97 protein-coding genes (1 of these 97 running past the window's edge) are annotated in these 114,467 nt (G+C 71.6%); 50 read left to right on the forward strand and 47 right to left on the reverse strand.

Annotated elements, in window-relative coordinates:
- Nucleotides 1-532 precede the first annotated feature (532 nt).
- The 3 genes from AB0J42_RS07200 to AB0J42_RS07210 form a co-directional block, all read right to left on the reverse strand.
- Nucleotides 533-1,063, reverse strand: a complete 531-nt coding sequence (locus AB0J42_RS07200; protein WP_364289878.1) for a DUF402 domain-containing protein — start codon at nt 1,061-1,063, stop codon at nt 533-535.
- Between the two features lie 570 nt (nt 1,064-1,633).
- Complete coding sequence (locus tag AB0J42_RS07205) at nt 1,634-3,025, reverse strand: hypothetical protein (protein ID WP_364289880.1); 1,392 nt, start codon at nt 3,023-3,025, stop codon at nt 1,634-1,636.
- Nucleotides 3,022-4,278 carry a glucarate dehydratase family protein gene (locus AB0J42_RS07210; RefSeq protein WP_364289882.1) on the reverse strand — a complete coding sequence of 419 codons (1,257 nt, stop codon included), beginning with the start codon at nt 4,276-4,278 and terminating at the stop codon, nt 3,022-3,024. Before AB0J42_RS07210 ends, AB0J42_RS07205 begins: the two co-directional genes overlap by 4 nt.
- Nucleotides 4,279-4,382: 104 nt before the next feature.
- Between AB0J42_RS07210 and AB0J42_RS07215 the strand changes: the two genes are divergently transcribed.
- Nucleotides 4,383-5,840 carry an aldehyde dehydrogenase (NADP(+)) gene (locus AB0J42_RS07215; protein WP_364289884.1) on the forward strand — a complete coding sequence of 486 codons (1,458 nt, stop codon included), beginning with the start codon at nt 4,383-4,385 and terminating at the stop codon, nt 5,838-5,840.
- Nucleotides 5,841-5,972: 132 nt separating this feature from the next.
- On the opposite strand, the gene AB0J42_RS07220 is transcribed toward AB0J42_RS07215, so the two are convergent.
- The 5 genes from AB0J42_RS07220 to AB0J42_RS07240 all read right to left on the reverse strand — a co-directional run bounded on the left by AB0J42_RS07220 (nt 5,973) and on the right by AB0J42_RS07240 (nt 10,792).
- On the reverse strand, nt 5,973-6,878 hold the full coding sequence (locus AB0J42_RS07220; protein WP_364289886.1) for a 5-dehydro-4-deoxyglucarate dehydratase: 906 nt from the start codon (nt 6,876-6,878) through the stop codon (nt 5,973-5,975).
- Nucleotides 6,879-6,890: 12 nt separating this feature from the next.
- Nucleotides 6,891-7,652 carry an IclR family transcriptional regulator gene (locus tag AB0J42_RS07225; protein WP_364289888.1) on the reverse strand — a complete coding sequence of 254 codons (762 nt, stop codon included), beginning with the start codon at nt 7,650-7,652 and terminating at the stop codon, nt 6,891-6,893.
- Nucleotides 7,653-7,722: 70 nt separating this feature from the next.
- Nucleotides 7,723-8,586: a carbohydrate ABC transporter permease gene (locus tag AB0J42_RS07230; protein WP_364289890.1), complete on the reverse strand. Its 864-nt coding sequence runs from the start codon at nt 8,584-8,586 to the stop codon at nt 7,723-7,725.
- The gene (locus AB0J42_RS07235; RefSeq protein WP_364289892.1) at nt 8,583-9,482 is read right to left on the reverse strand and encodes a sugar ABC transporter permease; all 900 of its coding nucleotides are present in this window, start codon (nt 9,480-9,482) and stop codon (nt 8,583-8,585) included. Before AB0J42_RS07235 ends, AB0J42_RS07230 begins: the two co-directional genes overlap by 4 nt.
- Nucleotides 9,479-10,792, reverse strand: a complete 1,314-nt coding sequence (locus tag AB0J42_RS07240) for a sugar ABC transporter substrate-binding protein (RefSeq protein WP_364289894.1) — start codon at nt 10,790-10,792, stop codon at nt 9,479-9,481. Before AB0J42_RS07240 ends, AB0J42_RS07235 begins: the two co-directional genes overlap by 4 nt.
- A gap of 133 nt (nt 10,793-10,925) precedes the next feature.
- Between AB0J42_RS07240 and AB0J42_RS07245 the strand changes: the two genes are divergently transcribed.
- From AB0J42_RS07245 to AB0J42_RS07270, 6 genes are all read left to right on the forward strand, one after another.
- Entirely contained in the window at nt 10,926-11,720 is a 795-nt protein-coding gene (locus tag AB0J42_RS07245; RefSeq protein ID WP_364289896.1) for an NAD(P)-dependent oxidoreductase, read from the forward strand.
- A 286-nt stretch (nt 11,721-12,006) separates the two neighbouring features.
- Nucleotides 12,007-12,993: a sugar ABC transporter permease gene (locus AB0J42_RS07250; protein WP_364289898.1), complete on the forward strand. Its 987-nt coding sequence runs from the start codon at nt 12,007-12,009 to the stop codon at nt 12,991-12,993.
- Complete coding sequence (locus tag AB0J42_RS07255) at nt 12,977-13,843, forward strand: carbohydrate ABC transporter permease (protein ID WP_364289900.1); 867 nt, start codon at nt 12,977-12,979, stop codon at nt 13,841-13,843. Before AB0J42_RS07250 ends, AB0J42_RS07255 begins: the two co-directional genes overlap by 17 nt.
- A 42-nt stretch (nt 13,844-13,885) precedes the next feature.
- Entirely contained in the window at nt 13,886-15,178 is a 1,293-nt protein-coding gene (locus AB0J42_RS07260; protein WP_364289902.1) for an extracellular solute-binding protein, read from the forward strand.
- Between the two features lie 65 nt (nt 15,179-15,243).
- Nucleotides 15,244-16,521 carry a Gfo/Idh/MocA family oxidoreductase gene (locus tag AB0J42_RS07265; protein ID WP_364289904.1) on the forward strand — a complete coding sequence of 426 codons (1,278 nt, stop codon included), beginning with the start codon at nt 15,244-15,246 and terminating at the stop codon, nt 16,519-16,521.
- Nucleotides 16,522-16,662: 141 nt separating this feature from the next.
- On the forward strand, nt 16,663-17,748 hold the full coding sequence (locus tag AB0J42_RS07270) for a hypothetical protein (protein ID WP_364289906.1): 1,086 nt from the start codon (nt 16,663-16,665) through the stop codon (nt 17,746-17,748).
- Between the two features lie 75 nt (nt 17,749-17,823).
- Here AB0J42_RS07270 and AB0J42_RS07275 read toward each other — a convergent pair whose 3' ends face one another.
- The 4 genes from AB0J42_RS07275 to AB0J42_RS07290 are packed head-to-tail and all read right to left on the reverse strand — an operon-like array spanning nt 17,824 to nt 22,520.
- Nucleotides 17,824-19,707 (reverse strand): DUF6807 family protein, encoded by a 1,884-nt coding sequence (locus tag AB0J42_RS07275; protein WP_364289908.1) that lies wholly within the window; start codon nt 19,705-19,707, stop codon nt 17,824-17,826.
- 1 nt (nt 19,708) lies between these two features.
- Entirely contained in the window at nt 19,709-20,758 is a 1,050-nt protein-coding gene (locus AB0J42_RS07280; protein ID WP_364289910.1) for a mandelate racemase/muconate lactonizing enzyme family protein, read from the reverse strand.
- The gene (locus AB0J42_RS07285) at nt 20,755-21,636 is read right to left on the reverse strand and encodes a 5-dehydro-4-deoxyglucarate dehydratase (protein ID WP_364289912.1); all 882 of its coding nucleotides are present in this window, start codon (nt 21,634-21,636) and stop codon (nt 20,755-20,757) included. Before AB0J42_RS07285 ends, AB0J42_RS07280 begins: the two co-directional genes overlap by 4 nt.
- A complete protein-coding gene (locus AB0J42_RS07290) occupies nt 21,636-22,520 on the reverse strand; it encodes an NAD(P)-dependent oxidoreductase (protein ID WP_364289914.1) in 885 nt (294 codons plus the stop codon). Before AB0J42_RS07290 ends, AB0J42_RS07285 begins: the two co-directional genes overlap by 1 nt.
- A 223-nt stretch (nt 22,521-22,743) precedes the next feature.
- Here AB0J42_RS07290 and AB0J42_RS07295 point away from each other — a divergent pair, with 223 nt between their 5' ends.
- Nucleotides 22,744-23,715 (forward strand): LacI family DNA-binding transcriptional regulator, encoded by a 972-nt coding sequence (locus tag AB0J42_RS07295; protein ID WP_364289916.1) that lies wholly within the window; start codon nt 22,744-22,746, stop codon nt 23,713-23,715.
- The gene (locus AB0J42_RS07300; protein WP_364289918.1) at nt 23,712-24,653 is read left to right on the forward strand and encodes an aldose epimerase family protein; all 942 of its coding nucleotides are present in this window, start codon (nt 23,712-23,714) and stop codon (nt 24,651-24,653) included. Before AB0J42_RS07295 ends, AB0J42_RS07300 begins: the two co-directional genes overlap by 4 nt.
- Here the strand turns inward: AB0J42_RS07300 and AB0J42_RS07305 are convergent.
- On the reverse strand, nt 24,650-27,082 hold the full coding sequence (locus AB0J42_RS07305) for a SpoIIE family protein phosphatase (protein WP_364289920.1): 2,433 nt from the start codon (nt 27,080-27,082) through the stop codon (nt 24,650-24,652). The genes AB0J42_RS07300 and AB0J42_RS07305 overlap by 4 nt on opposite strands.
- A gap of 180 nt (nt 27,083-27,262) precedes the next feature.
- On the opposite strand from AB0J42_RS07305, the gene AB0J42_RS07310 reads away from it, so the two are divergent.
- The 6 genes from AB0J42_RS07310 to AB0J42_RS07335 all read left to right on the forward strand — a co-directional run bounded on the left by AB0J42_RS07310 (nt 27,263) and on the right by AB0J42_RS07335 (nt 33,767).
- A complete protein-coding gene (locus tag AB0J42_RS07310) occupies nt 27,263-29,764 on the forward strand; it encodes a DNA translocase FtsK (protein WP_364289922.1) in 2,502 nt (833 codons plus the stop codon).
- A 99-nt stretch (nt 29,765-29,863) separates the two neighbouring features.
- A complete protein-coding gene (locus AB0J42_RS07315; protein WP_364289924.1) occupies nt 29,864-30,589 on the forward strand; it encodes a helix-turn-helix domain-containing protein in 726 nt (241 codons plus the stop codon).
- A 45-nt stretch (nt 30,590-30,634) separates the two neighbouring features.
- Entirely contained in the window at nt 30,635-32,047 is a 1,413-nt protein-coding gene (gene rimO / locus AB0J42_RS07320; RefSeq protein ID WP_364289926.1) for a 30S ribosomal protein S12 methylthiotransferase RimO, read from the forward strand.
- A complete protein-coding gene (gene pgsA, locus AB0J42_RS07325) occupies nt 32,044-32,616 on the forward strand; it encodes a CDP-diacylglycerol--glycerol-3-phosphate 3-phosphatidyltransferase (protein WP_364289928.1) in 573 nt (190 codons plus the stop codon). Before rimO ends, pgsA begins: the two co-directional genes overlap by 4 nt.
- 7 nt (nt 32,617-32,623) lie before the next feature.
- On the forward strand, nt 32,624-33,124 hold the full coding sequence (locus tag AB0J42_RS07330) for a CinA family protein (RefSeq protein ID WP_364289930.1): 501 nt from the start codon (nt 32,624-32,626) through the stop codon (nt 33,122-33,124).
- 286 nt (nt 33,125-33,410) lie between these two features.
- A complete protein-coding gene (locus tag AB0J42_RS07335) occupies nt 33,411-33,767 on the forward strand; it encodes a helix-turn-helix transcriptional regulator (protein WP_364290501.1) in 357 nt (118 codons plus the stop codon).
- Here AB0J42_RS07335 and AB0J42_RS07340 read toward each other — a convergent pair.
- Both AB0J42_RS07340 and AB0J42_RS07345 read right to left on the reverse strand, forming a co-directional pair.
- Nucleotides 33,764-34,543 (reverse strand): DNA-formamidopyrimidine glycosylase family protein, encoded by a 780-nt coding sequence (locus AB0J42_RS07340; RefSeq protein WP_364289932.1) that lies wholly within the window; start codon nt 34,541-34,543, stop codon nt 33,764-33,766. The genes AB0J42_RS07335 and AB0J42_RS07340 overlap by 4 nt on opposite strands.
- A 5-nt stretch (nt 34,544-34,548) precedes the next feature.
- Complete coding sequence (locus AB0J42_RS07345) at nt 34,549-35,142, reverse strand: TetR/AcrR family transcriptional regulator (protein WP_364289934.1); 594 nt, start codon at nt 35,140-35,142, stop codon at nt 34,549-34,551.
- A gap of 82 nt (nt 35,143-35,224) precedes the next feature.
- Here AB0J42_RS07345 and AB0J42_RS07350 point away from each other — a divergent pair, with 82 nt between their 5' ends.
- Nucleotides 35,225-36,451 (forward strand): MFS transporter, encoded by a 1,227-nt coding sequence (locus AB0J42_RS07350; protein ID WP_364289936.1) that lies wholly within the window; start codon nt 35,225-35,227, stop codon nt 36,449-36,451.
- A 75-nt stretch (nt 36,452-36,526) separates the two neighbouring features.
- Here the strand turns inward: AB0J42_RS07350 and AB0J42_RS07355 are convergent, their stop codons facing one another.
- Nucleotides 36,527-36,976 (reverse strand): Rrf2 family transcriptional regulator, encoded by a 450-nt coding sequence (locus AB0J42_RS07355; protein WP_364289938.1) that lies wholly within the window; start codon nt 36,974-36,976, stop codon nt 36,527-36,529.
- Nucleotides 36,977-36,984: 8 nt separating this feature from the next.
- Nucleotides 36,985-37,671, reverse strand: a complete 687-nt coding sequence (locus AB0J42_RS07360) for an endonuclease/exonuclease/phosphatase family protein (RefSeq protein ID WP_364289940.1) — start codon at nt 37,669-37,671, stop codon at nt 36,985-36,987.
- Nucleotides 37,672-38,411: 740 nt separating this feature from the next.
- On the opposite strand from AB0J42_RS07360, the gene AB0J42_RS07365 reads away from it, so the two are divergent.
- Complete coding sequence (locus tag AB0J42_RS07365) at nt 38,412-39,593, forward strand: ROK family protein (RefSeq protein WP_364289942.1); 1,182 nt, start codon at nt 38,412-38,414, stop codon at nt 39,591-39,593.
- A gap of 9 nt (nt 39,594-39,602) precedes the next feature.
- On the opposite strand, the gene AB0J42_RS07370 is transcribed toward AB0J42_RS07365, so the two are convergent.
- Genes AB0J42_RS07370 through AB0J42_RS07385 form a run of 4 tightly spaced genes read right to left on the reverse strand, consistent with a single transcriptional unit; the run spans nt 39,603 to nt 44,297 of the window.
- Nucleotides 39,603-41,048 carry a glycoside hydrolase family 3 protein gene (locus AB0J42_RS07370; protein WP_364289944.1) on the reverse strand — a complete coding sequence of 482 codons (1,446 nt, stop codon included), beginning with the start codon at nt 41,046-41,048 and terminating at the stop codon, nt 39,603-39,605.
- Between the two features lie 60 nt (nt 41,049-41,108).
- Nucleotides 41,109-41,960 carry a carbohydrate ABC transporter permease gene (locus AB0J42_RS07375; RefSeq protein WP_364289946.1) on the reverse strand — a complete coding sequence of 284 codons (852 nt, stop codon included), beginning with the start codon at nt 41,958-41,960 and terminating at the stop codon, nt 41,109-41,111.
- Nucleotides 41,960-42,964 carry a sugar ABC transporter permease gene (locus AB0J42_RS07380; RefSeq protein WP_364289948.1) on the reverse strand — a complete coding sequence of 335 codons (1,005 nt, stop codon included), beginning with the start codon at nt 42,962-42,964 and terminating at the stop codon, nt 41,960-41,962. The genes AB0J42_RS07375 and AB0J42_RS07380 overlap by 1 nt, the downstream gene beginning before the upstream one ends.
- A 4-nt stretch (nt 42,965-42,968) precedes the next feature.
- Nucleotides 42,969-44,297: an extracellular solute-binding protein gene (locus AB0J42_RS07385; RefSeq protein ID WP_364289950.1), complete on the reverse strand. Its 1,329-nt coding sequence runs from the start codon at nt 44,295-44,297 to the stop codon at nt 42,969-42,971.
- A gap of 137 nt (nt 44,298-44,434) precedes the next feature.
- On the opposite strand from AB0J42_RS07385, the gene AB0J42_RS07390 reads away from it, so the two are divergent.
- From AB0J42_RS07390 to AB0J42_RS07400, 3 genes are all read left to right on the forward strand, one after another.
- A complete protein-coding gene (locus tag AB0J42_RS07390; protein ID WP_364290502.1) occupies nt 44,435-45,580 on the forward strand; it encodes an ROK family transcriptional regulator in 1,146 nt (381 codons plus the stop codon).
- 68 nt (nt 45,581-45,648) lie between these two features.
- Complete coding sequence (locus tag AB0J42_RS07395; protein WP_364289952.1) at nt 45,649-46,260, forward strand: M15 family metallopeptidase; 612 nt, start codon at nt 45,649-45,651, stop codon at nt 46,258-46,260.
- A 69-nt stretch (nt 46,261-46,329) separates the two neighbouring features.
- Nucleotides 46,330-47,415, forward strand: coding sequence for a glutamate--cysteine ligase (locus AB0J42_RS07400; protein WP_364289954.1), 1,086 nt, complete (start codon nt 46,330-46,332; stop codon nt 47,413-47,415).
- A gap of 26 nt (nt 47,416-47,441) precedes the next feature.
- On the opposite strand, the gene AB0J42_RS07405 is transcribed toward AB0J42_RS07400, so the two are convergent.
- Complete coding sequence (locus AB0J42_RS07405) at nt 47,442-51,926, reverse strand: ATP-dependent helicase (RefSeq protein ID WP_364289956.1); 4,485 nt, start codon at nt 51,924-51,926, stop codon at nt 47,442-47,444.
- Between the two features lie 89 nt (nt 51,927-52,015).
- Between AB0J42_RS07405 and AB0J42_RS07410 the strand changes: the two genes are divergently transcribed.
- Complete coding sequence (locus tag AB0J42_RS07410; RefSeq protein WP_364289958.1) at nt 52,016-52,504, forward strand: VOC family protein; 489 nt, start codon at nt 52,016-52,018, stop codon at nt 52,502-52,504.
- A 21-nt stretch (nt 52,505-52,525) separates the two neighbouring features.
- Here AB0J42_RS07410 and AB0J42_RS07415 read toward each other — a convergent pair whose 3' ends face one another.
- Nucleotides 52,526-52,720, reverse strand: coding sequence for a hypothetical protein (locus AB0J42_RS07415; RefSeq protein WP_364289960.1), 195 nt, complete (start codon nt 52,718-52,720; stop codon nt 52,526-52,528).
- A gap of 43 nt (nt 52,721-52,763) precedes the next feature.
- Here AB0J42_RS07415 and AB0J42_RS07420 point away from each other — a divergent pair, with 43 nt between their 5' ends.
- Complete coding sequence (locus AB0J42_RS07420) at nt 52,764-52,958, forward strand: DUF3046 domain-containing protein (RefSeq protein WP_364289962.1); 195 nt, start codon at nt 52,764-52,766, stop codon at nt 52,956-52,958.
- On the opposite strand, the gene AB0J42_RS07425 is transcribed toward AB0J42_RS07420, so the two are convergent.
- Nucleotides 52,950-53,216, reverse strand: a complete 267-nt coding sequence (locus AB0J42_RS07425) for a hypothetical protein (RefSeq protein WP_364289964.1) — start codon at nt 53,214-53,216, stop codon at nt 52,950-52,952. The two genes, AB0J42_RS07420 and AB0J42_RS07425, sit on opposite strands and share 9 nt — an antisense overlap.
- A gap of 217 nt (nt 53,217-53,433) precedes the next feature.
- Here AB0J42_RS07425 and recA point away from each other — a divergent pair, with 217 nt between their 5' ends.
- The 5 genes from recA to rny all read left to right on the forward strand — a co-directional run bounded on the left by recA (nt 53,434) and on the right by rny (nt 60,862).
- A complete protein-coding gene (gene recA, locus AB0J42_RS07430; RefSeq protein WP_364289966.1) occupies nt 53,434-54,531 on the forward strand; it encodes a recombinase RecA in 1,098 nt (365 codons plus the stop codon).
- Nucleotides 54,532-56,186: 1,655 nt separating this feature from the next.
- Nucleotides 56,187-56,663 (forward strand): regulatory protein RecX, encoded by a 477-nt coding sequence (locus tag AB0J42_RS07435; protein WP_364289968.1) that lies wholly within the window; start codon nt 56,187-56,189, stop codon nt 56,661-56,663.
- Between the two features lie 513 nt (nt 56,664-57,176).
- The gene (locus tag AB0J42_RS07440) at nt 57,177-57,677 is read left to right on the forward strand and encodes a SigE family RNA polymerase sigma factor (RefSeq protein ID WP_364289970.1); all 501 of its coding nucleotides are present in this window, start codon (nt 57,177-57,179) and stop codon (nt 57,675-57,677) included.
- Nucleotides 57,674-58,951: a hypothetical protein gene (locus AB0J42_RS07445; protein ID WP_364289972.1), complete on the forward strand. Its 1,278-nt coding sequence runs from the start codon at nt 57,674-57,676 to the stop codon at nt 58,949-58,951. Before AB0J42_RS07440 ends, AB0J42_RS07445 begins: the two co-directional genes overlap by 4 nt.
- 297 nt (nt 58,952-59,248) lie before the next feature.
- On the forward strand, nt 59,249-60,862 hold the full coding sequence (rny, locus tag AB0J42_RS07450) for a ribonuclease Y (RefSeq protein ID WP_364289974.1): 1,614 nt from the start codon (nt 59,249-59,251) through the stop codon (nt 60,860-60,862).
- A 4-nt stretch (nt 60,863-60,866) separates the two neighbouring features.
- Here the strand turns inward: rny and AB0J42_RS07455 are convergent, their stop codons facing one another.
- The 5 genes from AB0J42_RS07455 to AB0J42_RS07475 are packed head-to-tail and all read right to left on the reverse strand — an operon-like array spanning nt 60,867 to nt 66,062.
- On the reverse strand, nt 60,867-62,795 hold the full coding sequence (locus AB0J42_RS07455) for a prolyl oligopeptidase family serine peptidase (RefSeq protein ID WP_364289976.1): 1,929 nt from the start codon (nt 62,793-62,795) through the stop codon (nt 60,867-60,869).
- 50 nt (nt 62,796-62,845) lie between these two features.
- Complete coding sequence (locus tag AB0J42_RS07460) at nt 62,846-63,718, reverse strand: amino acid ABC transporter permease (protein WP_364289978.1); 873 nt, start codon at nt 63,716-63,718, stop codon at nt 62,846-62,848.
- Nucleotides 63,715-64,383: an amino acid ABC transporter permease gene (locus tag AB0J42_RS07465; RefSeq protein WP_364289980.1), complete on the reverse strand. Its 669-nt coding sequence runs from the start codon at nt 64,381-64,383 to the stop codon at nt 63,715-63,717. Before AB0J42_RS07465 ends, AB0J42_RS07460 begins: the two co-directional genes overlap by 4 nt.
- Nucleotides 64,384-64,441: 58 nt before the next feature.
- Nucleotides 64,442-65,314 carry a glutamate ABC transporter substrate-binding protein gene (locus tag AB0J42_RS07470; protein ID WP_364289982.1) on the reverse strand — a complete coding sequence of 291 codons (873 nt, stop codon included), beginning with the start codon at nt 65,312-65,314 and terminating at the stop codon, nt 64,442-64,444.
- 19 nt (nt 65,315-65,333) lie between these two features.
- Entirely contained in the window at nt 65,334-66,062 is a 729-nt protein-coding gene (locus AB0J42_RS07475; protein ID WP_364290504.1) for an amino acid ABC transporter ATP-binding protein, read from the reverse strand.
- A gap of 165 nt (nt 66,063-66,227) precedes the next feature.
- Here AB0J42_RS07475 and miaB point away from each other — a divergent pair, with 165 nt between their 5' ends.
- From miaB to AB0J42_RS07490, 3 genes are all read left to right on the forward strand, one after another.
- The gene (miaB, locus tag AB0J42_RS07480; protein ID WP_364289984.1) at nt 66,228-67,709 is read left to right on the forward strand and encodes a tRNA (N6-isopentenyl adenosine(37)-C2)-methylthiotransferase MiaB; all 1,482 of its coding nucleotides are present in this window, start codon (nt 66,228-66,230) and stop codon (nt 67,707-67,709) included.
- A gap of 949 nt (nt 67,710-68,658) precedes the next feature.
- Entirely contained in the window at nt 68,659-69,231 is a 573-nt protein-coding gene (locus AB0J42_RS07485; RefSeq protein ID WP_364289986.1) for a hypothetical protein, read from the forward strand.
- A 330-nt stretch (nt 69,232-69,561) separates the two neighbouring features.
- Nucleotides 69,562-70,305 carry an isocitrate lyase/phosphoenolpyruvate mutase family protein gene (locus tag AB0J42_RS07490; protein WP_364289988.1) on the forward strand — a complete coding sequence of 248 codons (744 nt, stop codon included), beginning with the start codon at nt 69,562-69,564 and terminating at the stop codon, nt 70,303-70,305.
- On the opposite strand, the gene AB0J42_RS07495 is transcribed toward AB0J42_RS07490, so the two are convergent.
- Nucleotides 70,299-70,802: a hypothetical protein gene (locus AB0J42_RS07495; RefSeq protein WP_364289990.1), complete on the reverse strand. Its 504-nt coding sequence runs from the start codon at nt 70,800-70,802 to the stop codon at nt 70,299-70,301. The two genes, AB0J42_RS07490 and AB0J42_RS07495, sit on opposite strands and share 7 nt — an antisense overlap.
- 135 nt (nt 70,803-70,937) lie before the next feature.
- Entirely contained in the window at nt 70,938-71,837 is a 900-nt protein-coding gene (locus AB0J42_RS07500) for a ribonuclease Z (RefSeq protein ID WP_364289992.1), read from the reverse strand.
- Here AB0J42_RS07500 and AB0J42_RS07505 point away from each other — a divergent pair.
- From AB0J42_RS07505 to AB0J42_RS07525, 5 genes are read left to right on the forward strand one after another with little or no spacing between them, the layout of a single operon-like run.
- A complete protein-coding gene (locus tag AB0J42_RS07505) occupies nt 71,815-72,348 on the forward strand; it encodes a methylated-DNA--[protein]-cysteine S-methyltransferase (protein WP_364289994.1) in 534 nt (177 codons plus the stop codon). The genes AB0J42_RS07500 and AB0J42_RS07505 overlap by 23 nt on opposite strands.
- A gap of 15 nt (nt 72,349-72,363) precedes the next feature.
- Entirely contained in the window at nt 72,364-73,266 is a 903-nt protein-coding gene (gene miaA / locus AB0J42_RS07510; RefSeq protein ID WP_364289996.1) for a tRNA (adenosine(37)-N6)-dimethylallyltransferase MiaA, read from the forward strand.
- A 9-nt stretch (nt 73,267-73,275) separates the two neighbouring features.
- Nucleotides 73,276-74,082 carry a diaminopimelate epimerase gene (dapF, locus tag AB0J42_RS07515; protein ID WP_364289998.1) on the forward strand — a complete coding sequence of 269 codons (807 nt, stop codon included), beginning with the start codon at nt 73,276-73,278 and terminating at the stop codon, nt 74,080-74,082.
- Nucleotides 74,083-74,132: 50 nt separating this feature from the next.
- Entirely contained in the window at nt 74,133-74,888 is a 756-nt protein-coding gene (locus AB0J42_RS07520; RefSeq protein ID WP_364290000.1) for a hypothetical protein, read from the forward strand.
- A 19-nt stretch (nt 74,889-74,907) separates the two neighbouring features.
- A complete protein-coding gene (locus tag AB0J42_RS07525) occupies nt 74,908-77,184 on the forward strand; it encodes a tetratricopeptide repeat protein (protein ID WP_364290002.1) in 2,277 nt (758 codons plus the stop codon).
- A 267-nt stretch (nt 77,185-77,451) separates the two neighbouring features.
- Here the strand turns inward: AB0J42_RS07525 and AB0J42_RS07530 are convergent, their stop codons facing one another.
- Complete coding sequence (locus AB0J42_RS07530; protein WP_364290004.1) at nt 77,452-78,063, reverse strand: TetR/AcrR family transcriptional regulator; 612 nt, start codon at nt 78,061-78,063, stop codon at nt 77,452-77,454.
- Between the two features lie 137 nt (nt 78,064-78,200).
- Between AB0J42_RS07530 and AB0J42_RS07535 the strand changes: the two genes are divergently transcribed.
- The 5 genes from AB0J42_RS07535 to AB0J42_RS07555 all read left to right on the forward strand — a co-directional run bounded on the left by AB0J42_RS07535 (nt 78,201) and on the right by AB0J42_RS07555 (nt 85,908).
- Nucleotides 78,201-80,585: an FAD-dependent oxidoreductase gene (locus AB0J42_RS07535; RefSeq protein ID WP_364290006.1), complete on the forward strand. Its 2,385-nt coding sequence runs from the start codon at nt 78,201-78,203 to the stop codon at nt 80,583-80,585.
- The gene (locus AB0J42_RS07540; RefSeq protein ID WP_364290008.1) at nt 80,582-81,784 is read left to right on the forward strand and encodes a sarcosine oxidase subunit beta family protein; all 1,203 of its coding nucleotides are present in this window, start codon (nt 80,582-80,584) and stop codon (nt 81,782-81,784) included. Before AB0J42_RS07535 ends, AB0J42_RS07540 begins: the two co-directional genes overlap by 4 nt.
- The gene (locus AB0J42_RS07545; protein ID WP_364290010.1) at nt 81,784-82,032 is read left to right on the forward strand and encodes a sarcosine oxidase subunit delta; all 249 of its coding nucleotides are present in this window, start codon (nt 81,784-81,786) and stop codon (nt 82,030-82,032) included. The genes AB0J42_RS07540 and AB0J42_RS07545 overlap by 1 nt, the downstream gene beginning before the upstream one ends.
- Nucleotides 82,029-85,163 carry a 2Fe-2S iron-sulfur cluster-binding protein gene (locus AB0J42_RS07550; protein WP_364290012.1) on the forward strand — a complete coding sequence of 1,045 codons (3,135 nt, stop codon included), beginning with the start codon at nt 82,029-82,031 and terminating at the stop codon, nt 85,161-85,163. Before AB0J42_RS07545 ends, AB0J42_RS07550 begins: the two co-directional genes overlap by 4 nt.
- 61 nt (nt 85,164-85,224) lie before the next feature.
- Entirely contained in the window at nt 85,225-85,908 is a 684-nt protein-coding gene (locus tag AB0J42_RS07555) for an HNH endonuclease family protein (protein WP_364290014.1), read from the forward strand.
- 3 nt (nt 85,909-85,911) lie between these two features.
- Here AB0J42_RS07555 and AB0J42_RS07560 read toward each other — a convergent pair whose 3' ends face one another.
- Genes AB0J42_RS07560 through AB0J42_RS07570 form a run of 3 tightly spaced genes read right to left on the reverse strand, consistent with a single transcriptional unit; the run spans nt 85,912 to nt 88,219 of the window.
- The gene (locus AB0J42_RS07560) at nt 85,912-86,247 is read right to left on the reverse strand and encodes a PepSY domain-containing protein (protein WP_364290016.1); all 336 of its coding nucleotides are present in this window, start codon (nt 86,245-86,247) and stop codon (nt 85,912-85,914) included.
- 36 nt (nt 86,248-86,283) lie between these two features.
- A complete protein-coding gene (locus AB0J42_RS07565) occupies nt 86,284-87,516 on the reverse strand; it encodes a HAMP domain-containing sensor histidine kinase (RefSeq protein ID WP_364290018.1) in 1,233 nt (410 codons plus the stop codon).
- Nucleotides 87,517-87,541: 25 nt separating this feature from the next.
- Entirely contained in the window at nt 87,542-88,219 is a 678-nt protein-coding gene (locus AB0J42_RS07570) for a response regulator transcription factor (protein WP_364290019.1), read from the reverse strand.
- A 181-nt stretch (nt 88,220-88,400) separates the two neighbouring features.
- Between AB0J42_RS07570 and AB0J42_RS07575 the strand changes: the two genes are divergently transcribed.
- Together AB0J42_RS07575 and AB0J42_RS07580 are read left to right on the forward strand one after the other, a co-directional pair.
- Nucleotides 88,401-89,585, forward strand: coding sequence for a transposase (locus tag AB0J42_RS07575; RefSeq protein WP_364290020.1), 1,185 nt, complete (start codon nt 88,401-88,403; stop codon nt 89,583-89,585).
- 112 nt (nt 89,586-89,697) lie between these two features.
- Entirely contained in the window at nt 89,698-90,147 is a 450-nt protein-coding gene (locus AB0J42_RS07580) for a hypothetical protein (protein ID WP_364290022.1), read from the forward strand.
- Here the strand turns inward: AB0J42_RS07580 and AB0J42_RS07585 are convergent.
- The 8 genes from AB0J42_RS07585 to aceB are packed head-to-tail and all read right to left on the reverse strand — an operon-like array spanning nt 90,131 to nt 99,359.
- Nucleotides 90,131-92,071, reverse strand: coding sequence for a hypothetical protein (locus tag AB0J42_RS07585; RefSeq protein ID WP_364290024.1), 1,941 nt, complete (start codon nt 92,069-92,071; stop codon nt 90,131-90,133). The two genes, AB0J42_RS07580 and AB0J42_RS07585, sit on opposite strands and share 17 nt — an antisense overlap.
- A 31-nt stretch (nt 92,072-92,102) precedes the next feature.
- A complete protein-coding gene (locus AB0J42_RS07590) occupies nt 92,103-92,315 on the reverse strand; it encodes a DUF2277 domain-containing protein (RefSeq protein WP_364290026.1) in 213 nt (70 codons plus the stop codon).
- 3 nt (nt 92,316-92,318) lie between these two features.
- A complete protein-coding gene (locus tag AB0J42_RS07595; protein ID WP_364290028.1) occupies nt 92,319-93,056 on the reverse strand; it encodes an IclR family transcriptional regulator in 738 nt (245 codons plus the stop codon).
- Nucleotides 93,057-93,103: 47 nt separating this feature from the next.
- Entirely contained in the window at nt 93,104-93,838 is a 735-nt protein-coding gene (locus tag AB0J42_RS07600; protein WP_364290030.1) for an IclR family transcriptional regulator, read from the reverse strand.
- Nucleotides 93,835-95,049 carry a heterodisulfide reductase-related iron-sulfur binding cluster gene (locus AB0J42_RS07605; RefSeq protein ID WP_364290032.1) on the reverse strand — a complete coding sequence of 405 codons (1,215 nt, stop codon included), beginning with the start codon at nt 95,047-95,049 and terminating at the stop codon, nt 93,835-93,837. Before AB0J42_RS07605 ends, AB0J42_RS07600 begins: the two co-directional genes overlap by 4 nt.
- Before the next feature lies 1 nt (nt 95,050).
- Complete coding sequence (locus AB0J42_RS07610; RefSeq protein ID WP_364290034.1) at nt 95,051-96,292, reverse strand: FAD-binding oxidoreductase; 1,242 nt, start codon at nt 96,290-96,292, stop codon at nt 95,051-95,053.
- Nucleotides 96,292-97,731: an FAD-linked oxidase C-terminal domain-containing protein gene (locus AB0J42_RS07615; protein ID WP_364290036.1), complete on the reverse strand. Its 1,440-nt coding sequence runs from the start codon at nt 97,729-97,731 to the stop codon at nt 96,292-96,294. Before AB0J42_RS07615 ends, AB0J42_RS07610 begins: the two co-directional genes overlap by 1 nt.
- 50 nt (nt 97,732-97,781) lie before the next feature.
- On the reverse strand, nt 97,782-99,359 hold the full coding sequence (gene aceB / locus AB0J42_RS07620; protein ID WP_364290038.1) for a malate synthase A: 1,578 nt from the start codon (nt 99,357-99,359) through the stop codon (nt 97,782-97,784).
- Between the two features lie 147 nt (nt 99,360-99,506).
- On the opposite strand from aceB, the gene AB0J42_RS07625 reads away from it, so the two are divergent.
- The 7 genes from AB0J42_RS07625 (at nt 99,507) to holA (ending at nt 108,983) form a co-directional block, all read left to right on the forward strand.
- Nucleotides 99,507-100,208 (forward strand): DUF4097 family beta strand repeat-containing protein, encoded by a 702-nt coding sequence (locus tag AB0J42_RS07625; RefSeq protein WP_364290040.1) that lies wholly within the window; start codon nt 99,507-99,509, stop codon nt 100,206-100,208.
- Nucleotides 100,209-100,292: 84 nt separating this feature from the next.
- A complete protein-coding gene (hflX, locus tag AB0J42_RS07630) occupies nt 100,293-101,705 on the forward strand; it encodes a GTPase HflX (RefSeq protein WP_364290042.1) in 1,413 nt (470 codons plus the stop codon).
- 413 nt (nt 101,706-102,118) lie between these two features.
- The gene (gene hutI / locus AB0J42_RS07635) at nt 102,119-103,327 is read left to right on the forward strand and encodes an imidazolonepropionase (RefSeq protein ID WP_364290044.1); all 1,209 of its coding nucleotides are present in this window, start codon (nt 102,119-102,121) and stop codon (nt 103,325-103,327) included.
- A 13-nt stretch (nt 103,328-103,340) separates the two neighbouring features.
- A complete protein-coding gene (locus tag AB0J42_RS07640) occupies nt 103,341-104,150 on the forward strand; it encodes a DegV family protein (protein WP_364290046.1) in 810 nt (269 codons plus the stop codon).
- Between the two features lie 95 nt (nt 104,151-104,245).
- Nucleotides 104,246-105,028 carry a helix-hairpin-helix domain-containing protein gene (locus tag AB0J42_RS07645; protein ID WP_364290050.1) on the forward strand — a complete coding sequence of 261 codons (783 nt, stop codon included), beginning with the start codon at nt 104,246-104,248 and terminating at the stop codon, nt 105,026-105,028.
- Nucleotides 105,029-105,192: 164 nt separating this feature from the next.
- Nucleotides 105,193-107,676, forward strand: coding sequence for a ComEC/Rec2 family competence protein (locus AB0J42_RS07650; RefSeq protein WP_364290052.1), 2,484 nt, complete (start codon nt 105,193-105,195; stop codon nt 107,674-107,676).
- A gap of 335 nt (nt 107,677-108,011) precedes the next feature.
- Nucleotides 108,012-108,983, forward strand: a complete 972-nt coding sequence (holA, locus tag AB0J42_RS07655; RefSeq protein ID WP_364290054.1) for a DNA polymerase III subunit delta — start codon at nt 108,012-108,014, stop codon at nt 108,981-108,983.
- 176 nt (nt 108,984-109,159) lie between these two features.
- Here holA and rpsT read toward each other — a convergent pair whose 3' ends face one another.
- Both rpsT and AB0J42_RS07665 read right to left on the reverse strand, forming a co-directional pair.
- The gene (gene rpsT, locus AB0J42_RS07660; RefSeq protein WP_364290056.1) at nt 109,160-109,432 is read right to left on the reverse strand and encodes a 30S ribosomal protein S20; all 273 of its coding nucleotides are present in this window, start codon (nt 109,430-109,432) and stop codon (nt 109,160-109,162) included.
- 122 nt (nt 109,433-109,554) lie between these two features.
- Nucleotides 109,555-110,544 carry a hypothetical protein gene (locus AB0J42_RS07665; RefSeq protein ID WP_364290058.1) on the reverse strand — a complete coding sequence of 330 codons (990 nt, stop codon included), beginning with the start codon at nt 110,542-110,544 and terminating at the stop codon, nt 109,555-109,557.
- 55 nt (nt 110,545-110,599) lie between these two features.
- Between AB0J42_RS07665 and lepA the strand changes: the two genes are divergently transcribed.
- Nucleotides 110,600-112,432, forward strand: coding sequence for a translation elongation factor 4 (gene lepA, locus AB0J42_RS07670; protein ID WP_364290060.1), 1,833 nt, complete (start codon nt 110,600-110,602; stop codon nt 112,430-112,432).
- A gap of 3 nt (nt 112,433-112,435) precedes the next feature.
- Here lepA and AB0J42_RS07675 read toward each other — a convergent pair whose 3' ends face one another.
- Together AB0J42_RS07675 and ccmA are read right to left on the reverse strand one after the other, a co-directional pair.
- Nucleotides 112,436-114,187, reverse strand: coding sequence for a DUF6297 family protein (locus AB0J42_RS07675; RefSeq protein WP_364290062.1), 1,752 nt, complete (start codon nt 114,185-114,187; stop codon nt 112,436-112,438).
- A 144-nt stretch (nt 114,188-114,331) separates the two neighbouring features.
- Nucleotides 114,332-114,467 carry the 3' end of a heme ABC exporter ATP-binding protein CcmA gene (ccmA, locus tag AB0J42_RS07680; protein WP_364290064.1) on the reverse strand. 491 nt of this gene lie beyond the right edge of the window, so 136 of the gene's 627 nt are visible here — the last part of the coding sequence; its start codon lies off the right edge, out of view; the stop codon is at nt 114,332-114,334.

Here is a 114,467-nt window from a genome sequence, read left to right on the forward strand (position 1 = left end):
TCGATCTCGGCGCGGATGGCCTGAACGGGCGGTAGTGTGCGTGCCACGAGCGTAGGTCCTTGCGTAGTGCGAACTTTGGTCGGTTCAGCACGGCAACCTACGCTCGTTCACTTTTACACCGCATCTCGGACGCGACCGGGCGGGTCACTAGATTTGACTGCCTTGGTGGGTCAGGTCGGGAGGTCTGTCCGTCCTGGTGAGGCGGGGTCACGAGATCTGTCTGCCCTGGTGGGTCGGGTCGGGAGATCTGTCCGTCCTCGTGGGTTGGGTCGCGAGGTTGGGTCTGTCCTGGTGGGGCGGGTCACGGGGTTTGTCCGCCCCGGTAGGTCAGGGTCCAGGAGATCTGTCTGCCCCGGCGTGTCTGTCTCTGTGGGGTGTCCTAGTGCGTCCTTCTCGGTGGGGTTGTCCCGGGGCGGGTCAGGCCACCCGATGCCGCGCAGTGGATCAGGTCAGCCGATGTCGTCCTGGTGGATTAGGTCAGCCGATGTCGTCCGAGGTCTCGGCCGGTCATCTAGGGCGACGTGGGGAGTGGTTATGGGAGTCGGTGGGGAGGTGGGGATGAAGGCGCGCCGGGGGTTAGCCAGCGGGTGTGGGTGCCGGCGAAGGGGGCCAGGCCTCGGTCAACTGCTTGGAGGAGCCACTGGGCTGTTTCCTCGGCCTTGACGATGATCTCTGGTGGGTAGCCGAGGGTCAGCTGGTGTTCGGCGAACTCGTCCTCGTCGTCGAGGTAGAGGCGGCCGTCCCGCATTCTGATGACGTCCAGGTCCAGGTCGATCATGGTGACTTCGGTGTCGTGCCACTCCGGGACGGTGGTGATGTCGATGTACACCTCGACGCGGCTGGGCGGGGAGTTGAAGGTGGCGGTCCACCAGGCGGAGCGCGGGAAAAGGATCACGGAGTCGGTTGGCCAGGTGTGTGACGGGCCTTCGTTGCCTTTGCGGGTGAATGTCCCAGCTGGTACGGCGACCCAGACGCCGTGTTCGTCCTCGTCTAGAACCGTGCCGGGGTGGTTCCAGTGCAGGGTGCCGCCGTACTTCCGGTAGACGACCTTGATGTCCTCCAAAGCCTGAGCCCTTTCCGTCCGATCCGGTGTCGATGAAGTGGTTCGCGGGGCTCGGCTTCTCGTGAGCGGCGTGGTGAGGCGGACAGGCTTCGCTCTTGGGCGGGAAGGAGTCGGACCCCTGCCAAAAGTAGAACAGGGGTTGGCGGGGCGCTATCGGATATATCGCTGTATCGAACGTTCCAGCAAGGAGGGGTGGATGTATGGAAAAGCGGTCTGTGGCCGCACCTTCGCGTCCCTTGTGCGGGGTTGTCGTGAGGGTGGGGAAGTGCCGCGGTGGGGGTCTCGTCCGCAGGTGCGGCGTGGTGGTGGGGTCTCGGTGATAGAGATGCGGCGCGGTGGGGGCCGGTGGTAGTAGCGCGACGCGGTGGTGGGTCTCTCGTTCGTGGTCGCGGTGGTGGGCGTCTTGTTCGTCGTCGCGGTGGCTGTCTCGTTTGTGGTGGTGGTAAGGCCGTGGGCGGCGGGAGCAATGGCGCTGGTAGTTCGCAGGGCGCGGGTGATGAGGGTCAGGGGTTGGGGGCTCGCCGGATCGGCGTGGTGGGGGGTGGAGCTCCGAGGCGAGCGCCGCGGGAGCTATGGGGCTGTCAGTTCCAGGGCGCGGGTGATGGCGGTCAGGCGTTGGGGGCTCGCTAGGCCGGCGTGGTAGAGGTGGAATTCCGACGCGCCCGCCTTGGTGTAGGTGGTGAGGAGTTCGGCCAGGTGGTCGGGGTCGGCGGGGCGCGGGGGGAGGGTCAGGACGTATGCGCCGACCCGTTGGCCGGGGGCGCACAGTTCGGAGAGGTGGGTGAGGCGGGCGGCGTCCTCGGTGGGGTCGCCCCAGCAGTTGCCCACCAGTACGTCGGCGCCCGGCTCGCCGCTCGGGAGGGCGGCGAAGGGGCCCGTCGCCCAGGGGTCGGGGTTGGCGTGCAGGGTGATGGGGAGGTCCGGTGCGATGTCGCGGGCCGCGGCGATGAGGCGGCGGCGGAGGGTGGCCGAGAGCTCCACCCGCAGAGCCCGTACTTCGTCCGCCAGGGGGCCGAGGGCGGCCTCCACAGGGCGCAGTGGGGAGTCGGTATCGGTCCTCAGCGGGGAGCCAGTGCCGGGTCTGAGCTGGGAGTCCGCGCTGGGTTTGAGTAGGGAGTCCGCCCTGGGTTGGAGCCGGGAGTCCGCGTCGGGCCTGTGCGGGGAGTCTGAGCTGGGTTTGTGCGGGGAGTCCGCGGCGGACCTGAGGGGGGAGTCTGCGCTGGGTCTGTGCGGGGAGCCCGCGGCGGGCCTGAGGGGGGAGTCTGCGCTGGGTCTGTGCGGGGAGCCCGCGGCGGGCCTGAGGGGGGAGTCGGCGATCGGCGGGGGGTTGTCGAGAGCGGTGCGGACGCGGGTTCTGGTGTCGGCGGGGTAGCGGGGGGCGCAGGACGCGCAGAAGCAGAGGGACATCAGGTCCGGGTCGTAGTCGGCGCCCGACGTCTTCTCGTGGACGCCCTGGTGGGCGAAGCCCATGGAGCCGGCACCCTCCAGGATGAGGCCGTCCGGCTCGCCCGCCACCAGCACCTCGCGCACCAGCCGTTCGCAGTACTCGGCGACGTCGGAGGCCGCCGGGCAGAGCGCGTAGGGGTACGGGTCGCCGAAGGCGTTCCGTACCACCAGGTGGGGGAAGGCGGTGCCGAGTTGCGCGTTGTGGGTGAGCACGGTCCAGGCGTGCACGCGCAGGCCAGCCGCGCGCAGGGCCTCCTGGGCCAGGAGGTAGGAGTCGGGGGTGGTCCAGGTGGGGCTGGCGGGGGTGAGCCGGCCCCAGGCGTGCGACCGTACGGGCAGGTAGAAGGCGGAGTGCAGGACGTCGAGCACGCGGTGCGCGGGGTGGAAGGGGGTGGCCGCCCGGGTGGAGTGGTAGGAGACGGCCAGCGCGACGGCGTCGACGCCGAGCGCGGCGATGCGCTCGGCGGCGGCGGGGTCGCCGACGACGTCCCAGGGGTAGACGTAGGCGAGGTTCACCAACGCGGCCTCCTCGCGGTGAAGTCGGGCTGGAAGCGGCGCATGTACGTGGTGTCGTCACGGGCGGTGACGCCGCACTTCTGGTACTGCTCGTGCATGACGGCCAGCGCGTCGCGGTCGAGTTCCACGCCGAGGCCGACGCCGGAGGGCACCGGGACGGCGCCGCCGGAAAAGCGGAGCGCGCCAGGCGCGACCACGTCCTGGCCGTCCTGCCAGGGGGTGTGCGTGTCGCAGGCGTGGGTGAGGTTGGGGGTGGCGGCGGCCAGGTGGGTCATGGCGGCGAGGCTGATGCCGAGGTGGGAGTTGGAGTGCATCGACAGTTCCAGGCCGAACGTGCCGCAGAGCGCGGCGACCTGGGCCGAGCGCTGCAGGCCTCCCCAGTAGTGGTGGTCGAGCAGCAGCACGCCGATCGCGCGGGCGGCGATGGCCTCGGGCAGGTGGTCCGGGGTGACGACGCACATGTTGGTGGCCAGCGGCATCGGCACCTGGGCGGCGACCTGCGCCATGCCGGGGATGTCCGGCGTGGGGTCCTCGAGGTATTCGAGCACGCCGTCCAGTTCGCGGCCCACCCAGACGGAGGTGTCGACGGTCCAGGCGGCGTTCGGGTCGAGGCGGAGCGGTACGCCGGGGAAGGCCTCGCGCAGAGCCTTGATCGCCTCGACCTCCTCGGCGGGCGGGAACACGCCGCCCTTGAGCTTGATGGAGGTGAAGCCGTACTCCTTGATGAACAGCGACGCCTGCTCGACGATCCCGGCCGGGTCGAGTGCCTCGCCGAACCTGTCCGGCTCCTGGCCGGGGTGGCCGGCCCACTTGTAGAAGAGGTAGGCGCTGTACGGGACGGCGTCGCGGACCCGGCCGCCGAGCAGGTCGACCACGGGGACTCCGGCGGCCTTGCCGCGGATGTCCAGGCAGGCCACCTCGAACGGGGAGAACACCCGGTCGATGCTCTTCTCCTTGGTGGCCACCCCGGTCAGCCCGTGCAGGTCGCTGACGGCGTCGCCGACGGTGGCCGCGATTCGCGCGTACATCTCGTTGGTGTGGTGCACGTCGAGGCCGATCAGCGCCTGCGCGCACTCGCGGACCTTGGACAGGTGGCCCAGGTCGCCGTAGGTCTCGCCGAGCCCGGTCAGGCCCTCGTCGGTGACCACTTCGACGATCGTGCGCAGAGCCCAGGGCTCGTGCACGCCGGCGGCGTTCAGCAGGGGCGGATCCTTGAAGGCTACGGGGGTGACGTGGATCTGCCTGATGATCATATGATCGCCGTCCATATATGTGAACAAGGGCCAGGTTTGTGGACAGAATGCGGCAACTGTAAGAATCGGGCTGAGAAGGTGTCAAGACTCCGAAGGGCCATTCGATGATCTACGGATACGACCCCAGGACCGGTGAGCCCGTGGGCGCCGGCGTGCCCGAGACCGACCGCGACGGGGTCGACCAGGTGGTCACCGCCGCAGCGGCCGCGGGCCAGGCGTGGCGGGCCACCCCGGCGGAAGACCGCGCGGTCGCGCTGGAGGCCGTCGCCGACGCCCTGGACGCGCACGTCGACGAACTGTGGCGGCTCGCCGACCAGGAGACCGCGCTGGGCGAGGCACGGCTGCGCGGCGAAGTGGCCCGCACCACCGGCCAGTTCAGGTTCTTCGCCCAGGTGATCAGGGACGGAGGCTACCTGGATGTGATCATCGATCACGCCGAGGCGCCGCGGCCGGACGTGCGGCGCATGAAGCAGCCGCTGCCCGGTGTGGTGGCGGTCTTCGCGGCCAGCAACTTCCCGTTCGCGTTCTCGGTGGCGGGCGGCGACACCGCCTCCGCGCTGGCCGCGGGCTGCCCGGTCGTGGTGAAGGCGCATCCCGGCCACCCGGGCACCTCCGAGCGGGTGGCCGAGCTCGTACGGAATGCGCTCCCGTACCCGGACCTGCTCGGACTGGTGCACGGCATGCAGGCGGGGGTCGACCTCGTCCAGCACCGGGCGGTGGTCGCGGCCGGGTTCACCGGGTCCGTGGCGGGCGGCAAGGCGATCCAGCGGCTCATCGACGAGCGGGAGGTGCCCATCCCGTTCTACGGCGAGCTGGGCAGCGTGAACCCGGTCGTGGTGCTGCCGTCGGCGCCCGCGCAGCAGGTGGCCACCGGGTTCGCCGCCTCGCTGACCCAGGGGGTGGGGCAGTTCTGCACCAACCCGGGGCTGCTGTTCGTGCCGGAGGACGACGAGCTGCGCAAGGCGCTGGCCGAGGCCGTCGAGGGCTCCAGCGGCGGGCCGATGCTGGGCGAGCGGATCCGCGACGGCTACCTGGGCGGCCTGGACCGGCTCGGGCAGCTGGAGCTGCTCGCCGAGGGCAAGCCGGGGGAGGGCAGCTGGGCGGTGACCCCGAAGGTGTTCACGACCGACCTGGCGACGTTCGCCGAGAAGCTGCCGGGCATCGGCGAGGAGTGCTTCGGGCCCGCCTCGATCGTGGTCACCTACCGTGAGGTCGGCGACCTGCCCGCGGTGCTGGAGCGGCTGGAGGGCTCGCTCACCGCCACCGTGCACGCCACCGACCCGGCCGAGGCCGAACTCGTGGCCGACGTGCTCGCCCGGAAGGCCGGGCGGCTGATCTGGAACGGCTGGCCGACCGGCGTGGCCGTCACCTGGGCCATGCACCACGGCGGCCCCTGGCCTTCGACCACCACGCCGACCACCTCGGTCGGCGCCACGGCCATCGACCGCTGGCTGGAGCCCACGGCCTACCAGGACTGGCCGGAGGCGCTGCTGCCTGACGAGCTGAAGGACGACAACCCCCTGGGGGTCCCGCGCCGCGTGAACGGCGCACTCGAACGGTAAGTGCGGCTCTGACGTGGCCACCGGGAGGTGTGATCCTTCCGGTGGCCACGTGCGTTGGTCATCGGGAGGTGATCCTCTCCCGGCGACCGCGGCGGGTGCTGAAGTTTCCGGCGGGCGTGCTGTCCGGTACGGTCAGGCGCCGATGATTTCCAGGCCGGCGGCGATGATCTTCTCCAGCTCCGTCACGTGCTCGGGCGACGGGTCGACCAGGGGCGGGCGGACTCCGCCGACGTCCAGCCCGCGCAGCCGTACGCCCGCCTTGACGAGCGACACCGCGTACCCCGGCACCTGGTCGCGCAGCTCCACCAGCGGCCGGTAGAAGCCCGTCAGCAGGCGGCGGACCAGTTCCTCGTCGCCGGAGGTGATCGCCCGGTAGAAGGCGAGCGCGATCTCCGGGGCGAAGGCGAACGCGGCGCTGGAGTAGAGGTTCACCCCCAGCCCCCGGTAGGCGGGCACGGTCAGCTCGGCCGTAGGCAGCCCGTTGAAGAAGGTGAAGTCCGCCCCCGCCGACTCCCGCACGGTCAGGATGATGCGCTGGAGCAGGTCGAGGTCGCCCAGCCCGTCCTTGAACCCGATCACCTCCGGTATCGCGGCCAGTTCGGCGACGCCCGCGGGGGAGAAGCGGGCGTTGTTGCGCTGGTAGATGATGACCGGCAGCCCGCCCGCCTCGGTGATGTCGCGCACGTACCGGACCAGGCCCTCGGACGGGGAGCTGACCAGGTACGGGGGCATGATCAGCAGCCCGTCGGCGCCGTTCGCCGCGGCCGCCCGGGCCAGTTCCCTGGCTTGCGGGAGCGTACCGCCGGCCCCCGCGAAGACCGGCACTCTCCCGCCCGCGGCGGCGACGGACACCCGCACCGCGGCGGTGTACTCGTCGAGGCCGAGGGCGTTGAACTCACCGGTCCCGCAGGCGGTGAACACCCCTCCCGCCCCCGCCGTGACCCCGGTCTCGACGTGCTGGGCGAGCACCTGCTCGGCCAGGTCGCCGTCGGGACCGAACGGGGTCACCGGGAAGAACAGAACGCCTTCTAGCCGCATCAACGCCTCCTTTTACCGGATGCCCTCTCGCCGGAGAGTGGCAGCCAGCTTGTGGGTGTGTGTGATCACCGCTTCGATGACCTCCTCGACGCGGGCGGGTGGCAAGTCCACCGGCATCGAGCAGCTGATCGCATCCGTGGCCGGGATCCGGTAGTCGACCGTGACCGCCACGCAGGCCAGGCCGGATGTGCCCTGTTCCCGCTCGTACGCCCAGCCCCGGGTGCGGACCTGGTCCAGCTCTTGGGTCAGCTTGCCCAGGTCGGTGATCGTGTGTTCGGTCATGGCGGGCAGCGGGTCCGGGAGCAGGGCCTTGACCTCGTCGTCGGTGAGCTGCGCGAGCAGCGCCTGGCCGAGCGCGGTCACGTGGGCGGGCAGCCGCCTGCCCACCCGGGGGATGATGTGGTGCGCGTCCCGGGAGTCGCGGGTGGCCAGGTAGAGGACGTGGGCCTCGTCCCTGCGGGCGAAGTGGGCGGTATGCCCCGTCTCCTCCCGGAGGTCCTCCAGGGTCGCCTGCGCGTACGGCAGCGCCTGGTCCTTGTCCAGGTAGGCGGTGCCGGTCAGCAGCGCGTGCGGGCCGATGCCGAAGGCGGATCTGGTGGCGTCGGTCTCCACCCAGTTGAGCTCCACCAGCGTGCGCATCAGCGCGTGCAGGCTGCTGCGCGGGAACCCGGTGATCCGCTGCACCTCTGACAGGGTCAGCGTGCCGGGGGCGTCGGCCAGTACCTCCAGGATGCGTACGGTCCGCTCGGCGGACTTGACCAACTGCGGCTCCATGCTCGTCCCATCTCGACGTCAACGTATGGGTGTCAGGATATGGGATGTCGTCCAGATACATGGACACGGGTCACCCCTTCACCGCCCCACTCGTCAGGCCGCGCATGAACTGCCGCTGGAAGGCCAGGAACGCGATGATCGACGGCAGCAGCGCCAGCAGCGTGGCCGCCAGCAGCACGCCGATGCCCAGCTCCTCGTCCGAGCGGAGCGAGCGCAGCGCGATGGGCAGCGTCCACATGTTCGACTCGGTGGCCACGATGAGCGGCAGCAGGTACTGGTCCCAGATCATGGTGAAGCCGAAGACCCCGATCACGCCGAGCGCCGGCCGGCAGAGCGGCAGGATGACGGTGAAGAACGTGCGCAGCTCGCCCGCCCCGTCGAGCTTGGCGGCCTCCTCCAGCTCGACCGGCACCTCCTTCATGAACTCGGTCATGACCAGGATCGAGAAGCCCCAGGCGCCGACCGGCAGGATCATGCCCGCGTACGTGCCGATGAGGTTGAGGTTCAGCCCGGGCAGGTCGGCGAGCACCAGGGAGAGCGGGATCGCGATGATCTCCTCGGGCAGCATCATCGTGGCCAGCGTGATCAGCATGACCACGCCCATGCCGCGGAACCTCTTGCGCGCCAGCGAGTAGGCGGCGAAGACGCTCACGATCACCTGCAGCAGCAGCCCGAACCCGACCACCACGAACGAGTTGAGCAGGTAGAGGTAGACGTTGCGGTCGGCGGCCTTGACGAAGTTGTCGAGCGTGAACTCCTCCGGCCACCAGGTGAAGGAGGTCGGGTCGAGCGTCTTGTTGAAGGCGCTGATCAGCAGCCCCGCCAGCGGCCCGGTGAAGACCACCACCATGGCCGTGTAGATGAGGATCTTGGCCGCGGTGGCCAGTGGCCCGCGCCGCGACTCCAGCCCCAGCGCGCTGTCGAACCGGATCATGCCCGCTCCCTCCTCCGCATGAGCTGGACCAGCACGGTGAGCGCCAGCGTCGCCACGAACAGCAGGACGCCGCCGGCCGAGGCGATGCCCAGGTCGCCGCTCTGGAAGCCGAGCTTGTAGATGAGCGTCATCAGCACCTCGGAGGAGCCGTTCGGCCCGCCGTTGGTGAGCACGTACACCTCGACGAACACCCGCAGGCCGCGGATGGCCGCGAGCGTGAACAGGATCCAGAACACCGGCCGCAGCGCCGGCAGCGTGATGTGCCGCAGCCTGCTCCAGGTGGACGCGCCGTCGACCGCCGCGGCCTCGTACAGCGTGCGGTCGATGCCCACCAGCCCGGCCAGGAAGATCATCATGTCGTACGGGGTGCCGCGCCAGATGCTCATGCCCATGATCGACAGCAGCGACGAGTCCTCGTCGGCCAGGAACGGCTGCGGCTCGATCGCGAACCAGCCGAGGATGGCGTTGAGGGTGCCGGTGTCGCCCGGGTGGTACATGATCCGCCAGACCTCGGCGACCGCCGCCATCGTCACCACGACCGGCAGGAAGGCCGCCGTCCTGATGAACCAGAGATACCGGGCGGGCCCCTCGATGAGCAGCGCGAGAACCAGCCCGAGGACGAGCGAGCCCGCCGTGGTGCCCAGCGCCAGCACCACGCTGTGCCAGATGGCCGAGCGGAAGGCGTCGTCGGTGAGGATGGTCGCGTAGTTGTCCAGCCCGACCCAGGTGCTGTCCAGGTAGCGGATCTCCTGGAAGCTCATCACCAGACCGGTGAACAGCGGGATGAACTTGAAGTACAGGAACAGCAGCAGGGCGGGGGCCAGGAAGGCCCAGGCGACCAGCGGCCCCCGCCAGCGTGCCCGGCGGGACGCCGCCGGAGTGAGCGTCCGGGTCATGATGCCTTTTGGTTCTGCAGTTCCTGGGTCAGCTTGGTGTTGAGCGCGTCCATCTCGGCCTTGACGTCCTTGGCGCAGTCGGCCCAGACCGCGTTGATCGCGTCGGCGGTGGTCTGCCGGATCGGCGCCCAGTTCGGCACCGGGTGGGCGTAGACGGCGTTGGCGTAGGCGTCCTGGAACACCTGCCAGCGCGGGTCCTGCCGCTCGGCGGCCATGTCGACCTCGCTGTTGACCGGCAGGCGGACGATGGCGCCGTTGGCGTCCTTGTTCATGCCGATCCGCTGGCCCTCGGCGGAGGCGGCGAACTCGGCGAACTTCTTCTGGCCGTCGGGGTTGGCCGATCCGGCCATCAGGTAGACGTTCTCGCCCTCACCGAGCGTGCCGGGGCCGCCCGACGGGCCCTTGGGCACGGGGTAGACCTCGATGTTGTCGGTGCCGATGCTGTCGACGAACCGGGCCAGCACGTACGGGCCGGTCAGGTAGATGCCGCCCTGGCCTTTCTCGAACACCTCGTGGGTGACGGCGGTGTCGTTGTTGACGGCGCCCGGGTTGACGGTCTTGGTCTCGCAGAACTGGTTCTGGAGGTACTGCACGGCCTCGACGGACTTGGGGTCGTTCATGGTGGCGGTGAAGGTGCCGGAGCCGGACGGGGCGACGAAGTCGCCGCCGTTGCCGTAGATGAACGAGGAGGCGTACCAGGAGGCGTAGCCGCGCTTGGTGCTCGCGGGGATGACGAAGCCGGAGGTGTCGTTCTCGCCGTTGCCGTCGGGGTCTTGCTCGGTGAAGGCCTTGGCCAGCTCGGTGAGTTCCTCCCAGGTCTGGGGGACTTCCATGCCGACCTTCTCGCGCCAGTCCTTGCGGGCGATGATGGCGAAGGCCTGCGCGGAGAACGGGACGGCCCAGGTCTTGCCGTCGCCGGCGGTGGCCGCCTTCCAGGCGACCTCGGAGAGTTTGTCGGCGCCGGCGATCGAGGCTCTGTCGACCTCGGTCAGCCAGCCCTGGGTCTGCATATTGCCGATCTGCGCGGTGTCGTTGATCACGATGTCGGGCAGATCGCGCTGTGCGGCCTGCTGCTGCAGCTTGGTCTCGAAGTCGTCCAATAACGCGACGACTCTGGTCTGGACGCCGCTGGCCTGGGTGAACGCCTCGGCCAGCTTCTGCGCCGTCTTGGCCGAGTCGGAATCGGGCGCCTGCCTGATCCAGATCTCCAGCGCGTCGTCGGTGCTCGTGCTTGTTCCCCCGGAGCCGCAGCCTGTCAGCGTAACGGCCAGGGTCGTGGCCATCGCGACCCCGAGCAGACGTCGTGACATAAGACCGCCTCCTGTTCACATATGTGACAACTGTCTTGGATGTGGGCGAGTCTCAAAGAAAGTAGCTAGTGACACACATCACGGTCAATATTCAAGAATGTGAATCTGTGCCACTGTTGTGTACAACAAGGGGATGCGCATACTCATGACCGGCGCCGCAGGGAACGTCGGCACGCTGCTCCGCCCCCGCCTCGCCCGGGACGGCCGGACGCTGCGCCTGTCGGACCTGGTGCCGCTCGAAACCGGACCCGGTGAGGAGATGGCGATCGCGGACCTCACCGACGAGACCGCCATGGCCGCCGCGATGAAGGACGTCGACGCGGTGCTCCACCTCGGCGGGCAGAGCCGCGAGCACCCGTGGACCGACATCGTGCGGGACAACATGAACGGGACCTACGTGCTCATGGAGGCCGCCCGCGCGGCGGGGGTCGGGCACGTGGTGCTGATGAGCAGCCATCACGCGGCCGGCTTCCACACCCGGCAGCCCTCCGGCGAGGACCTGCCGGACTACGCCTTCCCGCGCCCCGACACGTACTACGGCGTGAGCAAGCTCGTGATGGAGGGGCTGGGCAGCCTGTACCACGACAGGTTCGGCATGCACGTGACCGCCATCAGGCTCGGCACCTGCGCCGAGCGCCCCGCCGACACCCGCGGCCTGGCCACCTGGATCTCTCCGGACGACCTGGCCCGGCTGGTGGAGGCCGCGCTGACGGCGACCGGTTTCCACGTCGTGTGGGGCGTCTCCGGCAACGCCCGCCGCTGGTGGTCGCTGCGGGAGGCGGAGGCCATCGGGTACGAGTCGCGTGACAGCTCCGAGCCGTACGCCGCGGAACTCATCGCCGAGCAGGGCGAGCCCGATCTCGCGGACCCGGTCCACCACCGGGCCGGCGGGGTCTTCACCTTGAAGGAGCTCGGCGGCTCCTGGTGACCGTTTCTGCTCGATAGCCGCCCCGATCGATCAGGTCAGGGCGGCTATCGGCATGCCTGGACTTCTCCGCCGCCGTGTGCAACCGGTTGTAGGCACGGGGGCTCAGCGCCAAAATGTTACGAACGCGTATCCGTCGCCAAATGTCCGCTGAACTGCGGAAATTTGGTTAACGATATATCGGTAACGGCTTTGTAACACCTGCAAAGGGTTGACGTAACTTTTCAAGTCCTTATAGGAATGCGCTATCCGATCCCGCCGTGCCGGGCTGGGCCTGGAAGAGGGATGTATGTCCGAATCAATCTCTGTCACCCCGGAGCGACCCCCCGCCGCCCCGCCGGCGGGCGTCCAGCCGCCCGGGCGCCGTCGCCGGGCCACTCCTGTGAACATTCACCGGCGGCGAGAGGCCCGCGCCGCCTACGTCTTCCTCGCGCCGTGGTTCATCGGCCTGTTCCTCGTGACCGTGGGGCCGATGCTGGCCTCGCTGTACCTGTCGTTCACCGACTACAGCCTGCTCGAAGAGGCCCGGTGGATCGGCTGGGACAACTACGAGAAGATGTTCTTCGAGGACACCCGGTTCATCCAGTCGCTCAAGGTCACCACGATCTACGTCGTGGTGTCGGTGCCGCTCCAGCTGATCTTCGCACTGGCGCTGGCTCTCGCGCTGGACCGGGGCCTGCGCGGGCTGTCGTTCTACCGCTCCATCTACTACCTGCCCTCGCTGCTGGGCGGCAGCGTGGCCATCGCGATCCTCTGGCGGAAGATCTTCGGCACCGACGGCCTGGTCAACTCGGTGCTCGGGTTCTTCGGCATCGAGGGGACCGGCTGGGTGTCCGACCCGGACACCGCGCTCGGCACCCTGATCCTGCTGCACGTGTGGACCTTCGGCGCGCCCATGGTGATCTTCCTGGCGGGGCTCCGGCAGATCCCGCAGAGCTACTACGAGGCGGCGGCGGTCGACGGGGCCAGCAAGATCCGCCAGTTCTGGTCGATCACGATGCCGCTGCTCACGCCGATCATCTTCTTCAACCTCGTACTCGAAGTGATCAAGTCGTTCCAGTCGTTCACGCAGTCGTTCATCGTCAGCGGCGGCACCGGAGGACCGGTCGACTCGACGCTCTTCTACACGCTCTACCTGTACCTGAAGGGCTTCAAGAGCTACGAGATGGGCTACGCGGCCGCGATGGCCTGGGTCCTCCTGCTCATCATCGCCGGCCTGACCGGCGTGAACTTCCTCGCGTCGAAGTATTGGGTCTTCTATGGCGACTCGAAGTGACCAGGTGCCGTTCCTGTTCCGACCGGTTCGGGGCGGCCGCCTGCTCAAGCACCTGCTGCTGATCGGCTTCGGCCTGATCATGCTCTACCCGCTGCTCTGGATGATCTCCAGCTCGGTGAAGCCGGAGGACATCATCTTCCGCGAGCCGGGGCTCTGGCCGAGCACGGTCACGCTGGACAACTACAGCGAGGGCTGGACGGCGCTGAAGCACAGCTTCGGCTACTACCTGTGGAACTCGGCCGTCATCACGGGCCTGTCCGTGCTGGCCAACCTGATCGCCTGTTCGCTGGCCGCCTACGCCTTCGCCCGGCTGAACTTCCCGCTGAAGAAGATGTGGTTCGCGATCATGCTCGGCACGATCATGCTGCCGTACCACGTGACCGTCGTCCCGCAGTACATCGTCTTCGCCAACCTGGACTGGATCAACACGATCTGGCCGCTGGTGGTGCCCAAGTTCCTGGCGACCGACGCCTTCTTCATCTTCCTGATGGTGCAGTTCATCCGGACGCTGCCGCGGGAGCTGGACGAGGCCGCGGCCATCGACGGGGCCGGCTACTGGCGGGTCTTCCTCCAGGTCATCCTGCCGCTCTGCATGCCCGCGCTGGCGACGACCGGCATCTTCACCTTCATCTGGACCTGGAACGACTTCTTCAGCCAGAACCTGTACCTGACCAACTCCGACAACCTCACCGTGGCCGTGGCGCTGCGGCAGTTCCTCGACTCCAGCGGCGAATCGTCGTGGGGTCCGATGTTCGCCATGTCCATCGTGTCGCTCGGCCCGATCTTCGGGTTCTTCCTGGCGGGGCAGAAGTACCTGATCCGCGGTGTGGCGACCACTGGCCTGAAGTAGTTCCTCTTCACCCCCTGTAAACCCCCAAGAGGAGGTAGAGCTGTGAATATCAGCTCTCGTAAGACGATGTGGATCGCCGCGCTGTCGGCGGCCATGCTGACCGCCGCGGCCTGCGGCGGCGGCAGCGGCGGCGGAGACGCCGGCGGCGGTGGCGGAGACGACGGCAAGGTGACGATCACCTTCGCCTACTGGGGCAGCGACGCCCGGCAGAAGCTGACCGAGGAGGCCATCCAGAAGTTCGAGGAGAAGAACCCCACGATCGACGTCGAGGGCGACTTCTCCAACTGGGACAGCTACTACGAGAAGCTCGCCACCAAGGTCGCCGCCAACGACGCGCCGGACGTGCTGAGCATCGAGATCCGCGGCCTCAGCGAGTACGCGGGACGCGGCGCGCTGCTGGACCTGAACGGCAAGCTGCCCACCGAGGACCTCGACCAGCAGGTCCTGTCCAGCGGCCAGATCGACGGCAAGCAGTTCGCCATCCCGACCGGCGTCAACGCCTTCTCCATGATCGCCAACCCGGCGGCGCTGGAGAAGGCCAAGAAGGAACTGCCCGACGACAAGACCTGGACCTGGGACGAGTGGATCGCGCTGGCCCAGGAGATCTCCGCCACCGGCGAGGCCACCGGCGCCGAGTACAACCACAACCCCGCCTGGCTGCAGATCTACGCGGCCCAGCGCGGCGAGAAGTTCTACGACGGCACCAGGATCGGCATGTCCCCCGACACGATCAAGTCGTGGTGGGCCATCAAGCAGAAGCTCATCGAGACCAAGGGCTCGCCCGACGCCGCCAAGAGCGCGGAGATCGGCGCCACCGGCCCCGAGCAGTCGCTGCTCGGCACCAACCAGGGCGCGCTGGGCATGTGGTGGAGCAACCAGCTCAACGCCCTGACCAAGTCGTCCGGCCAGGAGATGAGGCTGCTGCGGATGCCCAAGGCCGAGGGCGCCACCAGCAGCGGCATGTTCCTGCAGCCCGCCATGTTCTACGCCGCCTCGGCCAAGACCGAGAAGGCGGAGGCGGCGGGCAAGTTCATCGACTTCCTGGTCAACGACCCCGACGCGGCGAGCATCCTGCTGAGCGACCGCGGCCTGCCGACCAACGCCAAGGTGCTGGACGCCGTCAGGGACAAGCTCCCGGAGACCGACCAGAAGACGCTGGACTTCATCGACGAGGTCAAGAGCGAACTCAGCCCCATCCAGGCGCCGCCGAAGGGCGCGCTGCAGATGGAGGACATCCTCAAGCGGGCCAGTGAGGAGGTCCTGTTCGGCCGGGCGACCCCGGACGACGCCGCGGCCAAGTTCCTGGAGGAGGCCAACGCCGCCATCGCCGGCTGACCAAACCGGCAACCGGCCGGGGGCGCCCAGCCCCCGGCCGTCACCGCGACTCGGGGAGAGAGCACTTGAGCACCAGGTACGCCTTCGTCGGTCTCGGGCACCGCGCGCAGATGTACGTCGACGCGCTGCTGGGAGACTGGCGCGACACCGGGACCATCGTCGGCCTGTGCGACGTCAACACCACCCGCATGGCCTACTACACCGAACGGATCGGCCGCCCGGTGCCGTGCTACGCGCCGGACGAGTACGGCAAGATGCTGGAGTCGGCCGACGCCGTCGTCGTCTGCACGGTCGACGCCACCCACGCCGAGTACGTCGTCGCGGCCCTCGACGCCGGGCTCGACGTCATCGTGGAGAAGCCGCTCACCGTCGACGCGGAGAGCTGCGCCGCCATCGCCGAGGCGGCCGAGCGCAGCCCCGGCAAGCTGGTCGTCACCTTCAACTACCGCTACTCGCCGCGCAACTCCGCCGTCAAGAAGCTCATCGGCGAAGGGGCCATCGGCGAGGTCACCTCCGTGCACTTCGAGTGGGCGCTCGACACCATTCACGGCGCCGACTACTTCCGCCGCTGGCACCGCGACCGGGCCAGCTCCGGCGGGCTGCTCGTGCACAAGTCCACCCACCACTTCGACCTGGTCAACTGGTGGCTCGGCGCGGCCCCCGAGCTCGTCTTCGCCCAGACCGACCTGCGCTTCTACGGCCAGGCCCGGGCACGCGGCCCCCGGCCGGAACGCGGGCAGGGCGCACCCGGCCTGGGCAGCGACCCGTACATCCTCGACATCTCCAAGGACGAGCGGCTCAAGCGGCTCTACCTGGACGCCGAGCACGAGGACGGCTACATCCGCGACCAGGACGTCTTCGCGCCCGGCGTGACCATCGACGACAACATGTCGGTGCTCGTCCGCTACGCGAACCGTGCGATGCTCACCTACTCGCTCACCGCGCACGCCCCCTTCGAGGGCTACCGGGTGGCCTTCAACGGCACCGAGGGCCGTATCGAGCTGGAGGTGTGCGAGCGCGCCTGGACCCCGCCGCACGCCGCCGTCGACCCCAGCGCGGCGAGCAAGGAGCACGCCGCCGGCTCCTGGGAACGGCTCGTCCTGCACCGCCACTGGCAGCAGCCCGAGGAGGTCCCCATCGAACAGGGCTCCGGCGGCCACGGCGGCGGCGACCGCCTGCTGCTCAACGACGTCTTCCGCGGCCCCGGCGACGACCCGCTCGGCCGCCCCGCGGGCTACCGCGACGGCATCCGCAGCGTCCTGGTCGGCGTCGCGGCCAACCGCTCCGCCGACTCCGGGGCTCCCGTCCACCTGACCGCCGACGGCACCCGCCTCGCCCTCTGAGAGCCTGTCCGTACGAGTCGGGAGAGGCACGACGGCACCCTGCCTCGTCCTTGGAGAGTCTGTCCGTACGAGTCGAGAGAGAGGTACGACGGCACCCCCTCGTCCTTCGAGAGTCTGTCCGTACGAGTCAAGAGAGGTGAGATGCGGCACCTAGGGGAGTTCGCCGGGCTCGCCGAGGCGGCGGGGAAGCAGTGGAAGCTGTTCCCCGACGCGCCACCCGGCCCGGAGCTGCGGGCCGCCGCCCGCGAAGCCATCGGCGTGCTCGACCTGACGGCGCGTGACGTACGAGTCGAGCGCACCTGGACGGCGGACGGCGTGGACGGCGAGGAGCTGTCCTGGGACGTCGGCTACGGCCCGCGCACCCGCGCCTACCTGCTCAGGCCGGAGGGCCACACCGGCACCCTGCCCGGCGTGGTCGCCCTGCACTGCCACGCAGGCATGAAGTGGGCGGGCAAGGAGAAGATCGCCGACGGCCCCGAGCCGCCCACCCCGGAGGTGCGGCGGGTCCGCGCCGAGCTGTACGGCGGCCGGGCCTACGCCTCCGAGCTGGCCCGGCGCGGCTTCGCGGTGCTGGCGCACGACGTGACCGCCTGGGGGAGCCGCCGGTTCCCGCTGAAGGACATGCCGGACCGGGTGACCGCCCTGGCGACCGACCCGGAGCTGTCGGAGGCCGACCACTACGACGTGGCGGCCGGTCACCACGAGCACGTGCTGGAGAAGTACTGTAGGCTGCTGGGCACCTCGTTCGCGGGCGTGGTCGCGGGCGAGGACCTGGCCGCTGCGGCGTACCTGCGGAGCAGGCCCGACGTCGGTCCGGTCGCCTGCGCCGGGCTGTCCGGCGGCGGGCTCCGCTCCGCGCTGCTGGGCACGTTCGACCCGGACATCCGGGCGGTGGCGGTCGCCGCGATGACCTCGTCCTATGAGGACATGCTCGACGGGTACATCGCCTCGCACACCTGGATGCTCTTCCCGCCCGGCCTTTCCCGCGTCTGCGACTGGCCCGCGCTGGTCGCGTCCGGGGCGCCCCGCCCCCTGCTGGCCCTGTACGCGGAGAACGACCACCTGTTCCCCGGGCAGGGCATGCGCCGCGCGCACGAGGCCATCGCCCGGCGCTACCCCGGCGGCGGCTACGAGGGCGCCTTCTACGAGGCCCCGCACGCCTTCGACATCCCGATGCAAGAACACGCCTTCACCTGGCTGTCCGCCCACCTGAAGGAGAGTCCCTGAGGAACTGGTCCCAAGGGAGGACACACATCCCGGGCCGGCGCGGGCCCGGCGTGGCACCCGCGCCGGGCCCGCGGGTCAGCGGCCGGCGGCCAGTTCGGCCGCCTCCTCACGGGACAGGCGGCCGTCGACGATCACGACGGACACCTTCCGGTCCAGCCTGTCCCCGAAGGTCAGCGGCGTGTCCCAGGCCAGCGCGGTGCCCACGCCCGGGTACTGCGCCACCCGCACGAACCACGGGTCGCTGTCCTGCGCGAACAGCAGCGTCCACGCCTCCGACGACAGCGCCAGCCACGGCGCCCGCGAGCCGTGCACCCGCTCCTCGCCGTCGGCCGCAGCCGTGAACACGCGCAGCCCAGCAGAGCCCGCCGGGGCACGCCAGAAGAACCCGCCGTAACCGGCGCCCGCCCGCCCCTTGGTGGCCGAGCTGCGCACGGTCAGCGGCGCCCCGGTCAGGTTGTGCAGGGTGAAGCCGAACTCCAGCACCCACCCGCGCGCTGCCGGCCGGGCCCGCACCGTCCGCTCCTCGCGCACCAGCGCGTCCTCTCCGGGCCGCTGCCACAGCAGCGTCTCGGTGAACCCGGCGGCGTCGCGCTCGGTGAAGGCCACGTGCCGCTGGACGCCGTGGTCGTCCAGCCAGGCGGGTCCCTGGTCGCGGACGTACGTGCGGCCGCCCCAGAAGTTCCGCCCGCCCAGGTCCGTCACGGCGACCCCGGCCCCGAGGTGGTGGGGGTGGTCGTCGGGCTGGATCTCGGTCACGACGGTGCCGCCGAGGGTGCGGACCGGGTGGAGGTAGGGCCGGGGCGCGGCGGACAGCGGCAGATCGGGGCTGGTCACGTACTCGGCGACGGGCGTGTCACGCACCACGAGCGGCGTCGCCCAGCTCACCCCCAGCTCGGAGAAGAGCGCCAGCTCCGACGCGCACCTGTCCACCAGGGACGCGATGCCCGGCAGCACCCGCCCCTCGCCGGACTGGTCCTGGTGGCCGGGGGAGATCGGCAGCGGGTCGGGCGCGACCCTGATCGCCTCCATCACCTCCATGAACCCGCCCGTGCGGTGGACCGGCACCAGCAGCGGCGTCCCGGAGCGCACGTGCTCCACCAGGTTGACCAGCAGGTCGGTGCGGTCGTACCGGCGGACGGGCCCGTCGTTCACCTGGACCTCGTCCAGCGTGTAGACGAGCCGGATGTGTCCCTTCTCGCCGTGGACGAGCACGTACGGCTCGTCCCGCCCGGCCGCGCAGAGCGTGACGGCGGCCACCAGCGGGGTGCCGTCGGCGAGCGTCACGCGGATCGAGGAGGTGTCGTCGGACTCGATCGGGTTGGCGTGGAACAGCTCGGTCTCCACCGACGCCACCGAGCCGCGCTCCTCGGCCCCGGCCACCGCGAGCGCGGTGGCCAGCGCGTGCGCGAACGGGTTGGTGAGCGCGCCGTCGACCACGTCCACGCCGTCGAGCACCCGCCGGCCCGCCCACGGGCTGCGGGTGAAGTACGAGGCGGGACGGGGCCACGCGCCGCCCACGCCGATGCCGGTGACGCGGCCGATCGCGCCGCCCGCGATCAGTTCGCGCACCGCGGGCACCGCCGCCGAGCCGAGGCTCTGGAAGCCGACCTGGCAGGCCAGCCCGGCCTTGGCCGCGGCCCGCTCCATCCGCTCGAAGTCCGTCAGCGTGGCCGCCGTCGGCTTCTCGACCAGGACGTGCGCGCCCGCCTCCAGCGCGGCCAGCGTCAGCCCGGCGTGGGTCGGGATGGGCGTGGCCAGGATGGCGATGTCGGCCCCGGTCCGCCCGATCAGGCCGGGCAGGTCGTCGGAGATCTCCGGGGAGCCCAGCCCGGCCAGGCTGTCCGGCGGCACCGGCCGCACGTCGCAGACGCCGACGAGCTCGACCAGCCCGGACAGCCTCCGCAGCCGGTCCAGGTAGTGGGCGCCGAAGCCCTGGGCTCCGGCCAGCACGACACGCATGTCACCTCCAGCGGAGCCCGAGGCCCCGGTGCTCGCCGGCGCGCAGCTCCGCGCCCTCCACCCGGACCGGGTACGGCTCGGCGAGCAGCCCCAGCGCGGCGAACGAGGCGTCCTCGACGTCCTCGGCCATGGACGGCAGCGGCAGCGACAGCGCCAGCTGTCCCGACAGGTCCGGCAGCAGATGCGGGTAGACCGGCACGTCGAAGGTCCGGGCCAGCTCCGCGATGCGCAGGAACGGGGTGATGCCGCCGACCCGGACCACGTTCGGCTGCACCACGTCGCAGGCCCCGGCGGTCAGCAGGTCGCGGAAGCCGTAGACGGTGTAGACGTTCTCGCCGACCGCGATCGGCACGTGCGTGGACCGGCGCAGCTCCACGTGCGCCGCCACGTCGTCGGCGGGCAGCGGCTCCTCCAGCCAGTGCAGCCCGTACGGGGCGAGCGCGTCGGCGGCGCGCCGGGCCCGGAACAGGTCCCAGCGCTGGTTGGCGTCCACCATCAGCAGCGTGTCCGGGCCGATCACCTCGCGGACGGCCGCGACCCGCTCGACGTCCTCGCGCAGGTCCGGCCGGCCCACCTTGATCTTGACGGCGGGGTAGCCGGCCGCCTTCCACCGGCCCGCCTGCGCCACCAGCTCCTCCAGCGGGTAGTGCAGGTTGACCCCGCTCCCGTACACCGGGACCGAATCCCTGCGGCGGCCCAGCACGTCGGCCAGGCCGCGCTCGCCGCAGCGCAGGTCCCACAGCGCCAGGTCGACCCCGGCCAGCGCGATCGTGGTGATCCCGCCGGGACCGGCCTCGCGCAGGTGCCGCCAGAGCAGGTCCCAGACCACCTCCGGGTGCGGGTCCAGGCCGATCAGGGCGTCGCGGATGTCGTGCTCCAGCAACGCGCGCACCGCCCGCGCGCCGATCTGCGGCGTCCAGGAGAACCCGGTGCCCACCCGCCCGTCGTCGAGGGCGACCTCGACGACCAGGACGTGGTTGGCGGGCACATCGGGTCCCCACGGGCGGTGCAGCGCGACCGTGCGCTGGGTGACCGTGAGGTCGCGGATCATGCCGTACCGGCCAGCGAACGACCGTGCTTGATCAGCTCCTCCAGCTCGGCCACGTCCTCGGGCGCGGCGTCGACCAGCGGCGGCCGGACCGGCCCCACGTCCAGCCCGCCCAGCCGCACCCCGGCCTTGACCAGCGCGACCGCGTACCCGGGCACCTTGGAGCGGAGCCGCACCAGCGGCTCGTAGAACTCGGTCAGCAGCCGGCGGGAGCCGCCCTTCAGGTACGCGGTCGCGATCTCGGGCGCGAAGGCGAAGGCGGCCGAGGAGTACAGCTCGACGCCGATCCCCCGGTAGGCGCCCATGGTCAGCTCGGCCGTCGGCAGCCCGTTGAAGAACGTGAAGCCGTCGCCCACCTCCCTGCGCACCGCCAGCACCGAGCGCTGGATGAGGTCGATGTCGCCCACGCCGTCCTTCAGCCCGATCACGCCGGGCACCTTGGCCAGCTCGACCACCTGCTCGGGCGTCGGTACGAGCGAGCCGCGCTGGTAGAGGACGACCGGCAGGATCTCCGCGATCCTGCGCACGTACTGCACGAGCCCGTCGGGGGTGCCTTGGATCAGGTAGGGCGGCATCAGCAGCAGCCCGTCGGCGCCCGCCTCGCGGGCGGCCCTGGCCTGGGCGAGCGCGGCGCCGAGCGGCCCGCCCGCGCCCGCGAAGACCGGGGCCCGGCCGCGCGCCGTCTCGACCGCCACCCGGACGGTGGCGGCGTGCTCGGCCTCGGACAGAGCGTTGAACTCGCCCGTGCCGCAGGCCGCGAACACCCCGCCCGGCCCGTACTCGAGCCCCCGCCCGATGTGCTCGGCCAGCACCCCCTGGGCCAGCTCGCCGGACGGGGTGAAGGGGGTGATGGGGAAGAAGAGAACTCCGCTGAGGTTCATCAGATCTCCAGTTCGGTGCGCCAGGAGCGCTTGGCGGTCCAGCCGAGCATGCGCTCGGCCTTGGCCGAGGTGAACGCGGGAAGGGTGTCGGTGAGCGCGGTGGCCTGCTCGCTCGTGCCGGGCATGACGGCGGGGAGCAGTTCCGCGAGGGGGCGGCGGGCGAGCGCGTCCGCGGCGCCGGCGAAGAACACCTCGCCGTTGGGGAGGCCGGGCAGCCGCTCGATGAGGGTGGCGATCATGTCGGAGGCGTCGCGGGCGTCGATGTAGTTGAACAGCGAGACGCCGGCGATCTCGGGATGGTCAAGGCGTTCGAGGATCGTGTGGCCCGACTGGGTGGGCGCCCCCGCCCACTCCTCGGGAGCCACCACGAAGCAGGGCCGCACCGCCGCGAACCGGGTCTGCGAGGAGCGCGCGAACGATGCCATGGTCTGCTCGGCCACCACTTTGGACAGGCTGTAGGCGTTCCACGGCGCCGTCGGGTGTTCCTCGTCGATCGGCAGGTAGCTGGGCGACCAGCCGGACGGCGATCCGTAGCCGATCACCGTGGGGCTGCTGGCCACCACGACCCGGCTCACACCGGAGTTGCTCGCCGCCTCGCACACGTTGAACGCCAGCTGGGTGTTCGTACGGAAGATCACACCCTCGGTGCGGCTGAACGGGGTCGCGATGGCCGCGAGATGGACCACGACGTCGGGCCGGAAACGGGTCATCACGTCGTACGCCTCGCCCAGGTCGGTGAGGTCGGCCGGGAGCGTGGCCGCCGCGTCGTCCGGGGTGCCGGGAGCGACGTCGACCCCGATCACTTCGTGACCGGCCTGCGCCAGCGAGGTGACCAGGCTCCGTCCCAGCCTTCCGGCGCTGCCCGTCACCAGTGTTCGTGTCATCGCTTCGTTCACCCTTCCGCAGGGGCCAGATACCGCAACCGGTTGCAAAAAGTATTGAGGCGAGGCCGGGACGGCGTCAAGCCGACAGGTTCTGGCCTGCGCTATCCCCGCTGGCCTCGCGGGCGCTAAGCTGAGTTTTCGATGCCCGGTTCCCGTGCAGGGGGGCCGTTGACATCGATACAAGCGATTGCATTAATGTACTTGGCATGCTCGGAGGCCCAGCGTGGCGGTGACGATTCGTGATGTGGCGGAGGCGTCGGGCGTGCACGTCTCCACCGTGTCGCGCGCATTCTCCGCGCCTCATCTGGTCAACCCGGTGACGCGCACCCGCGTGCTCGCCGTCGCCGAGGACCTCGGCTACCGGCCCAACCGGGCCGCCCGCGCGCTGACCACGGGGCGTACGCACAATATCGGCCTGATCGTGGCCGACATCGCCAACCCGTTCTTCCCGCCGCTCATCAAAGCGGCCCAGGCGCAGGCGAGACTCCGCGACTACCACGTGTTCGTGGCCGACACCGACGAGGACCCGCAGGTCGAGGAGGAGCTGATCCAGACCCTCACCAAGCAGGTCGACGGTGTGCTGCTGTGCAGCCCCCGGCTGACGAACAAGACGATCGAGCGGCTGCGCGAAGAGGTGCCGTTCGTCGTGGTGAACCGCCGGGTCAAAGGCATGCCCACGGTGCTCATGGACGTCGGGCGCGGGGTCCGGCTGGCCGTCGAGCACCTCACCGGCCTCGGCCACCGCAGGCTCGCCCTGGTGACCGGGCCCAGCGGGTCGTGGACCAGCAAGGAGATGCAGGCGGCCGCCGCCGCGATGAGCGAGGCCGACGTCACCTTCCTCGGCCCCAACGCGCCCACCGAGCTCGGCGGCCTGGCAGCCGTCACCGACGTGATCGCCTCCGGCGCCACGGGAGTGCTCGCTTACAACGATCTGGTCGCGATCGGGCTCATCGAGGGGCTGGCCGAGCGCGGCGTCGACGTGCCGGGGGAGATCAGCGTGATCGGCGTCGACGACATCGTGCCCGGCCGCCTGAGCCGCCCCAAGCTGACCACGATCGCGATGCCCACCGCCGCCGCCGGCCGCATCGCCGTCGATCTACTGCTCGGCTCGGTCGACTCGGAGGCCGCCGGCGGCGTTACGGTTCTGGAGACCAGCCTGATCGTCCGCGATTCCACGGGAGAGGCCAACTCATGAACTTCGGAACGCTGCCCACGGGGGAGCGCGTCGAGCGCCACGAACTGACCTCCGGGCGCCTGCGCGCGGCGGTGCTCACCTACGGAGCGATCCTGCAAACGCTTGAGGTCGACGGCGTCAACGTCGTACTCACCCTGCCCACCTTGGAGGACTACCAGACCCGCAGCCGCTACTTCGGCGCCGTGGTCGGCCGCTACGGCAACCGCATCGCGGGTGGCCGCTTCACCCTCGACGGCACCGAGTACCACCTGCCCCTCAACGACGGGCCCAACAGCCTCCACGGCGGCACCGAGGGCTTCGACAGCAAAGTCTGGACCGTACAGAACGTCACCGGCTCGGCCATCACGCTCACGCTCGTCAGCCCCGACGGCGACCAGGGCTACCCCGGCACGCTGACCGCCTCCGTCACCTACACCCTCGACGGCGACGCGGTGCGCATCGACTACACGACCGAGACCGACGCCCCGACGGTGGTCAACCTCACCAACCACTCCTACTTCAACCTGGCCGGCGGCGGCGACGTGCTCGGCCACGTGATCCGCATGGCCGCCGACCACTACCTGCCCGTCGACGACGACAAGATCCCCACCGGCGAGCTCGCCCCGGTCAAGGGCACCGTGTTCGACTTCACCACCCCGCACGCCGTGGGCGAGCGGTTCGACGGCGCCTACGACCACTGCTACGTCCTCAACGGCGACATCACCGTGACCGAGCCCCGCAGCGGCCGCACGATGGAGGTCACCACCACCGAGCCCGGCGTCCAGCTCTACGCGGGCGGCATGCTCGACGCCGACGCGACCACGTACGGCCCGCACGCCGGGCTCTGCCTGGAGACGCAGCACTACCCCGACTCGCCCAACCAGCCCGCGTTCCCCTCGACCGTGCTGCGCCCCGGCGAGGTCCGCACCTCCACCACGACCTACCGCTTCCCCGCCTAGAGCAGCGACGGCGTCGCCCGGAGCACCAGCAGCGCCACGTCGTCCCTGGACGGGGCGTCGGCGAAGGAATCGACCGCCTGCCGCACCCGCTCGGCGACGGCGTGCGCGCTCAGCCCGGCGCACTCCGACAGGATCCGGGCCAGCCCGTCGTCGTCGTCGAGCAGCCGGTCGCCGTCGCGCCGCTCCGTCACCCCGTCGGTGACGCAGAGCAGCACCTCCTCCGGCGCCAGCTCGAACGTCTCCACCGAGAACCGCGCGTCCGCCTCCACCCCCAGCAGCAGCTGCGGCGAGGCCACCTGCTCCACCTTGCCGCAGGCGCGCAGCAGCAGGGGAGGCACGTGCCCGGCCGAGGCGATCGTGCAGAGCGCCCCGCCCTGCGGCAGCGGCGTCAGCTCCCCGCACAGCAGGCTCAGGAACCGGCCGTCCTCGTCGTCCGCCTCCTCCAGCAGCGTCCGGTTGAGCCGGTGGAGGATGTCGGCCACCGTGTAGTTCTCCTTGGCGAGCAGCCGCACCGCGTGCCTGGCCAGCCCGGTGACCGCCGCCGCCTCCGGCCCGCTGCCGCAGACGTCGCCGAGCGCGAAGCACCAGTGGTCGGCCACCGTGAACAGGTCGTAGAAGTCGCCGCCGACGTCCGCGCCCTCCCCGGCCGGCTGGTACACCACCGCCGACTCCAGCCCCGGCATCGGCGCCATCCGCACCGGCAGCAGGCTGCGCTGCAGCACCTTCGAGGTGGTCGCCTGGCGCGCGTAGAGCATCGCGGTGTGCAGGTTGAGCGCGATCAGGCGGCACAGGTCGGCCAGCAGGTCCGCCAGCTCCAGCGGCAGCGTCGGCTCGGCGCGGCCGATCACCAGCGCGCCGTACGACCGGCCGTGGGTCAGCAGCGGGAACGACAGCACGTTCTCGCGGCCGATCGGCCAGGTGACCTCGCTCAGCGGCGAGTGCGGGATCGCGGGCAGCGACTCGCGCAGCCCGGGGTTGTGCCGCTCCTCGCGGTGCCAGACGTGCGCCAGCCGGGTCATGCCCGCCAGGTCGGTCAGGTAGATCGCCGCCCAGGTGGCCAGCTTCGGCACCACGAGCTGCGCGGCGAGCACGGCGATCATCTCCTCCTCGTGCACGCCCGCGAGCAGCTCGCCCGCCTCGGCCAGGAACGACAGCCGCCCCCGGTGCGCCCGTTCCTGCTCGGCCAGCCGCTCCCGCTGCACCGTGCCGGCCACCTGGTCGGCGATGTGCCGCAGGCTCGCGGGCAGGTCCTGGTCGAACCGGCCGGGGTCGGCGGCCGTCACCGCGAGATACCCGACCACCTCGCCCGCCGCCACCAGCGGCGCGCACGCCAGCGACCGGGCCCGCAGCTGCTGGGCCAGCTCGACGTCCGCGGCGAGCAGATCCTCCACCACCGGCGGGGTGCCCGGGTCGGGGGCGAACGCGCCCGCCGCCACCACGCCGACCAGCCCCGCCGTCGCGCCCGCGCCCGCCGCCACCCCGAACCGGTGGCCGGAGTCGGCGCGCAGCAGCACGTACGCGGCGTCGCCCGCGCTGGAGTGCTGGGCGATGCGCGCGATCGTGTCGAGCAGTTCGGCGAACGGCCGGTCCCGGTCCAGCAGGTCCTTGATGCGCCGGCCCGCCTCCCGCCGGGCGGGCGACGGCGGCGAGGCCAGCACGAACCCGTGGGCGCCGCCCACCACCATCCAGATCGCCCGCCGATGCTCCGGCGGCCCCCCGGTGCGCAGGTGGGAGACGTAGACCGGGACCAGCCGGCCGTCGCGGTGGCGCATCCGCGACTCCCCGCGCCAGCGGCCGAGCGCGAGCGTGTCGGACAGGGCCAGCGTGTCGCCGCCGTGCCCGTGCCAGTCGACCAGCTCCTCCAGCGGCCGGCCCGCGACCTGCCGCGCCGTCCAGCCCAGCAGGGACTCGGCGTCGGCGTTCCACGAGATCACCCGCCCGCCCGCGTCCGCGACCAGCACCGCGACCCGCAGCGCGTCGACCGGCTCGCGCGGCGCGGGCACCGGCGGGCAGGGCGGCTCCTGGGCGTCGGCGAACTCCATCCGCACCCAGACCCGCTTGGTGGTCCTGGTGTACGTGACGCCCCAGGCGTCGGCGAGCATGCCCGCCAGCGCCAGGCCGCGCCCGGAGGTGGCCAGCGGCCCCGCCGGGGCGGGACCGTCCAGGATGACGCGGTCCGGCTGCTGGTCGTCGACCTCGATCTCCAGCTTGGGCGGCACCGCCTCGGCGTCCAGCCGGCAGGTCAGCTCGATGCCGGTGCCGGCGTGCACCACGGCGTTGGTGACCAGCTCGCTGGTCAGCAGGACGGCGTCCTCGGCCAGATGGTTCAGGCGCCACTCCCCGAGCACCTGGCGGACGAACCGCCGCGCGGCCGCTGGGGCATGGGTCGTGCCGTCGAAGGCGGTGCTCGACACCCGGGTCGTCTCCACTGTGCGTCCTAGAACATCACTCGATGTGGCTTCGGTCACACTCAGGGTGGCAGAACGAGAGCCTCCGCTCCCGCCACTTCCGAAGAAGGCCCCGGCTGGGCCACCAGGTTGGGTGCTCTTTTGACACGATCCGGCGAGTCACGATGCTTTCGCCGTGGTATCCGACGTACCTTTGGCACCATGGCCACCCGTACGCCGAAAAGCGCACCGAAGGGGCCGGCGAAGCGGTCGCCCTCGTCTCGCTCGACCCCCGCGAAGCGGGGAGCCACGTCCGCGGGGCGGGCCAGGGCGAAGGGCTCGGGACCGGCCCGCAAGGCGCCCGCGACCCACCAGGATCCGATCAGCTGGATCTTCACCATGATCGGCAAGCTGGTGGTGGGGCTCTGGATGCTGCTCGCCAACGGCATCGGCAGCACCGCCCGCGCGCTGGGCAAGAACGCCAGAGAGCTCGACCCCGTACACCGGCGCGACGGCGTGGGGCTGGCCATCCTGGCCGGCGCCATCGTCCTGGCGGCGATGACGTGGCGCGACACCCGGAGCGGCGTCTCCGAGGTGGTCCACACGGTGGCGCACGCCGTGTTCGGCTCGCTGGCGTGGGCGCTGCCGCTGCTCCTCGGTCTGCTGGCCTGGCGCTACCTGCGCCACCCCGACCAGAACGCCGACACCGGCCGGCTGGTCATCGGGTGGAGCGCGCTGCTCATCGGCATCCTCGGGGTGATCCACGTCGCCAACGGCACCCCCTATCCCGCGGGCGACGGCAACCACACCATGGAGCGGGTGTCGGAGGCCGGCGGCCTGATCGGGTTCATCGTGTCCGCGCCGCCGATGAGCATCCTGCCGCCGTGGATCACGATCCCGCTGCTGATGCTCCTGTCGGGGTTCGGCGTGCTGGTGATCACGGCCACGCCCGTCCACCGCATCCCGGAGCGGCTGGCCGAGCTGCGCCACCTGGTCTTCGAGCGCCAGGCGCCCGAAGACCGGCCGGCGTCCCAGCCGAGGAAGCGCGCCCGGCCGAAGAAGCCCGCCGTCGAGGGCGAGGACTCGGTCAAGCCGTATGACACCCCCGTCCTGGCCGAGAAGGACAAGCGCCAGGACCACTCGCCGGAGATCGTCCCCGGGCTGGTGGACGAGGAGCCGCCCCCGCCCAGGCAGCCGGAGCCGCCGCAGCCCACCCCGGCGCCGCGCAAGGTCGAGCAGCTCGTGCTCTCCCCGCAGGCGGGCCCGTACCAGCTGCCGGACCTGCAGCACCTCAAGCCGGGCACCGCGCCGAAGCCGCAGACCAAGGCCAACACGGTCGTGGTGAACGCGCTGACCAGCGTGCTGGAGCAGTTCGGCATCGACGCCCAGGTGATCGGTTTCACCCGCGGGCCGACGGTGACGCGCTACGAGATCGAGCTGGGGCCCGCGGTGAAGGTGGAGAAGGTCACCGCGCTCACCAAGAACATCGCGTACGCCGTCAAGTCAGCAGATGTCCGGATTTTGTCCCCGATCCCCGGCAAATCAGCCATCGGGGTCGAGATCCCCAACGCCGACAAGGACCTGGTGGCACTCGGCGACGTGCTGCGCGCCCAGGTGGCCCAGGCCGACCACCACCCCATGATCGTCGGGCTGGGCAAGGACGTCGAGGGCCGCACGATCGTGGCCAACCTCGCCAAGATGCCCCACCTGCTCATCGCCGGCGCCACCGGCGCCGGCAAGTCCGTCTGCGTCAACGGCCTGATCACCTCGATCCTCATGCGCGCCACCCCCGACGAGGTACGCATGGTGCTCGTCGACCCCAAGCGGGTCGAGCTGAGCGTGTACGAGGGGATCCCCCACCTGATCACCCCGATCATCACCAACCCGAAGAAGGCCGCCGAGGCCCTCGAATGGGTGGTGGGCGAGATGGACCGCCGCTACGACGACCTGGCCGCCAGCGGGTTCCGCCACATAGACGAGTTCAACAAGGCGGTACGGGCCGGCAAGCTCACTCCGCCGCCCGGCAGCGAGCGCGTCTACCAGCCCTACCCGTACCTGCTGGTGATCGTGGACGAGCTGGCCGACCTCATGATGGTGGCCCCGCGCGACGTCGAGGACTCGATCGTGCGCATCACCCAGCTCGCCCGCGCGGCCGGCATCCACCTGGTGATCGCCACCCAGCGGCCGAGCGTCGACGTGGTCACCGGCCTGATCAAGGCCAACGTGCCGTCCCGGCTGGCCTTCGCGGTCTCCTCGCTGACCGACTCGCGGGTCATCCTCGACCAGCCGGGCGCCGACAAGCTGGTCGGGCAGGGCGACGCGCTGTTCCTGCCGATGGGGGCGAGCAAGCCGATCCGCATCCAGAACGCGTTCGTCTCCGAGAAGGAGATAGCCGAGGTCGTCAGGCACTGCAAGGAGCAGATGCAGGTCGAGTACCGCCACGACGTGACGGCGGCGGCGAGCGCGAAGAAGGAGATCGACGAGGACATCGGCGACGACCTCGACCTGCTCATCCAGGCGGCCGAGCTGATCGTCACCACCCAGTTCGGCTCCACCTCGATGCTGCAGCGCAAGCTGCGCGTCGGCTTCGCCAAGGCCGGGCGGCTGATGGACCTGCTGGAGAGCCGCGAGGTGGTCGGCCCCAGCGAGGGTTCCAAGGCCCGCGAGGTCCTGGTGAAACCGGATGATCTGCCCCAATTGCTGGCTGACCTGCGTGGCGAATGACCCCAATGGCCGCTTCCCCGACGCTAACTGCTTGAATAGGAGTTACTACGCTCCGTCGTGGGGGAGGCGGTTGTCGTGCAGGAGCAGAGCATCGGAGCCATGTTGACGGCGGCTCGGCAGTCTTCGGGGCTGACGGTCGAGCAGCTGAGCCAGGTCACGCGCATACGCGAGGCGATCATCAAAGCGGTCGAGCGTGACGAGTTCGCCGATACCGGCGGCGATTTCTACATCAGGGGGCACATCAAGACCATCGCGGCGGCCGTGGGCCTCGATCCCGAGGCCGTGGTCCACCGCTACGACCAGCAGAACGGCGGGGCGCCGAAACCGGTGCGGGCCTCGGCCGTGTTCCAGACCGACCGCATGCTGAAGATGTCCGAACGGCGCGGGCCGGGCTGGACCGCCGCGCTGGCGGTCGCGCTGACCGTGGTGGTCGTGTTCGGCGTGGTCAAGGTCCTGGGCGGCGCCTCCGACCAGGTGCGCACCGCCGGGGCGGAGCGGCCCGCGGCCAGCGTGCCGCCGAACTCGCCGTTCACCGAGGCGCCGCCGCCCGTCGCGATGGCGGGCAAGAACACGGTCGTGGTCGCGGTCGAGGCGAAGCGGCGGGCCCACATGACGGTCCGCGACGCCGAGGGCCACGAGCTGTTCGACGGCAGCCTCAAGGCGGGCGGGAGCGCCACCTGGCGGGCCAAGAGGCGGATCGATTTCGAGGTGCATGACGCCGGGGCCGTGTCGCTGCAGGTCAACGGCAAGAAACTGGGCGCCGTCGGGAAACGGGGGGAGAAGGTGCGCCGGTCGTTCGGCCCTGGGAAGCCGTCGGCCCGGTAGCCACTGCGCGGGGGGTGGCCAACTGCCGATACCGTAGGTGTCACCATGTCATCCCGCCGAACCGCATCGCTGATCACGCTGGGCTGTGCCCGCAACGAGGTCGACTCCGAGGAGCTGGCCGCGCGACTGGAGGCTGCCGGCTGGCAGCTCGACGACGACGACCCCGAGGTCGTGGTCGTCAACACGTGTGGCTTCATCGAGTCGGCCAAGAAGGACTCGATCGACACCCTGCTGGCCGCCGTCGACTCCGGGGCCAAGGTGGTCGCCGCGGGCTGCATGGCCGAGCGCTACGGCAACGAGCTCGCCGAGGCCCTGCCGGAGGCCAGCGCGGTCATCTCCTTCGACGACTACGCCGACATCGGCGGGCGCCTCGACGACGTGCTCGCCGGGCGGCCGCTCACGCCTCACACGCCGCGCGACCGGCGTGCCCTGCTCCCCATCACACCGGTGGAGCGGGCCGCCGCGCCGCGCGGCCACATCCCCGGCCACGGCGACCTGCCTGACGGGGTGGCGCCCGCGAGCGGCCCCCGGGTGCTGCGCAAGCGGCTCGACGAGAGCCCGGTGGCCTCGCTCAAGCTCGCCTCGGGCTGCGACCGGCGCTGCACGTTCTGCGCCATCCCGGCCTTCCGCGGCGCCTACGTGTCCCGCGACCCCGACGACCTGGTGGCCGAGGCCGACTGGCTGGCCCACCGTGGCGTGCGCGAGCTGGTCCTGGTGAGCGAGAACTCCACCTCCTACGGCAAGGACCTGGGCGACCTGCGGGCGCTGGAGAAGCTGCTGCCGCGGCTGGCGGCGGTCGGCGACATCTCCCGGGTGCGGGTCAGCTACCTCCAGCCCGCTGAGCTGAGGCCGGGCCTGATCGACGTGATCGCCGGCACCGACGGCGTCGCCCCGTACTTCGACCTGTCCTTCCAGCACGCCAGCGGCGGGGTGCTGCGGCGGATGCGCCGCTTCGGCGACCCCGAGCGCTTCCTGGGCCTGCTGGAGAGCATCCGCGAGCGGGCGCCCGAGGCGGGCGTGCGCTCCAACTTCATCGTGGGCTTCCCGGGCGAGACCGAGGAGGAGTTCGGCGAGCTCGTCTCCTTCCTGGAGGCGGCCCGGCTCGACGTGATCGGCGTGTTCGGCTACTCCGACGAGGACGGCACCGAAGCCGCCGGCTTCGAGGGCAAGCTGCCCGCGGAGGTCGTCGAGGAGCGCGTGCGGGTGCTGACGGAGCTGGCCGAGGAGCTGACGGCGCAGCGCGCGGAGGAGCGGATCGGCACGGACGTGGACGTGCTCATCGACGAGGACCTGGGCGACGGCGGCTACGAGGGCCGGGCCGCCCACCAGGGCCCCGAGGTCGACGGGTCGGTCACGGTCCAGGGCATCGGCCTGGTGCCGGGCCAGCTCGTGCGGGCGACGGTCGTCGACGCCGAAGGGGTCGACCTCATCGCGCGGATCAAGGCCGCCGGTCCATGAGCAGAGACGAGCGCCGCGCGGTGAGCCCGTGGAACATCGCCAACGTCCTCACGGTCCTCCGGTTGGCGCTCGTCCCGTTCTTCGTCGTCTGCCTGTTCCTGCCGGGGACGGGCTGGCGGCTGGCCGCGCTGGCGGTGTTCGCGGTGGCGTCGTTCACCGACCACCTCGACGGGGAGCTGGCCAGGCGCTACGGGCTGATCACCGACTTCGGCAAGATCGCCGACCCGATCGCCGACAAGGCGCTCACCGGGGCCGCGCTGGTGTGCCTGTCGGTGCTGGGCGAGCTGCCGTGGTGGGTGACGATCGTGATCCTCGGCCGCGAGCTGGGCATCACGCTGCTCCGGCTGGTGCTGATCAAGCTGGCGGTCATCCCGGCGAGCTACGGCGGCAAGGTCAAGACCGCTCTGCAGATCGCCGCCATCGTGCTCTACCTCCTGCCGTGGGGGCCCGACGCGCTGCGGTGGACGCTGATGGGGGCGGCGGTCGTGGTCACGGTCGGGACGGGGATCGATTACGTGATCCGCGCGATCAGGCTGCGCGGGATGGCGAGGCGTACGCGCGGGGAGTGAGGGGGCCATGGGAGGTTCAGCCGCCGTAGCGCGGGTGCTGGCGTCGCTGGAGCGCCGTGAGGCCACGCTGGCCGTGGCCGAGTCGCTCACGGGCGGGCTCATCGGGGCGACGATCGTCTCGGTGCCGGGCGCGTCGAAGGTGTTCCGGGGCGGGGTGATCTCCTACGCCACGGATCTGAAGCGGCGGCTGCTGGACGTCCCGGAGGAGCTGCTGCGCCGCGAGGGGGCGGTCCATCCCGAGGTGGCCGCGGCGATGGCGGCGGGGGTCGCGCGGCTCTGCGAGGCCACGTACGGGCTGGCCGTCACGGGTGTGGCCGGGCCGGATCCGCAGGACGGGCAGCCGGTCGGCACGGTCTTCGCCGCGGTGAGCGGGCCGGGCGGAAAGTTGTGGGAGCGGCCGTTGAGACTTGAGGGGTCGCGCGAACGTATCAGGGTAGAGACGATGGACGAGGCTATCGATCTACTGTCAACTGTGCTTAAGGAGAACAAGGGGGAACATTTCGGATGATTACCGTGTTACGTCCCCAGCGAACATGCGAAGCACGGTCTGACGCGGTGTCGGTTGATGCGGGTACGGTGGAGCTGTGAGAGAGGTCCGTGAGCCAACTGCAAGCAGCAAGCGCCCGGCAGGCGGGCCTGACGAGTCACAGGATGCGCCACGAGCGGCGGGCCAGGCTCGGAGACGCCCGGTGATGACGGCGAGGAGTATGTACGAAGCGAAGAAGAACAACGAGCGGCACGACTCGATCGCGCGGGGCGTGGTGAAATCATCCGCGCCGGGGAGGGAGCGACAGATGATTCTGCTGCGTCAGCTGCTCGGAGACGTGCTCAGGCGGTTGCGCGTGCGGCAGGGACGCACACTCCGAGAGGTGTCCACGCTGGCACGCGTTTCGCTTGGTTACCTGTCCGAGGTCGAACGGGGCCAGAAAGAGGCGTCGTCCGAGCTGCTCGCGTCCATCTGCGGCGCGCTCGGGGTGCCGCTCTCGCAGGTCCTGCGTGAGGTCTCCGATCAGTTCGCGCTGGCGGAGCTGCAGGCCGCGCCGGTGCTCGCCGACGTACCCGAGCACGAGCGCATCGCGGTTCCCGACTCGGTCCCCGGGTCGATGTCCGATTCCGTGTTCCCCGAGGTCAAGGACATGGTGGCTGCCTAACGCGGCTGGCAGCCACCACACCACAGGATGAGCCGCTCCTGCGGCCGTGCCCCCATCTCCCCGCGGCTGATGCGGGTGCCGCAGCGTCGACAGGGCCTTCCCGCCCTGCCGTAGACCCACGTCTGGTGGGCCGGGCGGCGATCTCCCGTGGTGACCGTGCCCGCGCGATGCCGGTTGGCCGCCAGGAGCCTCTGCGCCAGCGTGACCAGCCCTTCCAGATCCCCGACGTCTCCGACCCGCCGCCACGGCCACACACCGCGCAAGAACAACGTCTCCGCCCGATAGATCGTGCCGATCCCGGCGAGATTGCGCTGATCGAGCAGCGCCTCCCCGATCGTCACGTCCGGGGCCCGGCTCAGCCGCCGCACGGCCTCGGCCGGATCCCAGTCGTCGCCCAGCAGATCAGGGCCCAGATGGCCGACGACCTCACCCTCGTCGGCCGTTCTCAGCAGATCGACCATCCCCAGCTTCAGCCCGACCGCCTGCCACTGCCGGTTCGCCAGGATCAGCCGCACCTGGTCGCCCCCGGCCGTGCGCCGGCCCGCCGGAACGACCAGCCACCTGCCGTCCATCCGCAGGTGGGTGTGGACGGTGAGCCCGCCCTCCACCCGGGTGAGCAGATGCTTGCCCCGTGACACGGTCTCCAGCACGGTGCGGCCGGTGAGGTCGGCGGTCGCGTGGCGCGGCACCCGGAAGTCCGACCGGGTCAGCGCCTGCCCGTCGAGCGCGCCCCGCAGCCGCGCGGCGGTCCGGTAGACGGCGTCACCCTCGGGCATGCGTCTCAGTCTACGGACGAGCCGGCGGCCTCCACCCACGCGTCGACCAGGTCCGCCAGCCGGTCCAGGGCCTCGTCGACGCGCTCCCGGTCGCCGGTGGTGAGGATGTCGATCTGCAGGCCGGTGTAGGCGGCGTTGGCCAGGGTCGAGATGCGCAGCGCGTCGGGCTCGGGGACGCCGCGCTCGCGCAGCAACGAGGCCACGAACTGCGTCCGCTCCGACAGCAGCCGAGGGATCAGCCCTGCCAGCCGCCCACTCGCCGCCAGGCCCTCGATCTCGTGGATCAGCCGGGCGATCGGCAGGTTCTCCTCCTTGAGCTGCCACTGCCAGGTACGGCGGATGATCGTGCCGACGCGTTCGGATCCGTCCCAGCCGGGCAGGGAGCGCAGCCAGGCGCGGTGCCGCTCCTCCAGCCGGGCCATGGTGGCCGACAACAGCTCCTCCTTGTCGGCGAAATGGTGCGTGAGCACGCGGGTGGACTTGCCCAGGTGCTCGGCCAGCGGCCGCATGGACAGGGTCGACAGGCCGTGCTCCGCCACGTAGTCGACTATGTGGTCGAGCAGTTCGGCCCGGCGGGCGGGGTCGGCGGTCCTGGCCATCGGATATCCCTTTGACGCCATCTGGGTGACGACTGCTACCTTAATCGGGCAACGACTGTTACCTTTATTTGAAGGGGCATCCATGTCCGGAAGAGTGCCCGTCTGGCTGCTGGCATTGACGTTCACCACCTTCACCTTCGCCACCGACGACTACGTGATCGCCGGCGTGCTGCCCGCCATCGCCCGCGACTTAGCCGTCAGCGAGGCGGCGGCCGGGCAGCTGGTGACGGGGTTCTCGCTGACGTTCGCGCTGGCGGCACCGGTGGCGTCCGTGGTGACCGCCTCGTGGCCGCGGCGCGCGCTGATCACCTGGGCGCTGCTGGTGTTCGCAGCCGCCAACGGGGCGGCGGCCCTGACCTCGTCCTATCCCGTCCTGATGGGGCTGCGGGTGCTGGCCGCGGCGGCCGCCGCGGCCGTCGTGCCCGCCGCGTACGCTGTGGCCGCCTCTCAGGCCCCGGACGGGCGGCAGGGGCGCTACCTCGCGCTGGTGATGGGCGGACTGACCGGTTCGCTGATGCTCGGCGTGCCCGTGGGCACCTGGGTCGGCGGTTGGTTCGGATGGCAGGCCACGTTCGTGCTCGGCGCACTGCTGGGGCTGACATCCTTGGCCGCCGTGCGCCGGACGCTCCCGCGCCTGGCGCCCGAACCGGCCGACGGCACGCTGCGGGAGCGGCTGGCGCCGCTGGGCCGTCCCCAGGTGGTCCTGGGCTTGCTCGCGATCGTGGCGACGGTGCTCGGCAGCATGATGGTGCTGACCTACGTCGCCCCGTTTCTGCGCGAGCTGGCGGGAGCCGGGCCCGTCGAGGTCGGCTGGGTGTTCGTGCTGGCCGGCGCGGCCGGGCTCGTCGGCGGCCAGCTCGGCGGGCGTTCCGCTGACCGGTGGGGCGCCGACCGGGCACTCCTCGCGGGCATCTGCGCGTTCGGCGGCGTCATGGCCGCGTTCACCGCGCTGTGGGAGCTGCGCCCGCTCGCCCTGCTCGTGCTCCTGCCGCTGCTCGCGCTCTGGGCTGCGGTGTCGTGGTGGATCCCGCCGCCCGCGCAGACCCGCCTGCTCGCCCTGGCCGGTCCGGCTGGTCCGCAGGCGCTGGCGCTCAACAGCAGCGCGGTGTACGTGGGCGTGTCCGGCGGGGGCGCGCTCGGCGGCGTCGTGCTGGAGATGTACGGGCCGGGGCTGCTCCCCGCGGCCGCGGCCGTGGTAGAGGTCGTCGCCCTGGCGCTCTTCTGGCAGGCGTCCCGGCTGGGCCGCTCGGCGGGCGCACCGGCCGCGCAGGCGAGCGCGGCGGCCGTACGGGGGCGTGAGCAGGGTTAGTACGAGGATCTGAGACAGGGGGCTGGTACGAGGGCGTCGAGGCTGCCCGAGTCCGGCGGCAGCGTATCGGGCCGGTCAGTCCCAGGCGGCGGGGTCGGCGGCGAGCTGGCGGACGCGTTCGGGCAGGCGGCCGGTGGCGACGTTCTCCAGCGTGACCTCCTCCAGGATTTCGCGCTCGGTGGCCCGCAGGGCGATCCACACCTGCTGCAACGACTCCGCCGGCCCCCGGTAGCCGACGTGCTCGGGCCGCTCGCCCCGCACGTTGGCCAGCGGGCCGTCGACGGCCCTGATCACGTCGGCGAGCGAGATCTCCGCAGGGGGGCGGGCCAGCACGTAGCCGCCCTCGGGACCGCGCTGGCCGCGGACCAGCCCGGCCCGGCGCATCTGCAGGAGGATGTTCTCCAGGTACTTGGGCGGCATGTCCTGCTCCTTGGCGAGCTCGCCCACGGTTGTCGGGCCCGCACCGGCTGCGGCGAGTTCGGCGGCGGCTCGGAGGGCGTAGTCGACACGAGCAGAAAGGCGCATGATGTCGATTATCCCTGTTGGTCAACAGTGGTTAGGCGCACGGTGGCCACTACGGGCAGATGATCTGAGAACCGCACCAGCGGAGCATCGGCGGAGAGGGCGGTCAATCCGTCGGTGATCAGCACGTGGTCGATCCGTTTCGCCGGGTCGTCGGCGGGTGAGGTGTGCGGGTCGCCGAGGGCGAGCAGCGGGTCGGACAGCCCGGCCTGCTCCAGCACCCGCATCTCCGGGTCGCCGGGGCGGATGTTGAGGTCTCCGGCAAGGATCACCGGCCTGATCGCCTCGCCGGTCTCCCGCGAGCGCGGTCCCGCCTCGGCGGCGCTCCTCCCGGCGGCCAGGGCCCTGACCATGGCGGCGACCTCGGCCGCCTGCCCCGCAGGGGCTTGCAGATGGGTGTTGACGAGGCCCAGCTCGCGGTCGCCGATGCCGAGCACGATCGCCTGGGCCTGGGCCCCGGTCGGGTAGTCGTGCCGGCCCAGCGGATGGGAGTGCACGTCCCGTACGGCCAGGTTGGTGAGCAGGGCGTCGCCCCAGAGGTGGTCCGCGGCGGGGGCGAAGTGGTAGCGCATGCCGAGGCCGCGGGCGATCCTGGCCAGGTCGTCGTGGCCGCCGTTGAGCAGCCAGCCCCGGTCCACCTCGCTGAGCAGTACCACGTCCGGCCGCTGGGTGGCGGCCCAGGAGGCGATGTCGTCCACTCCTGTGATGGATGGAGGGAAGCGTCTCGTCCTCCGTCTGGGTCGGGGCAGTGTCCTCCGTCTGGGTCGGGGTGGGGCCGTCCAGGAGGGGCGGGGCAGCGTTCCTCGTCCCGGTGGGGAGGATGTCGTCCGCGGGGGAGGTGTCCTTAGCGGTGGAGGTGCGGGTCAGGAGGAGGAAGGCGACGCACAGTGCTGTCACCGCGGCCCACGGCAGGACGCCGGAGCGCCACGCCAGGTCCACCCCGTCGAGCAGCAGGTGACCGAGGAACGAGACGGCCAGACCGGCCATGATGCCGACGGGAGCCGCCGGTCTCACAGTCGTCCGTGCGCATCCGTACAAGAAGATCAGACCGGCGGTCACGCCCGCCGAGGACGTGTAGAGCTGCCAGGCGCCCGCTTGCAGGAGCACGCGCGCCAGCACCAGCGCGACGGCCCCGCCCAGCACGGCCCAGCGCGGCCGGAGCAGGAGCGCCAGGAACGGCAGGACGAACCACGCGGCCGCGTACAGGCCCATGAGTTCGGGAGCCGTCGAACCGGCCTGCCCGAACAGCGTGATCAGCGACGGCAGGAACACCCGCAGCACGTCGAGGAAGAGGACGACACCGAGGGTGAGGAGAGCGACCTGTCGGCGGAGGGACAGCATGAGCCATCCTCGCGTTCACCTGCATCGATAAGCAAGGGTGGGAGCGCTAAACTTCTAATAACCTTTTCGATTTCGTTTTTGACGGTGGGATTTCAGCGTGGAGCGACGCCCTGGTGTGCCCAGACTTCTCCGGGAGATCAACGACCGGGCGGCGCTGGAGCTGTTGCTGACCTCCGGGCCGATGACCCGGGGGCAGATCGGCGAGCAGACCGGGCTGTCGAAGGTGACCGCGTCCCAGACGCTGGCCCGGCTGGAGGAGCGCGGGCTGGTCGAGGTGGTCGGCGCCCAGGCGGGCGGGCGCGGCCCCAACGCGGCGCTCTACTCGGTCATTTCCTCCAGCGCGTACGTGGCCGGGCTGGAGGTCGGCCCCGGGCTGATCTCGACGGCGGTCGCCGACATCCACGGCCGCACGATCTCGCGGGTCGCCGTCGATCCCGACGCGTACACCGACCCGGTCGCCGCCGTGCACGAGGCGATCACCAAGGCGTGCCGGAGCGCCAAGGTGGGCTTGAGCAGGCTGCGCGGCGTCGTCATCGGCACGCCCGGCGTGGTCGACCCGCGCAGCGGCGACGTGCGTTTCTCCTTCGACCTGCCGGGCTGGCACGAAGGCATCCACGAGGCCCTGGCGGGCGACCTGAAGCGCGAGGTGACGATCGAGAACGACGTCAACCTCGCCGCCATCGCCGAGCGCGCCGACGGGGCCGCGCAGGGCGTCGACGACTTCGTGCTGCTCTGGTCCAGCCGCGGCCTGGGCATGGCGGTGATGCTCGGCGGCCGGCTCCACCGCGGCCGGTCAGGCAGCGCGGGCGAGATCGGCTACCTGCCCGTGCCGGGCGTGCCGCTGCCCGAGGACATCCGCACCACGCCGGGGCGGCTGCCGTCGCTCGCGGGCGGCCTGCAGTCGCTCGTCAGCTCGGAGGCGGTGGCGGAACTGGCTCGGGGGTACGGGTTCGCGGCCGACAGCGCCGGGCAGTGCGTCCAGGTGGCGGTGGCGGCCGGGGCCGAGGGCGAGCCGCTGCTCGACGAGGTCGCCCGCAGGCTCGCCCTGGGCGTGGCGGCGGTCTGCGTGATCCTGGACCCCGGCCTGGTGGTGCTGGCGGGCGAGGTCGGCCATGCCGGGGGAGAGGCGCTCACCTCCCGGGTGGAGGAGGCGGTGGCCCGGATCTGCCCGGTCCGCCCGCAGGTGACCACCACCGCCGTCACCGACCCCAACCCGGTGCTGCGCGGCGCCGTCCTCGCCGCACTCGACCAGGCCCGCGAGGAACTCCTCACGTCCTGACCTCAGGGCTCAGGTCCCGAGCAGCAGCTCCGCCGCGGCCTGCGCGTTCACTCTCGCCGCGCCGTACGTGGCGATGTAGGCGGCGGTCTCCGGCCGCCACACCGGCAGGCCCATCTCGACCACGGTCGTGTCCGGCCGGGCGGTCACCAGCGCGGAGACCAGCGCCCGGCTGTCCGGGTGGCGGTGCGCGTCCTTGACCACGACCACCAGGGAACGATCCACGGCCTTGGCCAGCAGCCCCGGCACGTCGGCCGCGTCCGGGGCGACCCGCAGCACCTCCGCGCCCGGCAGCCACGGCCCGATCCCCCACGGCACGTCGCCCACCGCGATGGTGGGCGGCGTCTCCACCTCCACCACCAGCGGCTCCGCCAGTGGTGCGGGCCGGCCGGTCAGCCGCACGGCGCGGCGGGCGGCGCGCAGGCCGATCCCGTCCAGTCCGGCGGGGGCTGCGGAAACCGTGCCGAACCAGGCGCGCAGCGCCTCCACCCGGGCGGCGGCCTCCTCCAGCCTGGCGGGCGGCAGCGTGCCCTGGACCGCGGCCTCGACGATCGCGTCGATCACCGCGAGCACGTCGTTCCGGTCGGGGATCGGCCCCAGGCAGAGCAGGTCGGCGCCGGCGGCCAGCGAGCGCACCGCGCCGCCGTCGAGCCCGACGCTCTTGGTGATGGCGTGCATGTCGAGGGCGTCGGAGACCACCACGCCGTCGTAGCCGAGCTCACCCCGCAGGAGCTCGGTCAGCGCGGCCGATGACAGCGTGGCGGGCATGCCGCCGGTGAGCACGGGAACGGCCACGTGCGCCGTCATGATCGTCCTGGTGCCGGCGGCGATGGCCGCCCGGAACGGCGCCAGTTCCCGCTCGCGCAGCACCTCCGGCGTGACGTCCACGACCGGTATGGCCAGGTGCGAGTCGACGCGGGTGGCGCCGTGGCCGGGGAAGTGCTTGACGCAGGCGGCCACTCCGGCCGCCTGCAGCCCTTCGACCGCGGCCACGGTGTGCCGGGCGACCAGCGCCGGTTCGTCGCCGAACGAGCGGGTGCCGATGACCGGGTTGTCCGCCTCGGTGTTGACGTCGGCGTCCGGCGCCATGTTCAGGTTGACGCCGCACCCGGCCAGCTCCGCGCCGATCGCCCGGTAGACCTGATGGGTCAGCTCGACGTCGTCCACGGCGCCGAGCGCCGCGTTCCCCGGGTACGGGCTGCCCTCGTGGTAGGCGAGCCGGGTGACGTCGCCGCCCTCCTCGTCCAGGGAGACGACGGGTTCGCCGCCCGCCTCCCGCAGCGCCGCGGTGAGCGCGGCCACCCGCTCGTGGCCGTCGACGTTGTGGCCGAAGAGCGTGACGCCGCCCAGCCCGTGCTCCAGCTCGCGCAGCACCCAGCCCGGCGGCGTGGTGCCCCGGAAGGCGACGAGCAACGTACCGGCCGCGAGGCGGCGCAGCCCCCGATCACTTCGACTCATGGCTCCTCATCGGATGAGAACAGGCAGCCTCAGACAGAGGAGGCGCCCGACGGCGTGGAATCAGCCCTTGACGGCGCCGGCCATCAGACCGGTCACCATGCGGCGCTGCACGATCATGAAGAAGATGACGACCGGGATGGTCATCATCGTGGAGCTGGCCATGATGGCGCCCCAGTCGGTGCCCTTCTGGCCGAAGAAGAACTGCAGGGCCACGGGCATGGTGTAGCCGGACGACTCGCTCATCAGCACCAGCGCGAAGATCAGCTCGTTCCAGGCGGTGATGAACGAGAAGATGCTGGTCGCCACGAGACCGGGCGCGACCAGCGGGAAGAGCACCCGCCAGAACGTGGTGAACCTGGACGCCCCGTCGATCCAGGCGGCCTCCTCCAGCGACTTCGGCACCGCGGCCACGAACGTGCGCAGCATCCAGATGCCGAACGGCAGCGTCAGTCCGACGTTGACCAGGATCAGACCGGCGAGGTGGTCGTACAGGCCGAGCGCCTTGACCCGCAGGAACAGCGGGATGAGCAGCGCCTCGGCCGGGATCATCTGCGCGACCAGCAGCAGGAACAGGAACCCGGTGCGGCCCTTGAACCGGAACCGGGCCACCGCCGTCGCCGCCAGCAGCGAGAAGACCGCGCCGATGAGCACGGTGCCGAGCGCCACGATCGCGCTGTTGCCCATGTAGACCCAGATCGAGTTGCCCGCGACGCCCTCGGTCAGCACCCGCATCAGGTGCTCGAACGTGAAGTGGGTGGGGAACGGGATGAACTCGGTGGTGAAGATCTGATCGTTGGCCTTGAAGGCGGTCGAGACCATCCAGTAGACGGGGAAGACCGCGAACAGGAACACCATCAGGGCGAGCCCGTTCAGCACCACCTTGCCCAGGCGCTTCCTGGCCAGCGGGGTCATCACAAATCCTCCTGCTTGACCAGTTGCCGGATGTAGACGGCCGTGACGACCAGCAGGATCACCGTCAGCACCAGCGCGATGGCCGAGCCCGTGCCCATCTTCTGCGGCGCCTTGAACGCCTCGGTGTAGGAGTACATGGACAGGTTGAACGCCTCCCGGTTCGTCGGCCCGCCCATGAGCACGTACAGCTGGCTGAAGACCTTGAAATCCCAGATGATCGACAGCACCGTGAGCACCGCGAACACCGGCTTGAGCAGCGGGAACGTGATCCGCCAGAACGTGCGCCAGCCGGACGCCCCGTCGACCCGGGCGGCCTCGTACAGCTCGCCGGGAATGCCCTTGAGGCCGGCCAGCACCGACACCGCGATGAACGGGAAGGACGCCCACACCACCGTGATGACCAGCACCAGGTAGACCGACCAGGCGTCGTTGAGCCAGGGCTCGCCGGTCCAGTCGGCGCGGCCGAAGAGCGCCGAGGACAGCCAGTCGGGCAGCAGGTTCAGCGCCCAGTTGATGATCCCGGCCTCGGCGTCGAACAGCCACTTCCAGATGATGCCCTGGGCCACCGGCGGCACCGCCCAGGCGCACATGATGCCGATCACCAGGAACGTGGACATCCTCTTGCCGAGCTTGCTCAGCAGCACCCCCACGGCGGTGCCGAGCACCAGGGTCAGCGTCACCGCGACGGCGGCGAACACGACGGTGTTGCGGAGCGAGTCCCAGAAGATCTCGTTCTCGAAGATACGGGTGAAGTTCTCGGTGCCCACCCATTCGGCCGGTCTCCTGCCGCTGATCTGCGGCAGGCCGACCTTCTGGAAGGCGATCACGGCGACCTGGAACATCGGGTAGAGCAGCAGCGCCGCGATGACCAGCAGGCCGGGGATCAGCAGGACGTACGGGATCGACCAGGTGGGCAGGCCGCTGCGCCTGCCGCCTTTGGACGGGCCCCTGCCCGGGGCGGAGGCGTGCCTGCCGCCCCGGGACAGTGTCGACGTGTTCGTCATGGCCTCAGGACTGGTTGAGGATGTCTTCGAGCTCGGTGTTGGCCGCGGCCAGCGCCTCGTCGACGCTTGCCTTGCCCTCGATCACCTGCCGCGCGGCGTTCTGCAGCACGGCCTTGGTCTCGTTGGCCTCGGTCCAGTTCGGGTCCGCCGGGAAGGCCTTGGCCTTGGCGAACGCGGCCGCGAACGGCGCCTGGGCCGGGTCCTCGGCCAGCTTGGCCAGCGCCTCCGGGTAGACCGGCAGCAGGCCGCCGTCGGTCGCGTACCTGACGCCCCACTCCTTGTTGGTCGCCAGCTTCACGAACTCCTTGGCCGCCTCGGGCTCCTTGGCGGCGCCCCAGACGGCGATGTCGTTGCCGCCGAGGAACGCCTGCGCCTCGCCGCCGTCCTTGCCCGGGAGCGGGAAGAACGCGAGGTTGTCACTCTTGAGCTTGCCCTTGCTCTCCTCCTCGATCGCGGGCAGGTCCCAGGACGCGGTCAGGTACATGCCGACCTTGTCGTTGGCGAAGCGGGTACGGATGTCGGAGCTGTTCTGGGTGAGCCGGGACTTGCCCGACAGGCCGTCGGTCACCAGCGACGTGTACTGCTCGAAGCCGGTCTTGAAGCCGGGCTCGGTCAGCTTGCCGACCCACTTGTCGCCTTCCTTGACCGCGTACTCGCCGCCCGCGGTCCAGGCCAGGGAGCCCAGCAGGTGGTTGGCGTCGGAGCCGCCGTTGAAGGCGAACCCGTCGACGTCGGAGCCCTTCTCGGCCTGCACCTTCTTGGCCGCGGCGACGAGCTCGTCCCAGGTCTTCGGGACCTCGATCTTCAGCTCCTCGAACCAGTCCTTGCGGTACAGCACCGCGCGGGTGCCGCCGCCCCAGGGCACGGCGTACGTCTCGCCGTCGATGGTCTCCATGCCCATCAGGTTCCTGGGGATCTCGGCCTGGTCACCGGCGTTGACGATGTCGGTGACCGGGGCGAGCGCCTCCTGGCTCACCCAGAGCGGCACCTGGTCGTTGCCGATCTCGGTGACGTCGGGGCCGGCGCCGCCGGCCGCCGCGGCGGTGAACTTGTCGTTCACCTGGGGCCACGGGATCCACTCGACCTTCACGGTGGCGCCGGTCTCCTGCTGGAACGCCGCCACCAGTTCGTCGGTGTACTTCTGCGCTTCGGGGTTGCTGTCGCCCAGGCGCCAGAGCGTGAGCTCCTTGCCGGCGAAGGCGGGGCCGCCGCTGTCGGCGCTGCCGGCCGCGCTCGGCTCCGCCGCCGGCGTCTCGCTGCCCCCACAGGCCGCCAGGCCCAGGGCCAGGGCGGCCGTGGTGACCGTAGTGGCTGTGATCTTCGCGATCCTCACAGGGTTCTCCCTTCCCGGGTGCCGGCCTACGGTCCGCACCAGGCTGATCGTCATGTAGAACGACAGGTGGTAAACTAACAAGAAACTTTCTTTAAAGAAACCACCCGTTAGCCGATCGTGACGAGAAGGGCATGAAGATGAGCCGGAGCCCCGGGACGCCTCGCCTGCTGCGCAGGCTCAACGACCGCTCCGCGCTCGAACTCCTCCTCGCGGAGGGCCCGCTCACCCGGGCTGAACTGGGCGAGCGGACCGGGTTGTCCAAGGTCACCGCGGGTCAGCTGCTCTCCCGGCTGGAGGACCGGGGCCTGGTGGAGGTGGCCGGGGAACGCGCGGGCGGCAGGGGACCCAACGCCGCACTCTACGGCGTGCGCCCCTCCAGCGCCTACGTCGCCGGCCTGGAGGTTTTGCCCGAGAGCGTCACCGTCGGGGTGGCCGACATCACAGGCCGCACCGTGGTCGAGGTCACGGTCAACCCCTTCGGCGGGGACCCGGTCCGTACGGTCCAGGCCGCGGTCGAGCGGGCCTGCGCCGCCGCCGACGTCGGCCTGTCGCGGCTGCGCGCCTTCGTCATCGGCACCAGGGGCATGGTCGATCCGCGCACCGGCGACGTCCGCTTCTCCCTGGACCTGCCCGCCTGGCACGTCGGCGTGCTCGCCGCGCTCCGCCGCGGCCTCGGCGGCTCCGTCACCATCGAGAACGACGTCAACCTCGTCGCCCTCGCCGAGCACCACTACGGGGCCGCCGCCGGCGTCGACGACTTCGTGGTCATGTGGGCCGGCATCGGCCAGGGCCTCGGCGTCATGCTCGGCGGCCGGCTGCACCGCGGCATCACCGGCGGCGCGGGTGAGATCGGCTGGCTGCCCGTGCCTGGCGAGCCGCTGCCCGCCGACGTCAAGCAGCCCAACTCCGGGTCCTTCCAGCGCCTCGTCGGCACCGCCGCGCTCCAGGCTCTGGCGAGCGCGTACGAGGTGCCCGGCGCGACCGTCCCCGACCAGCTGCGCAACGGCGGCGACGACTTCCTCGACGCCGTCGCCGCCCGGCTCGCCGTCGGCGTCGCCGCCGTCGCGGTCGTCCTCGACCCCGGCCTGATCGTGCTCAGCGGCGACATCGGCCGGGCGGGCGGCGAGCGGCTGGCCGCCAAGGTGCAGGACGCCGTCGCCCGCATCTGCCCCGCCCCGCCCGCCGTCGCGACCGGCGGCGTCCCCGGCAACCCGGTGCTCCGCGGCGCCCTCGTGGCCGCCCTCGAACAGGCCCGCGAGCAGGTGTTCTCCGACACCGTCTGACGCATGTGGGAGAATTTCTGCACATGTGGCAGCCCCCGAGTGACATCGTGCTCATATCCGATCCCCGCGTGGCGGCGATCCCGGTCCGTGACGACGGCGAGTCCCTGGCGGACGTACGCGGACGGCTCCGGGTCGACACCCGGCTCGCCGACGCCGACGGCGCCTACGCCCACCTCCGAGAGGGCCTGCTGACCAGGCTCGAACGCGCAGAACGTCACCTGCCCGACGGCTACCACCTGCTCATCGTCGAGGGCTACCGGCCCGTCGCCACCCAGCGCCGCTACTTCGATGAGTACCGCGACGAGCTGCGCGCCGCCTTCCCCGACATGACCGAGCAGGAGGCGCACGTCGCCGCCAGCCGCTACGTCTCCCCGGTCGAGGTCGCCCCGCACACCGCCGGCGCCGCCGTCGACCTCACCCTCTGCGACCCCGACGGCCACGAGTACGACATGGGCACGCAGGTCAACGACAACCCCGAGGAGAGCGACGGCGCCTGCTACACCGCCGCCCCGCACATCTCCGACGACGCCCGCGCCCACCGCAAGCTCCTGGCCGCCGCCCTGGAGCCGGTCGGCCTGGTCAACTACCCCACCGAGTGGTGGCACTGGTCCTACGGCGACCGCTACTGGGCGCTGGCCACCGGCGCTCCGGCCGCTTGCTACGGACCGGTAACGATGTAGGGATTCCCGAAGGCGGCAGGCGGGCACAAATCGTGCGGAGGCTCCCCCGACTTCCTGCGAGGTGTGGGCATGGTTCCGCTGATCGGGATCGAAGAGGAGTACCTCGTCGTCGACCCGCATACCCGGCACGTCACCCCCCGGGCCGCCGACGTCCTCGCCGCCGCGACCGACGTGCTCGACGTGGCCCACGAGATCACCCGCTTCCAGGTGGAGGCCCGCACCGCGCCCTCCGCCGACCTGGCCGACCTCGGCGCCCAGCTGCGCGCCGCGCGCGAAGAGGTGGCCGGGGCCGCCCGCTCCTGCGGGCTCGCCGTCGTCGCCAGCGGCATCCCGGTGCTGGGCAACGTCATGCCCCCGCCGCTCAGCGACGACGCCCGCTACGAACAGGGCCGCACCCTCTACCGGGCGCTACAGGACGAGATCAGCATCTGCGCCCTGCACGTACACGTGGACGTGCCCGACGAGGAGCACGCCGTCTACGTCGGCAACCACCTGCGCCCCTGGCTCCCCACGCTGATCGCGCTGGCCGCCAACTCGCCGTTCTTCGTCGGCCGCGACACCGGCTACGCCTCCTGGCGGGTCATCAGCTGGGGCCGCTGGCCCGTCTCCGGCGCGCCGCCGTACTTCCCCACCTTCGAGGACTACGAGCTGGCCCTGCGCGCGCTCGCCGAGTCCGGCGCCCTCATGGACCCGAAAACCGTCTTCTGGGACACCCGGCCCTCGCCCCGGCTGCCCACGGTCGAGGTCCGGGTCGCGGACGTGCCGCTCGACGTGAACGACAGCCTCACCATCATCGGGCTGGTACGCGGCCTCGTCGTCAAGGCGCTGGCCGACGTCGCACGCGGCGACCGCGGCCTGCCCATCCCCTCGGAGGTGGTGCGCGCCGCCTACTGGCGGGCCGCCCGGGACGGGCTCACCGGCGACAGCCTCGACGTCCGCCACGGCACGCTCCTGCCCGCCCCGATGATGGCCCGCCGCCTCCTGGCCCACGTCAGCGACGCCCTGGCGGAGGCCGGTGACCTGCCCTACGTCGAGGACGGGCTGGAACGCCTGCTCGCCAAGGGCTCCGGCGCCGAACGCCAGCGCCGCGTGCACGCCCGCGAGCAGGACCTCACCGACGTGGTCGACGACCTCATCGAAGCCACCGTCGCCTGACGCCTCCCGTGGGAACGGGTGTACGGTCAGGCTCGCAATCTGAGACCCCGCGGCGTGGGGTGGAAACCCGCCTCCTCCAGGGCCGCCCCCAGCGGCGAGTCGTTGATCGGCTCGCCGTCGGCCCGCTCCACGGTCAGCTTGCCCAGCGCGCCGTCGCGTACGGCCAGCGCCAGCGCGTCGACCGCCGGACGCAGCCGGTCGTCGTCGGCGAACGACAGCAGCGTCTTGCCGCCCCGCTCGACGTAGAGCACCAGCCGCCCGTCGACCAGCACCACCAACGCCCCCGCCTTCCTGCCCGGCTTGTGGGCCACCTCCCCGGGATGCGCAGGCCAGGGCAGCGCCGCCCCATAGGGGTTGGCCGGGTCGGCCGCCGCCAGCACCACGGCCCGGCGCTCCGCCTCCGGCCGCTCACCGGAGGCGGGGGGCGCCATCGCGCGCATCCGGTCGACCGCCCCCGGCAGCGCGAACTGGGCCCCGCCCAGCCCCTCGACGAAGTAGCCGCGCCGGCACCGCCCGCTCTCCTCGTACGCGCGCAGCACCTGGTAGATCGGCGAGAACCCGCCCGGCAGCCGCTCGGCCGTGACCGCGCCGCGCGTCACCACGCCGTGCCGCTCCAGCAGCACCTCCGCCTGCGCCTGCGCCCGCTGGGTGGCGTCGGAGGCCGGCTCCGGCAGCAGCCACCAGCGCCCCGCCACCGTCGGCGGCCCGCTCCGGGTCGGCAGCACCGCCCGCCGCCTGCGCGTGGCCGTCCGGTGGGCGGGCCGCCCCGAGCCGAGCGTGGCCCGCAGCGGCGCCAGCGTGTCGCCCGACACCCGCCCCGCCCACGCCAGGTCCCACAGCGCGGTCGCCGCCGCCTGGTCGTCCAGCAGCCCCATCCGGTCGGTGAGCTGGCGGAAGAAGAGCGCGCCGCCGCCGCTGAGCGCCTCCAGGATCTTCTCGTGGACCGGCGTCATCGTGATCTCGCCCGGCTCGGGCAGCAGCAGCGGCGCCGTGTCGGCGAAGTAGAGCGACACCCAGCCGTCTCCGCCCGGCAGCGACCCCTGCCCGGCCCACATCACCTCACCGGACGCGGTCAGCTCGTCGAGCAGCGCCGGATGGTAGCCCGGCACCCGCGACGGCAGCACCAGCGTCTCCAGCGCCGAGGCGGGCACCGCCGCGCCCTGCAGCAGTTCGATGGCGCGGACGAGCGCGTCCATCGCCCGCGCGCCGCCGGCGGCGCCGCGCGTCTCCCCGGTGATGCCGTGCCAGGCCGGGGTGAACATGGCCAGCGTCTCCGGCGGGACCGGCTCGACCTCCTTCCGCAGCCGGGCCAGCGACCTGCGGCGGAGCATCCGCAGCACGCCCGCGTCGCACCACTCCTCGCCCCGCCCGCCCGGCCGGAACTCCCCGCTCACCACCCGCCCGGACGCCGCCAGCCTGCGCAGCGCGTCGGTCACCACGGCCACGCCCAGCCCGAACCGGGCCGCCGCCGTCGAGGCGTGGAACGGCCCCCGGGTGCGGGCGTGCCGGGCCACCAGGTCGGCCAGCGGATCGGCCACCGGCTCCAGGAACGCGTGCGGCACCCCCACCGGCGGCGGCACCCCCAGCGCGTCGCGCAGCCGCGCCGCGTCCTCGACCGCCGCCCACTGCTCCTCGCCCGCGATCCGCACCCGGATCGCCCGCCGCGCCCGCTCCAGCTCCTCCAGCCAGGCCGGGTCGCCGCCGCGCACGCTCACGTCGGGCGCCAGCAGCGGGCCGTGCGAGCGCAGCAGGTCGGCCAGGTCCTCGGCGTGCCGCAGCGGGCGGTCGAGCCTGGCCAGCTCCCGCTCGGTGTCGGAGATGACGTCGGGGTCGAGCAGCTCGCGCAGGTCGGCCTGGCCCAGCAGCTCCGCCAGCAGGGACGTGTCCAGCGCCAGTGCCTGCGCCCGCCGCTCGGCCAGCGGCGCGTCGCCCTCGTACATGAAGGCGCCCACGTAGTGGAAGAGCAGCGACGCCGCGAACGGCGAGGCCTGCCCCGTCTCCACCTCGACCACCCGGACCCGGCGGGCCGCGATGTCGCGCATCAGCTCGACCAGCCCCGGCAGGTCGAAGACGTCCTGCAGGCACTCGCGCATCGTCTCCAGCACGATCGGGAACGACGCGTACTTCGAGGCCACCCCGAGCAGGTGGGCCGCCCGCTGGCGCTGCTGCCACAGCGGGGTGCGCCGGCCCGGCACCCGGCGCGGCAGCAGCAGCGCCCGCCCCGCGCACTCGCGGAACCGGGACGCGAACAGCGCCGACCCGCCCAGCTCCTCGGTCACGATCTGCTCGATCTCCTCGGCGTCGAAGGCCGCAACGTCTGTCGGCGGCTCGGCCAGCGTGTCGGGGATGCGCAGCACGATGCCGTCGTCGGAGTGGACCGCCTGCACGTCGACGCCGTAGCGCTCGCGCAGCCGCCGGTTGATCGCCAGCGCCCACGGGGCGTGCACCCGCGCGCCGTAGGGGGAGTGGATCACCACTCGCCAGTCGCCCAGCTCGTCGTGGAACCGCTCCACCACCAGCGTCTTGTCGTCGGGCACGTAACCCGTGGCCTCGCGCTGCTCGCGCAGGTAGGAGAGCAGGTTGGCGGCCGCGTAGGAGTCGAGCCCGGCCGCGCGCAGCCGCTCCGCCGACTCCTCCTTGGCCAGCTCGCGCAGGAACCCGCCGATCGCCCGGCCCAGCTCGGCGGGGCGGCCGGGCGTGTCGCCGTGCCAGAACGGCAGCTTGCCCGGCTGGCCGGGAGCGGGGGAGACCAGCACCCGGTCGGCGGTGATGTCCTCGATCCGCCACGACGAGGCGCCCAGCACGAACACGTCGCCGACCCGCGACTCGTAGACCATCTCCTCGTCCAGCTCGCCCACCCGCGAGCCCCACTCGCCGACCAGGAACACGCCGAACAGGCCCCGGTCGGGGATCGTGCCGCCGTTGGTGACCGCCAGCCGCTGCGCGCCCGGCCGCCCCCGGAGCGTGCCCGTCACCCGGTCCCACACGATGCGCGGGCGCAGCTCGGCGAACTCCTCGCTCGGGTAGCGGCCCGCGAGCATGTCGAGCGTCGCCTCCAGCGCGCTCCTGGGCAGGGTCGCGTACGGGGCGGCCCGCCTCACCACGGTCTCCAGCTCGTCGACCGTCCACTCGTCGAGCGCCGTCATCGCCACGATCTGCTGGGCCAGCACGTCGAGCGGGTTACGCGGATAGCGCAGCTCCTCGATCATGCCGCTCTTCATCCGCTCGGCCACCACGGCCGTCTGCACCAGATCGCCGCGGTACTTCGGGAAGATCACCCCTTTGGACACCGCGCCCACCTGGTGACCCGCGCGGCCGATGCGCTGCAGCCCGCTCGCCACGCTCGGCGGCGCCTCCACGCACGCCACCAGGTCGACCGCGCCCATGTCGATGCCCAGCTCCAGGCTGGAGGTGGCCACCACGGCGGGCAGCCGCCCCGACTTGAGCGCCTCCTCGATCTGCGCCCGCTCCTGCTTGGACACCGAGCCGTGGTGGGCGCGCACGACCTCCGCCGGCGCGCCCTCACTCGCCCCCGCCTGCGCCATCAGCTCGGCCGGCGGGCGCGCGGGCGACGGCGGAGCCGCCTCGCCGTCGCCGCGGGCGAACGCCAGCTCGTTGAGCCGGGAGCAGAGCCGCTCGGCCAGCCGCCGCGAGTTGGCGAACACGATCGTCGAGTCATGAGCCTCGATCAGGTCGAACAGCCGGTCCTCGACATGCGGCCAGATCGACCGGTTCGCCGGGTCGGCCGCGAGCTCCTCCGCCTCAGCCGGCGACGGGCCCGACTCCACCTCGGTCATGTCCTCGACCGGGACGACCACCTCGACCTCGATGCGCTTGTCGGACGGCGGCTGCACCACCGTCGCCGGGCGCGTCCCGCCGAGGAACGCCGCCACCTCGCTCACCGGGCGCACCGTCGCCGACAGGCCGATCCGCTGGGCGGGCCGCTCCAGCAGCGCGTCGAGCCGCTCCAGCGTCAGCGCCAGATGCGCGCCCCGCTTGGTCGCCGCCACCGCGTGCACCTCGTCGACGATCACCGTCTCCACGCCGCGCAGCGCCTCCCGCGCCTGGCTGGTCAGCAGCAGGAACAGCGACTCGGGCGTGGTGATCAGGATGTCGGACGGCCGGGCCGCGAACCGCCTGCGCTCCTCCGCCGGGGTGTCGCCCGAGCGGATCGCCACCGAGATCTCCGGCACCGGCAGGCCCAGCCGCCGCGCCGTCTGCTCCAGCCCCGCCAGAGGGGCGCGCAGGTTGCGCTCCACGTCGACGGCCAGTGCCTTCAGGGGCGACACATACACCACCCGCGTGCCCGCCGCGGGCGGCTCCGACGCCAGCCGGTCGAGCGACCACAGGAAGGCCGCCAGCGTCTTGCCGGACCCGGTCGGCGCCACCACGAGCGTGTTGTCGCCGCGGGCGATCGACTCCCACGCGCCCTCCTGCGCGGCCGTGGGCGCCGCGAAGGCCCCGGAGAACCAGCTCCGGGTCATCTGGCTGAAGCGGTCGAGCGAGCTCACGAGCCCATAGTGCCTCGTGCCACCGACAGAAAACGCATTGCTCCCGCGCCGTGCGATTGAGCGGCCACTCAGGCGGACATACACCGACCGTGAGCATCGACCACGTGGCCATCGAGGCTCGCCGCGAGGAGATCCGGCGGCGCCACCTCTTAACGCGCCGGCCCCCGTCGAGCGCGCGCGGCCTGCACCACGTCGCCCTGCTGTCGTCCGACGTGGAACGCACCGTGAAGTTCTACCAGGACCTGCTCGAATTCCCGCTGACCGAGATCATCGAGAACCGCGACTACAAGGGGTCCAGCCACTTCTTCTTCGACATCGGCAACGGCAACCTGCTCGCCTTCTTCGACCTCCCCGGCCTCGACCTCGGCCCCTACCAGGAGGTGCTCGGCGGCCTCCACCACATCGCGATCTCCGTCGACCCCGTCACCTGGGAGCGGCTGCGCGGCAAGCTGGAGATGGCCGGCGTGCCCCACCAGATCGAGAGCGGCGCCTCCATCTACTTCAAGGACCCCGACGGCGCCCGGCTGGAGCTGCTCGCCGACCATCTCGGCGAGATGTACGGCGCGCGCGTGCTGTGACCCGGCCGTTTAGCTGCCGCTCTAGCGCCTGGACGGGCGTCGCGTGCGCGGCAGGCCCGCCCGGGGTTCCTGCTTGATCTCGGCGTGCCGCTCCGCTCTCTCGGCTTTCTCCTGACGTACGAACGAGCGCTGTAAGGCCAGCAGGCGGCGGCGCTTCGCCCTGTTGGCCTTGGCCTGGGCGGACTTCGGGGGTGAGGATTTCGGGGTCTTTGCCATGGGCATGTCTTACCCACACCCGGGGCGCATCCATACTTGAGTGATGCGCCTGACCGAGTTCTGGAGACGGATGCGCGAACACTTCGGCGAGGCCTACGCCGAGTCGTGGGCGCGCGACTACGTCATCGCGCCCCTGGGCGGCCGCACCGTGGACCAGGCGCTGGCCGACGGCGAGAGCGCCAAGACCGTCTGGCGGGCGGTCTGCCAGGTCGAAGAGGTCTCCGCCCGGCTACGCTGACGCCAGCGTGTCCCGCAGCGCGCGGGCCGTGTGATCCAGGTTCTCCGCGTCGCCCCGGCCGCCCTGCCCCCACAAGAACAGCCAGCCGTCGCGTGCCGGCGTGGCGAACACCAGCGTCTGCCCGCCCGTCTGCGGATGCCACACCCACAGCAGTGGCTCCTCCTCGCCCACCATCCGGCTCACCAGCCCGTAACGGGGGAGCGCCTCGGCGAGTCTGCGCAGGAGAATGCGCCGCTCACCGGTGTACGGGCTCTCCACGTGGCCGCCTCCTCCCGTCTTTCCAGGAGTCTCCCCAGCTCAGGCGCGTGAGAACATGGGTCGGCGAGGCTGCGCCGCGATTGCGTGTGATCGAACAGTCGTTCGGCTACGATAGGCGCGCCGGGCCACGTCTTCCCCGACCCTTCGGAAAATGTCGGTGGCAGACCGTAGCTTTCACTCGACTGTTTCGCACCACGACCCTCCAGGGGGAGCTCCCATGGCTATCAACGACCGCGAGAAGGCCCTTGAGACCGCCCTCGCCCAGATCGAGCGGCAGTTCGGCAAGGGCTCCGTCATGCGCCTCGGCGATGAGGCCAGAGCCCCCATCGAGGTGATCCCGACCGGATCGATCTCCCTGGACATCGCGCTCGGCATCGGCGGTCTGCCGCGCGGCCGGATCGTCGAGATCTACGGCCCCGAGTCCTCCGGTAAGACCACCATCGCGCTGCACGCGGTCGCCAACGCGCAGCGGGCGGGCGGCATCGCCGCGTTCATCGACGCCGAGCACGCCCTCGACCCCGAGTACGCCAAGAAGCTCGGCGTCGACACCGACGCCCTGCTGGTCTCCCAGCCCGACACCGGCGAGCAGGCGCTGGAGATCGCCGACATGCTGATCAGGTCCGGCGCCGTCGACATCATCGTCGTCGACTCGGTGGCCGCCCTGGTGCCCAAGGCCGAGATCGAGGGCGAGATGGGCGACAGCCACGTCGGCCTCCAGGCCCGCCTCATGTCCCAGGCCCTGCGCAAGGTCGCCGGCGCGCTCAGCAGCACCGGCACCACCGCCATCTTCATCAACCAGCTCCGCGAGAAGATCGGCGTCATGTTCGGCTCGCCCGAGACCACGACCGGCGGTAAGGCGCTCAAGTTCTACGCCTCCGTCCGCATGGACATCCGCCGCATCGAGACCCTCAAGGACGGCACCGAAGCGGTCGGCAACCGCACCCGCGTCAAGGTGGTCAAGAACAAGATGGCCCCGCCCTTCCGGGTGGCCGACTTCGACATCCTCTACGGCGTGGGCATCTCCCGCGAGGGCGGCCTCATCGACATGGGGGTCGAGCACGGCTTCGTCCGCAAGGCCGGCGCCTGGTACACCTACGAGGGCGAGCAGCTCGGCCAGGGCAAGGAGAACGCGCGCAACTTCCTGCGCAACCACCCCGACATGGCCAACGAGATCGAGAAGAAGATCAAGGACAAGCTGGGCGTGGGCCCCCGCCTCGACGAGCCCGCCGAAGCCCCCGCCCCCGCCCCTGCCGCCCCCGCCAAGGCCTCGACCGGCCGCGGCTCCAAGTCCACGCCGAAGCCCGGTGACGTCTGATTGGCATGAACGACACGGACCCGGCGCCCCGAGACCGGGGCGCCCCGGCCTCATCCCGCCGCACTTCGCGCACGGGCGGACGCCACCCCTTCTTCGGCGGTCAGGCCCCGGGGGAGCAGCAACCGGCGGAGGACGCCTGGTGGACGCGCTCCCCGGGCGAACCTCAGCGACGCCATCCCTTCTGGGGTGATTCCGAGACCGTTGAGGACCTCGAGGGCGGCTCCTCCGTACGCTCGGAGCGGAGCGGTTCTCTTGGTACGAGCGAGGAGCCGTCTCCGGAGGATGCGGCGAAGGCTGGTCTTGGGGGGAGCTCCCAGCAGGAGGACCCGGAGGCCGGGAGCGGGTCTTCGGAGGATTCGTTTACGGCGGGAGCGCGGAGCGCGTCTCCGAAGGCGGGGCGACAGGAATCCGTCGCGGAGAGCGGGGCTTCCGAGGCGTGGCCGAAGGCGAGTGGGGCGACGTTTCGGGAAGAGGGCCCGGCTGAGGCAGGGCCCTCCGCCGATGAATTCACGGCGGCGTCCGTTGACCTGCCCTTCGCGGAAGATCATGGTGGGCCTTCCAGTGTGGGACAGGCCGACGGTCCTTCCGATCCGCATGCCGGGAGTGCTTCCGGTGTGAGGCATGATCCCTTGGACGGCGACGGTCGTGGTCCCTTTGAAGGTGAACGGGCCGGGTCTTCTTCTCTGAAGGGCGACGGGCTGACCGCACGGGGGCGGCGGAGGAAGCAGTCTGCTCCGGTGACGGGTGACGCGAGTGGTGGGTGGCCCTCGCCTGAGGAGTGGCGCGAGCAGCGTCGTCGTCAGCGGGAATCGGCTGAGGAGCCGGATTCACAGACCGGTACTTCGGTGTCCGGGACGTCGGCTGGTGCCGTGTCCGGTGAAGCCTCCCACGGTTCCGTTTTCGATCAGCGTGATGAGACGGCTGACCAGCGCGGGGGGAAGCCTCGACAGAGTCGTGACGGTACTGCTGACTCGTCCCGGCTGATCGCCGACCGTACGCCTGACCTGGACCGTGATGCCGAATCCGGTTTGGCCGATGAGGGCGCCGGGTCCAGCCAGGGCCGTGACGGTGTTAGGTCCGATCTGGGGCGTGACAGTGCTGCTTCCGGCCTTGATTCGGATGACGCTGTGGCGGAGTCGGGCCTTGTGTCAGCAGAAAGCTCTCCAGCCGACTTCTCCGCCGAGCAGATCGGTGGGGAGGAGAGCGCCACCCTGGATGAGGCGTTTCCGCCGTCTCCCGAGGTCGTGTCCGGCAGGGGGTCGGGTGACGGTCAGCGGCTCGATGAGGTTTCGTCCGGCAGTGGGTCGGATGGAGACGCGGGGTCCGGCGGAGCTGTGTCCGACGGTGGGTCGGATGGTGACCAGGAGTTCTCTGGGGGCGCGGCCGGAGGGGTGCGTGGTGGGCGGCGTTATTCCGTAGCTGCGTCCGGTGAGGAGAGCGATGGTGGGGCTCTCGGGAGTGCTTCCGGTGGGGGGCACGCGTCGTCGGGTGGGGAGGCCGGGTTCTGGGCTACGCCGGGGGTTGAGCCGGGGGAGCGGCCGAGGAAGGGGCGTAAGGGGAGGCGGTCCGGGCGGAAGGGCGGGCGTGGGTGGCCCGCCGATGGGCCGGACGAGGGTTCCGGGGCTGCTGCGGCGCCGCCTGCCGATCCGGAGGCGGTGGCGCGGGCCATCTGCCTGCGGCTGCTCACGATGGCGCCCAAGACGCGGGTGCAGCTGGCCGAGGCGATGCGGAAGCGGGATGTGCCCGACGAGGTGGCGGAGTCGGTGCTCGACCGGTTCACCGAGCTGGGGTTCATCAACGATGAGGCGTTCGCTGAGGCTTGGGTCGAGTCGCGGCATCACGGGCGCGGGCTGGCCAAGCGGGCGCTGGCCAACGAGTTGCGGCGTCGCGGGGTCGACCAGGAGACGGTGAAGGAGGCCGTCGAAAGGCTCGAACCGGATCAGGAGGAGGAGACCGCTCGGCGTCTGGTGGAGCGGAGGCTGCCTGCTACCCGCAACCTGGATGCTCGGGTCCGTACCCGCCGTCTGGCCGGCATGCTCGCGCGAAAGGGCTACCCGCCGGGGCTGTCGTTCCGGGTGATCCGGGAGGCTCTGGAGCAGGAGGGTGTCGAGGTCGAGGACGAGTACCCGTAGTCCTCTCAGGAGTGGCGCATCCGTGGTCCTCGACTGTTCGGCGTGGACGTCCGCGGTTCCGGCTGATGGTGCGTAGCACTGCCGACATCTCGGTGCAGGGTGATCGGAGTCGGTACGGGTCTCTGGGCGGACGGGAGGGCACCGGCCGGTTCTTGTGTCCGTCTGGCATTCGTACGAGTCCTGAAGCGGATGGGGAGCCGGGCCGACCTTCGCGTTCGTCCGAAACCGGTATGAAGCGAATCCGACTCTCGCAGTCGTCCGGTGCTGGTACGAGTCCTGAAGCGGATGGGTATCTGGCCGGTTCTCCCGTCCGTCCGGAGCCGATGCGCGGATGGGGGAGTCTGGCCGGTTCTGCATCCCGTCCGGGGTTGATACGCGGAGGGGGAGTCTGGCCGGTTCTTGAGTCTGTCCGGGGCCGGTTCGCGCGGGTGGCCGGTTCTCGTGGGGTGGCGTTCAACGGATTCACCTGTCTGGCCGTCTGGGGAGGGAGGCGACTGAGAAGGTGAAGATCATTTGGATGACGAGTCGTGGTTCGCGGAGTTCGTGGCCGAGCGGGCCGACGCGCTGCTGCGGTACGGGTATGTGCTCAGCGGCAACCCGCATGACGCCGCCGACCTGACGCAGGAGGCGTTGATCCGGCTGCACCGGGCCTGGCCGAGGGTGCGGAGGAAACAGGACCCGGAGAGCTACACGCGGGTGATCATGGCGAGGCTGCACATCAGCGCCTGGCGGTTACGCCGGAGGGAGCGGCTGGCCTGGGATCCGCCGGAGGAGTCGTACGTGGACGTGCTGCCGTCCGACGGCGACTTCGGGCTGTGGCGGGCGCTGGAGGGGCTGCCACGTAAGCAGCGGGTGGTGCTGGTGCTGCGTTACTACGAGGAGCTGACGGACGCGGAGATCGCCCGGATGCTGGGGATCTCGCGGGGGACGGTGCGCAGTCACGCCTCGCTCGGTCTGGGCAAGTTGCGGGCCGTCGTGGCCCGGTCGGCGGCGGCGAACGGGAGGTCGTCATGAGCACGGAGCTGGAGGACGGTCTCCGCAGGGCGCTGGGGAAGGCGGCGACGCGTGCGCCGCACGCGCCGGCCGACCTGCCGGGGCGGCTGCTGTCGCGGTCGCGCAGGCGGCGGGCGCGCGGGCAGGCGCTGGTCGCGGCCCTGGCCGTGATGGTGATCGCGGGAGGTATGGGCGCGGTGGTGCGGGGTGCCAGGGACGGCGCCGGTCCGGCGTCGGGGCCGCCCGAGGTGGGGGTTTCACGGGACGCGGAGCATCGGACGACGGAGCTTGACGAGAGCGGGCCCGGGGAGGATCCGGCGGAGCGCGGTGAGGGCGGGCCAGGAGAGGTTCCGGTGGAGATTCCGCCCGCGCTGGAGAAGGTCTGGCCCGGCGCGGTCTGGCGGATCCCGGACAAGCTTCCGGACGGCCGGACGTTCCACCCCCAGGTCTTCATCGACGACCGCACCGTCCTGGTGGAGACCTGGGCCGGGCATGAGCAGCCCAACGCGATCCACGCCTACGACCTCGAGACGAAGCAGGCCCGCAAGATCACGGACATCCGCACGTCGATGGGGAAGAACGCCGACGGCTTCCAGGTGGTGGGCGACCGGGTCTACTTCGAGGCGTTCGACGACCGCGGCTTCTCCCGGTTCTGGTGGGTGCCCGTCCGCGGCGGCGAGCCGCGGGAGATCCGGATGACGAAGACGGTCCGCGGCCGGTCCGGCGCCTTCGCCGTGACGGGTGGCCGGCTGGCGTTCTCGCTGGTCGAGGGCGGCGTCTACACGGTCCCCTTGAAGGGCGGCGCGCCCAAGCCGGTGCCGGGGGCGGAGCGGCACCACATCCTGCGCTGGCCCTGGGTGGGCGCCCCGGGCGAGTACACGCGGGACGGCGAGGTCAGCTTCCGGGAGCTGCGCGACGCCGAGACGGGTGAGACGAGCACGGCCGTCGTCCGTCCGGGTGAGCAGGACGTCCGTTGCGGGGTGACTCACTGCGCGGGCCGCCGCGCGGACCAGAGCGGGTTCTACCGGCTGCGCGACGGCTCGGACGAGCGCGACCTGCCGCCGGGGGCCCACGCGGAGCTGGCCGCCGACCGGTTCACCGCCGGACGCCTGGCGGAGTTCACCGACGGGCAGGTCCTGTACGACGTGCGAACCGGCAGGTCGGCGCACCTGGAGCACTCCCCGAACGAGCAGGGAGGCGCGAGCATCGTCCGGCTCCGGTCGGGGCAGGGCCCGCTCGTCGCGCACCGGCTGCCCGGCGAATACCACGTCATCAATCTGGACGCGATCGACTGACAGGGGGAGACGAGGGTGGCGTTCCGGACACGCTTGACACTCCGTTTGCTTGCTCGTGACCTGTTCGACGCATAACCTCGACGGCAGTGAGGAGTTACTCCGCGCAGTGCGGATTGCCATACCGGTGTACGACGGACGAGCGAGCTTGGTTGATCGAGGCGGGCGAAGCGCCGGCTGCCCCCGTCGGCGTGAGGTCGGCTTGTGTGCTTGATATGTGTCCCGGGGCTTTCCGCGCCGCGCCCGTGACCCTCCCGGTGCGAGGGCCGGTGATGACGACGCGAGGAGGGCGGGGCGTACATGGGGCCGCTTGTCGTGGTGCTGTCCGTGGCGGTGCTCGTACTGACCTGCGGGATGATGGCCGCCCTCTTCATCGTCGTCAGGCGTACCTCCGGAGGTGTGCCGAGCGCCAAGCCCAGCCCTGAGCAGCTGGCGGCCGTCCAGGACGAGCTGGAGCTGGCCCGTCTGGAGGCGGGCCGGATCCGCGACAAGGCGGAGTCCGACGCCGAGGAGATCCTGCGCAGGTCGGAGACGGCGGCGCAGAGCGCGGCGCAGATGCGGCAGGAGGTCGAGGAGGAGAGCCGCATCCTGAAGTCGGAGCTCAAGGAGCTCCGCGCCGATCTGGAACGCAGGGAGCAGCGGCTGGCCGAGCGGGAGCAGCGGCTCGACGAGGAGGCCAGGCGGCAGGCCGAGCGCGAACGCAAGCTCGCCGAGACCGAGATCGAGCTGGCCGACCGGCGGGCCGAGCTGCTCCGGGTGGAGGAGGAGCGGCGGCTCATCCTGGAGCGGGCGGCCGGGCTGACCGGTGAGCAGGCCAGGGCCGAGCTGGTCCGCGAGATCGAGAACCAGGCCAAGCGCGAGGCCGCGCTGATCGTCCGGGAGATCGAGAGCGAGGCGCGCCGCGAGGGCGAGAAGCGCGCCACCAAGATCGTGACGCTGGCGGTGCAGCGAGTGGCGACCGAGCAGACGGCGGAGTCGGTCGTCAGCGTGCTCCACCTGCCCGGCGACGACATGAAGGGCCGGATCATCGGCCGTGAGGGCCGCAACATCCGGGCGTTCGAGTCGACCACCGGCGTCAACCTGATCATCGACGACACCCCGGAAGCGGTGCTGCTGTCGTGTTTCGATCCGGTTCGCCGGGAGACGGCGCGGCTCACGCTGGAGAAGCTGGTGCTCGACGGGCGGATCCATCCGCAGCGGATCGAGGAGGCGCACGAGCGCAGCCGCGCCGAGGTGCAGGAGCTGTGCGCCCGCGCGGGCGAGGACGCGCTGGTCGAGCTGGGTCTCACCGACATGCATCCGGAGCTGGTGCTGCTGCTCGGCCAGCTCCGCTACCGCACCTCGTATGGGCAGAACGTGCTGAAGCACCTCATCGAGTCGGCCCACATCGCGGGCATCATGGCCGCCGAGCTCAAGCTCGACCAGACGCTGATGAAGCGCTGCGCGCTGCTGCACGACATCGGTAAGGCGCTCACCCACGAGGTGGAGGGCAGCCACGCGCTGATCGGCGCGGAGATCGCGCGCCGCTACGGCGAGCAGGAGGACGTGGTCCACGCGATCGAGGCGCACCACAACGAGGTGGAGGTGCGCACGGTCGAGGCGGTGCTCACCCAGGCGGCCGACGCGATCAGCGGCAGCCGGCCGGGCGCCCGCCGCGAGTCGCTGGAGGCGTACGTGAAGCGGCTGGAGCGGCTGGAGGAGATCGCGCAGTCCTACGACGGCGTGGAGAAGGTCTTCGCCATGCAGGCCGGGCGGGAGATCCGGGTCATGGTCAAGCCGGACGCGATCGACGACATCCAGGCGCAGGTGATCGCCCGCGACGTGGCCAAGCAGGTGGAGGAGGAGCTCACCTACCCGGGGCAGATCCGGATCACGGTGGTGCGGGAGTCGCGGGCGACGGAGTTCGCGCGCTGACCCGTCACAGGAAGATCTGCTGGTAGAAAGCGAGTTCGGCGGCGAGCGCGGTGGAGCGGGTCTCGGCGCGGCGGAAGCCGTGCCCTTCGCCCTCGAAGGCCAGATAGGTGCAGGGCACGCCGCGCTCCGACAGCGCCTCGGCGAAGGCGGCCGACTGCTCCGGCGGCACCACCGGGTCGTCGAGCCCCTGGAGCAGCAGCATCGGGCAGGAGACGCCGCCGGCCAGCGCGAGCGGTTCGCGTTCGGCGTACCGGGCGGGGTCCTCGGGGCCGACCAGCCACTCCACGTAGCGGGACTCGAAGTCGTGGGTGTTCGCGTTGAGCGGGGCCAGGGCGCTCACCCCGCAGTAGGAGACGCCGCCGGCGAACAGGTCGGACCGGCAGCAGGCCGCCATCACCGTCCAGCCGCCCGCGCTGCCGCCCCGGACGGCGATCCTGCCGGGGTCGGCGTGCCCTTCGGCGGCCAGCCAGCGCGCGGCGGCGACGACGTCGGCCACGTCGGTCACCCCCCACTGCCCCTTCAGCAGGTCGCGGTAGGCGCGGCCGTAGCCGGTGGAGCCGCCGTAGTTGACGTCGAGCACGCCGATGCCACGCGAGGTCAGGAACGCCTTGCCGAGGTCGAGCGCGGTGGTGGCGTGCGCGGTCGGCCCGCCGTGCACGAAGATCACGTACGGGTGGGGCCCGGTCACGACGTGGTCCGGATGCGCGGGCGGATACAGGAAGGCGTGCACCTCCCGGCCGTCCTCGCCCGGCAGCGTCACCGGCACCGGCGCCGGCAGGTAGGCCGGGTCGGGCAGCCCGCCGGGACCGCCCGCGAGCACCTCGACCCGGGATGCCGGACCAGCCACCGGGTGGGGCGCGCGCCCCCGCGAGGGCGTCGTCCCGGCGGAGGCGTGGAACGCGGTGCCGCCGGAAGGGGGCGCGGCGAACGGGCCGGCTCTGGTGACGGAAGAAGGGCCGGCCGGTCTGTACGCGATGCCGACCACGCAGGCGCCGTCGACGGCGAGCGCCGGAGCCCAGCCCGAGAAAGGGGTGTCCAGGTCGGTGAGGACGCCCGTGCGCGGGTCGAGGACGCCGAGCCGCAGGTCGGCGCGGCCGTGCAGGACGGCGAGCCGTCCGTCGGCGAGGATCGCGTACGGGTGACCGCCCAGGAACCAGAGCGGCCCGGCGAACTCCTCCTCGCGAGGGCAGAGCGGCTCCGGTTCGCCGCCTCGGACGGCAGCCAGGTAGAGGTTCCACCAGCCGGAGCGGTCGGAGATCAGGTAGAGGTGGCCGTCGTCGCGCCACCGCGGCGCCAGCACGGACTCCGCGGGGCCGCCTGCCACAGTCCGCGTCTCGCCGCCGGTCAGGCGGGTGACGCGGAGTTCGGTGCCGTGCCACGGCATCCGGGGATGGCTCCAGCACACGTACGCGAGCCACCGCCCGTCGGGGGAGAGGGCGGGGTAGGCGTAGAAGCCGTCGCCGGTGACGTGCTCAGCGGCCTCGCCGCCGGTCAGCGGGACGGACACGATCGACCGTGAGACCTTGCCGTCGTCGAGGTGGCGCTCGCGCACGCACCACACCCGGCCGTCGCGGACCGTCAGGTCGGCGAAGCGGTCACCCGGGGGAGTGAGCGGCCTGATCGCGCCCGAGCGGTCGCGGACGTACAGCCGCTGGTCGGTCAGCTCGGAGAAGACGACCTCGCCGCCGGGGGCGACGGCGTAGGGGCGGCCGCCGTACTCGTGGACGCGTGTGCGGGCGTTCCACGGCGGCGGCAGCAGGTCGGTTCGGACGCCGTCGGCGGCGAGGTGCACGATCGTGGTGCGGCCCCCCTCCTCGGGCCGCTCCTCCGCCCACCAGACGGCCCCGCCGGAGGCGGACGGCCAGTCGCGGTGAGCCGCCGCGCGGGCGACGTCGGAGGTGGAGATGGGGGAGGGCCACGGAGCGGCGGGCATACCCGCATCCTGCCGGAAATCCCCGCCGCCCGTGGCTCGGTCGGTGCTGTCTAGCCGCCCGCCGCGCCCATTCCGTCCGCGACGGATGGCACGACCGGTGGCGCCGTGGTCTTGCGGCTGCGCCTGCTCCGCCGTTCCAGCCAGTTGGCCAGGTAGCTGAGCGCCATGTTGAGCCCGACGTAGATCACGCCGATGACGATGGCCGCCGGGATCAGCGAGCCGAAGAACACCGCCGGCAGGATCTTGAAGCCGGTGTTGAGCAGGTCGACGTAGGCGATGATGTAGCCGAGCGCGGTGTCCTTGAGCAGCACCACGAGCTGGCTGACGATCGCCGGCATCATCGCCGTGACCGCCTGCGGCAGCAGCACCAGCCGCATCACCTGGTTCTTGCGCATGCCGACCGCGTACGCCGCCTCCGACTGGCCCTTCGGCACGGCGTTGATGCCCGCGCGCACGACCTCCGCCAGCACCGACCCGTTGTAGAGGGTCAGGCCGAGCACCACGGCGATGAAGGCGTAGTCGCCGCCGCCCGCCAGCATCGGCAGCAGGTAGAAGATGAAGAAGATCAGCAGCAGCAGCGGGATGGCCCGGAAGACCTCGACCACGATCCCGGCCGGGATGCGGATCCAGGCGTGGTCGGACAGCCGCGCCAGACCGAAGACCGCGCCGAACACCAGCGCGAGCACGGCTGCCGCCCCGGCCGCCCGCAACGTGCCGATCAGGCCCGGGATGATGAAGGTCTGCCAGGTGTTCGCCTCGAGGAACGGCTTCCAGATCTGCCCCTCGAACTGGCCCTTGGCGTCGAAGCCCTGGTAGACCCAGTAGCCGATGGCGCCGATGACGAGCACGCTGACCGCGGTGAGCAGGTGGTTGCGCATCCGCCCGCGCGGGCCGGGGGTGTCGAACAGGACGGAGAGGTTCATCGGGCCACCGCCAGACGTTGGGACAGCCAACCGGTGAAGTAGCCGATGGGCATGGTCAGGGCCATGAACGCGAGCACGATCCCGATGAAGATGGGGATCGACGCGCCGGTGGTGTCGAAGGTCTCCTTCATCACGGCGGCGGCGTCGGCCAGGTAGCCTCCGGCGGTCGCGACCGTGGTGTTCTTGATCATGGCGATCATCACGCTGCCCAGCGGGGCGATGACGGCCCGGAACGCCTGGGGCAGGATGATCAGCCGCAGGGACTGGAAGAACGTCAGCCCGATCGACCGGGCCGCCTCCGCCTGCCCCATGGGGACCGTGTTGATGCCGGCCCGCAGCGCCTCACACACGAACGAGGCGGTGTAGAACGACAGGCCCATCGCGACGATCCAGAACGAGTTGACGCGCGGCTGCTCGGAGAACACCAGGCCGAGCTGGTCGCTCAGGCCCAGCGCGGAGAACGCCAGCACCAGCGTCAGCGGCGTGTTGCGCACCACGTTGACGTAGACGGTCGCCACCGCGCGCAGCACCGGCGTGGGCGAGACCCGCATCGCCACCAGGACCGTGCCCAGGACGAGGGAGACGACCCCGGCCACCAGGGAGAGCTTGACGTTCTCCAGGAAGCCCTCCGCCAGGACCGGCGCATATTTGATTAGTTCGTCCATCGTGCTCCACCACAGAGAAGGGCGGCGGCCGGGATCCCGGCCGCCGCCTCAGACGTGATCAGGCGCAACCCTCGGCGGGCGGTGCCTCGGTCGAGAGCGGAAGGCCCTCGATGCCGCCGAACCACTTGTCGAGCAGCGTCTTCATGGTGCCGTTGTCCCACAGCGTCTTGATCGCGGTGTTCACGGCCTCACAGGTCTGTACGTCGCCCTTCTTCAGGCCGACCCCGTACTTCTCGTCGGTGAAGCCCTGGCCCAGCACCTTGAAGTTGCCGCCGGCCTGCTTGGCGAAGCCCGCCAGGATCAGGTCGTCGGTGGTGACGGCGTCGAGGTTGCTGCCGCTGAGCTTCTGCACGCACTCGGAGTAGTTCGCCGCGTCGACGGTGGTGGCGTCGATGTCGAGCTCGCCGTCCGGGGGCGGGTCGGTGATGCGGCGGTAGGAGTTGGAGCCCGCGGCCTTGCAGATGCGCTTGCCCTTGAGGTCCTGCGGGGTGTTGATGGACGTGTCGTCCTTGCGCACCATGATGTCCTGGTGCGAGATCACGTACGGGCCGCCGAAGGTGACCTTGCCCTTGCGCTCCTCGGTGATCGAGTAGGTCGCGAAAATGATGTCGACCGTGCCGTTCTCCAGGAACGGCTCACGGTTGGACGAGGCCGACTCCTTCCACTCGACCTTGACGTCCTCGCCGCCGTTCATCTCCTTGAGAACGGCCTTGGCCACGTCGACGTCGAAGCCCTCCGGCTCGGCCCCGGTCTTCAGGCCCAGGGACGGCTGGTCCCACTTGGTGCCGACCACCACGGTGCCGCCACCCTTGATTTTGTCGATCACGGTGGCGTAGTCGCCGCCGCCACCGGCGTCATCGCCGCCGCACGCGGCCAGCGCTCCCGCCATGGCAAAGGCGGCGAGCACCGCACCCATCCGACGCATCTGCATGTGTACCTGCCTCAATAGTTCAGTGCGTGAGGATCTTGGAAAGAAAGTCACGCGCACGGTCGGACTGCGCGTTGGTGAAGAACTCGTCGGGGGTGTTCTCCTCGACGATCTGCCCGTCCGCCATGAACACGACCCGGTTGGCGGCCCTGCGGGCGAAACCCATCTCGTGTGTGACGACCACCATCGTCATCCCGTCGCGAGCCAGCCCGATCATGACGTCGAGCACCTCCTGCACCATCTCGGGGTCCAGCGCGGAGGTCGGCTCGTCGAACAGGATCAGCTTGGGATCCATGGCCAGAGCCCTGGCGATGGCGACGCGCTGCTGCTGGCCGCCGGAGAGCTGGGCAGGGTACTTGTCGGCCTGGGCGGCGATCCCGACCCGCTCCAGCAGCTCCATGGCGCGCTTGTCGGCGGCGTCCTTGGACATGCGGCGGACCTTGGTCGGCCCCAGGGTGACGTTCTCCCGGATGGTCTTGTGGGCGAACAGGTTGAACTGCTGGAACACCATCCCGACGTCCGAACGCAGCCTGGCCAGGGCCTTGCCCTCGTCCGGCAGCACCTGGCCGTCAAAGACGATCTTGCCGTCGTCGATCGTCTCCAGCCGGTTCATCGTCCGGCAGAGCGTCGACTTACCGCTTCCGGACGGGCCGATGACGACCAGGACCTCGCCGCGAGAGACGGTCAAGTTGATGTCCTTCAGGACGTGCAGCGCCCCGAAGTGCTTGTTGACGTGCTCCATCTGCAACAGTGGAGTGCCGTCCCCGTTCTCCGTCATGGGTCAGAACGGTAGAGGCACGAAGGGCGCGGGTCACTATCTGCGCGGTACCGATCCGATCACATCACGCTGTCAAGCTGGCCTTTTGGAAAGCGTACGGTCTCGGCGGCGCACGGGGCGACTACCCTTGTCAGTGCCATGACTGTGACCCAGGAGAGCCCCCGCACGTACGAGGTCCGCACGTACGGGTGCCAGATGAACGTGCACGACTCCGAGCGGCTGTCCGGCCTGCTGGAAGACGCCGGCTACGTGCCCGTGGCCGGCGGCGAGACCCCCGACGTGGTGGTCTTCAACACCTGTGCCGTCCGCGAGAACGCCGACAACCGCCTCTACGGCAACCTCGGCCACCTGCGGCCCGCCAAGGTCCGCAACCCGCGCATGCAGATCGCCGTCGGCGGCTGCCTCGCGCAGAAGGACCAGGGCGAGATCGTCCGCAAGGCGCCCTGGGTCGACGTCGTGTTCGGCACCCACAACATCGGCTCCCTGCCGGTGCTGCTGGAGCGCGCCCGCATCGAGGGCGAGGCGCAGGTCGAGCTGAAGGAGTCGCTGGAGGTCTTCCCCTCCACGCTCCCCACCCGGCGCGAGTCCGCCTACGCCGCCTGGGTGGCCATCTCCGTCGGCTGCAACAACACCTGCACCTTCTGCATCGTGCCGTCGCTGCGCGGCAAGGAGAAGGACCGCCGGCCCGGCGACGTCCTCGCCGAGGTCCGCACCCTCGTCGAGCAGGGCGTCCTGGAGGTCACCCTGCTCGGCCAGAACGTCAACACCTACGGGGTCGAGTTCGGCGACCGGCTGGCCTTCGGCAAGCTGCTGCGCGCCTGCGGCGACATCGACGGGCTGGAGCGGGTCCGGTTCACCTCGCCGCACCCGGCCGCGTTCACCGACGACGTCATCGCCGCCATGGCCGAGACGCCCAACGTCATGCACCAGCTCCACATGCCGCTCCAGTCGGGCTCCGACCGGGTGCTCAAGGCGATGCGCCGCTCCTACCGCGCCGAGCGCTACCTCGGCATCATCGAGCGGGTCCGCGCCGCCATGCCCGACGCGGCCATCTCCACCGACATCATCGTCGGCTTCCCCGGCGAGACGGAGGAGGACTTCCAGGCGACCCTCGACGTCGTACGGGCGAGCCGGTTCGCCAACGCCTACACCTTCCAGTACTCGATCAGGCCGGGCACCCCCGCCGCCACCATGCCGGACCAGATCCCCAAGGAAGTCGTCCAGGAGCGCTACGAGCGGCTGGTCGCCCTCCAGGACGAGATCTCCTGGGAGGAGAACAAGAAGCAGGTCGGCCGCACGCTGGAGATCCTGGTCGCCGAGGGCGAGGGCCGCAAGGACGACGCCACCCGCCGGATGTCCGGCCGCGCCCCCGACAACCGGCTGGTCCACTTCGCGGTCGGCGACGAGACGCCCCGCCCGGGTGACATGGTCACGGTCGAGGTCACGTACGCGGCCCCGCACCACCTGGTGGCGGACGGGCCGACCCGCGCGCTCCGCCGCACCCGCGCGGGCGACGCCTGGGAGGCGCGGGTTTCTCCCCGGACGCCTGGGGTCATGCTCGGCATGCCGACGGTGGGCCGCCCGGCGCCGGCGCCCGCACAGGGCTGTTCCGCGCACTGACTCATAGGGTCGCGCGTACGGTCTACGGCGCGCGCGGACAGCCTGCGGCGCGTGCGTACGGTCTACGGCGTGAGCGTACGGTTCACGGTGCCCAGCCGACGCTGGGGTGTCCTGCGCTGCCTTCCCCTGCTTGTTTCGCGTACGAAAATGACGGTCACATGCCGAGGCGCTTGAGGGCTTCATAGCAGGCGGGGCGGCGGAAGTCGTGGAAGGTCGCGCAGGGGTCCGGGCCGGGGAAGTCCGGGGGTGCCGCTGGTTGCGGTGCCGGTGACGGGGCTTCGGTACGAGTGACGGGCTTGTTCGCCTCGCCGGTTCGCGCGGGTTCGTCTGGCTGTCTGGAACGTTCCCGGCGTTCGGAGGGGTTCGCGCGGGTTTGGTCCTGGGGCTTGCGGCGGTTCGAGGTGCTGGGCCGCGTCCCCGGCCGGTCTGGTGAGCCGGGTTGCGCCCTGTGCCGGTTCTGCGGTTGCCTTCGGGGCCCTTCCGGGGTGCCGGGCTGCTGTCTTGGGGTCGCGTCTCGCACGGGTGGCCGCGGGGTGGAGGTGCGGCCCGGTGGCGGGAGTGGGCGGGACCAGGGAGTGACGTATGTGACGTGAGGTGCTGGAGTAGTCGGGTGAGGCGAGGGGATGGAGGCCCACCTGGGGGTTTCCGTACTGGATGATTGATCGAAAAGCGGTCTTTCCTGATCGATTTCCGGTGCGCTTTCCCGCGTGTGCATTCGCGGGCCGGTGAACGCCAGGAGAATTCCCGCCCCGGCGACGGCGAGGACGGCGGTGGCCGCGGCGGCGGCTCCCAGAGGGCGGCGACTACCTGGGCGAAGGGGACTTTGGGGGGACAAGTCGTGATTCCTTTGTGATTGTTGGGCGAGCATTCCGTTGTTGCGGCTAGTGTGGTCCATCGCCCGCGGAAGCCGGAGAGCTTTCCCGATACGACCGCAGGGAGCTGTAGCACCATGCATGATCCGACCGAGCCGGATCGTTACGAGATCCTCGACGGGCCAGGCCAGAGGCGCCGGGCCAGGAGTAAACCGAGCGACAAGAAGAAGATCGCCGTCATCGCCGCGTCCGCGCTCGTGGCGGCGCTGGCCGTGGGCGGCGCCGGCTACGTGCTGACCGCCGGGTCCGACACGGGCACGCCCGCCCAGCAGAGCCAGCAGGCGGGCCCCGGGCAGGACGCCGGCGAGGAAGGCGAGCCGCTGCAGGACGACGCCGCCGACGAGGCCACCATGGGCGACGCCGACGCGGACCTGCCCGAGGAGGACGCCGCCGAGATGGGCGACGTCGCCGCGGGCGACACCTCCGCCAACACGGGCAACACCGGGAACACCGGCAACACGGGGAACACCGGTACCGCCCGCACCGGCTCGTCCGACAAGAACACCGCGAGCAAGGACGCCAACCAGCAGAACGACGGCGGCAAGAAGCCCACGACCGCGGCCAAGCCCCCGCCCGCCGAGGAAGGCGACAACCCGGCGGACGGCCCCGCCGGCGTGGTCAACGGCCAGTGCGCCAAGAGCGGCTGCTGACGCGACCCTGACCGCGCGGGACGCCCCCGTCCACCCTCCGGGCGGCTTCTCGCGCAGCGAAAGACGCGGGGCACGGCCGTCCACCCTCCGGGCGGCTTCTCGCGCAGCGAAAAACGCGGGGCCTGGCCGTCCACCCTCCGGGCGGCCTCCCCCGCAACCCGACACGCGGGACACGCTCTCCGGCAGCTTCCGCGCAATCCCCCGGGGCGCGGGGCGCGGCCGTTCACCCTCCGGCCGCGCCCGGCGTCTCCGCAGAGCCGAAGTGGCTCACCGGTTATCGCGGGCACTGGACCTACTGCCACCGGCCACCGCCTCCGTAGGGTTCAGGCCATGACCATTGACAAGGCGGCGGCACTGCGTGCCCTGCACGTGCCGGGTAAGCCGTTGATCCTGCCGAACGCGTGGGACGCCGCGTCCGCGCGGGCCGTGCGGGAGGCGGGCTTCCCGGCGGTGGCGACCGGGAGCGCCGCGATGGCGCGGGTGCTGGGATACGAGGACGGCGAGCAGACGCCGGTGGCCGAGATGCTGGCCGCGGTGTCCCGGGTCGTCCGGGTGGTGGACGTGCCGGTGACGGCCGACCTGGAGCGCGGCTACGGACTGGACCCGGCCGAGCTGGCCGAGCGGTTGCTCGCCACCGGCGCCGTGGGCTGCAACCTGGAGGACTCCGATCCCCGTACGCAGGAAATGATCGACCCCGCCGAGCAGGCCGCGTTCCTGGCGGCCGTGCGGGCCGCGGCGGGCCCGGAGCTGGTCATCAACGCCAGGATCGACACCTACATCGCCAAGGACGGCGGCGGACGGGCCGACGCGGTCGCGCGCGCCCGGCGCTACCTGGAGGCGGGCGCCGACTGCGTCTACCCGATCGCGCTGTCGGACGAGGCCGAGATCGGCGCGCTCGTGGACGAGACGGGCGGCCCGGTCAACATCCTGTTCACGCCGGGCACCCCGAGCCTCGCCAGGCTGGCGGAGCTGGGCGTCGCCCGGGTCAGCTACGGCCACGGCCTGCACGAGGCGGCGCACGGGTACGCCGTCCAGATGATCAACGCCGTCGCCGGGGGCCGCAGCCCTTACTGACCTTCCTCCACGACCAGCTGTGCCTGGTGACGTCCCGTCAAGGCCGCGGCCAGGCCACGCAGCCACTCGACCGGATCGCCGGGGACCGCGTCGTACCGGACACGCGGCACGACGTCCCGCCAGTGGCGGACGGCGGCGGCGATCTCGCGGCCCTCGGGGCTCTCGCCGAAGTCCAGCACCCACTGCCCGCCCGCCCGGTAGACGTACCCCACCGGCCCGCGCTCGCCTTCGAACCGCAGGTGCGGCACCGGTCGGGCACCGGCCATCTGCGAGTCGTGGATCTCCTGCTGCAGCGGGGTGAGCCAGGTCCGCCCGTCGACCTCTTGTGTCTCGTACGAGACCTCGCCCAGCTCCAGCAGCACCGCGTACGCCAGGCACGCGGCCCGGTCGCGCTCGAAGGGACGCACCCGGTCGGCGAGAAACCGCTCCGCCGCCTCCATGACCGCCGCCCGGCGCGAGGACGGGAGGGCGGCGGCGCGCTCCTCGGCCTCGTCCACCGGCCGATCTCGTGCGGGCCCGCGCCGTACTCCTCCCAGCGCGAGATCTCCTCCACCCGCAGCAGAGCCTCGGGGGTGGTCAGCATGCCCGCGTACAGGAACGCGCCGGGGTGGGTCACGCGAGGCCTCCCGTCGTCAGCGGCGGCGGCGCGGCACGGGGACGCGCATCAGGTCGCGCGCCAGGAACACCTCCCCGTCGTAGCTGCGCCGCACCTCTTCCAGGAAAGCAGGCTCGTGCGCCAGCTTGTAGCGCTCGGAGAAGTGCGTGAGCACCAGCCGCCGCACCCCCGCCTCGGCCGCCACCCGCCCCGCCTCGAACGCGGTGAGATGCCCGTACTCGGTGGCCAGCGCCTGCTCGCCCGACAGGAACGTGGCCTCGATGACCAGCAGATCGACCCCGTCCGCCAGCGTGAACACCGCGTCGCAGAGCCGGGTGTCCATGACGAACGCCATGCTCTGGCCCGGCCGCGGCACGCTGCACTCGGCCAGCGTCACCCCGCGCACCGAGCCGGTGCGCTGCAACTCGCTCACCTCGGGCCCGCGGATGCCGTGCGCGGCCAGCCGCTCCGGCAGCATCCGCACGCCCGGCGGCTCCTGGACGCGGTACCCGTACGACTCGACTGGATGGGACAGGCGGCGGGCGATCAGCGGCCCCGCCGAGTCCAGCGGCCCGGAGACCGGATGCTCCTCGATGACGCCGGTGTCGGCGAAGACGGAGGCGTGCCGCAGCCTGCGCCAGTACTCCTTGCCGGAGGCCGGGAAGACCGCCCGCACCGGGTGGCGCACCTTGTCGCGCGCGATGCGCTGGACGACGCCGGGCACGCCCAGGCAGTGGTCGCCGTGGAAGTGCGTCACGCAGATCCAGTGCACGTCGGTGGCGCTCACCCCGGCGTGCAGCATCTGCCGCTGCGTCCCCTCGCCCGGGTCGAACAGGAAGCCCTGGCCGTCCCAGCGCAGCAGGTAGCCGTTGTGGTTACGGTGGCGGGTAGGGACCGCACTGGAGGTGCCGAGGATGACGAGCTCACGCGACGACACGATGACCACCGTCGCCTTCGCCGACGTGCCGACGCCGGTCGGGCGCTTCGTGCTGGCCGTCACCGAGGACGGGCTGGTCGCGTCGGGCTGGGGAACCCGGGAGCGGATCCGTGACCGCCTCGGCCTGCCTGAGGTCCATGACCCGGATCGTACGGCCTTCGCGGCCGAGGAGTTGCTCTCCTACTTCGCCGGCCGCCTGCGCCGGTTCACCACGCCGCTCGACTGGCGGCTCACCTCGGGCGTGCGGCGCGAGGTCCTGCGGGCGCTGTACGAGGTCCCGTACGGAAGCGCGGTGACCTACGGCGAGCTGGCGGAGCTGAGCGGCACCGGCGTGCCCGCGCGCGCGATCGGCTCGATCATGGGATCCAACCCGACGCCGATCGTCATCCCGTGCCACCGGGTGGTCGCGGGCAACGGGCTGGGCGGCTTCAGCGGCGGCACCGGAGTCGAGACCAAGCGCTGGCTCCTGACCCACGAGGGCTACCTCCAGCCCACACTGCTCGATCTGTAGCCGACACTGGTAGGCGTGCGTCATCCAGTCATCGCCGTCGTGGGGCCCACCGCGGCCGGTAAGTCCGACCTCGCCGTCGACATCGCGCTGCGGCTGGGCGGGGAGTGCATCAACGCCGACTCCATGCAGCTCTACCGGGGCATGGACATCGGCACCGCCAAGCTGACCGAGGCCGAGCGGCGCGGGGTGCCCCATCACCTGCTCGACATCTGGGACGTGACGGTGACGGCCAGCGTCGCCGAGTACCAGAAGCTGGTCAGGCCGCTGATCGAGGCGATCGACGTGCCGGTGCTGGTGGGCGGGAGCGGGCTCTACGTCCGGGCGGCCATCGACGATCTGGAGTTCCCCGGCACCGATCCCGAGATCAGGGCCCGCCTGGAGGCGGAGCTGGCCGAGCGCGGCCCCGGCCCGCTGTACGAGCGGCTGCGCGAGCTCGACCCGGCCGCCGCCGAGGCGATCCTGCCCAGCAACGGGCGGCGCATCGTGCGGGCGCTGGAGGTGATCGAGCACTCCGGCCGGCCGTTCTCGGCGACCATGCCGTCCTACGAGGCGGTCTACCCGAGCGTGCAGATCGGGCTGGAGGTGCCCAGGCCGGTGCTGGACGAGCGGATCGAGACCAGGGTCGGGCGGATGTGGGCGGCGGGGCTGGTCGACGAGGTGCGGGAGCTGCTCGGGCGGGGCCTGGCCGAGGGCCGCACCGCGGGGCGGGCGCTCGGGTACGCGCAGGTGATCCGCTATTTGCAGGGGGAGTGGACGGAGGAGCAGGCGTTCGCGGAGACGGTGCGGGCGACCCGGCGGTTCGCCCGGCGGCAGGAGTCGTGGTTCCGGCGCGATCCGCGGGTCCGGTGGCTGCCGTACGACGACCCCCGGCTGCTTGACAGATCCCTCGCGCTCATAGCCGGACAGGCGTCCGGATAAAATGGGGTAATGCGCTTTCTCAAGGGGCACGGTACCGAGAACGACTTCGTCATCCTTCCCGACCCGGATGGCGAGCTCGACCTTCCCGCCTCCCTGGTCGCCCGGATCTGCGAAAGGCGGACCGGCATCGGGGCCGACGGTGTGCTCCGCGTGGTGCCCACCAAGCTGGTGCCCGAGGTGGCAGACCAGCAGGCCGAATGGTTCATGGACTACCGCAACGCCGACGGCGGCATGGCGGAGATGTGCGGCAACGGCTCCCGCGTCTTCGCCCGCTACCTGGTCGACGCGGGGCTGGTGGGGTCCGGAGAGTTCGCCATCGCCACCCGGGGCGGCACCCGGCGGGTCCGGATGGAGCCCGACGGCGAGATCACGATCGAGATGGGCAAGCCCGTGGTGCTCGGCACCAGCGTCACCACGGTGGGCGGTCACGAGTACGAGGGCGTCCGCGTCGACCTGGGCAACCCGCACCTGGCGTGCTCGATCGGCGACCCGGTGGTCCAGCTCGACCTCACCCACCAGCCGACCTTCGACCCGGCGGTGTTCCCCACGGGGGTCAACATCGAGCTGTTCAACGCGGTCGGCACCAGCCGGGCCGTGATGCGGGTCTTCGAGCGCGGTTCCGGCGAGACCCGTTCCTGCGGCACCGGCGCGGTCGCCACCGCGGTCGCGGCCGCCTCGCTGTCCGGCGAGACCACCGGCACGTGGACGATCGAGGTGCCGGGCGGCACGCTCACCGTCGTGCTCGACTCCGACACCAGCTACCTGCGCGGCCCGGCGGTCATCGTGGCCTCGGGCGAGCTCATGCTTGCAGAATGATGTTCTCCTAGGCGATGCTGGGTCTGCTTCCCGAACCGAGAGGGGTGGACATGGCAGACCCGCGCACCACCGCCGTCCAGACCAAGGCGCCCATCGGGCTCTACGGCGGCGGCTTCATGATCTCCCGCGAGGCCAAGGCCGTCTGCGACGAGTACGGCCTGGGGCCCCGGGAGTTCTATTTCCGCGGGCGCTGCGGGGTGCTCGGCGAGTGCGACGCCGACGTGGTGACCTCGGTGGCCGCGTTCTTCCCGGCCGGGCACGTCAGGGAGAGCTGGGAGGGCGGGCGGAAGCTGCCCGTCGAGCAGGCCGTCGAGCTGTACGCGCGGGTGTGCCAGGAGTGGGGCCGGCGCAAGCTCGGCGGCCACGACGGCTGCGCGAGGATCGCCGAGCTGCTGGAGAAGGTCGTCGCCGCGGCCTCGCCCGTGGGGGCGCCGCTCTTCGCCGGGTGGCGGGCCGTGCCGCTGGCCGGTGACCCGCCCGCGCGGGCCGTCCAGCTCATGCACGTCGTACGCGAGCTGCGCGGAGGGCTGCACACCGGCGCGGTGCTCGCGGCCGGGCTGAGCCCGCTGGAGGCCACGCTGGCCGCCGATCACGAGGGCACGCCCTTCGGCCCGCGGAGCGGCGAGATGATCGCGAAGTTCTTCGAGTGGCCTGAACCGTATCCGCGGCCGGATTCCGGCGTTGTCGCACGCCGGGCGGCTGCGGAAGAGGTCACGGACGATCTGATGGCACAGGTATTTTCCGTGCTAAATAGCGACGAATCGGACGAGCTCATTGGGCTTCTGCGTTTGGGGGACGCCCATTGACCTGGCAGACTGACTGCCCATGGACGTGGACATCTGGGCGTGGGTCGGCGAAACCCAGCAGCAGCTTTCCGAGGCGGGCAACGTGGGCCTCGCCATGGCTCTGGGAGACCTGCCCGCGCAGGCCTACGAAGGGCGATACCCGCAGCTCGACGTGATGGCCCCGGCCATCGCCCAGCAGGCGGAAACCCTGGAGCAGCCCTGGCTGGAGTTCTACGCCCGCTACTGGCACCTCGTCGGCCGCATCGGCGACCGCGCCCAGGGCGCGGTCGCGATCGAGGACGCCGAGTCGCTCCTCGAGTTCGCCCAGCGCGAAGACGTCCGCGACTGCCCGGCCACCCCGGCCGCCGTCGAGGCGCTCGCCCTCACCTGGGCCAACGCCGACGGCCCCGGCTACGCGGCCCAGCGGCTGGAGCTGCTGGCCCCGGCCATCGAGCAGGCCGACCCGTCCGGGCCCGCCTACAGCGGCCTGGTCACCCAGTACGTCTCCGCGCTGATCGACGCCGACCGCACCGAAGAGGCCCTCACCTACGCCAAGTCCGCCGCCGAGCGGCTGCAGGCCGCGGGCCGCGAGGCGAGCTGGGAGCTCGGCGCCGAGAGCGCCCGCGCGCTCCTGGCCGCGGGCCGCGCCGAGGACGCGCTCAAGGCGCTGCAGGCCGCCACCGGCTTCCAGGCCGACGACCCGGTCGCCAAGGAGCACCGCGACGGCGTGCGCCGCGCCCTCATCCTGGCCACGCTCGACCGCCTGAACGAGGCCGTCGACGCGCTGCCCGACCTCGACGTGGTCGGCGAGCACCCGCGGGTGTTCGTGGAGTGGGCGCAGGCCGTCTCCAAGCTGTCCGGCTCCGCCCAGATCACCAACACCTGGCAGCTCGGCCGGGTGCTGCGCCAGTGGATCGACTACTTCGGCATGATGGGCGGCTACCGCGCCCGCGTCGAGCTCGCCCTGGTGGCGGGCGACCTGGCCGTCGCCCGGCAGGGCGTCTGGCAGGCCAAGGCGCTGGCCGACCTGGCCGAGTCCGCCGCCGCCGAGCTGCGCGACGACACCGGCGTGGCCGAGCGCGTCGCCGCGCTGCGGGCCGCCGCCGAGGCGACCGCCGAGCCCGAGGCGCCCGGCCCCCTGGAGGAGCGCGTCGGCTACTTCGACGCCGCCGACGGCTACAACGCCGACCCCGAGCGCTGGATCGGCTGGCTAGCCCCGCTGTCCGGCAAGGACATCGAGGCCACCCGCCGCCACACCACCACGCTCGGCTTCCTGGGCTACCCCAGCGCCGGCGCCGACATCTACTGGAAGATGCTCGTCGACACCGGCGACATCGCCACCGCCGACGCCGACGACATCGGCTACCTCACCACGCTCCTCATCGAGGCCCGGCAGGACGAGCGGCTGGAGCAGATGGCCGGCATGCTGCCGCACGCCACCAAGCACCTCACGCTGGCCCGCCTCCACACCGCCCGCGAGCGCTGGCCCGAAGCCCTCGACAACGCCGAGCACGCCGTCGCCGCCGGTGCCGGGGTCGACGCCCGGCGCATCGTCGCCACCGCCGCCCAGCAGCTCGACCAGAACGCCAAGGGCGCCCAGGCGCTGCTCGAAGTCCTCGACGAGCTCACCGACGAAGACACCTGGCGCATGATCGTCATGGCCACCGCCGCCGAAGACTGGGCGACCGTCCGCAAGGGCGCCGCCAAGATCGGCATGCCGATCAAGTCCAAGGAAGGGCCGATCGAGGAGGAGATGGGCCTCATCCGGGTCATCCTCCCCGCCCCCGACGGCGGCCGCCGCCAGGTCCTGTCCATCCGCACCGGCCCCGCCACCGCCCGGCTGGCGCTGCCGCAGCCGCGCGGCATGGAGTACAACGCGGGCGACCTCGTCGTCTTCGACCCGCAGCTGCTGGAGCCGCTGCCCGAGGACCCCGAGGAGCAGAAGAACTTCGTGCCGCCCTTCGCGGCCGTGAGCATCCTGCGGCCCGGCGGCTACACCAGCTACTTCTTCGACGGCGCCGCGCCGAGCGAGGCCGACTGGACCGAGTTCACCGAGGTCATGGCCGAGCGCGGCTGGCCCATGTGGGTCTACAGCGACGAGAACTACCAGGTCACCCACCCGACGACCGGCGAGCAGATCCCCGGCGTGTTCGGCTGGGTCGCGGTGCCGCCCGGCGTCACGGCCGTCGAGGTCGACGCCCTGCTCGACGACGCCACCGAGCGCTGGTCGCACCCGCTGGCCTGGCTCGACCTGGCCCGCGAGGTCGGCGTCGAGGTCGAGCGGCACGAGCGCATCGTCAAGGAGTACGGCCTCTAACGAACTGGTCGACAAAAGACTGGAACCGCTCGTACTCAGCCAGGTCGAGCGGGCGACGTTAGCGGGGGATGGGCCGGTCGTCGCTCGACCGCGCGGGGTTTGGCCACGCGGGCGCAGATCGTGCAGGTCTGCGCCCGTGGGCTCAACGCGGCGGTGGTAGGCGCGGCCGGACACCGACCGCCCGCTCGCCCGCCCGACCGGCCACTCTGCCCAGCTGGCGGGGAGGCGAGAGACGATCGCCGCGTTCTGGCTCTCAGGGCGGGGTGGTCAGCTTGCGGGTTCGGTGTTGTGGCGGAGGCCGCGTAGGGCCGTTTCCACGACGGCGTCGGCGTAGGCGTGGGTGAGGGGGCCCGAGCGGTACAGCCAGCGGCCGAGCAGTGGGCTCCAGATCAGGTCGACCGCCACGTCCAGGTCCAGGTCGCCGGGGAGTTGCCCGGCTTTCTGGGCGGCGCGGAGGCGGGCCTTCTTGAGTTCCTGCATCGGACCGTCGAGGCGCTCGGCGTAGAGGGCGGCGAGCTTGGGGTCCTGGGTGATCTCGATGGCGAGTGCGCGGAGCGGGCGGTCGAAGCGCGGGTCGGCGAGCTCGTCGACGGTGGCCCGGAGCACCGCCTTGAGGTCGGCTTCGAGGTCGTCGGTGTCGGGCAGCGCCGAACCTTCGGGGCCCTCCGACAGGCTCAGGATCGCGTCGAAGAGCACCGCGCCCTTGGAGGGCCACCATCGGTAGATGGTCTGCTTGCCGACGCCGGCGCGGGCGGCGATGCCCTCGATGCTGAGCTTGGCGTAGCCCACCTCGCCGGCCAGTTCGAAGGCGGCCGTGAGGATGGCGCGGCGGGAGGCTTCGCTGCGGCGGCTCGAGCCGGGTGTGGTTCTGCGCTGCATGGCGCCGATCCTAGCAACGAGACGAGACGATCCGTCTTCGAAGCAGAAACCCCGCTCTTGTCGCTGGGATCGCTGGGCCTTATGTTCGTTGCGTAGTCCGGTGTTGTGTTGCGCATTAAGGAACAACCGGAGGGCCCATGACGAGCCGGCCTCGATTGGTGATCATAGGAGCCGGCATCGTGGGCTGTGCCCTGGCCGACGAGCTGACGGCACGGGGCTGGACCGACGTCACGGTCGTGGACCGGGGGCCGCTCCCCGCCACCGGCGGCTCCAGCTCCCACGCCCCGGGCCTGGTCTTCCAGACGAACCCGTCCAAGACCATGACCGCGTTCGCCTCGTACACCGTGCGGAAGTACACCGAGCTGGGCTGCTTCGACCAGGTCGGCGGCCTGGAGGTGGCGACCACCGAGGAGCGCTGGCAGGACCTGCACCGCAAGCACGGCTGGGCCGAGTCCTGGGGCGTCGAGGGCCGGCTGATCGATCCCGCCGCCTGCGCCGAGCTGTGGCCGCTGCTCGATCCGGGCCAGGTGCTCGGCGGTTTTCATGTGCCGTCAGACGGGCTGGCCGACGCCGTCCGCTGCTGCGAGACGCAGGCGCGGCGGGCGGCCGGGCGCGGCGCGCGGTTCCTCGGCGGGCACACCGTGGTCGGCATCGAGCAGCACGGCGGCCGGGTGACCGGCGTCGCCGTCGAGGACGGTGACCGCTACCGGGTGATCAAGGCGGAGGTGGTGGTCTGCGCGGCGGGGTTCTGGGGGCCGTCGATCGGGGCGATGGCCGGGCTGACCGTGCCGCTCCTGCCGCTGGCCCATCAGTACGCGAGATCCGGGCCGGTGCCGGGCAGCCGCGGGACCGGGCCGATCCTCCGCCACCAGGACCGCGACCTGTACTTCCGCCACCACGGCGACCGGATTGGCGTCGGCTCGTACGCGCACAGCCCGATGCCCGTCGCCCAGCACGAGATCGCCCGGAAAGCCACCACGATGCCGTCGGTCCAAACCTTCACCGAGGAGGACTTCGACCCCGCCTGGCGGGACGCCTGCGAGCTGCTGCCGCCGCTGGCCGAGACCAAGTACGGCGACGGCATCAACGGCGTCTTCTCCTTCACCCCCGACGGCTTCCCGCTGATCGGGGAGGCGCCGCACCTGGACGGGTTCTGGCTGGCCGAGGCCGTCTGGGTGACGCACTCGGCCGGGGTCGCCAAGGCGCTGGCCGAGCTGCTGGTCGACGGCGCGTCCCCGATCGATCTGCACGAGTGCGAGCTGAGCCGGTTCGAGCCGGTCCAGCTCTCCCCGGCGTTCATCGCCGAGCGCGGGGCGCAGAACTTCGTCGAGGTGTACGACGTCGTCCATCCGCTGCAGCCGATGGAGTCGCCCCGGCCGATGCGGACCAGCCCCTTCTACTCCCGCCAGCGCGAGCTGGGCGCCTTCTTCCTGGAGGGAGCCGGTTGGGAACGGCCGCACTGGTTCGAGGCCAACCGGCCGCTCCTGGACGACCTCGTACAAGCGGAGGAGGCGCGGGACGCCTGGGCGAGCCGCTACTGGTCGCCCATCGCCGCGGCCGAGTCGCACGCCACCCGCGAGGCCGTGGCGCTCTACGACATGACCCCGCTCAAGCGGATCGAGGTGGGCGGCGCGAAGGCGGCGGCGTTCCTGCAACGCCTGACCACCAACGACGTGGACAAGAAGCCCGGTTCCGTCACGTACACGCTCATGCTCGACACCAGGGGAGGCATCCGCTCCGACCTCACCGTGGCCAGGATCGAGGAGGACCGGTTCCAGATCGGTGCGAACGGCAACCTGGACCTCGACTGGATCTCCCGGCACGCGCCCGGCGGCGTGTACGTGCGCGACATCACGCCCGGCACCTGCTGCGTGGGCGTGTGGGGGCCGCGCGCCAGGGAGCTGGTGCAGCCGCTCACCGACATGGACTTATCCCACACCGGCTTCCGGTACTTCACGTGCAAGACCGGACACGTCGGCCAGGTGCCGGTGCTCGCGATGCGCGTCTCGTACGTCGGCGAGCTGGGCTGGGAGCTCTACACCACCGCCGACCTCGGCCTGAAGCTGTGGGACATGCTCTGGGCGACCGGCCTGCCGATCGCGGCGGGCAGGGCCGCGTTCAACAGCCTCCGGCTGGAGAAGGGCTACCGCATGTGGGGCGCCGACATGACGCCGGAGCACGACCCGTACGAGGCCGGGCTGGGGTTCGCGGTCAAGCCGGGCAAGGACTTCATCGGCCGCGACGCGCTCTCCCCGGACGTCACGCGCAAGCTGGCGCCGCTGCTCACCGCCGCGGTCGTCATGGGCCAGGAACCGGTCCGGTACGAGGGACGCACCGTCGGGTACGTCACCAGCGCCGCCTACGGCCACACGATCCGGCGGCCCATCGCCTACGCCTGGCTGCCCGCGGAGCTGGCCGAGCCCGGCACCCGCGTGGACGTCGCCTACTTCGGGCGGCGCGTCCCCGCCGAGGTCGCCGCCGAACCGCTCTTCGACCCGGAGATGGAGAAGATCCGACGGTGACCCACCCCGACTTCCTCTGGCGCGACCCCGACCCGAAACCCGCCTACGACGTCGTCATCGTCGGCGGCGGCGGCCACGGCCTGGCCACCGCCCACTACCTGGCCCGCGACCACGGCATCACGGACGTGGCCGTCCTGGAGATGGGCTGGCTCGCCGGCGGCAACATGGCGCGCAACACCACGATCATCCGCTCCAACTACCTGTGGGACGAGAGCGCCGCCCTCTACGAGCACTCGCTCAAACTGTGGGAGGGGCTGAGCGACGAGCTCGGCTACGACCTGCAGTTCAGCCAGCGCGGCGTGCTCAACCTCGCGCACACCCTCGGCGACGTGCGCGAGGGCAGGCGGCGGGTGAACGCCAACCGGCTCAACGGCGTGGACGCCGAATGGCTCGACGCCGCCGAGGTCGCCGAGTTCTGCCCCATCGTCAACGTCTCCGGGAACGCCCGCTACCCCGTCCTGGGCGGCACGCTCCAGCGGCGCGGCGGCATCGCCAAGCACGACCACGTCGCCTGGGCGCTGGCCCGCAAGGCCGACGCCTGCGGGATCGACCTCATCCAGGGCTGCGAGGTGACCGGATTCGAGATCGCGCACGGCCGGGTCCGCGCCGTCGAGACCACGCGCGGCCGGATCGCCGCCGGGAAGGTCGCGCTCGCCGCCGCCGGTCACACCTCCGTGCTCGCCGCCAAGGCCGGGCTCCGGCTGCCGCTCCAGTCGCACCCGCTGCAGGCGCTGGTGTCGGAGCTGCTGGAGCCGGTGCTCGGCTGCGTGGTCATGTCGAACGCGGTGCACGTGTACGTCAGCCAGGCCCACAAGGGGGAACTGGTCATGGGCGCCGGCATCGACCCGTACAACTCCTACGGGCAGCGCGGCGCCTTCCACGTGATCGAGGCGCAGATGGCGGCGGCGCTGGAGCTGTTCCCGATCTTCAGCCGGGCGCGCGTGCTGCGCACCTGGGCGGGCATCGTGGACGTGTCCCCGGACGCCTCCCCGATCATCGGCCGCACCCCGGTCGACGGCCTGTACGTCAACGCGGGCTGGGGGACCGGCGGCTTCAAGGCCACCCCCGGCGCCGGCTGGGTCTACGCGCACACCATCGCCCGCGACGAACCCCATCCGCTGGCCGAGCCGTTCGCGCTCGACCGGTTCACCAGCGGGGCGCTCGTCGACGAGCACGGCGCGGCGGCGGTGGCCCACTGATGATGCTCCTGGACTGCCCGTTCTGCGGGCCCCGCGACGAGAACGAGTTCCGCTACGGCGGGCAGGCCGGCGTCGCCTACCCCGCCAACCCCGCCGGGCTGTCCGACGAGGACTGGGCCGCGTACCTGTTCGTCCGCGACAACCCCAGGGGCTGGTTCCGCGAGCGCTGGTTCCACGCGCTCGGCTGCCGCACCTGGTTCACCGTCGAGCGGCACACCGTGACCCACGAGATCCGGAAGGCCCCATGAGCCGTCTCCCGTCCGGCGGTCTGATCGACCGCTCCGTCACGCTGCCCTTCCGCTTCGACGGCCGGCCGCTCCACGGCCATCCGGGCGACACGCTCGCCTCCGCGCTGCTGGCCTCGGGCGTACGCGTCGCCGGGCGGAGCGTGAACCTGGGCCGGCCGCGTGGCATCTTCACCGCCGGGCCCGAGGAGCCGAACGCGCTGGTACGGATCGGCGCCGACCCGATGCTGCCCGCCACCGCCGTCGAACTGCACGCGGGCCTGGAGGCGTGGAGCCTGCGCGGCAAGGGCCGCCTCGACCCCTCCGCCCCCGACGAGCGCCGCTGCGACAAGGGCTACCTGCACTGCGAGGTGCTGGTCGTGGGCGGCGGACCGGCCGGGCTCGCCGCCGCGCTCGCGGCCGGGGAATCGGGCGTACGGGTCATCCTGGTCGACGATCAGCCCCGGCTCGGAGGCGATCTGCTGGGCAGCCGGGTCCGGCTGGACGGCGCGCCCGCGCTCGACTGGGTCGCCTCGGCCGAGTCCCGCCTGGCCGCGCTGCCCGAGGTAAGGGTGTTCACCAGGACCACCGCGATCGGCTGCTACGACCACGGCTACGTCGTCGCCGTCGAGCGCCGCCCGCGCGGTGAACGGCTCTGGCACTTCCGCGCGGGCCGCGTCGTGCTGGCCACCGGGGCGCACGAGCGGTCGCTGCCGTTCCCCGGCAACGACCTGCCGGGCGTCATGCTCGCCGCCGCCGCGCGCACCTACGTCAACCGGTACGGGGTGCGGCCGGGGAACCGCGCGGTCGTCTACGCCTGCGCGGATTCGGGGTACGAGGCGGCGCGCGACCTGGCGGCGGCCGGGGTGGAGATCGCCGCCGTCGTGGACCCGCGCTCCGGCGGCGAGGTCGTCACCGGCACAGTCACCGGCACAGTCACCGGCACAGTGCCCGGCGGCGACGGCACCCTCGCGGCCGTCCTGATCGGCGACCGGCGGGTGGAGGCCGACCTGCTGGCCGTGGCGGGCGGCTGGAACCCGGCGGTGCACCTGTTCGGCCAGGCGCAGGGCAGGCTGCGCTTCGACGACACCCTGCGCGCCTTCGTCCCCGCCGGCCCTGCCCGGACGGTCACCCCGGTCGGCGCCTGCCGCGGCCTCTACAGCACCGCCCAGGCGATCGAGGACGGCTACCGGTCGTCGCTCACCGAGTTCCGGGTGCCGGAGTCGGATGAGGAGGTGCTGAGGGCGCCCGCGGCGTACTGGGGGGAACTGGACCCGGATCCGACGGCGTTCGTGGATCTGCAGCGGGACGTCACCGTCGCCGACGTGGCGAAGGCCACCGGGGCCGGGATGCGCTCGGTGGAGCACGTCAAACGGTTCACCACCGCGAGCACCGGCGCCGATCAGGGCAAGACCTCCGGCGCCCTGGTCGTCGGGGTGCTGTCCGAGCTGCTGGGCGCGGCGCCCGGGGAGGTCGGCACCACCACGTTCCGTCCCCCGTACACGCCGGTGTCGTTCGCCACGCTGGCCGGGCGCGACCGGGGCGCGCTCTCCGACCCCGTCAGGACCACCGCCATGCACGGCGCGCACCTCGCCAGGGGAGCGGTGTTCGAGGACGTCGGCCAGTGGAAACGCCCCCGCTACTTCCCGCGGGACGGCGAGACCATGACCGAGGCGGTGCGGCGCGAGTGCGCGGCCGCCCGCACGGCCGTGGCCGCGATGGACGCCTCCACCCTGGGCAAGATCGACATCCGGGGCGCGGACGCGGGCGCGTTCCTGGACCGGATCTACACCAACGTGTTCTCCACGCTCCCCGTCGGCGCCTGCCGCTACGGGCTGATGTGCACCGCCGACGGGATGGTGTTCGACGACGGCACCACCAGCAGGCTGGGCGAGCGCCACTACCTGATGACCACCACCACCGGGAACGCCGCCGCCGTGCTCGACTGGCTGGAGGAGTGGCACCAGACCGAGTGGCCGTCCCTGGACGTCCGGTTCACCTCGGTCACCGACCACTGGGCCACCGTCGTCGTGGCCGGCCCGCGGGCGCGGACGGTGATCGCCGCCGTCGCCCCCGGCGCGCTCGGCCTGGCGTTCATGCGCTGCGCGGAGACCGGCGTGCTCGGCGTGCCGGGCCGGGTGTTCAGGATCAGCTTCTCGGGCGAGCCGGCGTACGAGGTGAACGTCCCGTGGCCGTACGGGCGGGCGCTCTGGGAGACGGTGCTGGACCTCGGCGCCGTTCCGTACGGGACCGAGACCATGCACGTGCTCCGGGCCGAGAAGGGCTTCCCGATCGTCGGCCAGGAGACGGACGGCACGGTCACCCCGCAGGACCTCGGCATGGCGTGGATCGTGTCCCGGCGCAAGCCGGACTTCGTCGGCAAGCGCTCGCACGCGCGGCCCGACACCGCGCGGACCGGCCGCAAACGGCTGGTGGGCCTGCTGACCGAGGACCCGTCGGTGTGCGTCGAGGAGGGTGCCCAGCTCGTCCCCGAGGGGGAACGCGGCCCGATGCTGGGCCACGTCACCTCCAGCTACCCGAGCGTCGCGCTGGGCCGTTCCATCGGCCTGGCGCTGGCCCGGGACGTGCGGCCCGGCGACCGGCTGACGGCGATCTCGGGTGACACCGCGACCCCCGTGCGCGTCGTCTCACCGGTCTTCTACGACCCGGACAACCTGCGGCGCGACGGCGACCCGGCGGACGACGCCGCCGTCCGCGTCCCGCCCGGCATCCGCGGCAGGGCGGAGAGCCCGGGGGCGGCCTTCGCGGAGCGGTTCGAGGCGGCGGGCGGCAAGCGGGTGCGGGAGGTGGCGTTCGTGCCCATCTGGGAGGTACGGGGCGAGGACCCGGGCACGGGGATGCGGCTGGGACCGGACTGGTGGCTGGTGACCGGGGAGGCCGAGCCGGAGCCCGGCTGGGTGGACGTGTCGGGCCAGCGGACGGTGATCGAGATCACCGGACCCGGCGCCCTGGACGTCCTGGTGACCGGATGCCCGATCGATCTGCATCCGTCCGTGTTCACCGGCCACGCCCAGACGCTCCTCGGCAAGGCCCCGGTGATCATCCAGCGGTTCGGCGACGGGTATCGCGTCTACGTTCGCTCTTCGTACACGAACTATGTCGGAGAGTGGTTGATCGATGCACTAGAGGGATAAAGCGCAGGCAAAGCGGAAATTGATATACCTAGACCTTCGATAGTCGAGTCTGGGAGTCGCAGTGCGTGCTCGGGCGGTCGTGGCGGGTTTGGCCGCCGTGGTGATGCTCACCGGTTGCGGGGAGCTGGAAGCGCAACTCGAAAGGCAGGTGGAGCGCGGCGGCGGCACTTCCGCCCAGAGCGACGTCAACGTCAAGGAGGCCCGCGCCAAGCTGGAGAAGCTGGCCGTCAAGGGCCGGGCGCCGAAGACCGGGTTCGACCGCAAGAAGTTCGGACCCGCCTGGGCGGACGTCGACCGGAACGGCTGCGACACCCGCAACGACATCCTCAAGCGCGACCTGACCGACGAGACGTTCAAGCCGGGCACCCACGACTGCATCGTCCTCACCGGAGTTCTCGAGGACCCCTACAGCGGCAAGACGATCAACTTCAAGCGCGGCCAGGACACCAGCAGCAAGGTCCAGATCGACCACCTGATCCCGCTCTCGGACGCCTGGCAGAAGGGCGCCCAGCAGTGGTCGGACACCAAGCGCAAGGAGTTCGCCAACGACCCGCTCAACCTGCTCGCCGTCGACGGCCCGCTCAACGGCCAGAAGAGCGACTCCGACGCGGCGACCTGGCTGCCGCCGCGCCGGGCCTACTGGTGCCCGTACATCGCCCGTCAGGTCGAGGTGAAGGCGAAGTACGAGCTCTGGGTCACCCGCGCCGAGAAGGAGGCGATGGAGGGCATCCTGGACAAGTGCTGAGCGTCAGTCGTCGTCGTCCACCCGCTCGGACTCCTGCTTGAGCAGCTTGCCCGACGTGGCGTCGATGTCGAGCTCGTACTCCACGTCGCCCTTGATGGTCTTGACCTCCCAGACGTCCGCACGCTTGCCGCGGCCGTCGAGGTCGACCTCCGACACCCACGAGCCCGGCACCTCCTTCAGGGCGATCTCGATGGCCTGCTGGGCGGTCACCCGGGGCGCCGAGAGCTGGGCGGCGTCCCGCTCGGGGGCGTCCTGGGAGGCCGCGAAGGCGGCGGTGCCCCCGGCGGCGAGGGTCAGGGCGGCGGCTCCGGCGACGAGGATTCTCTTCGTGATCTGCATGTCACCAAGGGAACCCCGCAGGCCGGTAATGCCGCGCTAAGGACGCCTTAAGGTCAGCTCAACCCTCGCGCCGCCGCCGGACGACACCGTCATGCCGCCGCCGGTGGACTCGGCGAGGCGGCGGGCGATGTCCAGGCCGAGCCCGGTCGAGCCGCCGCCGCTGGTGCCCCGGGCCAGCAGAGCGGGGTCGAAACCGGGCCCGGTGTCGCTGACCACGAGCACCGCCCCCGACGGATGGGGCGCGAGCCGTACCGAGAAGGACGCCCCCTCGGGTGTGTGCGCGAACACGTTGCCCAGCAGCGCGTCCAGGCCCGCCGCCAGCGACTCGGCGCCGGCCGCGACGGGCAGCTCGCCGTCGGGCAGCTCCACCGTCACCTCGCGGCCCTGGTCCTCGGCGAGCACCGACCAGAACCGCACCCGCTCCCGCACCACCGCGGTGGCGTCGCAGGACTCGCGCCCGGCCGAGCGGCGGCGGGCGTCGCTGATGACCGAGCTCACGGCGCGCTCCAGCGCGTCCACGCGCGCTCCCACGCGCGCGGCCTCCTCCGGGTCGCGCAGCGACTCCGCGTCCAGCCTGAGGCCCGTCAGAGGCGTACGGAGGCGGTGCGACAGGTCGGCCACCGACTCCCGCTCGGCGGCGAGCAGGTCACCGATCCGGTCCGCCAGATGGTTGAGTGCCAGCGCGACCGCCCGCACCTCCGGAGGGCCGCCCGGCTCCGCCCGCGCCTCCAGATCGCCGCCCGCCAGCCGATGCGACACCCGGGCCAGCCCGCCGATCGGCCCCGTCACCGCCCTGGCCAGCCGGTCGGCCAGCACGATCCCCAGCACGACCAGCGCCAGCCCCAGCACGAGCAGGGCCGCCCACGCCTCCCGGACGCCGCGCAGCAGCTCCCCGCCGCTCACGTACGACCTGACGACCACGGTGCCCTCCGGCGACTGCACCGCGACCAGCACCTCCCGGCCGTCACCGGCCTCGGCGGTGACGCTGCGGCCGGTCGCCGCCAGCCGGACCGCGTCCGTGCGCTCCGCCGGCACGCCGATCACCCGCCCGCCGGGCAGGAACACCGTCACGGGCGCCTCCACCCGCTCCACCGCCAGCGACAGTTCCGGGGTGCCGACCGCGACGGCCACCGACTCGGCGGCGGCGGTCGCGCGGCTCATCGCGCCGTTCTCCGCCACCGTACGGATCAGCACCGCCATCGGCACCAGCAGCGCGACCAGCACGAGCGACGTGGTGGCGGCCACCAGCAGCGCCAGCCAGCGCCTCATCGGGCACCTCCCCGTCCAGGCGGCCTCACGACGGCTCGACCAGCTTCACCCCGACCCCGCGCACGGTGTGCAGATAGCGCGGCGCCGCCGCCGTCTCGCCCAGCTTCCTGCGCAGCCACGACAGATGCACGTCCACGGTCTTGTCCGCGCCGCCGTACGGCAGCCGCCACACCTCGGTCAGCAGCTCCCGCTTGGTGACGACCTCGCCCTGCCGCGCCGCCAGATAGTGCAGCACGTCGAACTCGCGCGGCGTCAGGTCCAGCGCCGCGCCGTCCAGCTCGGCCAGCCGGGCGCGCGGGTCCACCCGGAGCGCGCCCACCTGCAGCGGAGCCGGCGCCGCCTCCCCGGCCCGGCGCAGCACCGCCCTGATCCGGGCGTCGAGCTGGGCGGCGCTGTACGGCTTGACCACGTAGTCGTCCGCGCCCGCGTCCAGCACCGGCACCATCTCCGCGTCGCCGTCGCGCGCGGTCGCCACGATCACCGGCACCTGGCTCACCGCCCGCAGCATCCGCAGCAGCTCGGCGCCGTCCAGGTCGGGCAGGCCCAGATCGAGCACGATCAGATCGGGACGGTCCTGCACGGCCAGCCGCAGGCCGTCGAGCGCGGTGGGGGAGGAGGAGACGGCATGGCCGAGATCCCGCAGCCCGCGGCTCAGCGCCGTACGGATCGCCACGTCGTCCTCGATGAGCAGGATGTCAGCCATCAAATTCTCCCGAGGGAATCATTACCTTCAGGCGGCAGGGGAATCGGGAGCGGGAGCGATGCCAAGGCCCGAGTGTGCCCTGCCCTGTCAGGTTCGCGCATCACCGATGTCCTTCCCTGCTTTTGTCGGCACCAGCCGATACCGTGGTGCTGTCGTTACCAAACGTGACAGGAGGTGGAGTGTGCGCAGGTCGTTCAAGTTCCTGCTGCGCCCCACCGTAAAGCAGGCCGCCGCGCTGGCGGCGTGCCTCGAAGACCACCGGCAGCTCTACAACGCCGCCCTGGAACACCGCCGCACCGCCTACGCCCGCGCGGGCGTGAGCGTCCGCTACCGCGACCAGTCCGCCGACCTTAAACACATCCGCAGAGATGACCCGGACAGACAGGGCCGCTGGTCGTTCTCCTCCCAACAGGCCACCCTGCGGCGGCTCGACAAGGCGTTCGGCGCGTTCTTCGCCCGCGTCAAGGCCGGGCGCACGCCGGGGTTCCCGCGTTTCAAGGGCCGGGGCTGGTTCGACACGGTGGAGTGGCCCAAGGACGGCGACGGCTGCCGGTGGGACTCCCAGCCCGAACACCGCTCGGCCACGTTCGTCCGGTTGCAGGGCGTCGGGCACGTCCGCGTCCACCGGCACCGGGCCGTGCGCGGCCGGGTGAAGACGATCGCCGTGAAGCGGGAGGGCTCCCGCTGGTTCCTGGTGCTGTCGTGCGACGAGGTGCCCGCCACACCTCTGCCCGCCGCCGGCGCGGTGGCCGGGATCGACCTGGGTGTCGCCTCGCTGGTCACCACCAGCGACGGCGCGCACGTGGCGAACCCGCGCTATCTGGCCGCCACCGCGGGCCGCCTGGCGGACGCGCAGCGAGACCTCGCCCGCAAGAAACGCGGGTCCAAGCGCCGCCGCAAGCAGGTGGCGCGGGTCGCCGCGCTGCACGGCAAAGTCCGCCGCCAGCGGCTCGATCACGCGCATAAGGCCGCGAACGCGCTGATCCGCGCTTACGACGTGATGGCTCACGAAGACCTGCGCATTACGAACATGACCCGCTCGGCGTCCGGCACGCTCGACGCCCCCGGGCGCAACGTCGCGGCGAAAGCCGGTCTGAACCGTTCGATTATGGATGCGGGTTGGGGGGTGTTCCTGACGATCCTGTCGTACAAGGCTGAAAGCGCCGGTCGAGAGCTGATCGCGGTGAACCCCGCCGACACCTCTCGCACCTGCGCCCGATGCGGGCACTGCGCTGCGGAGAACCGCGTCACCCAGGCCGAATTCCGATGTACGGGGTGCGGGCATGCCGCGCACGCCGACGTGAACGCGGCGAAGAACATCTTGAGGGCAGGGCTTGCCCTTCGCCAGGCTGCGGAAGCGGCTTAGCGAGAAGCCGCTCCCCTGAGGGAGCGGAGGAGTCACATGGTGAAACCGTAGACGGCGCGTTCTTAGGGTGCTCTTAACCCGCCTTTAGCCGTACGAGGGGAAAACTGGCGGAGTGAAGCGACTCGTCCTGGCCTGGGTGGTGACCGCGATCGCCGCGACCGGCGCGGCCGTGGCGGTGCTCGGGCTGCTCGGCGGCGGACTGACCGGCACCTCCGGCCGCGTGATGACGCAGGAGGAGGCCCGCGCCGCCCTCACCCGGGTCACCGCGACCCCGGCTCGCCCCCCGTCGAGCCCCGTTACCAAGACCCCTGGAGCAACCCCCAGTGCTGCTCCCGAGACGGAGCTGATCAGGACCGTGGGCGGCACCGTCATCGCCTCCTGCTCCGGTGACGAGGTGACGCTGCGCTCCTGGAGCCCCGCCCAGGGCTACTCGGTCGACAGCGTCGAGCCCGGTCCCGGCTCCAAGGCCGAGGTGGAGTTCGAGCCGGACGCCGACGACGCCGAGGACGTCGAGGTCAAGGTGGGCTGCGCGGACGGCCGTCCGGTCAGGCTTCACGGCTGAGGGCCTGGGCGGTCGTCTCGGCCTGCTTTCTGATCTGACCCAGGACGACGGGGTTGATCCCCTTGTCGCGGAAGGTCGCCACCATCTCGTCGAGGACCGCCCGGGCCCTGTCCAGGTCGCCCTGCCGGGCCTCCGCCCTGGCCCAGCGGCGCATCACCATGTTGAGCGTGATGTTGTCGATCGTGCCCGCCCGCGCCACCCGGGAGAGCTGCCGGACGCCCTGCTGCGGGTCGGGCGGCCGGACCCGGAGCCGCCGGTCCGCGCCGATCGACTTGAACCCGCGCTCGGCGTTGAGCCCCTGGACCATCCGGGCGTAGACCGCCAGCGGGTGCTCCGCGTACCGGTCGAGCAGCTCCTCCAGCGCCTCGTTGCCGGGCCGCAGCGCGGGCGAGTCGGAGCCGAGGAGCGAGAACAGCTTGCCCTGGTCCTCGCCCAGCATCAGCTCGGCCACCCGGTGGTCGTCGCCGGTGGCCGGGTAGCGGACCCGCACCGGGCAGGGCGGGGAGACGACGCGCGAGCCGTCGGCGGCGATGTACTGGGCGCGGATCTGGTACTCGCCGGGCTGCTGGAAGTAGTGGCCGTCGCGGCCGTGCCCGATGTAGGCGCTGCGGTACATGGCCGGGCCGGCGGCGTCGAGCAGGGTCTCGGGGGAGTGGTCGACGCAGTGCCGCATCATCGGCTGGTAGAGCAGGGTCCGGCCGCCCGGCTGGGTGATCGTGACCTGGGTGAACTCCGTGTCGGGGTGGAGGTGGCCGTGGGTGAGGCGCGGCTCGCCCGTACAGGAGAGCTTGAGCTCGACCACCACCGGCTCGCCGAACCCGAACGACTCCTTGGCCCGCACCTCCAGCCGCAGCCCGGAGTGGTCCTCCAGCGGCTGCTCGAACGGGCTCACCTCGGCCGCGCCGGCGCCGAACGGGTTGGCGCCCATGACGACGTCGTGGAAGAAGCCGTGCCGCAGGTGCGCCAGCTCGGCGTCGGTGAACTGGAAGGGGAACGCCGCCCAGTAGGCCTCCTCGCCGCCGGGCCGGTAGTTCTGCACGTAGTTCATCCAGGACAGGTCGCCGAAGCCGCCGTGCGGGCCGAGCGGCTGGGGCGGCGTGGCGAGGTTCTTCTGCCAGGAGTGGAGCAGGTTGAACGCGTGCCCGAGTTCGTGCACGTACGTGCGTAACTGGGCCCGTTGCGCCTGCGGCGAGTCGCCCTTGATCGCGTCGTGGAAGACGGCGGCGCCCTGCCGCTGGTGGGCGTCGCGGTAGTCGAACATGATGCCCCGGTAGCCGCCCACGTGCCGGCTCGCCACGAGCAGCCACACCCGCCAGGCGGGCGCGTCGCCGAACCGGCTGAACTGCTGGGTCATCGCGTGGTGCAGCTCGGCGTCGTCCCACGCCAGGTCGGGACCGGCGCCGTCGGCCGGGATGACGCCCGGCTCGGTCACGGTCAGCGCGACGCCCGCCTCCGCCCAGGCCTCCACCACGCCCAGCCTGCGCGCGGGCGACGCGGCGGGCCCCTGGAGCGTGCCGGTGTCGTACGCGACGAACGGCACGGTCCCGGCCACCGAGTCCTGTTCCAGCACGACCTCGCGGAAGTGGGGCGAGGCGAACTCCACGGGAAAATCGCGCCCGGCGACCCGCGCGGTGCCGCGCCCCCCGGCGAGCGTCACCCGCACTTTCTGATCGGGCGTCGCGGACGAGAACTCGCCCGTCCCCTCGATCCGCGTCTCATCGCCCGCCGCCGTGACGACGGGCGCCCGCACCACGAACGACGCCTCATAGGTCGTGGTCGCGCCCGCGGTGGCGAACAGGTCGCCGCTCACCCGGCCGGTCGGCCGCGGCCCGTCGACGTCGACGCGGAGCTCCAGCGCCGTATCGCCGTCCCGCCCCCGGTAAAGCCCGCTGATCATGATCGCCCCCTGGAGTCCGTGGGTCACACCCGGACCCTTCTCTCAGCGGGCGCTCGTGTCAACGGGCGCCGCGGACCCGCAGCGAGCCCAGCAGCTCCTCGGAGGCCTGGGTGATCGCCTCCACCGCCCGGTCGAACGCCTCGGCGTTGTGCGGCGCCGGGCTGCGGAAGCCGGAGATCTTCCGGACGTACTGCAGCGCCGCCGCCCGCACGTCGTCCTGGGTGACGTCCTCGGTGTACGGGGGACGCAGGGTCTTGATGCTTCGGCACATGTCTCAACCGTAATAGCCGAGCCGCTGGCTGATTTCCTGGGCGCCTTCGGCGACGGACTCGCCCACCTCGGGCAGCCGCTGCGGCGTCAGCCGGAACGACGGCCCGGACGCGCTCACGGCGGCCACGACCGTGCCGTCGACGTTCCTGATCGGGGCCGCGACGGCGTTCAGCCCCTCCTCCAGCTCCTCCACCGCGGCCGCCCAGCCGCGCTCGACGATCTCGTCCAGCCCGAGCCGGCGTTCGTCGGTGATGGTCAGCGGGGTGTACCGGTCCAGCTCGTCGGGCACTTCCAGCGCGCCGAACGCCAGCAGCACCTTGCCGCTGGAGGTGGCGTGCGGGGGAGTGCGGGCGCCCGCCCAGCTCTGCCCGCTGATCGCGGACGGGCCGCGCACCTGGCTGATGTTGACCACGTCGCCGTCGCGGGCGACCGCGATGTTGACGGTCTCGCCGACCTCCTCGGCCAGCCGCTGGCAGACCGGCCTGCTCTCCTTGGCCAGGTCGAGCTGCGCGGTGGCGGCCCCGGCCAGCCGGACCACGCCGACGCCGAGCCGGTAGCGGCCCCGGTCGCCGGTCTGCTCCACCAGCCCGCCCTGCTCCAGCGCGCCCAGGAGCCGTGAGGCGGTGGATTTGTGCACCGAAAGCTCCGTGGCGAGGTCCGTCACGCGGGTGGCGCCCTCGCGGGCGAGGATCTCCAGGATGGCGATGGCACGGTCGACGGACTGCACGGAGCTGTTGCTCATAGCGCAACAGTTTAGTCCTCAAGCCGGAAATCGCGATCTCCGGCAGGTCAGCGCAGCTCCTCGGCGAAGGCGTCGGCGATCTTCCGCATGCCCCGGGCGAGCTCGTCGCGGTCCAGCGCGTCGATCCGCGCGGCCGGGCCCGACACCGACATGGCGGCCAGCACCCGGTCGCCGTCGCTCACCGGGACCGCCAGGCAGTGCACGCCCAGCTCCTCCTCGCCCAGGTCGAGCGCGTAGCCGCGGTCGCGCACCGCGTCCAGCTCGGCGAGCAGGCCGTCGGCGGTGGTGATGGTGTGGGGTGTGCGGCGCGGCATGCCGGTGCGCCGCAGTAGCGTGACCGCCTCCTCGGGGCTCCGCCACGCCAGCAGCACCTTGCCCACCGCCGTGCTGTGAGGCAGCACCCTCCTGCCGACCTCGGCGAACATCCGCAGCCTGCGCGGCGACTGCGCCTGCGCCACGTAGACGACGAAGTCGCCTTCGAGCACCGCCAGGTTGGCCGTCTCGCCCGACAGCTCCACCATCCGGGCCAGATGCGGCTGCGCCCAGACGCCGACCATGCCCTCGGCCACGCCGCCGAGCCGCACCAGCCCGCCGCCCAGCGCGTACCGCCGGTCGGACTCCTGCCGCACGTAACCGCGCGCCAGCAGGGTCTGCAGCAGCCGGTGGATGGTCCCGTACGGCAGCCCCGTGCGGGCGGCGATCTCCGACAGGCTCGCCTCGCCGCCCCGCTCGGCCAGCGCCTCCAGCACGTCGAGCGCCCGCTCGACCGACTGCACGCTCACAGCGCGGCCCCGCGCAGCGACGCGTCCAGCACCTCGGCGGTGTGCGCTACCCGGATCGCCGTCCCTCGGCGGCGCATCGCGGCGGCGATCTGCATGGTGCAGCCCGGGTTCGCCGAGACCAGCAGCTCGGCGCCGGTCGAGGCGACCGCCTCGGCCTTGAGGTCGCCCAGGTCGCGGGCCGCCTCCGGCTGGAAGATGTTGTAGGTGCCGGCCGAGCCGCAGCAGATCGCCGCGTCGGGCACCTCGCGCACGGTCAGCTCCGGGATGCCGCGCAGCAGCTCGCGCGGCTGCGACCGGATGCCCTGGGCGTGCGCCAGGTGACACGCGTCGTGGTAGGCCACGGTCAGCGGCAGCGGCCGCCGCTCGGCGACCGGCCCCAGCGCGACCAGGAACTCCGACAGGTCCATCACCCGGAAGCCGGGCTCCTCGCCGAGCAGGTCGCCGTACTCCTTCATGGACGAGCCGCACCCGGCCGCGTTGACCACCACCGTGTCCACGCCCGCCTTGCGGAAGGCCCGGATGGTGCGCCGGGCCAGCCGCCTGGCCTGCTCGGGCCGACCGGCGTGCACGCTCAGCGCCCCGCAGCAGCCCTGCCCGGCCGGGATCAGCACGTCGCAGCCCTCCAGCGCGAGCACCCGCGCGGTGGCCGCGTTCACCTGCGGGAAGAACTCGCCCTGCACGCACCCGGCGAGCATGCCGACCACGGCCCGCCGCGGCCCTCTGGCCCGCACCAGGCGGGGCAGCCGCTGCCGCCGCCGCACCTCGGGTGCCAGCGCCGCCAGCGCGCCCAGGCTCGGGTGCGCCCGCTCCAGGAACGGCGCCAGCCGCCGCACCAGGCCTGTGCCCGGCCGCAGCAGCCGCAGCCTGCGCGGGTACGGGAACAGCCCGAACACCAGGCCGCGCACCGCCCGCTCCTGCGGGTCGCGCTCGTGCTCCCGCTCCACCACGGCCCTGGTCTGCTCGATCAGCCGGTCGTACCGCACCCCGGAAGGGCAGGCGGTCACGCAGGCCATGCAGCCCAGGCAGGCGTCGAAGTGGCCCGCCATCTCCGGGGTCACCGGCGTGCCCTCCACGTGCTGCTTCATCAGGTGGATCCGGCCGCGCGGGGAGTCCATCTCCTCGCCCCACAGCACGTACGTGGGACAGGTCGGCAGGCAGAACCCGCAGTGCACACAGTCGCCGATCAGCTTCGGGTCGGGCCCGGCGGTCATCTCAGATCCCTCCCGCGAACCGGCCGGGAGACATCAAGCGCCCCGGGTCGAACCGTTCCTTCACCCGCCGCATCAGCGGCAGCGCGCCGACGCGCCCCCACCGCTCGACGCTCTCGTACGGAGTCGCGTGCACGACGAGCCGGGCGCCGAGGCCCTCCAGCCGCTCGCGCAGCGCGGCCACCGCGCCCGAGACCTTCTCCTCGTCCTGCTCATCCTGCTCGCCCCAGAGCTCCAGCCAGAGCCGGCCCGTCACCGCCGAGCCGCGCAGCGAGAAGCCGCTGTAGTGGACGGCGTCGAGCACCCCCGTCAGCGCGGCGGGCGGGTAACGCACCTCGGCCAGCAGCCCGTCGTCCACGATCAGCCCCCACTGCGGTGGCGGCTCCTCGCGCACGCCGGTCACCGCGCCGCTCACCACCTGGTCCATCCGCTCGGCCAGCGCCCGCGCCCGGCCGGCCGCCGCGGCGCCCTCCACCAGGACCGTCATCCAGACCGGCCCCTGCCCGTGCGGCCAGTCGAGCTCGACCGCGCTCGGCTCCTCCTGGGCGGCGGCCAGCATCGCGGCCAGCTCCCGCAGCTGGCACGGCCCGCGCTCCGACACCGGGGGCGGCTCGACCACGGCCACGATCCAGCGCCGGTCGGCGGGCAGCGGGTGGAGCCGGAACGTCGCATCGGCGATCACGCCGAGCGTGCCGAAGGAGCCGGTGAAGAGTTTGCCCAGGTCATAACCGGCGACGTTCTTGACGACCTTGCCGCCCGAGCGCGCGACGGTGCCGTCGGGCAGCACGACGGTGATGCCGATGAGCAGGTCGCGGGCCGTGCCGTAGCGGAAGGCGCGCGGCCCCGCGACCGCGGCGGCGAGCGTACCACCAATCGTGGTGCCTTCGGTGAACGGGACGTCGAGAGCCAGCTCCTGGCCGCTTCCGGCCAGCTCCGCCGCCAGCCGGTCCATGGTCACCCCGGCCTGCGCGCGGACCACCAGATCGCCGGCCGCGTGCTCGACGATCTCGTTCATACAGCACAGGTCGAGCAGCACGTCCAGCCGCTCCGGAGGCGCCCCCCAGTGCAGCTTGGTGCCGCCGCCCGCGGGCACGACCGCGAGATCGCGGGCCGAGCAGGCGCGCAGCACGGCCGAGATCTCCTCGACCGACTCCGGCAGCGCCACCCAGCGCGGCGTCACCCCGCCCACGGCGTCCGCCGGACCCGCCTCCCTGACCGTGACCCCGGCCAGATCCTCAGAGAGCATCAGAACTGCTCCGCCTTCCCGGACTCCACCAGCGGGTGCACGCCCTTGCGCACGCCCGGCACCTCGCCGCAGAGCCGCGGCGTGGGGAACACCTTGCCGGGGTTCGACAGGCCGCGGGGGTCGAACGCGCACCGTACGAGCTGCATGGTGTCCAGATCGTCGTCGGAGAACATGCGCGGCATGTATCTCGCCTTGTCCACGCCCACCCCGTGCTCGCCGGTGATCGAGCCGCCGTGCTCGATGCACAGGTCCAGGATCGCGCCCGAGACCGTCTCGGCCCGCTCGCCCGCGCCCGGCTCGGCGTCGTCGAACAGCACCAGCGGGTGCAGGTTGCCGTCGCCGGCGTGGAACACGTTCGCCACCCTGATCCCGTGCTCGGCCGACAGCCGGTCGATCGCGGCCAGCACGCGCGGCAGCGCGGTGCGCGGCACCACGCCGTCCTGCACGATGTAGGCCGGGCTGATCCGCCCGACGGCGGCGAACGCCGACTTGCGGCCCTTCCAGATCGCCGCCCGCTCCGCCTCGCCCGCCGCCACGCGCAGCTCGAACGCGCCCGAGCAGATCTCCCGCAGCCGCGCGAACTGCAGCTCGACCTCGGCGGCCGGGCCGTCCAGCTCGACGATCAGCACCGCCCCGGCGCCGCGCGGGTAGTCGCAGGCCACCGCCGCCTCGGCGGCCTCGATGGCCAGCGCGTCCATCATCTCGATCGCGGCCGGGACGATGCCCGCCGCGATGATGTCCGACACGGCCTTGCCGCCCTGCTCGATGGTCTCGAAGGCGGCCAGCACGGTGGTGACAGACTCGGGCGCCCGGCTCAGCCGTACAGTGATCTTGGTGGCGATGCCGAGCGTGCCCTCCGAGCCGATGAACGCGCCCAGCAGGTCGTAGCCCGGGTCCATCAGGTCGAGCGTCACCAGGTCACCGTCCGGGGTGACGATCTCGCAGGCCTCGACGTGGTTGACGGTGAAGCCGTACTTGAGGCAGTGGGCGCCGCCGGAGTTCTCCGCCACGTTGCCGCCGATCGAGCAGATCTGCTGGCTGGACGGGTCGGGCGCGTAGTAGTAGCCCTGGTCGCGGACCGCCTCGGTGATCGCCAGGTTGGTGACCCCCGGCTCCACCACGGCCCGCCGGTTGGGCAGGTCGACCTCCAGGATCCGGCGCATCCTGGAGGTGACCACGAGCACGCCGTCCTCGCGGGGCAGCGCGCCGCCGGACAGGCCCGTGCCCGAGCCGCGGGCCACGAAGGGCACCGCGAACTCGTTGCACAGCCTGACCACGGCCGCCACCTGCTCGGCGGTTTCGGGAAGCACGACCACGCCAGGCGTGGCCCGGTGGTAGGTGAGACCGTCACACTCGTAGGTACGCAGCCGCACCGGGTCGGTGATCACCCCGTCTGCGGGCAGCACCTCGCGCAGCGCCGCCGTCAGTGTGTCCAGCATGGCGCCTCCAGGGAACTCGGCCTCCCGTTACTGCCAATATATGGCCGCATTTACGGCATTCGGGCGTACGCCGGAAGGGTCAGGAAGTCGATGAAATCATCGTCCAGCGCGACCTCCTTGAACAGCGCCGTCGCCTGCTCGAACAGCTTCTCGTCGTAGCCCGGCTCGGCCGAGATCTTCTCCAGCTCCTCGCCGATGATCCGCTCGACCAGCTCCTTGGTGACCTGCGCCCCGGTGTCGGCGAGCGTGATGTCGTTGTGGATCCACTGCCAGATCTGCGAGCGGGAGATCTCGGCCGTGGCCGCGTCCTCCATCAGGTTGTGGATGGCCACCGCGCCCTGCCCGCCCATCCACGCGGCCAGGTAACGCAGCGCCACGTCCACGTTGTTGCGCAGGCCCGCCTCGGTGATGTCGCCCGGCGTCTCGGAGACGGCCAGCAGGTCGGCGGCCGTGACCGTGACGTCCTCGCGGAGCCGGTCGAGCTGGTTGGGCCGGTCGCCGAGCACGCCGTCGAAGACCTCGCGGCAGACCGGCACCAGGTCGGGGTGCGCCACCCAGGAGCCGTCGAAGCCGTCGCCCGACTCGCGGGTCTTGTCGGCGCGGACCTTCTCCAGCGCGACCGTGTTCACCTCCGGGTCGCGCCGCGACGGGATGAACGCCGCCATCCCGCCGATCGCGTGCGCGCCCCGCTTGTGGCAGGTGCGCACCAGCAGCTCGGTGTACGCGCGCATGAACGGGGCGGTCATGGTCACCGCGTTCCGCTCGGGCAGCAGGAACTCGCGGCCCCGGGTGCGGAAGCACTTGATCACGCTGAACAGGTAGTCCCAGCGGCCCGCGTTGAGCCCCGCCGAGTGCTCGCGCAGCTCGTACAGGATCTCCTCCATCTCGAACGCGGCCGGGTAGGTCTCGATGAGCACGGTCGCCCGGATCGTGCCCTGCGGGATGCCCAGCAGCTCCTGGGCGCGGGTGAACACGTCGTTCCAGAGCCGCGCCTCAAGGTGCGACTCCAGCTTCGGCAGGTAGAAGTACGGGCCCTTGCCCTTGTCGAGCTGCCGCCGGGCGCAGTGGAAGAAGTAGAGACCGAAGTCGAACAGCGACGCCGCCACCGGGGCGCCGTCGACCTGCGCGTGCTTCTCGTCCAGGTGCCAGCCGCGCGGGCGGACCACGATCGTGGCCAGCTCCTCGTCGGGACGGAGCGCGTAGGACTTGCCGCCGGTCTCGAAGTCGATCGTACGGTCGAGCGCCTCGCGCAGGTTGAGCTGGCCGAGCACGCAGTTCTCCCAGAGCGGGGAGTTGGCGTCCTCGAAGTCGGCCAGCCAGACCTTCGCGCCGGAGTTGAGCGCGTTGATGGTCATCTTGCGGTCCACCGGCCCGGTGATCTCCACCCGCCGGTCCTCCAGGCCGGGCGCGGGCGGCGCGACCTGCCAGTCGCCCTCCCGGATCTGCTTGGTCTCGGGCAGGAAGTCGAGCGTGCCGCCGGCCGCCAGCTCCCGCTGCCTGGCCTGGCGGGCCTCCAGCAGCTCCAGCCGCCTGGCGCCGAACTCCCGCTGCAGCGTCGTGACGAACGCGAGCGCCTCGGGCGTGAGGACCTCGTCGAACCGGTCGAGCATCGGGCCCGTGATCTCCATGGTGCGATCTCTTTTCCGCTATGTGGAAAACTGATTCTGGATTATGGAAGGGAAGGTACGCCACCCCGGCTCACAGGGTCAAAGCCGGGGTGCTTTCCGGGGCATCCCCGATGCGCCCCGGTGTCATGCGCCGGGAAGATCGGGCCCATGAAGAGGATCGCGATCGCGGGAGGCCTGCTGACGTCGGCCGCGCTGCTCACCAGCGGGCTCACCGGCTGCGGGCTGACGAGCGCCGCCGGGCCCGCCGAACAGGACAAGGCCTCCTACGAGGTGACGGAGAAGGTCACCAGGCTGGAGGTGCGCAACGGCTCCGGCGACACGCTCATCACCGAGACCGGCGGCGGCTCGGTGAAGGTCGACGAGACCCTGCACTGGCGCGGCAACAGGCCCGAGACCGAGCACACGGTCGACGGGGACACGCTGCTGATCACGTACCGCTGCCCCCCGAGGCCGGGCAGCTGCAGCGTGAACTACAAGATCCAGATCCCCGAGGGCCTGGAGGTCAAGGCCGAGGCCGGGTCCGGCGACATCACGCTCAGGTCGCTGTCCGGGCCGCTGACCGTCAGCTCCGGCTCCGGCTCGCTGGACGGCTCCGGCCTGACGGGCAAGACTGTCCTCGCCGAGGCCGGCTCGGGCGACATCGAGCTGGAGTACGAGACGGCACCCGAGCGCGCCGAGGCCGAGGCGGGCTCCGGCGACGTCACCCTGCGCGTCCCCGACGGGAGCTACGACGTGGCCGCCGAGGCCGGCAGCGGCGACACCACGGTCTCGGTGCGGGCCGACCGGAACGCGCCGCACAAGATCAAGGTGTCGGCGGGATCGGGCGATGTCAGCGTGCTGCCGAAATAACCGGGTGTTGCCGGTGGGGATGTCATGCCACCATCGGGGAAGACACCCAGGTGTTCAGACGTTTCCCGATAAGAGATGACACATATGCACGAATTTCCCGCGTTCAGCGAGTACGAGACCGGCGACATGGACCTCGAGGAGCGTCAGGCGCTGCGGCGCGTGGCAGGCCTCTCCACCGAACTCGACGACATCACCGAGGTCGAATACCGGCAACTACGGCTCGAGCGGGTCGTTCTCGTCGGGGTCTGGACCTCGGGCACGGCGGAAGACGCGGAGAACTCGCTCCAGGAGCTGAAGCTGCTGGCCGAGACGGCGGGCTCCCAGGTCCTGGAGGGCCTGATCCAGCGCCGCAGATACCCCGACTCCGCCACCTACATCGGCTCCGGCAAGGCGCAGGAGCTGCGCGACGTGGTCGAGTCGACCGGCGCCGACACGGTGATCTGCGACGGCGAGCTGAGCCCCGGCCAGCTCCGCCAGCTCGAAGAGGTCGTCCAGGTGAAGGTCATCGACCGTACGGCGCTGATCCTCGACATCTTCGCCCAGCACGCCAAGAGCCGGGAGGGCAAGGCCCAGGTCGAGCTCGCCCAGCTCCAGTACCTGCTGCCGCGCCTGCGCGGCTGGGGCGGCAGCCTGTCCCGGCAGGTCGGCGGCCAGGCGGCCGGCGGCGTCGGCATCGGCGGCCGCGGCCCCGGTGAGACCAAGATCGAGCTGGACCGCCGCCGCATCCGCGAGCGGATGGCCAAGCTGCGCCGCCAGATCAAGGGCATGTCCACCACCCGCGAGACCATGCGCCAGCGCCGCCAGCGGCGCGAGGTGCCCGCGGTCGCCATCGCGGGCTACACCAACGCCGGCAAGTCCTCGCTGCTCAACCGGATCACCGGGGCGGGCGTGCTGGTGGAGGACGCGCTGTTCGCCACCCTCGACCCGACCGTGCGCCGCTCGCGCACGCCCGAGGGCCGGGTGTTCACGATCGCCGACACCGTCGGGTTCGTCCGCCACCTGCCGACCCAGCTCGTCGAGGCGTTCCGCTCCACGCTGGAGGAGGTGGGCGAGGCCGACCTGATCCTGCACGTGGTCGACGGCTCCCACCCCGACCCGGAGGGCCAGCTCTTCGCGGTCCGCGAGGTCTTCCGGACCATCGAGGGCGCCTCCGACATCCCCGAGATCGTGGTGATCAACAAGGCCGACGCGGCCGACCAGGACGTGCTCGACCGCCTCTCCAGGCGCGAGCGCGACAGCGTCGTGGTCTCCGCCCGCACCGGCGCCGGCATCCCCGAGCTGATGGACCTCATCGAGCGGCGGCTGCCGCGCCTGGACTACGAGGTCACGCTGCTCGTCCCGTACGACCGCGGCGACCTGATCTCGCGGGCCCACAAGGAGGGCGAGGTGCTCTCGGTGGACCACGTCGGCGACGGCACGGTCCTGCACGCCCGCGTGCTGCCGAGCCTCCACCAGGAGCTCGTGCGGGCCGGCAAGCCGGTCGAACGCGTCTCCTGACCGTACGGGCAGCTCTGGCCGCGAAGAGTGGTGCAGGGCTGCCCGCCCACGGCAGTAGTCCGGCAACGCTCGGATTGCTAGGATTAGCCAAACCTTTCGACTTTGACGACACGGGTTGACGGATGACGGCTGCTGCGCACCAGGGACCACGTGGGGGCCCGTGGTCGGCGGTGTGCCAGGGTTGCGGTTGGGACTATTGGGCTTTCTTCCGAATAACCCTGTACAGCGAGCCCGCTTGTGAAATAACGTAACTGAACTGAAATCGCCGGATCATGAGTCCGGCGATACGGTCACCGCACAGCATTTGCGGATGAGAGCAGGAGACCCCCCATGTCGTCCGGACCCGGAGCGGACTCAGTGGGCGCGGCACAGGCCGTGCGCTGCGTGCTGCCCGCATGTGGGGCGGTGATGCGGTGACCGTTCGGCTGCTGACCAACATCGGCCGCCTGTGGACCGGCAACGAGGTCCTCAGCAACGCGGCCATCCTCGTGCACAACGACCGCATCGCGTGGGTCGGGCGGGCACCCGACCTGCCGCAGAGCGTCCCCGGCGTCGTCGACGACATCGTCGACGTCGACCACGTCGAGAACCTGAGCGGCGCGCTCGTCACGCCCGGTCTCATCGACGCCCACACCCACCCCGTCTACGCCGGCAACCGCTACGCCGAGCTGGCCATCCGCACCGGCGGCTCCACCTCGGCGTCCATAACCGCCGCCGGCGGCGGCGTCGGCTCCACCGTCACCGTGACGCGCGGCACCGACCCGTGGACGCTCTGCAACGGCGTCCGCGAGCGGCTGCGCGACTGGCTGCTCAACGGCACCACCACCGTCGAGGCCAAGACCGGCTACCACCTCACCCGCGACGGCGAGCTCGCCGACGTGCGGCTCCTGCGCGAGCTGGAGAAGGAGCCGATGATGCCGCGGGTGCACGTCACCTTCCTCGCGGCGCACGTGGTCCCGCCTGAATACTTCGGCCGGCAGCGCGAGTACGTCGAGGCCGTGGGCTCCTGGTGCGCCGACGCGGCCGCGGCCGGCGCCGACAGCGTCGACGTCTACTGCGACGAGGGCCACTTCACCACCGAGGAGTCCCGCTGGGTGCTCGCCTCGGGCCGCAACGTGGGCCTGCTGCCGCGCATCCACGCCGGCATCTTCAGCCGCCGCGGCGCCGTCCAGCTCGCCGCCGAGCTCGGCTGCGCCTCCGCCGACGGGCTGCACCACATGTCCGAAGAGGACATCGCGATCATGTCCCGTTACGGGGTGCCCGCCGTGGTCTGCCCCGCCACCGCCCTCCAGCGCGGCCACCTGCCGCCGGTCCGCCAGATGATCAAGCACGGTGTGCAGATCGCGCTCGGCAGCGACCACAACCCCGGCTACTGCGGCATCACCTCGATGTCGCTGGTCATCGCGATGGCGGTGTCGGCGTTCGGGATGAGCGTCAACGACGCGCTGCGGGCGGCGACGCTGGGCGGCGCGACCGTGCTCGGCGCGCCCGACCGCGGGGTGCTGCAGCCGGGGCGGCTCGCCGACATCGTGCAGTGGGACGCCGACCACGAAGGCGCCTTCGCCTGGTCCTTCGGTCTGAAGCCGCGCCGCGTCTGGCGGGGTGGGACGCCCGTTCAGTAGTTAAAGTCGGGTTATGCCGCCCGCTGTCGCCGTAGTCACGGATTCCACCGCTTATCTGCCTGAGGTGCCGGGTGTCGCTGTTGTGCCCGTACAGGTGATTGCCGGGGAACGGGCGTGGGACGAGCCCGATTTCACCGGAAATTTCGCGACAGCAACCACATCGCGGCCTTCGCCGGAACGCTTCGCGACCTGCTACGCGACGCTCGCCGCGCAGGGCGCGGCCGGCGTCGTCTCCGTCCACCTGTCGGCGGAACTCTCGGGTACGGCCGACGCCGCCCGCACGGCGGCCCGGGAGGCACCGCTGCCGGTCACCGTCGTCGACAGCCGCTCCATCGCGATGGGCCTGGGCTTCCCCGTCCTGGCGGCGGCCCGGGCCGCGGCGGCGGGAAAACCCCTGGAGTCCGTCGCGGAGGCCGCCTTGAGGTGCGCCGCCCGCACCCGGACCTTCTTCTACGTCGACACGCTCGACCACCTCCGCCGCGGCGGCCGGATCGGCGCGGCGGCCTCACTGCTCGGCTCCGCCCTCATGATCAAACCACTGCTGCACCTCGCGGACGGCCGCATCGCCCTGCTGGAAAAGGTCCGCACCTCGGCCCGCGCCCTCGCCCGCCTGGAGGACCTGGCGGTGGAGGAGGCCGGAGACACCCCGGTGGAGATCGCCGTCCAGCACCTGGCCGCCGCACCCCGCGCCGAGACCCTGGCCACGAACCTGGCCAAACGGGTGGCCGGGCTGGCCGGGGTGCGGGTGGTGGAGGTGGGCGCGGTGATCGGCGTCCACGTGGGACCGGGCATGCTCGGAGTCACGCTGGCCCCGGCGATGTAGGCGCGTTTTCCACAGCGAGCCCGGCCGGGCACGCCTTATCCACAGAACCGCCTTCGGTGAGCCGGCGCCCACGGCGCGACGCGTAACTTCCTCCCGTGCCCGCCCACGACCCCGCCCCCGAACGGACCGTCGCCGAGTCCAGGCTCCGCGCTCTCACCGGCTCCGACCCGTTCCCCCGCGAGGTGCCCGAGCCTTTCCAGACCTTCCGCACCACCAGACCAGCCGGGACGACCGACCCACGGCCGGCCGGGCCGTCCGAGCCGCAGGCGCCCAAGTCCTTCCAAGCCTTCCGTGCCTCCACGCCCGCCCTCGACCCCGGACGACCGGCCCTCCGAGTCCTGCTGGCCCTCGGGGTCGCAGCCGTCCTGGTGGCTGGCTTCCTCCTCTGGCGCGCCCAGCCCGTCCCCGAACCTCTGCCCGCCCCGACTCCGCTATCCACCCCTGCCCCCACTGCCGCCACTCCAGAGGCCAAGGTGACCGTCCACGTCGCCGGCAAGGTCCGCAAACCGGGCGTCTACCCCCTGCCCACCGGCTCCCGAGTCCAGGACGCGATCACCGCCGCCGGAGGCGTCCGCCGAGGCGCCCCACTAGGCGCTCTCAACCTGGCCAGACGCCTCGTAGACGGCGAACAGATCATGGTCGGCGCCCCCGCCGCCGCCCCCGGCTCCGCCGCGAACCCCGCCGACGCCGTCCTCGACCTCAACACCGCCACCCAGGACCAGCTCGAACAGCTCCCCGGCGTGGGCGAGGTCCTGGCCTCCCGCATCATCGACTTCCGCACCACCCACGGCGGCTTCACCAGCGTCGACCAACTCCGGGAAGTCACCGGCATCGGCTCCCGCCGCTTCGACGAGATCAAGCCCAAGGTCCGCGTCTGATGCGAGTTCCCACCGGCCCTTCTCGGCCAACCGCCGGGCGTGAGGACAAGGTCCAGAAACTTGATGGCGAGGTGAGGGACGTTGTCACCCGCGGAGAGGTCACTGATCGTGAAGGGGCAGGGCATTTCTGGCCGCTTGTTCTGCCGGCGATCGCGGCGTGGGCCGTGGCTCTCGTTCTCCTTGGCCTGCCCCTTCAGGCAGCCGTCCTGGTCGGCCTGGTCACAGCCGCTGGTTCCCCGGCAGCCTGGGCGCTGATCCGTAACCCGGCACACCGCAACATCGCGGTCGCCGTACTGATCTGCACCGCCGCCACCAGCGGCTCGATCGCGCTCCGCCTCCAAGCCGTCACCTCCGGCCCGGTCACCAACCTCGCAGCCAAAGGCGAGACGGTCACCGCTGAGATCACCCTCACCGGAGACCCCAAAGTCAGACGGCCCAAATCCGGCCTCTCCTTCCAACGAGACAGCATCATCGCGGAAGCCACCCTGGAAACCCTCCAGACCCGCACCCACCGCCTCGCCGTACACGTCCCGGTCGTCGTCTTCGCCAACGGCAGCGAATGGCGGACGCTCCTGCCGAGCCAGCGCCTCCAGGTCAAAGGCCGCCTCGCCAAGCCCACCTCGCCCGGTCTGGTCGCAGCGATCCTCCTCGTACGAGACGCCCCGCGTATCCTCACACCCCCGTCGCCCGTCCACACGGTGGCAGGCGCGTTCCGCAGCGGCCTGCGCGACGCGTCGGGCATCCTTCCCCCTGACCAGCGGGGCCTCCTCCCCGCCCTGGTGGTCGGCGACATCTCACGACTCGACCGACAGGTGGACGAGGACCTCAGAGACGCAGGCCTGAGCCACCTCAACGCCGTAAGCGGTGCCAACCTCGCCATCGTCGCAGGAGCCGCCCTAGCCCTCTCCAGGCTGGCCGGCCTGCCCCTCGCACCACGAGCGATCTTCGCCGCCCTCGCCATGATCGCTTTCGCCATCGTGGCGAGACCTTCCCCGAGCGTCCTGCGCGCCCTCCTGATGGGCCTGGTAGCGGTCCTGGCCCTCGGCACGGGCCGCGCCAAGGACGGCCTCGCAGCCCTGTCGGTAGCGGTCCTGCTCCTCATCCTGTTCGTCCCCGACCTGGCCCGCTCCTACGGCTTCGCCCTGTCGGTAGCCGCCACCGCCGGCATCCTCCTCCTGGCCCCCCGCTGGCGCACCCGCCTCACCGGCGACACGACCACCCCGCCCCCCGACTCCACCCCAGCCTCACGGAACGACAGGAACCGGTCGTCGGCTGAGGCCGCGGTGCCCGTCCACACGATTACCCCGTCTCCCAGCTCTGCCTCGGATTCGCAGAACGAGAGGGGGCGGTTGACGGGCGAGGTTCCTGCCCACACGACCACCCCGTCTTCTGGCCCTGCCCCGACGGCGCGGAAGGGCGGGTGGCGGTGGCCGAGGTGGGCGGCAGAGGCCGTGGTGGTGCCCGCTGCCGCGCAGGCCGCCGTCACGCCCGTGCTGGTGCTGATGTCCGGGGAGATCAGCCTGGTGGCCGTGCCCGCCAACCTGCTGGCGGGGCCTGCGGTGGCGCCCGCGACCCTGCTCGGGTTCGTGGCAGCGCTGATCGCACCATTTTGGCCGGAGGCGGCCCAGGTGCTGGTGATACCGGCCGGGTACGCGGTCGGATGGATCATCACCGTCTCCCGGTGGGCGGCCGGAATACCGCTGGCCAACCTCCCGTGGCCGCAGGGGATCACCGGCCTCGGCCTGCTGGCGGTCGTGGCAGTCGTGACGATGGTGCTGTGGCGCCGGCGAGCCTGGCGGGCCGTCACGCTGGCCGTCGCGGGCGGCGTCCTGATCGCCGTGCTCGCCATCAAACCCATCGCATCATCATGGCCGCCCAAGGGATGGCTGATGGTCATGTGCGACGTCGGCCAGGGCGACGGGCTGGTCATAGCGGCCGGCCCCGGCCGAGGCGTGGTCGTCGACACCGGCCCCGACCCCACGGTCATGGACCGGTGCCTGCGCAGACTGGGTGTACGGGACCTGCCCCTGGTGGTCCTCACCCACCCGCACGCCGACCACGTCAACGGCTTGGCCGGGGTCTACCGTGACCGGAGGGTAGGGGCGGTCATCACCAGCCCGCATCGCGGATCCGCCGCCCAGAGCACCCGCCTCAGCACCGACCTCGCACGCCGCCGCATCCCCGAGCACACGGCACAACCCGGCACCCGCTGGCAGCTCGGCCCTTCCGAACTGACCGTCCTCGCCCCCGACGACACGGCAGGGATGAACGGCCCAGGGGAGGGCAGCGCGGCCAACAACGCGAGCGTCGTCCTCCACGTCCGCTGGAACGCCGGCTCGGCACTGCTGAGCGGCGACATCGAGTCCGAGGCCCAGCACAGTCTCATACGCGAGCCACTGCCGACAGCCGACATCCTCAAGGTCCCCCACCACGGATCCCCGCGACAGGTCCCCGGCTTCTTCGCGGCCGTGGGAGCACGGGCGGCGCTGGTCAGCGTAGGAGCCGACAACGGCTACGGCCACCCGGCCCCGTCAACCCTCGGCCTGCTCAACCGCCTCGGCACCCGCGTCTACCGTACGGACAAATCAGGCGACATAGCGATCGTCGACCAGGGAGGCGCCTTAGCCGTCGTGGTACGCGGACGCTGACCGGTCAATCGTCTCGGCCTCTGCGCGTGACGCTGACCTATTAGGGGCACGTGACGGACCCATTCAGAGCCCCGGCCCTGGGTGGTGGGCGAACTACTGGCTCAATCCGGGGTTACGTGTTCTGGCGTGCGGCCGTTTGCTCGCGCTGCGAGGACCTGCCCACTGGGTTTGGACGCCGGGAGCGCGCGGACGAGTTCAACCGGTTGTGCTGAGCGGGCCTCTTAGAAGGGAGTAGTCGGCTGGGTCATGCTGAGCCGTACCCGGGGCGGTCACGTGGCCAGATGAGGGTGGTCCGCGTTTTGGGTTGGGTGGGTGGGCGTGGGATGCTGCTCGGCATGGCGGGAAGCGATCCGGCGCCGGTGACCCTGGTCATCGGGGATGAGGAGTTGCTGGCGGAGCGGGCCGTGCGCGAGGCCGTCACGGCCGCGCGGGCTCGACACTCCGGAGCCGAGGTGCATGACCTCGTCGGGTCGAAGGTGACGGCGGGGGAGCTGACCCAGCTGGCGTCGCCGTCACTGTTCGGGGACGGGACCGTCGTGGTCATCCGGTCGGCTCAGGACCTCGGTAAGGACGTCATCGCCGAGGTGGTCGAGTATGCCCGGCAGCCCTCCGACGACGTGGTGCTCGTGCTGGCGCATCCCGGCGGGGCCAAGGGCAAGGCGCTGGTCGACGGGGTGAAGAAGGCCGGGGCCAAGGTGGTCACCGTCGCCAAGGTTACCAAGGCGGGCGAGCGGCTGGACTTCGTCAAGGGCGAGTTCAAGCGGGCCGGGCGCGGCATCTCGGGTGAGGCCGCGCAGGCGCTGCTGGAGGCGGTGGGCAACGACCTGCGGGAGCTGGCCGCCGCGTGCAGCCAGCTGATGTTCGACACGCAGGACAAGACGATCACCCCCGCGGCCGTGGCGCGCTACCACAAGGGGCGGGCCGAGGTGACGGGGTTCAACGTCGCCGACGCGGCCGTGGAAGGGCGGCTCGGGGAGGCGCTTGAGCAGTTGCGGTGGGCACTGAGCACCGGGGTGGCGCCCGTGTTGTTGGTGAGCGCGCTGGCGGGCGGGCTGCGGTCCATCGCCAAGGTCGCCGGGGCGCCTCGCAACCTGCGCGGCGGGCAGCTGGCGAGCCAGCTCGGCATGCCGCCGTGGAAGATCGAGCGCGTCCGTAAGCAGGTCAAGGGCTGGGGCCCGGATGGGCTGGCGCGCGCCATGCAGGCTGTGGCCGACGCCGACGAGCAGGTCAAGGGGGCGGGCGCCGACCCCGCCTATGCCCTGGAGCACGCGGTACAGGTCATCGTGGCCAGCCGCACCGGCCGGTAGTACACGCGCTGCACCGGCCAGCAGAGCGCCCCGCCGGCAATACACGTGCCGCACCGACCGATAGAGCACACCGGCTGTTAAATACTCGCGCCGTACCGGCCGGTAGGGCTTGCTTGGACAGCCCAAAACGCCGCACTCCGGTGTGGAGTGCGGCGCTTGTGGAGTGTGACCGGCGCCTACTTGGCGGCGGCGAGCGCCGAAGCCTGCTTGGCGATCGCCGACTTGCGGTTGGCGGCCTGGTTCTTGTGGATGACGCCCTTGCTCACGGCCTTGTCGAGCTGGCGGGCGGCGATCCGCTGCAGCGCCACGGCCTGCTCGACGTCACCCTGCTCCGCGGCCTCGCGGAACTTGCGGATGGCCGTCTTGAGAGAGGACTTGACCGCCTTGTTGCGCAGGCGAGCCTTCTCGTTCTGCCTGTTGCGCTTGATCTGGGACTTGATGTTCGCCACGAAGAAGCCTCGGTGAAAGTCTGAAGTGGTGGATGAAGCGCGCGGGCTCGAGAGAGGGCGCGCCACACGCAGTTGCTCAGGCTACCAATAACTGAGGTAGGCGCTCAAATCAACGCCCGGTTTCACGACAGCCAGTTCTCTTCGTACTCGCGCCAGTCCTCGGAGGTGGCGGCGAAGTCCACGTACAGCGCGAGCCCGAACCGCTCGCGCGGCCCGTGCGCCGACAGCGCCAGCTTGGCGCCCTGACCGGCCAGTGCGACGCTCTCCGCCGCGTCGCCCCACGGTAGCTCGTGGTCGTGGTAGGCGGGTGCTCCGATGAGCAGGGATTTCGACTCGGGGACCAGGTCCAGGGCGAGTTCGGCCTGCCGTGCCACGTGCCCGCCGTAGAGAGACTGCAGCGGCATGCCCGAGTCGTACGTCATGATCGCTACTTGGTCGACCCGGGACACGACCTCCTGGAAGTAGCCGCGCGACCAGTACTTGTCGTGCCCGAGCACGGCCCGGGAGGGGACGCGCATGAGCGGGTACGGCTCGATCTGCGGCACGGACGTGGACACCAGGGACGCGTGCCGCCTGGTCTCCTCCAGCAGGACGAGGAAGTCGGTGTCGCCGTCGCCGAGCGGCTCGAAGTTGTAGTGGACGCCGTCGAACCCGGCCTTCATGACGTCGGCGACGCCGTCGAGCACGTTCTGCCGGGCTGCCGGGTCGTCCAGGTCCAACCCGTCCTTCACCCGCTGGCCGAGCCACGCGGAGACGCGCACGCCCGGCATGTGCAGTTTCACCCACTGGACGAACTGCGGCGCCTCGGGGTATTTGGCCGGGTCGAGCCGCCCGTCATGCTCGAAAGGCCCGGAGTGTACGTACAGATCCTTGATCCCGGTGGTGCGCAGCCGCTCGGCGAGAACCCGCACGTCCTGCTCGTCGCGGCGGCCGTCGACCCACATGTGGCCCAGCCAGAGGGCGTCGTTCCCGGTGCTCATCGCCCACCCCGCCGGGGTCCCGGTAAACTGGAGCCGGAACGCGGCGGCTAAGACGCCGATCAGCGCGACCACGACGACCGAGGCGAGCGCGATCAGGCGCAGGCCGCGGCGGATGACGGTTCGGGATGTCACCCGGGCATGTCACCATGAAAGACGCTTGACCTCAAACCTGTCGGAACGGACTTCGGTGCGCACTCAGCCTGGCCAGACAGACCCCGCGTTGATCCGCAACTTCTGCATCATCGCGCATATCGACCACGGCAAGTCCACGCTTGCCGACCGGATGCTGCAGATGACCGGAGTGGTCGACGACCGCTCCATGCGCGCTCAATACCTCGACCGCATGGACATCGAGCGTGAGCGCGGCATCACGATCAAATCGCAGGCGGTCCGGTTGCCGTGGGACGGTCACGTCCTCAACATGATCGACACTCCGGGACACGTCGACTTCACCTACGAGGTGTCCCGGTCGCTGCAGGCCTGCGAGGGCGCGATCCTGCTGGTCGACGCCGCCCAGGGCATCGAGGCGCAGACCCTGGCCAACCTCTACCTGGCCATGAGCGCCGACCTCCACATCATCCCGGTGCTCAACAAGATCGACCTGCCGGCGGCGCAACCGGAGAAGTTCGCCGAGGAGCTGGCGGGCCTGATCGGGTGCGAGCCGTCCGACGTGCTGCGCGTGTCGGGCAAGACCGGCGAGGGGGTCCGCGAGCTTCTCGACCACGTGGTCCGGGAGATCCCCGCCCCGGTCGGCGACGCCGACGCGGCGGCCCGGGCGCTCATCTTCGACTCGGTCTACGACACCTACCGGGGCGTCGTCACGTACGTCCGGGTGTTCGACGGCCACCTCCACAAGCGCGAGCGCATCCTCATGATGTCGACCCGCGCCGCCCACGAGACCCTGGAGATCGGCGTCATCTCGCCCGAGCCGCGCGCGGCCGAGCAGGGGCTCGGCGTGGGCGAGGTGGGCTACCTGATCACCGGCGTGAAGGACGTGCGGCAGTCGCGTGTCGGTGACACCGTCACCTCCGCCGTCAAGCCCGCCGACGAGATGCTGGAGGGCTACCAGCACCCCAAGCCGATGGTGTTCTCCGGGCTCTACCCGATCGACGGCGACGAGTACCCCGAACTGCGCGACTCGCTCGACAAGCTGCAGCTCAACGACGCCGCGCTGGTGTACGAGCCGGAGACGTCGGCGGCGCTCGGGTTCGGCTTCCGCGTCGGGTTCCTCGGCCTGCTCCACATGGAGATCGTGCGTGAGCGGCTGGAGCGCGAGGGCGGGCTGTCGCTGATCTCGACCGCGCCCAACGTCATCTACCGGGTGATCATGGAGGACGGCACCGAGCTGACCGTCACCAACCCGTCCGAGTTCCCCACCGGCGGCAAGATCGCCCAGGTCTTCGAGCCGGTGACCAAGTCGACCATCCTGGCCCCGGCCGAGTTCATCGGCGCGATCATGGAGATCTGCCAGGGGCGGCGCGGCCAGCTCCTCGGCATGGACTACCTGTCGGAAGACCGCGTCGAGATCCGCTACACCCTGCCGCTCGGCGAGATCATCTTCGACTTCTTCGACCAGCTCAAGTCCCGCACCCGCGGCTATGCCTCGCTCGACTACGAGCCGGCCGGGGAGCAGGAGGCCGACCTGGTCAAGGTCGACATCCTGCTGCAGGGCGAGCCCGTCGACGCCTTCAGCGCCATCGTCCACCGCGAGAAGGCCTACGCCTACGGCACCGAGATGGCCAAGAAGCTGCGCGAGCTGATCCCCAGGCAGCAGTTCGAGGTGCCGATCCAGGCCGCGATCGGGGCCCGCGTCATCGCCCGCGAGAACATCCGCGCCATCCGCAAGGACGTCCTGGCCAAGTGCTACGGCGGCGACATCTCCCGTAAGCGGAAGCTGCTGGAGAAGCAGAAGGAAGGCAAGAAGCGGATGAAGATGGTCGGCCGGGTCGAGGTGCCGCAGGAGGCGTTCGTGGCCGCGCTCTCGACCGACGCCGGCGCCGCCGAGAAGGCCAAGAAGTAACGCCTACTTCTGCCGGTACGTGAACGCGCCGAGCACGGCCAGGCCCGCCACCGCCTGCGCGGCCAGATAGCCGGACAGGTCCGCGGGCCCGCCCGCCAGCGCGGCGAACGCCGGAAGGCAGCCGAGCAGCGCCAGGTCGGGCCCGGTGACCGCCCAGAGCACCGGGCCCGTCGGGATGGCGCCCATCGGGGTGTCCAGCAGCGGCAGCGAGTGGTCCACGGGCGCCCTGCGCGCCATCCTGAGCGCGCCCGCCGCCAGCGCGGGCGCCGCCAGCGGCCCGAACATCCACCACTGCCCCGCCGCCGCCCCGGCCGCCGTCAGCCAGCCGAGCGCGGCGGCCATCCACGTGCCCGCCAGCACCGCGGGCAGCAGAGCACGGGCCAGCAGCGCGGCGCGCGGCCCCACGGCGGCCAGCCGGGCCAGCGCCGGATTCGCCGCATCCCGCCGTGCCCCGGCCACCCCGTTCGCCGCCACAGCCAGCGCCCCGGCCAGCATGAGCACCCCCGGCACCAGCCCGCCCACGCTCGGGTCGGAGGCGGCATCGATGAGACCTCCGGTGCTCTGATCGGCGGCAGCAGCGCTGGTGAGGGCGGTGGTCTGGTCGGAGGCGCTGCTCCCGATGGAGGTGCCGCCGGTGGCCTGAACAGAGGCAAGGCCGTCGATGAGGGTGGTGCCGGTAGCCGGGTCCGAGGCAGCGCTCCCGATGAGGGCGCTACGGGTGGTTTGGTCCGAGGCGGTGCCCCCGATAAGGACGGTGCTGGTGGCTTGGCCGGGGGTAGCGCCGCCGATGAGGGTGGTGCCGGTGGCCTGGGTGAGCAGGGCCGGGAGGGCGGTGGTGGCGGCGATCAGTGCCAGGCGGCCGGGGCGGCGGGCCAGTCGGCGCCAGTCCTGCCAGGCCAGGGCGAGCGGGGCCGGTAGCGAGGGCCAGGGGCGGGAGCGCAGGCGCCTGGCCCGCCAGTGGTTGTCTTCGGTCGCCCAGGTGAGCGCGCCGGGGTCCAGTTGCGCCGCCGCCGTGGTCAGGTGGCGGGCGCGGGTGGCGGCGGTCATCAGCGTGTACGAGGGGATCCGGTCAAGAGCCAGCCACGCACGTCGTACGAGCAAGGAGGCGGCGACCAGCGCGCCTGCGGCGGCGGCTCCTACAGCCTGGACCGGCGCGGCGGCGACGGCGGCGAGCGGGCCGCGCATCACCCCTGTAGCCGCGAGGAGCGCCACCACGAGCAGCGCCGTCAGCGCGACCGCCAGCCAGGTCTGCCACGCCTGCGACCCCTGACCGAGCACCGCCAACGCCATCCCGCCGGCGCTCGCCGACGTCCCCAGCACCACCGCCGCGAGCAGCCGCCAGACGAGCTGGTCGGGGGCGCCCAGCACCACCAGCCCGGCCAGCCCGAGCAGCGCCCCTACCACCAGGGTGATCGCCGCAAGAACCTTGACAGGACGGCCGAGCAGCCCACGGCGGTCGACCCGCGACAGCAGCAGCCACGACGCGTCGGCCGCGGGCAGCACCACCGGGCCCGCCGCCCGGCCCACGGCCAGGAACCCGGCCAGCGTCAGCAGCACCAGCGCCAGTCCCGGCCCGGTCCGTGCGGCGTCCACCTGACCGGCGAGCTCCGACACCGCCGTCGCCACCGGGTTGCCGAAGACGGCCACGGCCATCACCAGCATGAAGACGGTCACGTACCGGTCGAGGAGGCTGACGGGCCGGCGCTGCCGTGTCCGGACGAATGCGCGGACGTCGCGTGCGCTGATGGAGTTCATGCGTGTTCCTCGGGGACTTCCAGGCCAGGTGGTGAGGTTGGGTTTTCCTCGGGGGACTTCCAGGTCGGGTGGTGAGGTTGGGTTTTCCTCGGGGGACTTCCAGGTCGGGTGGTGAGGTTGGGTTTTCCTCGGGGGACTTCCGGGTCAGGCGGTGAGCTGGTTGCCGGGGTGGAACCGGCGGGCGGTGGCGGCGAGAGCGCCGTCGTGGGTGGCCGCCACGACGGTGCCTCCCGCGGTGGCGTACTCGGCGAGGAGGGTGCCGAGGCGCTCGCGGAAGGCG

Source organism: Nonomuraea sp. NPDC049649 (assembly GCF_040675175.1).
In the GTDB taxonomy this organism is placed as follows: Bacteria; Actinomycetota; Actinomycetes; order Streptosporangiales; family Streptosporangiaceae; genus Nonomuraea.

Excerpts from the sequence above, each read along its gene's own strand:
- AB0J42_RS07235 (WP_364289892.1), bottom strand. The coding sequence starts at position 9,482 with ATGACCCGGACGCTCACTCCGGCGGCGTCCCGCCGGGCACGCTGGCGG.
- aceB (WP_364290038.1), bottom strand. The coding sequence starts at position 99,359 with ATGGAGATCACGGGCCCGATGCTCGACCGGTTCGACGAGGTCCTCACG.
- AB0J42_RS07420 (WP_364289962.1), top strand. The coding sequence starts at position 52,764 with ATGCGCCTGACCGAGTTCTGGAGACGGATGCGCGAACACTTCGGCGAG.
- AB0J42_RS07245 (WP_364289896.1), top strand. The coding sequence starts at position 10,926 with ATGCGCATACTCATGACCGGCGCCGCAGGGAACGTCGGCACGCTGCTC.
- AB0J42_RS07610 (WP_364290034.1), bottom strand. The coding sequence starts at position 96,292 with ATGCTCTCTGAGGATCTGGCCGGGGTCACGGTCAGGGAGGCGGGTCCG.
- AB0J42_RS07285 (WP_364289912.1), bottom strand. The coding sequence starts at position 21,636 with ATGAACCTCAGCGGAGTTCTCTTCTTCCCCATCACCCCCTTCACCCCG.
- AB0J42_RS07595 (WP_364290028.1), bottom strand. The coding sequence starts at position 93,056 with ATGAGCAACAGCTCCGTGCAGTCCGTCGACCGTGCCATCGCCATCCTG.
- AB0J42_RS07370 (WP_364289944.1), bottom strand. The coding sequence starts at position 41,048 with ATGAGTCGAAGTGATCGGGGGCTGCGCCGCCTCGCGGCCGGTACGTTG.
- AB0J42_RS07505 (WP_364289994.1), top strand. The coding sequence starts at position 71,815 with ATGACGAGCTCACGCGACGACACGATGACCACCGTCGCCTTCGCCGAC.
- AB0J42_RS07490 (WP_364289988.1), top strand. The coding sequence starts at position 69,562 with ATGACCATTGACAAGGCGGCGGCACTGCGTGCCCTGCACGTGCCGGGT.
- AB0J42_RS07240 (WP_364289894.1), bottom strand. The coding sequence starts at position 10,792 with ATGTCACGACGTCTGCTCGGGGTCGCGATGGCCACGACCCTGGCCGTT.
- AB0J42_RS07470 (WP_364289982.1), bottom strand. The coding sequence starts at position 65,314 with ATGCAGATGCGTCGGATGGGTGCGGTGCTCGCCGCCTTTGCCATGGCG.
- AB0J42_RS07625 (WP_364290040.1), top strand. The coding sequence starts at position 99,507 with ATGAAGAGGATCGCGATCGCGGGAGGCCTGCTGACGTCGGCCGCGCTG.
- recA (WP_364289966.1), top strand. The coding sequence starts at position 53,434 with ATGGCTATCAACGACCGCGAGAAGGCCCTTGAGACCGCCCTCGCCCAG.
- AB0J42_RS07530 (WP_364290004.1), bottom strand. The coding sequence starts at position 78,063 with ATGCAGCGCAGAACCACACCCGGCTCGAGCCGCCGCAGCGAAGCCTCC.
- AB0J42_RS07560 (WP_364290016.1), bottom strand. The coding sequence starts at position 86,247 with ATGCAGATCACGAAGAGAATCCTCGTCGCCGGAGCCGCCGCCCTGACC.
- AB0J42_RS07300 (WP_364289918.1), top strand. The coding sequence starts at position 23,712 with ATGAACTTCGGAACGCTGCCCACGGGGGAGCGCGTCGAGCGCCACGAA.
- AB0J42_RS07390 (WP_364290502.1), top strand. The coding sequence starts at position 44,435 with ATGAGCCGGAGCCCCGGGACGCCTCGCCTGCTGCGCAGGCTCAACGAC.
- AB0J42_RS07335 (WP_364290501.1), top strand. The coding sequence starts at position 33,411 with ATGATTCTGCTGCGTCAGCTGCTCGGAGACGTGCTCAGGCGGTTGCGC.
- AB0J42_RS07520 (WP_364290000.1), top strand. The coding sequence starts at position 74,133 with ATGGCAGACCCGCGCACCACCGCCGTCCAGACCAAGGCGCCCATCGGG.
- AB0J42_RS07455 (WP_364289976.1), bottom strand. The coding sequence starts at position 62,795 with ATGCCCGCCGCTCCGTGGCCCTCCCCCATCTCCACCTCCGACGTCGCC.
- AB0J42_RS07355 (WP_364289938.1), bottom strand. The coding sequence starts at position 36,976 with ATGCGCCTTTCTGCTCGTGTCGACTACGCCCTCCGAGCCGCCGCCGAA.
- AB0J42_RS07340 (WP_364289932.1), bottom strand. The coding sequence starts at position 34,543 with ATGCCCGAGGGTGACGCCGTCTACCGGACCGCCGCGCGGCTGCGGGGC.
- AB0J42_RS07485 (WP_364289986.1), top strand. The coding sequence starts at position 68,659 with ATGCATGATCCGACCGAGCCGGATCGTTACGAGATCCTCGACGGGCCA.
- AB0J42_RS07330 (WP_364289930.1), top strand. The coding sequence starts at position 32,624 with ATGGGAGGTTCAGCCGCCGTAGCGCGGGTGCTGGCGTCGCTGGAGCGC.
- AB0J42_RS07380 (WP_364289948.1), bottom strand. The coding sequence starts at position 42,964 with ATGACGAACACGTCGACACTGTCCCGGGGCGGCAGGCACGCCTCCGCC.
- holA (WP_364290054.1), top strand. The coding sequence starts at position 108,012 with ATGGCGGGAAGCGATCCGGCGCCGGTGACCCTGGTCATCGGGGATGAG.
- AB0J42_RS07215 (WP_364289884.1), top strand. The coding sequence starts at position 4,383 with ATGATCTACGGATACGACCCCAGGACCGGTGAGCCCGTGGGCGCCGGC.
- AB0J42_RS07315 (WP_364289924.1), top strand. The coding sequence starts at position 29,864 with ATGTTGACGGCGGCTCGGCAGTCTTCGGGGCTGACGGTCGAGCAGCTG.
- AB0J42_RS07590 (WP_364290026.1), bottom strand. The coding sequence starts at position 92,315 with ATGTGCCGAAGCATCAAGACCCTGCGTCCCCCGTACACCGAGGACGTC.
- AB0J42_RS07220 (WP_364289886.1), bottom strand. The coding sequence starts at position 6,878 with ATGCGGCTAGAAGGCGTTCTGTTCTTCCCGGTGACCCCGTTCGGTCCC.
- AB0J42_RS07225 (WP_364289888.1), bottom strand. The coding sequence starts at position 7,652 with ATGGAGCCGCAGTTGGTCAAGTCCGCCGAGCGGACCGTACGCATCCTG.
- AB0J42_RS07210 (WP_364289882.1), bottom strand. The coding sequence starts at position 4,278 with ATGATCATCAGGCAGATCCACGTCACCCCCGTAGCCTTCAAGGATCCG.
- AB0J42_RS07445 (WP_364289972.1), top strand. The coding sequence starts at position 57,674 with ATGAGCACGGAGCTGGAGGACGGTCTCCGCAGGGCGCTGGGGAAGGCG.
- AB0J42_RS07605 (WP_364290032.1), bottom strand. The coding sequence starts at position 95,049 with ATGACCGCCGGGCCCGACCCGAAGCTGATCGGCGACTGTGTGCACTGC.
- AB0J42_RS07545 (WP_364290010.1), top strand. The coding sequence starts at position 81,784 with ATGATGCTCCTGGACTGCCCGTTCTGCGGGCCCCGCGACGAGAACGAG.
- miaB (WP_364289984.1), top strand. The coding sequence starts at position 66,228 with ATGACTGTGACCCAGGAGAGCCCCCGCACGTACGAGGTCCGCACGTAC.
- AB0J42_RS07375 (WP_364289946.1), bottom strand. The coding sequence starts at position 41,960 with ATGACCCCGCTGGCCAGGAAGCGCCTGGGCAAGGTGGTGCTGAACGGG.
- AB0J42_RS07535 (WP_364290006.1), top strand. The coding sequence starts at position 78,201 with ATGACGAGCCGGCCTCGATTGGTGATCATAGGAGCCGGCATCGTGGGC.
- AB0J42_RS07640 (WP_364290046.1), top strand. The coding sequence starts at position 103,341 with ATGCCGCCCGCTGTCGCCGTAGTCACGGATTCCACCGCTTATCTGCCT.
- AB0J42_RS07280 (WP_364289910.1), bottom strand. The coding sequence starts at position 20,758 with ATGATCCGCGACCTCACGGTCACCCAGCGCACGGTCGCGCTGCACCGC.
- AB0J42_RS07345 (WP_364289934.1), bottom strand. The coding sequence starts at position 35,142 with ATGGCCAGGACCGCCGACCCCGCCCGCCGGGCCGAACTGCTCGACCAC.
- AB0J42_RS07275 (WP_364289908.1), bottom strand. The coding sequence starts at position 19,707 with ATGCGTGTCGTGCTGGCCGGAGCCCAGGGCTTCGGCGCCCACTACCTG.
- AB0J42_RS07255 (WP_364289900.1), top strand. The coding sequence starts at position 12,977 with ATGGCGACTCGAAGTGACCAGGTGCCGTTCCTGTTCCGACCGGTTCGG.
- AB0J42_RS07615 (WP_364290036.1), bottom strand. The coding sequence starts at position 97,731 with ATGCTGGACACACTGACGGCGGCGCTGCGCGAGGTGCTGCCCGCAGAC.
- AB0J42_RS07570 (WP_364290019.1), bottom strand. The coding sequence starts at position 88,219 with ATGGCTGACATCCTGCTCATCGAGGACGACGTGGCGATCCGTACGGCG.
- hflX (WP_364290042.1), top strand. The coding sequence starts at position 100,293 with ATGCACGAATTTCCCGCGTTCAGCGAGTACGAGACCGGCGACATGGAC.
- AB0J42_RS07250 (WP_364289898.1), top strand. The coding sequence starts at position 12,007 with ATGTCCGAATCAATCTCTGTCACCCCGGAGCGACCCCCCGCCGCCCCG.
- AB0J42_RS07270 (WP_364289906.1), top strand. The coding sequence starts at position 16,663 with ATGCGGCACCTAGGGGAGTTCGCCGGGCTCGCCGAGGCGGCGGGGAAG.
- dapF (WP_364289998.1), top strand. The coding sequence starts at position 73,276 with ATGCGCTTTCTCAAGGGGCACGGTACCGAGAACGACTTCGTCATCCTT.
- pgsA (WP_364289928.1), top strand. The coding sequence starts at position 32,044 with ATGAGCAGAGACGAGCGCCGCGCGGTGAGCCCGTGGAACATCGCCAAC.
- AB0J42_RS07675 (WP_364290062.1), bottom strand. The coding sequence starts at position 114,187 with ATGAACTCCATCAGCGCACGCGACGTCCGCGCATTCGTCCGGACACGG.
- AB0J42_RS07290 (WP_364289914.1), bottom strand. The coding sequence starts at position 22,520 with ATGACACGAACACTGGTGACGGGCAGCGCCGGAAGGCTGGGACGGAGC.
- AB0J42_RS07415 (WP_364289960.1), bottom strand. The coding sequence starts at position 52,720 with ATGGCAAAGACCCCGAAATCCTCACCCCCGAAGTCCGCCCAGGCCAAG.
- AB0J42_RS07350 (WP_364289936.1), top strand. The coding sequence starts at position 35,225 with ATGTCCGGAAGAGTGCCCGTCTGGCTGCTGGCATTGACGTTCACCACC.
- AB0J42_RS07565 (WP_364290018.1), bottom strand. The coding sequence starts at position 87,516 with ATGAGGCGCTGGCTGGCGCTGCTGGTGGCCGCCACCACGTCGCTCGTG.
- AB0J42_RS07230 (WP_364289890.1), bottom strand. The coding sequence starts at position 8,586 with ATGATCCGGTTCGACAGCGCGCTGGGGCTGGAGTCGCGGCGCGGGCCA.
- AB0J42_RS07310 (WP_364289922.1), top strand. The coding sequence starts at position 27,263 with ATGGCCACCCGTACGCCGAAAAGCGCACCGAAGGGGCCGGCGAAGCGG.
- AB0J42_RS07400 (WP_364289954.1), top strand. The coding sequence starts at position 46,330 with ATGGTTCCGCTGATCGGGATCGAAGAGGAGTACCTCGTCGTCGACCCG.
- rimO (WP_364289926.1), top strand. The coding sequence starts at position 30,635 with ATGTCATCCCGCCGAACCGCATCGCTGATCACGCTGGGCTGTGCCCGC.
- rny (WP_364289974.1), top strand. The coding sequence starts at position 59,249 with ATGGGGCCGCTTGTCGTGGTGCTGTCCGTGGCGGTGCTCGTACTGACC.
- AB0J42_RS07525 (WP_364290002.1), top strand. The coding sequence starts at position 74,908 with ATGGACGTGGACATCTGGGCGTGGGTCGGCGAAACCCAGCAGCAGCTT.
- AB0J42_RS07465 (WP_364289980.1), bottom strand. The coding sequence starts at position 64,383 with ATGGACGAACTAATCAAATATGCGCCGGTCCTGGCGGAGGGCTTCCTG.
- AB0J42_RS07460 (WP_364289978.1), bottom strand. The coding sequence starts at position 63,718 with ATGAACCTCTCCGTCCTGTTCGACACCCCCGGCCCGCGCGGGCGGATG.
- AB0J42_RS07550 (WP_364290012.1), top strand. The coding sequence starts at position 82,029 with ATGAGCCGTCTCCCGTCCGGCGGTCTGATCGACCGCTCCGTCACGCTG.